The sequence below is a fragment of the Shewanella glacialipiscicola genome (assembly GCF_023283485.1).
Lineage (GTDB): Bacteria > Pseudomonadota > Gammaproteobacteria > Enterobacterales > Shewanellaceae > Shewanella > Shewanella glacialipiscicola.
Genome location: NZ_JAKILU010000003.1, coordinates 230,685 through 315,391, shown reverse-complemented (window position 1 = coordinate 315,391; position 84,707 = coordinate 230,685). Strand labels below are relative to the sequence as shown.

Annotated in this window: 76 protein-coding genes and 1 other RNA gene (1 of these 77 only partly in view); 30 read left to right on the top strand and 47 right to left on the bottom strand. The window is 41.9% G+C overall.

Translation table 11 applies throughout. The features are described from left to right. Positions 1 to 495: 495 nt before the first annotated feature. From L2717_RS04410 to L2717_RS04400, 3 genes are all read left to right on the top strand, one after another. Complete coding sequence (locus L2717_RS04410; protein ID WP_220775132.1) at positions 496 to 2,208, top strand: hypothetical protein; 1,713 nt, start codon at positions 496 to 498, stop codon at positions 2,206 to 2,208. Positions 2,209 to 2,427: 219 nt separating this feature from the next. Continuing rightward, a complete protein-coding gene (locus tag L2717_RS04405) occupies positions 2,428 to 2,721 on the top strand; it encodes a hypothetical protein (protein ID WP_248937994.1) in 294 nt (97 codons plus the stop codon). Continuing rightward, positions 2,702 to 3,022, top strand: a complete 321-nt coding sequence (locus tag L2717_RS04400) for a hypothetical protein (RefSeq protein WP_248937993.1) — start codon at positions 2,702 to 2,704, stop codon at positions 3,020 to 3,022. Before L2717_RS04405 ends, L2717_RS04400 begins: the two co-directional genes overlap by 20 nt. 85 nt (positions 3,023 to 3,107) lie before the next feature. Here L2717_RS04400 and L2717_RS04395 read toward each other — a convergent pair whose 3' ends face one another. Beyond that, a complete protein-coding gene (locus L2717_RS04395) occupies positions 3,108 to 4,742 on the bottom strand; it encodes a tetratricopeptide repeat protein (protein WP_248937992.1) in 1,635 nt (544 codons plus the stop codon). Between the two features lie 125 nt (positions 4,743 to 4,867). Next, complete coding sequence (locus tag L2717_RS04390; protein WP_220775104.1) at positions 4,868 to 6,736, bottom strand: zincin-like metallopeptidase domain-containing protein; 1,869 nt, start codon at positions 6,734 to 6,736, stop codon at positions 4,868 to 4,870. Positions 6,737 to 7,394: 658 nt separating this feature from the next. Here L2717_RS04390 and L2717_RS04385 point away from each other — a divergent pair. After that, positions 7,395 to 8,324, top strand: a complete 930-nt coding sequence (locus tag L2717_RS04385; protein WP_248937991.1) for a hypothetical protein — start codon at positions 7,395 to 7,397, stop codon at positions 8,322 to 8,324. A 287-nt stretch (positions 8,325 to 8,611) separates the two neighbouring features. On the opposite strand, the gene L2717_RS04380 is transcribed toward L2717_RS04385, so the two are convergent. Next, entirely contained in the window at positions 8,612 to 9,814 is a 1,203-nt protein-coding gene (locus tag L2717_RS04380; RefSeq protein ID WP_248937990.1) for a tyrosine-type recombinase/integrase, read from the bottom strand. 155 nt (positions 9,815 to 9,969) lie between these two features. Between L2717_RS04380 and sbcB the strand changes: the two genes are divergently transcribed. Next, positions 9,970 to 11,412 carry an exodeoxyribonuclease I gene (gene sbcB, locus L2717_RS04375; protein WP_248937989.1) on the top strand — a complete coding sequence of 481 codons (1,443 nt, stop codon included), beginning with the start codon at positions 9,970 to 9,972 and terminating at the stop codon, positions 11,410 to 11,412. 210 nt (positions 11,413 to 11,622) lie between these two features. Further along, complete coding sequence (cdd, locus tag L2717_RS04370; RefSeq protein ID WP_220775195.1) at positions 11,623 to 12,513, top strand: cytidine deaminase; 891 nt, start codon at positions 11,623 to 11,625, stop codon at positions 12,511 to 12,513. 259 nt (positions 12,514 to 12,772) lie between these two features. Here the strand turns inward: cdd and L2717_RS04365 are convergent, their stop codons facing one another. The 3 genes from L2717_RS04365 to L2717_RS04355 form a co-directional block, all read right to left on the bottom strand. Then, positions 12,773 to 12,988, bottom strand: coding sequence for a DUF1289 domain-containing protein (locus L2717_RS04365; protein ID WP_220775202.1), 216 nt, complete (start codon positions 12,986 to 12,988; stop codon positions 12,773 to 12,775). Next, positions 12,963 to 13,313: a VOC family protein gene (locus tag L2717_RS04360; RefSeq protein WP_220775201.1), complete on the bottom strand. Its 351-nt coding sequence runs from the start codon at positions 13,311 to 13,313 to the stop codon at positions 12,963 to 12,965. The genes L2717_RS04365 and L2717_RS04360 overlap by 26 nt, the downstream gene beginning before the upstream one ends. An 89-nt stretch (positions 13,314 to 13,402) precedes the next feature. Further along, positions 13,403 to 14,107: a DUF445 domain-containing protein gene (locus L2717_RS04355; RefSeq protein WP_248937988.1), complete on the bottom strand. Its 705-nt coding sequence runs from the start codon at positions 14,105 to 14,107 to the stop codon at positions 13,403 to 13,405. Between the two features lie 657 nt (positions 14,108 to 14,764). On the opposite strand from L2717_RS04355, the gene L2717_RS04350 reads away from it, so the two are divergent. Beyond that, a complete protein-coding gene (locus tag L2717_RS04350; RefSeq protein ID WP_220774309.1) occupies positions 14,765 to 18,097 on the top strand; it encodes a DUF748 domain-containing protein in 3,333 nt (1,110 codons plus the stop codon). 359 nt (positions 18,098 to 18,456) lie between these two features. After that, positions 18,457 to 18,813, top strand: coding sequence for a glutaredoxin family protein (locus L2717_RS04345; RefSeq protein WP_220774310.1), 357 nt, complete (start codon positions 18,457 to 18,459; stop codon positions 18,811 to 18,813). 157 nt (positions 18,814 to 18,970) lie between these two features. On the opposite strand, the gene L2717_RS04340 is transcribed toward L2717_RS04345, so the two are convergent. Beyond that, entirely contained in the window at positions 18,971 to 19,660 is a 690-nt protein-coding gene (locus L2717_RS04340) for an energy-coupling factor ABC transporter permease (RefSeq protein ID WP_220774311.1), read from the bottom strand. Between the two features lie 186 nt (positions 19,661 to 19,846). Here L2717_RS04340 and L2717_RS04335 point away from each other — a divergent pair, with 186 nt between their 5' ends. Further along, positions 19,847 to 20,308 (top strand): hypothetical protein, encoded by a 462-nt coding sequence (locus L2717_RS04335; RefSeq protein WP_220774312.1) that lies wholly within the window; start codon positions 19,847 to 19,849, stop codon positions 20,306 to 20,308. A gap of 135 nt (positions 20,309 to 20,443) precedes the next feature. On the opposite strand, the gene L2717_RS04330 is transcribed toward L2717_RS04335, so the two are convergent. The 4 genes from L2717_RS04330 to L2717_RS04315 are packed head-to-tail and all read right to left on the bottom strand — an operon-like array spanning position 20,444 to position 25,777. Continuing rightward, positions 20,444 to 20,623, bottom strand: a complete 180-nt coding sequence (locus L2717_RS04330) for a Trm112 family protein (protein WP_220774313.1) — start codon at positions 20,621 to 20,623, stop codon at positions 20,444 to 20,446. Further along, positions 20,610 to 21,629 (bottom strand): tetraacyldisaccharide 4'-kinase, encoded by a 1,020-nt coding sequence (lpxK, locus tag L2717_RS04325; RefSeq protein WP_220774314.1) that lies wholly within the window; start codon positions 21,627 to 21,629, stop codon positions 20,610 to 20,612. The genes L2717_RS04330 and lpxK overlap by 14 nt, the downstream gene beginning before the upstream one ends. Continuing rightward, positions 21,630 to 23,438, bottom strand: coding sequence for a lipid A export permease/ATP-binding protein MsbA (gene msbA, locus L2717_RS04320; protein WP_220774315.1), 1,809 nt, complete (start codon positions 23,436 to 23,438; stop codon positions 21,630 to 21,632). It abuts the gene before it with no gap. A 32-nt stretch (positions 23,439 to 23,470) separates the two neighbouring features. After that, positions 23,471 to 25,777, bottom strand: coding sequence for a DNA internalization-related competence protein ComEC/Rec2 (locus L2717_RS04315; protein ID WP_220774316.1), 2,307 nt, complete (start codon positions 25,775 to 25,777; stop codon positions 23,471 to 23,473). Positions 25,778 to 25,809: 32 nt separating this feature from the next. Here L2717_RS04315 and L2717_RS04310 point away from each other — a divergent pair, with 32 nt between their 5' ends. The 6 genes from L2717_RS04310 to L2717_RS04285 all read left to right on the top strand — a co-directional run bounded on the left by L2717_RS04310 (position 25,810) and on the right by L2717_RS04285 (position 29,948). Then, positions 25,810 to 26,319, top strand: coding sequence for a DUF2062 domain-containing protein (locus tag L2717_RS04310; protein ID WP_248937987.1), 510 nt, complete (start codon positions 25,810 to 25,812; stop codon positions 26,317 to 26,319). 378 nt (positions 26,320 to 26,697) lie between these two features. Next, entirely contained in the window at positions 26,698 to 27,870 is a 1,173-nt protein-coding gene (locus L2717_RS04305) for an NnrS family protein (protein WP_220772729.1), read from the top strand. 139 nt (positions 27,871 to 28,009) lie between these two features. Further along, a complete protein-coding gene (locus L2717_RS04300) occupies positions 28,010 to 28,414 on the top strand; it encodes a phosphate-starvation-inducible protein PsiE (RefSeq protein ID WP_220772730.1) in 405 nt (134 codons plus the stop codon). Between the two features lie 156 nt (positions 28,415 to 28,570). Beyond that, complete coding sequence (locus L2717_RS04295; RefSeq protein WP_220772765.1) at positions 28,571 to 28,873, top strand: PilZ domain-containing protein; 303 nt, start codon at positions 28,571 to 28,573, stop codon at positions 28,871 to 28,873. Positions 28,874 to 28,948: 75 nt separating this feature from the next. After that, positions 28,949 to 29,617 (top strand): AAA family ATPase, encoded by a 669-nt coding sequence (locus L2717_RS04290; RefSeq protein ID WP_220772731.1) that lies wholly within the window; start codon positions 28,949 to 28,951, stop codon positions 29,615 to 29,617. Next, complete coding sequence (locus L2717_RS04285) at positions 29,604 to 29,948, top strand: ribbon-helix-helix domain-containing protein (protein WP_220772732.1); 345 nt, start codon at positions 29,604 to 29,606, stop codon at positions 29,946 to 29,948. Before L2717_RS04290 ends, L2717_RS04285 begins: the two co-directional genes overlap by 14 nt. Before the next feature lie 55 nt (positions 29,949 to 30,003). On the opposite strand, the gene L2717_RS04280 is transcribed toward L2717_RS04285, so the two are convergent. After that, positions 30,004 to 30,246 carry a YecH family metal-binding protein gene (locus L2717_RS04280; RefSeq protein WP_220772733.1) on the bottom strand — a complete coding sequence of 81 codons (243 nt, stop codon included), beginning with the start codon at positions 30,244 to 30,246 and terminating at the stop codon, positions 30,004 to 30,006. Positions 30,247 to 30,374: 128 nt separating this feature from the next. On the opposite strand from L2717_RS04280, the gene L2717_RS04275 reads away from it, so the two are divergent. The 5 genes from L2717_RS04275 (at position 30,375) to L2717_RS04255 (ending at position 35,657) form a co-directional block, all read left to right on the top strand. Next, positions 30,375 to 32,072: a sensor histidine kinase gene (locus L2717_RS04275; RefSeq protein ID WP_220772734.1), complete on the top strand. Its 1,698-nt coding sequence runs from the start codon at positions 30,375 to 30,377 to the stop codon at positions 32,070 to 32,072. Further along, the gene (gene btsR, locus L2717_RS04270; RefSeq protein WP_220772735.1) at positions 32,069 to 32,779 is read left to right on the top strand and encodes a two-component system response regulator BtsR; all 711 of its coding nucleotides are present in this window, start codon (positions 32,069 to 32,071) and stop codon (positions 32,777 to 32,779) included. The genes L2717_RS04275 and btsR overlap by 4 nt, the downstream gene beginning before the upstream one ends. Positions 32,780 to 32,987: 208 nt before the next feature. Continuing rightward, positions 32,988 to 34,448, top strand: a complete 1,461-nt coding sequence (locus L2717_RS04265) for a carbon starvation CstA family protein (protein ID WP_220772736.1) — start codon at positions 32,988 to 32,990, stop codon at positions 34,446 to 34,448. Positions 34,449 to 34,631: 183 nt separating this feature from the next. After that, the gene (locus L2717_RS04260) at positions 34,632 to 35,024 is read left to right on the top strand and encodes a VF530 family protein (RefSeq protein ID WP_220772737.1); all 393 of its coding nucleotides are present in this window, start codon (positions 34,632 to 34,634) and stop codon (positions 35,022 to 35,024) included. Positions 35,025 to 35,204: 180 nt separating this feature from the next. Continuing rightward, the gene (locus L2717_RS04255; RefSeq protein WP_220772738.1) at positions 35,205 to 35,657 is read left to right on the top strand and encodes a hypothetical protein; all 453 of its coding nucleotides are present in this window, start codon (positions 35,205 to 35,207) and stop codon (positions 35,655 to 35,657) included. Between the two features lie 67 nt (positions 35,658 to 35,724). On the opposite strand, the gene L2717_RS04250 is transcribed toward L2717_RS04255, so the two are convergent. From L2717_RS04250 to L2717_RS04220, 7 genes are all read right to left on the bottom strand, one after another. Beyond that, the gene (locus L2717_RS04250; protein ID WP_220772739.1) at positions 35,725 to 36,645 is read right to left on the bottom strand and encodes a hypothetical protein; all 921 of its coding nucleotides are present in this window, start codon (positions 36,643 to 36,645) and stop codon (positions 35,725 to 35,727) included. Positions 36,646 to 36,702: 57 nt separating this feature from the next. Continuing rightward, on the bottom strand, positions 36,703 to 37,317 hold the full coding sequence (gene ribA, locus L2717_RS04245; RefSeq protein ID WP_220772740.1) for a GTP cyclohydrolase II: 615 nt from the start codon (positions 37,315 to 37,317) through the stop codon (positions 36,703 to 36,705). 273 nt (positions 37,318 to 37,590) lie between these two features. Further along, the gene (locus tag L2717_RS04240) at positions 37,591 to 37,947 is read right to left on the bottom strand and encodes a YibL family ribosome-associated protein (protein ID WP_220772741.1); all 357 of its coding nucleotides are present in this window, start codon (positions 37,945 to 37,947) and stop codon (positions 37,591 to 37,593) included. 114 nt (positions 37,948 to 38,061) lie between these two features. Further along, a complete protein-coding gene (gene nrdG / locus L2717_RS04235) occupies positions 38,062 to 38,523 on the bottom strand; it encodes an anaerobic ribonucleoside-triphosphate reductase-activating protein (RefSeq protein ID WP_220772742.1) in 462 nt (153 codons plus the stop codon). A 156-nt stretch (positions 38,524 to 38,679) separates the two neighbouring features. Then, positions 38,680 to 40,797, bottom strand: coding sequence for an anaerobic ribonucleoside-triphosphate reductase (gene nrdD, locus L2717_RS04230; RefSeq protein WP_220772743.1), 2,118 nt, complete (start codon positions 40,795 to 40,797; stop codon positions 38,680 to 38,682). 314 nt (positions 40,798 to 41,111) lie between these two features. Further along, positions 41,112 to 41,801: a hypothetical protein gene (locus L2717_RS04225; RefSeq protein ID WP_220772744.1), complete on the bottom strand. Its 690-nt coding sequence runs from the start codon at positions 41,799 to 41,801 to the stop codon at positions 41,112 to 41,114. Positions 41,802 to 41,953: 152 nt separating this feature from the next. Beyond that, on the bottom strand, positions 41,954 to 42,406 hold the full coding sequence (locus L2717_RS04220) for a MarR family winged helix-turn-helix transcriptional regulator (RefSeq protein WP_428847841.1): 453 nt from the start codon (positions 42,404 to 42,406) through the stop codon (positions 41,954 to 41,956). Positions 42,407 to 42,584: 178 nt separating this feature from the next. On the opposite strand from L2717_RS04220, the gene L2717_RS04215 reads away from it, so the two are divergent. After that, positions 42,585 to 43,598: an NADP-dependent oxidoreductase gene (locus L2717_RS04215; RefSeq protein ID WP_220772745.1), complete on the top strand. Its 1,014-nt coding sequence runs from the start codon at positions 42,585 to 42,587 to the stop codon at positions 43,596 to 43,598. A gap of 150 nt (positions 43,599 to 43,748) precedes the next feature. Here the strand turns inward: L2717_RS04215 and rssA are convergent, their stop codons facing one another. After that, positions 43,749 to 44,696, bottom strand: coding sequence for a patatin-like phospholipase RssA (gene rssA, locus L2717_RS04210; protein ID WP_220772746.1), 948 nt, complete (start codon positions 44,694 to 44,696; stop codon positions 43,749 to 43,751). Between the two features lie 245 nt (positions 44,697 to 44,941). On the opposite strand from rssA, the gene L2717_RS04205 reads away from it, so the two are divergent. From L2717_RS04205 to L2717_RS04195, 3 genes are all read left to right on the top strand, one after another. Further along, entirely contained in the window at positions 44,942 to 46,297 is a 1,356-nt protein-coding gene (locus tag L2717_RS04205; RefSeq protein ID WP_220772747.1) for a DEAD/DEAH box helicase, read from the top strand. Between the two features lie 203 nt (positions 46,298 to 46,500). Next, a complete protein-coding gene (locus tag L2717_RS04200; RefSeq protein WP_220772748.1) occupies positions 46,501 to 46,938 on the top strand; it encodes a DUF3010 family protein in 438 nt (145 codons plus the stop codon). 47 nt (positions 46,939 to 46,985) lie between these two features. Beyond that, entirely contained in the window at positions 46,986 to 47,510 is a 525-nt protein-coding gene (locus L2717_RS04195; RefSeq protein ID WP_220772749.1) for a M48 family metallopeptidase, read from the top strand. A 478-nt stretch (positions 47,511 to 47,988) separates the two neighbouring features. Here the strand turns inward: L2717_RS04195 and L2717_RS04190 are convergent, their stop codons facing one another. The 4 genes from L2717_RS04190 to L2717_RS04175 form a co-directional block, all read right to left on the bottom strand. Next, positions 47,989 to 49,287, bottom strand: a complete 1,299-nt coding sequence (locus L2717_RS04190) for a peptidoglycan DD-metalloendopeptidase family protein (RefSeq protein ID WP_220772750.1) — start codon at positions 49,285 to 49,287, stop codon at positions 47,989 to 47,991. Positions 49,288 to 49,550: 263 nt separating this feature from the next. After that, the gene (locus L2717_RS04185) at positions 49,551 to 52,607 is read right to left on the bottom strand and encodes an AAA family ATPase (protein WP_220772751.1); all 3,057 of its coding nucleotides are present in this window, start codon (positions 52,605 to 52,607) and stop codon (positions 49,551 to 49,553) included. Continuing rightward, positions 52,604 to 53,749, bottom strand: coding sequence for an exonuclease SbcCD subunit D (locus L2717_RS04180; protein ID WP_220772752.1), 1,146 nt, complete (start codon positions 53,747 to 53,749; stop codon positions 52,604 to 52,606). The genes L2717_RS04185 and L2717_RS04180 overlap by 4 nt, the downstream gene beginning before the upstream one ends. Positions 53,750 to 54,125: 376 nt before the next feature. After that, positions 54,126 to 54,896: a TSUP family transporter gene (locus tag L2717_RS04175; protein ID WP_220772753.1), complete on the bottom strand. Its 771-nt coding sequence runs from the start codon at positions 54,894 to 54,896 to the stop codon at positions 54,126 to 54,128. A gap of 154 nt (positions 54,897 to 55,050) precedes the next feature. On the opposite strand from L2717_RS04175, the gene L2717_RS04170 reads away from it, so the two are divergent. Then, on the top strand, positions 55,051 to 55,938 hold the full coding sequence (locus L2717_RS04170; protein ID WP_248937986.1) for a LysR family transcriptional regulator: 888 nt from the start codon (positions 55,051 to 55,053) through the stop codon (positions 55,936 to 55,938). Between the two features lie 137 nt (positions 55,939 to 56,075). Here L2717_RS04170 and L2717_RS04165 read toward each other — a convergent pair whose 3' ends face one another. From L2717_RS04165 to L2717_RS04095, 15 genes are all read right to left on the bottom strand, one after another. After that, the gene (locus L2717_RS04165) at positions 56,076 to 56,477 is read right to left on the bottom strand and encodes a ribonuclease E inhibitor RraB (protein ID WP_220772755.1); all 402 of its coding nucleotides are present in this window, start codon (positions 56,475 to 56,477) and stop codon (positions 56,076 to 56,078) included. 22 nt (positions 56,478 to 56,499) lie between these two features. Next, on the bottom strand, positions 56,500 to 56,730 hold the full coding sequence (locus L2717_RS04160; protein ID WP_076498245.1) for an RNA-binding S4 domain-containing protein: 231 nt from the start codon (positions 56,728 to 56,730) through the stop codon (positions 56,500 to 56,502). A gap of 74 nt (positions 56,731 to 56,804) precedes the next feature. Continuing rightward, a complete protein-coding gene (locus L2717_RS04155) occupies positions 56,805 to 57,341 on the bottom strand; it encodes a GNAT family N-acetyltransferase (protein WP_220772756.1) in 537 nt (178 codons plus the stop codon). Positions 57,342 to 57,424: 83 nt separating this feature from the next. After that, positions 57,425 to 57,703 (bottom strand): peptidylprolyl isomerase, encoded by a 279-nt coding sequence (locus L2717_RS04150; RefSeq protein ID WP_220772757.1) that lies wholly within the window; start codon positions 57,701 to 57,703, stop codon positions 57,425 to 57,427. A 167-nt stretch (positions 57,704 to 57,870) separates the two neighbouring features. Next, a complete protein-coding gene (locus L2717_RS04145; protein ID WP_220772758.1) occupies positions 57,871 to 59,703 on the bottom strand; it encodes a DUF885 domain-containing protein in 1,833 nt (610 codons plus the stop codon). A 269-nt stretch (positions 59,704 to 59,972) separates the two neighbouring features. After that, positions 59,973 to 61,220 carry a tetratricopeptide repeat protein gene (locus L2717_RS04140; RefSeq protein WP_220772759.1) on the bottom strand — a complete coding sequence of 416 codons (1,248 nt, stop codon included), beginning with the start codon at positions 61,218 to 61,220 and terminating at the stop codon, positions 59,973 to 59,975. 2 nt (positions 61,221 to 61,222) lie between these two features. Then, positions 61,223 to 61,846, bottom strand: a complete 624-nt coding sequence (locus L2717_RS04135; RefSeq protein ID WP_220772760.1) for an energy transducer TonB — start codon at positions 61,844 to 61,846, stop codon at positions 61,223 to 61,225. 1 nt (position 61,847) lies between these two features. Beyond that, a complete protein-coding gene (locus L2717_RS04130) occupies positions 61,848 to 62,252 on the bottom strand; it encodes an ExbD/TolR family protein (protein ID WP_006081158.1) in 405 nt (134 codons plus the stop codon). Positions 62,253 to 62,265: 13 nt separating this feature from the next. Beyond that, positions 62,266 to 62,793, bottom strand: a complete 528-nt coding sequence (locus L2717_RS04125) for a MotA/TolQ/ExbB proton channel family protein (RefSeq protein WP_076498234.1) — start codon at positions 62,791 to 62,793, stop codon at positions 62,266 to 62,268. Further along, positions 62,793 to 64,148 carry a MotA/TolQ/ExbB proton channel family protein gene (locus L2717_RS04120; RefSeq protein ID WP_220772761.1) on the bottom strand — a complete coding sequence of 452 codons (1,356 nt, stop codon included), beginning with the start codon at positions 64,146 to 64,148 and terminating at the stop codon, positions 62,793 to 62,795. Before L2717_RS04120 ends, L2717_RS04125 begins: the two co-directional genes overlap by 1 nt. Further along, on the bottom strand, positions 64,148 to 64,930 hold the full coding sequence (locus tag L2717_RS04115; protein WP_220772762.1) for a DUF3450 domain-containing protein: 783 nt from the start codon (positions 64,928 to 64,930) through the stop codon (positions 64,148 to 64,150). The genes L2717_RS04120 and L2717_RS04115 overlap by 1 nt, the downstream gene beginning before the upstream one ends. Positions 64,931 to 65,242: 312 nt before the next feature. Then, entirely contained in the window at positions 65,243 to 66,190 is a 948-nt protein-coding gene (locus tag L2717_RS04110) for a class I SAM-dependent methyltransferase (RefSeq protein WP_220772763.1), read from the bottom strand. Positions 66,191 to 66,284: 94 nt separating this feature from the next. After that, the gene (locus L2717_RS04105; RefSeq protein ID WP_220772764.1) at positions 66,285 to 68,891 is read right to left on the bottom strand and encodes a TonB-dependent receptor; all 2,607 of its coding nucleotides are present in this window, start codon (positions 68,889 to 68,891) and stop codon (positions 66,285 to 66,287) included. Positions 68,892 to 69,184: 293 nt separating this feature from the next. Next, positions 69,185 to 70,396 carry a porin gene (locus L2717_RS04100; protein WP_220774612.1) on the bottom strand — a complete coding sequence of 404 codons (1,212 nt, stop codon included), beginning with the start codon at positions 70,394 to 70,396 and terminating at the stop codon, positions 69,185 to 69,187. 222 nt (positions 70,397 to 70,618) lie between these two features. Continuing rightward, positions 70,619 to 73,045, bottom strand: a complete 2,427-nt coding sequence (locus tag L2717_RS04095; protein ID WP_220774613.1) for a DNA polymerase II — start codon at positions 73,043 to 73,045, stop codon at positions 70,619 to 70,621. Between the two features lie 119 nt (positions 73,046 to 73,164). Here L2717_RS04095 and dinG point away from each other — a divergent pair, with 119 nt between their 5' ends. The 5 genes from dinG to L2717_RS04070 all read left to right on the top strand — a co-directional run bounded on the left by dinG (position 73,165) and on the right by L2717_RS04070 (position 78,132). Then, on the top strand, positions 73,165 to 75,237 hold the full coding sequence (dinG, locus tag L2717_RS04090) for an ATP-dependent DNA helicase DinG (protein ID WP_220774614.1): 2,073 nt from the start codon (positions 73,165 to 73,167) through the stop codon (positions 75,235 to 75,237). 9 nt (positions 75,238 to 75,246) lie between these two features. Continuing rightward, complete coding sequence (locus L2717_RS04085; protein ID WP_220774615.1) at positions 75,247 to 76,020, top strand: sulfite exporter TauE/SafE family protein; 774 nt, start codon at positions 75,247 to 75,249, stop codon at positions 76,018 to 76,020. Next, positions 76,011 to 76,679 carry a primosomal replication protein gene (locus L2717_RS04080; RefSeq protein WP_220774616.1) on the top strand — a complete coding sequence of 223 codons (669 nt, stop codon included), beginning with the start codon at positions 76,011 to 76,013 and terminating at the stop codon, positions 76,677 to 76,679. The genes L2717_RS04085 and L2717_RS04080 overlap by 10 nt, the downstream gene beginning before the upstream one ends. Positions 76,680 to 76,688: 9 nt before the next feature. Continuing rightward, positions 76,689 to 77,378, top strand: coding sequence for a DUF2057 domain-containing protein (locus L2717_RS04075; protein ID WP_220774617.1), 690 nt, complete (start codon positions 76,689 to 76,691; stop codon positions 77,376 to 77,378). 463 nt (positions 77,379 to 77,841) lie between these two features. Further along, positions 77,842 to 78,132, top strand: coding sequence for a late competence development ComFB family protein (locus L2717_RS04070; protein WP_220774618.1), 291 nt, complete (start codon positions 77,842 to 77,844; stop codon positions 78,130 to 78,132). A 253-nt stretch (positions 78,133 to 78,385) separates the two neighbouring features. Here L2717_RS04070 and ffs read toward each other — a convergent pair. The 8 genes from ffs to pspA form a co-directional block, all read right to left on the bottom strand. Beyond that, an RNA gene (gene ffs / locus L2717_RS04065) (signal recognition particle sRNA small type) lies at positions 78,386 to 78,482 on the bottom strand. A 245-nt stretch (positions 78,483 to 78,727) separates the two neighbouring features. Beyond that, a complete protein-coding gene (locus L2717_RS04060; protein WP_220772589.1) occupies positions 78,728 to 79,093 on the bottom strand; it encodes a ComEA family DNA-binding protein in 366 nt (121 codons plus the stop codon). Positions 79,094 to 79,261: 168 nt separating this feature from the next. Continuing rightward, positions 79,262 to 80,455: a methionine gamma-lyase gene (gene megL / locus L2717_RS04055; RefSeq protein WP_220772590.1), complete on the bottom strand. Its 1,194-nt coding sequence runs from the start codon at positions 80,453 to 80,455 to the stop codon at positions 79,262 to 79,264. 345 nt (positions 80,456 to 80,800) lie between these two features. Then, entirely contained in the window at positions 80,801 to 82,009 is a 1,209-nt protein-coding gene (locus tag L2717_RS04050; protein WP_220772591.1) for a TIGR01620 family protein, read from the bottom strand. Continuing rightward, positions 82,006 to 83,466 (bottom strand): YcjX family GTP-binding protein, encoded by a 1,461-nt coding sequence (locus L2717_RS04045; RefSeq protein WP_220772592.1) that lies wholly within the window; start codon positions 83,464 to 83,466, stop codon positions 82,006 to 82,008. Before L2717_RS04045 ends, L2717_RS04050 begins: the two co-directional genes overlap by 4 nt. Positions 83,467 to 83,560: 94 nt before the next feature. Next, a complete protein-coding gene (gene pspC / locus L2717_RS04040; protein WP_220772593.1) occupies positions 83,561 to 83,947 on the bottom strand; it encodes an envelope stress response membrane protein PspC in 387 nt (128 codons plus the stop codon). Continuing rightward, positions 83,934 to 84,173 (bottom strand): envelope stress response membrane protein PspB, encoded by a 240-nt coding sequence (gene pspB, locus L2717_RS04035; RefSeq protein ID WP_220772594.1) that lies wholly within the window; start codon positions 84,171 to 84,173, stop codon positions 83,934 to 83,936. Before pspB ends, pspC begins: the two co-directional genes overlap by 14 nt. A gap of 17 nt (positions 84,174 to 84,190) precedes the next feature. Next, positions 84,191 to 84,707 carry the 3' portion of a phage shock protein PspA gene (pspA, locus tag L2717_RS04030; RefSeq protein WP_220772595.1) on the bottom strand. It continues 167 nt past the right edge of the window, so 517 of the gene's 684 nt are visible here — the last part of the coding sequence; the start codon falls outside the window, past its right edge; its stop codon occupies positions 84,191 to 84,193.

Here is an 84,707-nt window from a genome sequence, read left to right as displayed (position 1 = left end):
CCATTTCACCATTTCACCATTTCACCATTTCACCATTTCACCATTTCACCATTTCACCATTTCACCATTTCACCATTTCACCATTTCACCATTTCACCAAAATAGCTTTATCAATCGAACATTAACATTATTCTTTTAACAAAATAATACATCCATTATGAATATTTCACTTTACGCCTTTGTTATACCAAGTAAACACATTTTTATTTTAAACACATTCTTAAACCAAGCTACAAAAAGTTTACAAACAATAAATAAACCAATACCTAATAACTTTATTCCCAAATTCGTTTCTCACTCTTTTAATCTATCGGACTTATGTTACAACTTAAGTAAGCAATGATTAGAGATTAACAAAGTAAACCCGATATAACTACTTCTCTCAAAACAAGTTTTCGATTATACGCACAAGTTTGTATAAGTAGTTTCGGTTTACTTTCACAAAAGTAACAAAGGTTGCTCTGATTGATATTTGCCAATTAAGTAGGAGTAATAATGAAAAATGACAGTGAGAAAAAAACTAAAAATGAGGTAGATTATGAACGTGGTATACGTGAAATCGCCAAACTTAAATCACGAGCCTCAATAAAAGCGGCTGAAGACCAACAAGTAAAACTTCTAGCAGAAAAAGAGCAATTAGAGTTTGATAAACTTATCAAACATGCAGCAAGTAGGTCTGCATCATCATCCAAATCAAAGAATAGAGTTCTCAATAACTTCGCTTTTCGCAAAGATCTCGCTAAGATTTTTAGACATAACAACCAAACAAATGGGATACATTACAAACGAAATATTACCGTGCGCTACTCAAGTATGAATTATAACCATAGAAACAACGGGGAACTGAGCTTAAATGCCCTTAATACTTCATTGACACACAGCGCTCGCAAAGAAAAAAATCGATGTGAAGAATGGTTAGATAATCAATCACATAAAAACATCTACTATACCGATGGTATTTACTTAACTCATCAGGATTTTGTACAAAACAGAGAGCAATATTTATCATTTTTTGACGAAGTTAAGCTGACAGCTAACAACAAGTCTGATGATAAACACAAAAAGGAATTAGCTAAGTATTCACGCTATCGAAGCAGTTATTTTTGTAAATTGAAAAAGCTATTACCAGCAAGTCATCATAATCATGTTAAGTTTGTTGAGCAGATATCCAAGCTTGAATTACATCAGAATAAATCTTTAGATCTCGGTGAAAAAGTACATAGTGCTTCTGTTGCTAAATTGAAAGTTTACCTTTTGAAGCAATACGAACGACTAGGATTCAGCCAAAAACATCAAGAAAACAAGCTAAGAGTACTTGACAATTACCTATCTCATCGACAAAAGCACCAAGCGTTGCTTGAATCAAGAGAATGCCGAACAGTAAAGAATATCAATTCCACTTCTATCTCAGAACAAGTATTCAAGATCCCTCATCGACACGGAGAGTTTAAGGAAATTGGTAAGAAAGAGATGCTCGAAGCTTGTGTTAGCTTTTTTGAAAACAACTTTGATGGTGCGAAGATTGAGCTAGCAGCGTTGCACGCTGATGAAGGGATGAGTGATGATCTGGAAACTGGTCTAAACGCCCATGTATTTATATCGCCAAACGCTAATACTCCTTGGTCGCAACAGTACATCTCTTTTGCTCAACAACAGGCTAAAGCCCATTACTCTGATCAATTTCCAGAGTTGTTGTCCATAGAACCGTCTAAAAAATTACCGCCACAAATATTAGTAGCTTGCGGCCAGATCCTCCAGCTCATGTTCATACAACATTTACAAACACAAGTCTTTGACTTACATGGCATAGGCATCAGGTTTCTTGAGGGAAGTGAGCGAAATGAGTTCAAAAATATTGTTGGTATGATCGAAGAGAACTTGCCCATACACATGCGTACCCAATCTCGATTTAACATGTTACAAGACAAATCAAATGAACTATCGCAAAGCATAGCCCTTCTATCTGAACAGCTTGATGCAATCAATAATGCTACAGAAGAAAAACAGAAGAAGATGCTCGAAGCGATAGATATTTGGCAACTCCATCCAAGTCAAGAAACAGCATCTCTGACTCTATTTCAGCTTGAGATGATAAATGAACTCCCTGAAGGCGTAAAAACGGCTCTATTAGATGAAATAAAGTCATTTGAGCAGAAAAATAACATCGATTCAAATGCAAAAATATCGAACAGAATCGGCAAACCATAATTTTCATTACGCCATTGCATAAATGATTTTTTGTGTAACGATGATATAAAAGAGGACAGAATAAAATGAATAACAATGATATAAATAATATAAAAAAGGCTCTAACTTGCTTATCTAACGCTTATGAGCTTAGTACTAACCAAAAGATTATTTTAGGCTTAGAGCCTGAATTGAACATGCTATCAAACGTCATCAAGAAAGATTTGTTTAGGAGAGTAAATGATGAGAATTAAACATGAAAACCCAATCACTGATATCCATTTTATTGAAAACGGGATTTTCCATCTTGCTCAGATAGAAGCCCTAATAGAAAAGCCATCTGTGATTATGATGATACAGCGATTAGAAAAACTCATAAGCTCTGATGATAGCACTAATCCATCCGAAGTGAATAGTTTACTTGAATATCCTCACGCAGAAGAAGTTGAACGAAATCTAGCTTTATTAAAGTTAGAAAAACGCAGCAAAAGCTCTAGCTCAGGAGGTAGTTTCAATGGCAAATCTAAACGTTAGTTTTCAACGAAGCATTAATTTAATTGAAAGACATTATAAGTGCCATTCAAAGAAAATAAATGAACTAGGCAAAGATCAAACCTTTAATCTTGAGTATTTCATTCATTTTTATAAGATATTACTGATAAAAGAGATTAGGCTAATTTTTGATATGGATGTTGATGAGTTTTCCTCACTAACTCAGACAGGAAAATTCCAATCTGAGATCATCAACCTGTTAGATAAAGTGATCATGCTTTTAGCAAATAAAGCCCTAGATGCGAGGCTTTATCCTCCTAAATCTATAGGCCATAAACCATAGCCGCATCATAGATGCGGTCTATGATACTCCCAAGCTAGAGAGCAAAATGGCAATGACGAATATTTTTAATATCATTAAATATGACTCACTTTCCACAACAATTTTTGTACTTTTTTCCAGTAGAACAAAGCGGACATATTTCATTGCGCCCAATTTTTCGCTCTAAAGGTTTAACATTATTTTTACTAGGCATAAAAATTTTTTCATTTGAAATTTTGGGGTTTTCACGAATAGAATTTAAGTTTTCCATCATCTCGTTTGTTGTTTTAAATGGCCTACCATTAGAATCGAAATATAAAAACAGAGCAGAAATATGTTTCTGTTTTTCAACAGAAAAATGTTGACTTCTCATTTCATTTGCAAGGTTGTTTAGCGCCTTTTTTGAACTTACCTCAATCTGTTTGGCAATATGATTGGGGCAGTAATTACTACGATAGCTGTTCATGAAGTGAGTCAATGCTGTTCTAATACTATCAACATCATTTTTTCTGAGTTTAAGAATCAAACTTCCTAGCTCAAATTGAGCAACAGGATCTTCTTTCAATTCAATATATTTTTGGTAGGTTTTTACTGCTTGTTCGTAAGTTTCATCTGAATTTACTTTAAGAGCGAGTGTTCTAGCTAGGCTTAAATATGCAGCGGCATAGCCATTTTTTGCGGCTTCAGTCATATAAAAAACATATGCTTCATGATCTTTACATATAGAATGATAATAATTTGCCAGTTTATATTGTGACTCTGGGTAGCCTAGATTAGATGCTTTTTCGAGGTACTCAAGAGATTTTTCAATATCTTTCTTGAAGTGTCTTCCCTCTTGATACAAAACACTCAAAGTGTCTAACGCTATAGGGTTATTATGAGCGGCAGCTATTTCTAAGTTTTCTATAGCTTCTTCTATCTCGAAATCTAAGGATGATGGTCTATTGATGACATAGTAACCATGGTATGCTTTAGCACTAATATGCCCCTTGAAACCAGCCCTTCTAAAGCAGTCAATACCCTTGTTCAAATCTTTTTCACGTTCAATACCATTTATTAGAATAGTTGCATATTCATACAAACTTTCTAAATGTCCATCATCAATCGCTGCTGATTCAATCAGGTCGACACCCCGTTTGAGCTGACCTTCATCTTCTAAAAAATATCTTCCATTATTTGTTTCAGGATTAGCAAAATCATTAAGCCTTTTATAATGCACTTGAGCTAAAGCACAACCAACCACATACTTTGCGTTCGGTTCATTCTCAAAAAGAGCTTTGTAGGACAAATCTTTCAACGAGGAATGGACTTGAGTCTCAAAGCTATAGGTAGGACTCATAACCTTTTGAAAGGAAGACCTGATAAGATTTACGACTTCACAGAAATCTTGAAGACCTTTTTGAGCAAGAGTAATAAATTCCCCTTTCTCAATATTAAACTTTTCTTTATGTGCGGCCTTGTTGCCAGCTATGCGAATATCATGAAGTTTATTAATGATTTTTCGGTCTACTCTTTTTGTAGCATCAATATTTTTTATTGAATCAAAAACATCTTTCTCACCATCCTCTAAACAAAGCTCATCGCTGATCGTGTCACATAGATTAACAATCAAGGATCTGAGAATAACTAAAGTCTGGATTGGTGCATCCAAATACAAATTTTTGGCTTCTTCATATTGCTCACCAATCAGCTCACAGTGATTCTTCACAAAAGCGATATCGTTTATACTTTCTTTATTCACACAATTCCCTTAAAAAACATCCTTGCAATAAGTAGAGTCATGCATAAACTATGACGCTATAAACATAAAAAGCTATGACAAATATAACATTAACCGACCCCCACATCCATTTGAATGGGAAGTATTTATCTCGTAATTTTTCTTCTACAGCTTGGCTTATCACTCACATCGAATAGATATTGCTTGTCCGTCAGTTCCCTTATCGTGTCGACAGCTTCAGCATCCCCCTTCAGTTGAACACCATCAATTTCTAGCTGATTGAGATACTCAGTGATCTTATCTTTGCCATAGGATGCATGAAACTGCTTGATTAATGCATAATCATCAAACCTAGCATCCACATCAGTATTGAAAATATCATTTAACGAATACTCTGAAACAATCCTTCCTGCTTGAGTAGCATCAAAAATTAAAACACTATGCTCTTTTTTCAAAAAGTCTCTAAAGTCATAATCCAACAGAAACTGCTCTTTTGAGCTTGAAAGTAGCTTACCTGTAGCCAGAAGTCGCTCAACCTCATTTAACGCATCAAATCGCTGATTTAAGAATTTATTAATCGCTTTCATAGCTGTCTTATTAAGATAATCAGCAATAAACAGCGTATCTGTATCAACATTGCTATAGCCTTTGCTCAAACAGCTTATTCTGAATTGCTCAATATCCAAGTTTTCCACAAGCTTCGCTTGATACTCTTTGGCTTTAGTTAATATAAAATCAGCAGCATTACTGCCCTGATGACAGGCAATGCTAAGAAAATCTTTAGAACCACTATCTTGCTGAGTTTTTAGCCAATTAGCGATGTATGCGGCACTTTGTTTATCTGTGACACTTGGCAAGTTAAAGCGCTTTAAAAGTTGTAATGATGAACTTTCAGCACAAAGCTCTTCCATACCATAATTTGACGAACCGAAGTTTCCTGTAAGATTACGTTTTAGTCGTTTTTCATGACCAGTTGAATGCGATAACTCATGACAATAAGCCCCTGTGTATACTAACTCAGGATTATCAGTTATAAAGTTCTGCTCAGAAACCATCGCTATTTGATCTTTAGCTGGGCTGTAATGGCAACTTGTTGGATGTTCGATTAAATCAATCCCCATAGCCTTTCGACTTGCGTCAATCACGCATTTGGCCGCATAAATTTTTGGATCAAACAATCTTTGACGTTCTTCATCTGTTCGGCACTGTTCGAGCTTCTTAAGCAGTTTTGTTTCTTTATAACTTTCAATCCAGCTTTGATAAATCTCATTGTCGCGTAATCCATTAGTAAATTGCGAATGATGAAAAATTTCGAACTGCTTGATAATTTTTTGTTGGCGATAACTTTCCTGTCCTTGTTGTTGTGTTAACAACTTATACTTCTTTGTCGATATCCATTTCTCTGGATCATTACTATCTAAAGTTTCATGAACGTAAAGCTCAACTACTTTCTGACACACTGCTATACACTCACTAGGTACATCAAGATTAAGCTGTTCAATATTTGATCGATTCAGGAAAAAGGGTAAATCTAAGCCTAATTCGTCTTGCAAGAGACTTAAAAGTAGATCATTACCACCTAAATAAACTTCTCCTGATTTGGCATTTTTGGGTAAACCCAACACCTGATGATCTAACCAAGGTTTTTTGAACTTAAACTCCTCACGACTTTCGATAAAACTTCGGTAAATCTTTAGTACCTGCTCCAACACCACCTGATCATTTTTTTTCTTTTTCGGCTGTTCGATTTCAATAGACTCAAGCAGTGCTTTAACTTCAGTCAAGCTTTTAGAATTTTCATCTTCTGTAGCATCAGATCCAGCTTGTTTCAAAATTTGAGTGAGTTGATGTTGTTTTAGAAATTGCGTAAATTTTTTTGCAGTCAGTTTATCGTTAGCTGTTCGCCCTCGTGATATATAAAAATCAAGTTGCTTGACTGACTTAATTGCAGATTGTGATGCTAAAAACTTCTGTTTGATGAGTGTCAACACACTAGTATTTTCGTTGTTCTCCATAAATTGATTCCGATGACACTAGTGAAAAAGCACACTAGTTAATTTCAATAAACCATAAAAAAATTAAAAGTCAAAAAATGAATCACAATTATTTTAAAAAAGCAAAAAATATTGATTTTTATAACGCATTGTTTTTAATTGACTTGTCAAAGAATTTAAAAAATCAAAAAATATATTTTTAACTTGACTTTTAAATACACTTGACTATTTAGTTTCAGTTGATAACATGTGCAACGTTGTCAAACGTGTATTTGAAAAAACACAAGTAAATTATGAATAAGCTAATACAAATAGATAAATCATTATTGGAGGTGTGGAACTAGAATCAGATTCTGGTCGCCTACTCTTCAGCCAGAATAAAAAAACAGGAGAGAAAATGATGAAACACGCCAACTCAAGCTAAATTCGAACAAACCTCGTACGTGAGTTATCGAAAGTCATTTTCTAAATGATTTACGGCTTCTTGCACCCAAAATTTAAGATAAAAAATTAATGCTGGACTCACCAGACAGGATTCGTGCGCTTCAAATTTGGTGAGACTAGAAAAATGGAGGTAACAATGAACAAAAATCATCGATGAGGCGGATTACTGATGGCTTCGAAAGTTTATTTAACCAGCAAAACCAAAAGTTAACACACTAATAATTAAGGGAAAATAATGAACTATTCTATATACAAAACTCAATTAGATAGCTTTAAAAGTAACCGTCAAGGTAAAGCAGCTTTGAGAAAGATCTTTGGAAAAAAGCCAGTCAATCTTCAAGATTTATTATCTATCGTCAGGCAGAGACTCATTGAAACTGAAGGTAAAAGTGAATTTAACCTTGGTATGGGAAAAATACTTAGTGAAGAAATGTTATGGAGTGAATGCGGCTCTCCTGTCATCTTTATCGAAAACGAAGCATTGGCTAACAACCTTTTTACTGCTGAGTTCGATTTTAAAAACAACTTTACTGTTCAGCCTCCTTTTAAATCTTTTGCCTTATCATTTCCGAAAGGAACGCTAGTTAACGGTGTAAAACTAACTAGTTGCCTTGTGACCATTATGACAGAACAAGAGTTTGTTGATTTATACAAAGACAAATGTCAACCAATTTGGGGAGAGTTCGCAACCACATATCCTAACCAGTTATGTGTCCATGTCCATTACAGAAGAGAGGAATTTAGAACGGATTCATGTTTCAGTCCTATCCCAATACTTACAGAAACACTAACAAAGAATGCTAAAAAACCTTTACCGAATCGAAGCACAGATGTTTTAGATGCTTTAACTAGAATAGCGTTGTCTTTATGCGTTTATCACTCAGCGACTGATGGTAAGAAGCTTGTTGATGGCTATCCAAAGTCAGCAGTAACACTCCCAATAGGAAAAAATAGATCAGCTTTCAAAGGGCTAATGCTATGCGCTCCAGTACAAAATAAATCTGCGGGTGAAGCTCGAAAAATTAAGTATCGAATCCCGTTTTACAGGAATCTTCGAGCAAAAAGATACTATCAAGGTAAGTACAAGGATCTTAAACCAGGGACACGCTGGGTTCTTGTTAAGGAAGTGGATACAACAAACAGCATGAATACAATGCTTCATTAGAGATTGGCAACATTACCCCTCTAGTGAAGGGGACTGACATAAAAAATAATTATCGTTCAAAAAAATTTGAGGAGCTGAAGTATGGATGTTTTAACAATAAATGACCTTTTATCACGCTATAAAATTGGCAGACAATCATTGTGGCGATGGCGTCGGAAACACGGGTTCCCTTCACCAATAAGTCCACTAAATGCAAGACCGTTTTGGCGAAAAATAGACATTGAAGCATGGGAAAGTTCAAATATATTAGCAGCTTAAACTTTATCACTTAGGTAAAATTTGATGTTTTACTTCAAAATGAGATTTGCCCATTTATCGTAGGCTTCCTGTTGCTCAGGAAGCCATTCATTTTTATTATATATTTCAAGAACCCCACCAAGGCTATGACCTAGCATTTTTTCTGAAACATGCAAGGCTACATCATGAGATGTCAAAATCGTAGTCAATGACCGTCTAAAATCATGTGCTATCCATTCCTCCATACTTTTGCGATCTCTAATTAAGCGACAAAGCTTATTAACAGTCTGAGATGATATATTTTTTTTATATGAGCCACTTGGAAATACAAACTGAGTAAACACCTCCTTACCGCCTTCACTAACAACTTGCTTAAAATCAGAAAATGTATCTAACTGCCATTTTATAATTTTATATGAATCATCTGATAATGGTCGAACAATTTTTCGTTTTGTTTTACTTTTCTCTTTGGGTACAGTCCAAATTTTTTTTTCTAGATCTAGATCCTTTTTTTCCATAAGTCGAACTTCCGACATTCTAGCTCCCGTTAACATACACAATTTAATAACGTTACCAGTAGTAGGATAGCACCTTGACTTATCAATTTCGTTCCAAATCACCTTCAGCTCGTCAATACTGGGGACACGCTCACCAGTAACACTGTTAGCACCTACATCTCTTGGGTATATATGAATAATTTGACAGTGAAGAATCAGACCTCGTTTAATCGAAAAACGAATACAAGCTTTAACTCTACGAAGCATATCTCTTGCTGTTATTGGAGTATATTTTGCTGAAATTGAATCAAAATAGGCATACCAATCTTGAATAGTCATATCTTCTACAGGTTCTTTTAAAACCCCTCTGGCATGTTTATTCAACGTATACTTATATAAATATTCAGTACCTTCCCTCAACGTTGAAACATGCCGCTCTAGAAATAGATCAATACACTCATCGATCAATACTTTTTGTTTATTTTTTTTCTCTTCTATTAATCGAGCTGGATCTCTACCCTCCTCCAGTGCTTGCCGTAATGAAGGGACTTTAGCTCTTGCCTCTGCTAGACTGACTCCAGGATAACGACCTAAGGCTAAACGTTTTGGTTTTTTTTTGAATCTGTACCTGTATTGGAAAGTTATTGAACCTATTTCTGAAACCCTAATACTCAGACCATCCCTGTCAGATAGCTCGTATCGTTCAGAATATTTTTTGTTCAATAAACCTCTTAATTTGGTATCTGATAAACTCAAAACAAACCTCCAGTGCGTACCCATTATATGCAGGAACAATATACAAAACATATTGGGTACACGCAAGGGTACACAAACCCGATGGGACATAAAGTTATATAAAAAAACACGGTGATACATATATCCACACCAATTTATTGAAATGACAAGATAAAATGAACCAACCACTACAGAATAAAACACAAGAAAATTTAAAGATACAGCCTACGATATTTTGGCACGACTACGAAACATTTGGAGCAAATCCTGCGAAAGACAGACCCTCGCAATTTGCTGGTATTCGCACGGATTTAGATCTCAATATTATCGGCGAACCTGAGACGTTTTATTGCAAACAAGCCACTGATTACCTGCCGTCACCGGAAGCGATATTGATCACTGGGATCACCCCGCAGTTAGCCAATTTAAAAGGCATCCCTGAAACTGAGTTTATGGGACGTATTCAGGTATTATTTAGTCAACCCAACACCTGCGTTGCCGGTTATAACTCACTGCGTTTTGACGACGAGGTGACCCGTTATGGCTTTTACCGCAACTTTATCGATCCCTATGCTCGTGAATGGCAAAATGGAAACTCTCGTTGGGATATTATTGATTTAGTTCGCGCTTGTTACGCCTTTAGACCTGAAGGTATCAATTGGCCGACAAAAGAAGATGGCTCTCCTAGCTTTAAGCTAGAGCACCTGACTCAAACGAATGGTTTAAGCCATGAGAAAGCCCATGATGCTATGTCTGATGTGTATGCGACGATTGCAATGGCTAAGCTTATTCGAGAAAAACAACCTAAGTTGTATCAGTACTATTTTGATCTGCGCCGTAAGCAAGCGGTTAGCGATCAAATCGATGTGCTTAATATGCAGCCGCTTGTTCACGTCAGTTCAAAAATTAGTGCACGCAATGGTTGTACTACCTTAATTTCACCTGTGACGCACCATCCAACCAATAAAAATGCCGTTATTTGCGTTAATTTAGCCATGGATTTAACGCCGCTATTTGAGCTAGATATTGAACAAATTAAAACGCGCATGTATACGCCAAGAGCTGATCTTGCCGAAGATGAATTGCCTATCGCAGTTAAACAAATTCATTTAAATAAATGTCCATTCATCACCTCGGCAAAAATCCTCAGCGATGAACATGCTGCTCGTTTAGGCATAGATAAAGAATTCGCCAGAGCACAATATAAGCGCTTAAAACAACATCCCGAGCTGCGCGAAAAATTAGCACTATTATTTGAACATGATGACAGCAGAACCATAACAGATCCCGACTTAATGTTGTATTCCGGTGGTTTTTTTAGCCAAGCGGATAAAGCGAAAATGGAAATCATCCGTCATACCCTACCGCAAAATTTAGCAGCGTTAGATTTGCAATTTGATGATCCACGCATTCCTGAAATGTTGTTCCGTTATCGTGCCAGAAACTACCCAGAGTTACTTGATTATGAAGAATCGCAGCGTTGGCGTGAATTCTGTCAAAGTCGTTTAGCCGATCAAGACTATGTACTAAAATTAGAAAATTTACTGCAAGATACGCAAGCAGATGAGAATAAACAAAAATTACTTACCGCGCTCTGTCATTACTTGCGTGAGCTTTAAATTTTTGTAAGGTCATAATCTTATCTCTTGTATTTAAAAGCTTTAAGTTTAGTCATATACTGGCCATATATTTAGACAGACTCAGTATAGATTTAATAACAATCAATACATTGATATTCACAGCGTATAAACGCGAGCTAACTCGCATTTATACTGTAACAAAATTACTAGAATGTTCTTCCATGAACTTAACAAATAAGGAATCGGGAAATGCAAGATAGATTCAATCACAGCATAACCCTACTGCCAACGCCGTTAGCAGATGCACTCATTCCCATGTTGGACTCACATTTTGCGGGGCATCTCAATGCACAGCAACTTGCTACGCTAACAAGTGCAAGTAAAATGAGTGAAGCTGAAGTGTTATTAGCATTACTGCCAATAGCAGCAGCGCTGGCCAAACCGCCTATCAGTGAGTTTTATGTTGGTGCGATTGCCAAAGGCAAAAGTGGTGATATTTACATGGGCGCGAATATAGAATTGCCCGGTGAAGCGTTATTTCATTCTGTCCATGCGGAGCAAAGTGCTATTAGCCATGCTTGGCTAAGCGGTGAAAGTCAAATCGTTGATATCATAGTCAATGCCAGCCCTTGTGGCCATTGCCGTCAATTCATGAATGAATTGGTTGAAGGGAGTAAAATTTACATTCATCTACCAGCACAGGAAAGCCATCCTCTAGCGTATTATTTACCCTATGCTTTTGGGCCTAAAGACTTAAATGTCACTTCGCCCTTAATGGCTAAGCAACAAACTGAATTTGCGTTAGATAGTGCCGATCCTATGATCATCGAAGGCTTAGATCATGCCGGTTTAAGCTATGCGCCTTACACTGAAAGTTTTGCTGCCGTGGTATTAAAAACCCATGATGGCGCAACTTATTGTGGCCGCTACGCCGAGAACGCAGCATTTAATCCTTCTATGCTGCCCATGCAGATGGCATTATCGAATCTAACTCGCCATAATCGTGAGTTTAGCGATATCAGTCGTGCAGTGTTAATTGAGTCATCTCAAGGAAAAATTAGTTTAGTTGGCGCGACGATGGATGCACTTCATACCGTTGCAGCTATCGAACTTGAGCACATAGTGGTAGATCCAGTATAAACAGTGCATCAAAATACCAACGGCAAAATACGTTAATGCGTATTTTTCCGTTGGTTTATTGGCTTAGGTCTTAAAGTTAAAGCTTAGAGCCTGGTCTTAAAACTAGATTTTAAAATTAAAGCTTAAAATTCGATATTTATATAGATAGGCTTAACGATTGTCACGATTAAGGTAATAAGCATTAATCTAAACAATTCCAGTAAACGAGTATGAATATCAAGTCTCTCAGCTCACCCAGTAGTAACATTCACCATATTAACTATGGTGCACTGCCTCTAAATTTAGCGAGATAATCACACTTACGCAGCATCATTCTGGCATGACACGCTTGCTGCTCCACTTCTGACATTGCACGCCATGCTAAAATCTCGTCGAGGTGCCTAAAACAACCTAGGCAAATATCTTGCTGATCTAAACAACATCTCCCAATACAAGGATTTTCATTTGGATTATTCTGACCAGACGGCATATTCATTGCCACAGGGTTCAGTAAAATGGAATCGACGCCCACCAGGGAAACTAAATATATCTGCCGTAATAGCGCCGCCAGCTTCGACAACTGATGCCAGAGTCAATTCTAAATTCTGACTATATATCACGATTAACGGGCAACCTCGTGCGAGGATAAAATCGATATCAGTTTGATAAAATCCCCCTGTGATACCAACATCCACAAAGCAGCTATATTCGGGGCCATAATCGACATAGCCCCAACCAAAGACTTGGCTAAAAAAAGCCTTAGAGCTCGCAATATCTCGGCTCGGTATTTCTAAATAATTGATATTGTGGTGAGGGTTCATAGACTGCCTTGTTATTTGATATTCGCGCCTACGTTGTAAATAAAAATAGGAGCCAAAGCTCCCATTTTGATGTGCGACTTTTACTTAGGTTAGCCTTGTATTAAAGCGGCGACAAGTCCAATCAGACCGCCAAATACACCGCCCCAAATAACTAGCCATCCTAAATGCGTTTGGATCATATCCTGTACGATTTTTTTCACCATTTGCGGTGTAAGTTCACTTAATCTTTGTTCCACTATATTAGCAATCTTTGTTTGTAAATCGGCCATCACATTCGGCTGTTCGATTTCTTGTTTCAATAGCTCATGGAATGCGTCACTTTGAGCCATTTCAACCAAAGATGCCTTCATTTTCACAATAAATGGTTCTTTTAACGGTAATAGTGCATCTGTGCCACCAAACATCGACAGCATGCCACCAAAGGAAGATTGCGCGACAGTACTGATTAAGGCATCAAAGGAAGGTGCTAAATCAACCTTTTCAATTACAGGCGCTAGATCTATTTTACTAAACCCTTGTTTCTCAGATAAAAATCTCTCGATATTCTCTGTAGTAAAAAACTGCTTCATCATTAAATGAGCAATACCAGTCTTAAACTCTTCGAAACGCGAAGGCACAACGCCTGAGCCATACAGTCCAGGGACTTTCTCAAACAACATATATATCGCAACCCAATTGGTAATTGCGCCAGATAAAGCAAACAAGCCCACACTCAGCACCATTGCCGAATCGATAAAATATCCCACGACAACCAAGGCTGCCGCTAATAAATTGGTCACTAAACTCTTATTCAATCTCGTATCCCCTAAGGTAGCACCGATAAGATGCAAAACTGGCCTATATTACCAAGCTAACTGGACTGAGGTCTAACAATGAAATCCACTTTTTTAATTCAACTCTTCGTTATATATAAAGTTTAAATTCTGCTTTAAAGCTTATCTTGGCAAGATATTACAGGGTGATATCCTCAAAAATTAATCAGAAAGAAATAAAGTGTTGAGCCTATTTTTCATACGAAAATACAAAACCTAAGTGCAATACCAATCAATAATCAATGAGCTGCGTTACACGTAAGAAAACGTAGTTATGTCAGGCTAAGCTAACATAATGTAAAAAAATGGTGAGTAATATGCTGTTTAAGTTGAAGGATCTTACTAGCGGAGATATTTTTATTGGATAAAAAAAACTCAAGGTGCCATTATCGTCTTAATTAATACACTGAAGAAATATTATCGCGACCTAACAATAATATTAAAACTCACTATTCAGCCATATTTTTTAAGATAGTGTACATCCACCTAAACTAAGCTAAACACGGAATGTTGTTCGATAATGCTCAAATTTAACAGATAGAAATCTTAACTAATCCCTAGCAACGCTAGCGTTACTCGCTAGAATGTTCGCACTTATGGCAGTTTTACACTGACTTATGCATTGGAGCCTTAATATTAATGCTGTCCCAGCTAGCAAAATTTAAACAAAACTTTTTTGCCCAACCAAGGTATCTTCGAGTCGTTTTTTACCTTGTGATCACCTATCTAGGGTATATCTGCGCATTAGGTTTATTACTTCCCTATGCGATTACGACTCAGGCGCCAGACAAATTATCATCTTTCTTGGGTCGCCCAGTTGCTCTCGGTGACGTTCGTATCAACCCCTTTAATTTCAAAGTCGAAATTGATCAATTTGTCATTAAAGAAAAAGATGAACAGCCGTTTGCTGGCGTAGCGCAAATCCAATTCCAAGTGCATTTTTGGCAATCTGTTTTTAAGCGTGTCGCAGTAATCGAACACATACACATACAAGCGCCCTACGCACACATCATCCGTGTGGACAGAAAAGGTAAAGTAGGATTCAACTTCGACGACATTCTACTTACCTTGACCAAGCATGCACCCGCAAGCAAGAAAACCACACAAGAAAATGTCAGCGCACCTGTTCGTGTCCTCCTGAACCAATTTGTATTAGATGCAGGGCAATTAAACTTCGATGATAAAATCACGAATGCTCAAGTTAATTATCCCAATATCAACCTAAAATTGAGCCACCTCGATACTGAATATTTAATATCCCTTGTGACTGCATCTAGCACGCCAGCCATAAAAGCGAACAAGGCTGCGGCCATCAGCACTGCAAATACCCAACCGATATCCGAAGCCCCAATTGCACCTATCAAGCACAATCATTATGCAATACACCTACGTGACGATCATGCCGGCGAAATCAGCTCGCAAGGACAATTCCAACTGTTCCCGTTAAAAATCGCTGGTGATGTGCAACTTGCTAAGCTTAAGCTGACACCGCTGTGGCGATTTATCGACGATCAATTTACTCCTATCCTTACCGATGGCGAAATCAGTGCTAAAACGCAGTATCAAGTGGATCTTGCTGATAATGGTGAGTTACAAATCGTTAGTAGTCATGGCCAGTTCATTGTTGAAAAACTGAACTTTAACGACCAAGAACGCTCTGTGGTTAAGCTGCCACTCTTTGCCCTTGACGGTATTTCGGTAAACTTGCAGCAACAGAAAGTACATATTAATAAACTGCACAGTGATGGTTTAACTATCAGTGCCATTTTGAATCAAGATGGTATCGATCTAGCCAGCTTGTTTACGCCTAAATCATCAAGCGCTGCAGTAAATTCGGCGCCGATAGTTACGCAACCAATAGAGACTAAGCTTACAGAAAACCTCCAAGTTACACTTGTGAAAGAAAAGCCTCAAATAGCTGAGACTTCAGCCGATGTAAGCGATGCGGCAGACACACCAACTGAAAGTAAATTAGCCACGACTAACGAAAAAAATAATGCAGAGGTCGTCGCAAACACAGCTGAGGCCACTAAAAAAGTTACGGCTAAAGTCACGTCAAAGACTGCTGCAAAAGCCACTTGGTTAGTGCAACTCGATGCACTACATTTTGAAAACTATGATATTAATTTATCAGAACAAAAACTCACCGCAACGCCGCAGCAATGGCGTGTCTATCCACTAAATTTATCAACAAAAGCAATAACCAGTACGCTAACCGCCCCGATTGAATATGAATTACAACTCAGCATCAATGATAATGGTAATTTGAGTTCTCAAGGCCTAGTGGATGTTATTCACGAAGCCATAGATGCCAATATCCAACTCGATAAATTGTCGTTAATCCAATTTCAACCTTACCTTGCGCCTTACATTAATATCCAGCTCAAGAGTGGTCTATTAAGCTCTACAGGCAAACTCACTGCCGATGCAAAGGGCAAAGCGCTTTACGACGGCAATGTTGATCTGGATGATTTATCTATTCATGACACATTACGTAATGCCCCGCTGGTCAAATGGCAAAAAATGAATATCAATCAACTGGATTTTGATCAACAAAAAAATCAAATCAAAATCGATCATTTGGCCTTTATTCACCCCTTCGCCAAAGTGGTGATCGCAAAAGATAGAACCACCAACATCAGCGACCTCATCGTAAATACTCCTGCAACGACAGCAAATAACAATGTAGCAACGGTTAATAACACCTCAACAGCCAATGCTGTAGCAGCAAGCAACACAACAACACCGGAATTCGCTCTCGATATTCAAAAAGTTAGCTTTAGCCAAGGTTCAGCTTATTTTGCAGATAATTCACTGACGCCAAATTTTGCCTCGGGCATTGAGTTACTCGAAGGTAATATCACTCATTTATCTTCAACACTAGGGACTAAAGCCTCGGTAGATATTAAAGGTAAAATAGATAAATACGCCCCAGTCACCCTAAAAGGCGATATTAACCCTTTGTTAGATATGCCATATTTAGACCTTGATTTAGTCTTTAAGAATGTTGAGTTAACTTCGGTCAACCCCTACTCTGGCACCTATGCGGGTTACTACATAGATAAAGGCCAATTATCACTTTCACTAAACTACAAACTGGATAAAAACAAACTCAAAGGTAACAATCATTTAGTGATTAATCAGCTAAAGCTCGGTAAACCAAGCAATAGCGAACTGGCCACTAGCTTGCCCATCACGCTTGCAATAGCACTATTACAGGATCGTAACGGGATCATTGATTTGGGTATGGAAGTCTCTGGCGATTTAGATTCACCCAGCTTTAGCGTAGGTAGTATTATCATGACAGCGCTAAAGAATGTGATCACTAAAGCCGTTACAGCCCCCTTCACTTTCTTAGCGGGATTGATAGGTTCAGACGAGACCTTAGATAAAATCAGTTTTACTGCCGGCCAATTTAGCCTTAGCGAAAAAGAGCAGAAAAGTTTAGATAAACTTGCCAGCGCATTACTTGACAGACCTATGCTTAAACTCAGCATCGAAGGTGAAGTCGATGCTATTAATGACAGCCAAGCCATTGCCGAGCGCATAATGAAGCGTAAGTTAGCAAAGCTAGCCAATATTGAATTTAGCGCGTTGCCTGCCGGTTTAAGTCCGAGCCAATTTCCGTCCCAAGGGCCGCTTGCCGATGCGTTAGTGACACTCTATGAGCAAGAGGTAAAAGCAGATGCTTCCCAAGTAAAAGACACTGTCATTACGGAAGCTAAAGATACCCAACTTTCAGATGATGAAATCACTACACGTTGGCATATCGCTTTATATAATCTGTCAGTCAAAGCACAGAATGTTAATGATGACATGCTAGGTAATTTAGCCCAAGAAAGAGCTAAAGCGGTTAAAACATACCTTGTTGACGTTAAGAATATTGCGCCGGAGCGGATTTTCCTACTCGAAAGCCGCGTCAGTTTAAGTCAAAATGCGGCGAAGGTGAACCTAACGATTGATGCACAATAGACGCGCAATAACTCAAGTAATGAGTTAATTTTGCTATCTTTTCAATAAAAGAAGCCCGTTAAAGTTTAGCTTTAGCGGGCTTCTTTCTTTTGGAGAAGTGTATGGCTAAATGTATAGCCAAGCACATATCTAATTGTTACCGCTAAGCGAAAACGCAGTCTTTGTCGCCAAAGAATCTTCTACCTGTCATCCACACTAAAATGTTGGCCGCGCTTTGTGTCATAGGTTACACTCTGCGGCCTTTATACTACTGGGATCGCAAGCTCGAATCGCTAAATCTCAGTTTCGTCGCACATTTGCGGCGGCGCCATTGACACACGAATCACTTTACAACACACATTATCATTGAGGTCACTGACATGTTTATCATTCGCTGGATTTTAGGCAGGATCATTCTGTTTTTCAACTTCGTATTTAGCCCTAAAAAGCGCCAACGTCCACTGGCAGAGCAACAACAGATTGATACTCAAACTCAAGCATTGGCCTTATATCAATATCCAGCTTGCCCATTTTGCGTAAAAGTCCGCCGTGCAATGCGCCGTCAGGGACTCAACATAGTGACCTTCGACGCTAAAAAAGCGCCACACAAAGATGAGCTCGTCGCCCAAGGTGGTAAACAGCAAGTGCCTTGTCTGCGTATTGAAGAAAACGGCCAAGTACAGTGGTTGTATGAATCTAAAGAAATCATTAACTACTTAGACCAACGCTTCGCCTAAATCGCGGTGCAACGGTCTGTGTAATTCTCCAAATAAGTGTGCCCGGTAACCTTTCAATCGATTGTTCAATCGACTTCCCAATGAACTTTATAATGGGTTTTCCGTTGAAATGACAAGGTTTCGGGCGCAGTTACTTTATTGCATTGTTTTATAACATTTACTTACGCCACAAATATTCGCGATCAGAATAATCAAACAACCACTGCGGTTGATATACCACTAATAATGTCACCGCCATACCGTTGAGTAATGCCTCTGGAAATGCCAGTAAAGGGATGAGCATCAAGTAATCATCAAATAACACATTCCAGTCGTAACCTACAGCAGCCCACAACCACATCGCCCAACTCAATTGATGAAACACAATCGAAAGACCTGCGTTAATAAAACCGCCAACGAAGATAAACACAAAGACATGTTTGGGAAGCAAATGATAACTACGGCTGTATAAAATAAAACATAAGAACAGCGGTACCGCTATCGCAAACAGGCTAAAGGCACCAAAATCAGCGGGCTGCTTTAATACAAACAAACTAAAAAAAGCACTCGGTAACAGTAAAGCCACTGTCGTAAGACGCCAACCAAACATCAACATACAAGTCACTATGCCCAGAAAATGTAAATGTAATCCGGTTTGAATACTGGCATTTAACGACCACAGCGCATTGATCCCAACTAATACCAATAATAAGCGCCATTGCAGATTTTTATCCCGGCGCATCTGTGCTAATTCTTCTTTTGGCCAAATTGCGTATAGCCATAGCAGTAAAAGTACAAGGCATATGCCTTGAGTTAAGCTCAAATCCCACTCAATTTGTGCCCATTTATTCGACCAAAATGCCAACATTGATAGTCCATCCTTAATCCATTGCGCCCATATAGACAAGCCCACTCGCTACGTCGAAACTCGTATATACAGACAGTTTGGATAGAGAGCCACACTCCGTTCATGGAGACACTATAAATCCATGAACTTTATAACCATATTAAGGTATTCTTCCATTAGTTAATAACCATAGAGTTAAATTTTATTATGTCACTTCGATACTTCAGTATTGCCATATTAAGTTGTCTATCGCTCATAGCTTGCAGCAGTACTCCTATCGATCCTAGTGAACTGGCGGGGAAATTACGCGATAAGCTAGCCACTGATATTAAAGCCGATGGCCTTAAACTTTTCGTCTATAAGGCGCGCCTGGTCGACGAAAAGTCGACTCTTAATGGTGCTGAGCGCCCTTTATCGAACGAGACATATCGACGTAATACGCAAGATCCTCGAGAACAACGCCGCGCGATGCAAGATTTACAGGACACACTCGAAATATGGGGACGACAAGTAGAGTTAGGGTTAACAAAAACCCTTGAAATGACCGGTTATTGCCGCGAAGGTTATATTGAGTTGAGTCGAATTATTGAGCCGAGCCGAGGAGAGATCCGCGGCGAATGCCAAGAAGGGGCTACTGATGCCGATAGACAAAAATTCGTGAATTATTAAGCTAAGCACTAAGCAACAATAAATTTTGCCGTTGTGTAAAAACCTTAAATCAACTAACGATAGCTAAAACGATAGTGAATAGAAAATTCGAAAATAAGCATGCGCGTATTAGGCAATACGCGCATTCACATCACACTAGACGGTTTCTGCCAGTGGCACAGCACGATTTTCCAGTAACACAGGAATGCCTTCAGTGATTGGATAAGCCAGCTTATCCGCTTTACAAATCAGTTGCTGCGCCGTTTTATCGTACTCAAGTTTTCCCTTACACACAGGGCAAGCTACTATATCTAATAATTTTTTATCGAATGCCATGGAAGTTTCCTTGTTTAGTGGCAGCCACCTCGCGAAGACGTGCGAGCAACTGCTGATCAAATTGTGATGGTAGCTTGGCATCGACCGCCAAATACCACCAGTTTTCTTGTGCAAAATCGCGACATTTAACCGCATCTTTTTCTGTCATCAACAACGGTAAGCCTTTAGCTAAGTCGCGCAGCTGGGTTTTATCATAGGCCTGATGATCATCAAACCCATGGCATAACGCCAGTTGATAGCCTTGATCGCGCAATGATTCAAAAAAACGCGCAGGATTACCTATACCCGCCATCGCGACCAGCGGCTGCGATTTATCAAAGGTGTATTTACTGGCCGTAGAATCGTATTTGACCGGTTTTACTGCCGTAGGAGCCAGTTGCATTTCGAACTGCCCTTTCGCAGCAGGCCCACCATTACTCAGCACAAAATCCACTGATTCAAGCCGCCACGCTCCTTCTCGTAATGGGCCTGCGGGTAACAGTAGTCCATTACCTAAACCACGCTGACCATCAATCACCACCAATTCAATATCGCGCGCCAGTGCATAATGCTGCAAGCCATCGTCACAAATAATGACATCGACACCAAACTCGGCAATGAGCGCTGTGGCCGCATCGACTCGTTTTGCGCCAACGACCATAGGCACTTGAGTGCGCGCGACTATCATGGCAGGCTCGTCACCTACCTCCGCAGCACTTGCATCTAAGTTAACCGTTTTAACGCCTTGAATATCAACGCCGTAACCACGACTAATTACGCCAGGCTTAAAACCGTGCTGGCGCAATAACTCAATCAAATAAATCACTGTGGGCGTCTTACCACTGCCGCCTACGGTAATATTACCGACGATGATCACTGGGATGGGCATTACAGTTTGTGATGTTATCCCAAGACGAAATAATGTACGGCGTACACACGTAATACCCGCAAATATCCACGATAAAGGCAGTAAAAGCCATCGCAATGGATGACCCTGATACCAAATTTTATTCACTAAGGCCTGCATCTAACTACCGAATTGCATTTGATACAATTTGGCGTACATGCCATTCAATTCCAGCAATGACTGGTGCGTACCTCGCTCAACGATACGCCCCTGATCGACCACTAAAATTTGATCGGCACTCTCGATGGTCGATAGCCTATGGGCGATCACCACTGAAGTGCGATTTTGTCTGAGATTATCTAAGCCTTTTTGTATCGCTTTTTCTGACTCAGTATCCAGTGCAGAGGTCGCTTCATCGAGAATCAATACAGGAGCATCACGTAGCATTGCGCGCGCAATGGCAATCCGCTGTCTTTGGCCACCAGACAATAACACGCCATTTTCACCGACTTGGGTATCAAGGCCTTGGGGCAACTGATCAATAAACTCCATCGCATAGGCCAAGGTGGCCGCTTCAATAATTTGCTCACGCGTGGCTTCACCGGGATAGGCGTAGGCGATATTGTTAGCAATAGTGTCGTTAAATAACGTCACTTGCTGAGAGACTAATGCCACTTGGTTACGAAGCGACTTGAGCGAGTAATCGTAAATGCTCACGTCATCGAGCAGAATATCACCTGATTCAAGACCGGTATAAAAACGGGTAACGAGACTTGCAATTGTTGATTTACCTGAACCAGAACGGCCCACTAATGCTAATGTTTGTCCCGGTTTAACTTCAAAATCCACATGTTCCAGTGCACGACGGTCTTGGCTGTCATAACTAAAACATACGTTATCAAAGCGTAGGTGACCCTTAGCACGCTCGACACTGTAGGTTCCGGTATCGGATTCAGACTGTGTATCGAGTAGCTCAAACACTGTAGTACACGCCGCAATACCCCGTTGGAATTCGGCATTGACTCGCGTTAAGCTTTTAATGGGCTGTAACATCGCCATCATGGCAGCTAGAATCGTCGCGAAAGTACCCGCTGTGAGGTCAGCTTTCATGCTGTCTAAACTGGCGGCATACAGTACGAAGGCCAAACCAAATGAGCCGATAATCATGATTAATGGTTGGCTAATCGCCTGCGCCACAGCTAATTTCATATTTTGATGGCGGTTTTGGTCGTTAATTCTAGCAAAACGCGTAGCCTCAGTTTCCTGTCCACCAAAGGCTAATACGTTTTTGTGACCCTTAATCATTTGTTCTGTAGTGGCACTCACACTGCCCATAGCCGTTTGAATCTGTTTAGAGACTTTACGGAAACGACGACTAACAATTGTGATAACGATCCCCATGACAGGGCCTATAACTAAGATACACAGCGATAATTTCCACGAGTTGTAGAACATCAGCGCCAACATACCGAGCACGGTTACACTGTCACGGACGATAGAAATCAAGGCGCTACCCGATGCCCTAGCAATTTGCTCTGTGTCGAAGGTAACTTTTGAAATCAAGTTACCGGTATTTTCCTTGTCCATATAACTCACAGGCAAGCGCAAATAGTGTTCAAATACTTGCTGGCGCATATCCATGATTAATTTAGCGCTCATGTATGAAATGCCATATGTCGAGACAAAGTTGGCAAATCCACGCAGGGAAAACATTAGGATAACCACGAGCGGTGCCATCATCAGCACGTCGTTGTTTGCGTGGAAACCTTCATTTGTTGGTAAAGCGATACCACTGGTGACGGCCGCGGGTGCGCCGCCAGAGAATCCCTTGTCAATAAAGGGGCCGATAAAAGCGATAAAAGCAGCATCGACGAGACCATAAGTAATTAAGCCTGCAACTGAAAGTATCAGCATGCCTTTCATCTGTTTGATATAGCCCAGTAATCGTTTGAAAACTGTCCACATTTCGTTTTTAGGAGATGTTGTCATTGATAACACTAAATTATGGCAAAGTAGGCATTCTACTCTGGATTAATAAAGTCGCCAAATCTAAACAAAGCGTTGTACCAAAATGGGGCTAAATCACCACGATAGGTCTTTATCTCACGCTCAGACTGCTGAAAAATCACACTAATCTGTCCTTCTGTTCCTGTCGTCAAGTTCATAATATCTCGCTGTTGATAACGTTCAACCACAATAGGTTTAGGAAAGCCATAACGATTAGCAAAACCCGCGGGGAAAAGCACTAACTTAGGCGCAACGGCATTGATAAAGGCCTCTGTTGATGAAGTTTTACTGCCATGGTGCGGCGCAACGAGAACTTCGCTTTGTAATGTGTATTCACTCTTTAATAACGCTGCTTCAGTTTGCTTTTCAATATCTCCCGTAAGTAGCAAGCTTTGCCAATCATCATTGATGCGCACCACACAAGACCCGTTATTACCCGCTTGCACTTGCTGCGGTGACAGTAAACTCACGCTTAATCCTTGCCACTGAATATGTCTTGGCCGACAGTTTTGTCCATTAAACCCAGCAATATCTGTAATCAACAGCGCTGCAGGATAAGCATCTATTAAGATTGCAGCGCCACCAGCATGATCGTTATCGCCATGACTAATCACTATATAGTCAACAGCTTGAATGCCCTTCGCTTTTAAAAATGGCAATATCACCCGCTCAGCATAACTAAAGTCATCACCAAAAGCAGCGCCAGTGTCGTAGACAAAACCTCGACCATTTTTTTCAATTACCACGGCTAAACCTTGGCCCACATCAAGTAGATGCATAGCCCATCGATTGGTATGAACGGGCGAGTACAGCGTCATACAAAAAAGTATAATGGGGATAAACAATAAGCTGAGCATACTTAACCATGGGAGATAATACTTATTTTTAGGTACATAACGCCACAATACTCCACCAATAAAAGCCGATAATATAAAGGCTAATGTAGAGTCTGAAAGCGTTAACCAATGGGCAGGTAATTGCGGACTTATATCTAACAACCATGCGTAGGGCGATAAACTCCAATCACTTAGGTGCAATAGACCCAACCAAGATAATCCAAACGCAGTCCCAAGCCACCAGCACATAAATCCCGCCATGGCTAACGGGATTGCCACAAAGCTAAACCAAGGTACCGCCAAGATATTCATCCACAGGCTATGTAAACTCACACCACCAAACAGTGCTGCTTGCAGTAATCCAAGCCCGAGGCTCAGTCGCCATTGGATAGCCCAAAACTGCATCAAGCCAGTGCTTATACGCATCCTTCGAGTCGAGATTGAGCTGAATTCTCTAGGTTGAATCTCTAAAGTGTATAAAATTATGCCTAACGCACAAAACGACAGCCAAAATCCAGCGCTTAAACAAGCCAGCGGATCGAGCAGTAATACCATAAACAGAGCAAACAACAAGCGCTCCCACGCTGTAGAAAATCGCTTCAGTAAACTTAACAACATTAATAGTAAAATCATCACTAAAGCGCGCTGAGTCGAAACCCCAAAACCAGCTAAATAAGCATAAAAAGCGGCACCGATTCCCGCTGCGACTAAGGCTAAAGTAATATTGCGCCGACTCTGATGCGGCACAAAACGACTTAAACCAAATAAAAGGCAAGTGTATATCCATGCTGCAACCACTGAGAGATGTAAACCGGAGATTGCCACTAAATGGCCCGTCCCAGTTTGCCTTAAAGCTTGCCAACGTTCTTTTGAGATCAATTGCTTATCACCTAAAAGTAACGCCAGCAGAATATCGCCTTGAGGTAATAAGGTTAATTCAGGCGTTAACGAACTGATGAGGTCATTGCGCAGTGAAGGTGAAACCTCAAGTAACTGTGCATCAACAACTCGCCCGCGACCAACAAGATGTTGACTAACAAACTGTTTTTGCTCGTTATACCCACCTTGGTTTAACACACTTACTATACTCTTTGGCGTTAAGGTAAATAGCCACACCTGACCCACTGTGACTTCTGGCGGATTTTTCCATGAGAGTCGCAATTTTGCGTTTGGCCCGAAGATTAAATTTGGTTTAATGAGGGATATATCCAAACTTAGCCAGTCGCTGTTTCGACTAACTAGTGATATGATTTCACCTCTTACCTGTATAGGTTGTTGTAACACGGGAAGATCCTGCCTAGATAAGCCTAAGCAAAAAATAGTTAGCCATGCAATTGCAAAGAGTCCACCTGCGCAAATAGGAATTTTTCGATGTAAGATTAACGCCCCAACAACAAGGTAGGGTAAATAATTGACTGGCGGCAGCGAAGGCCACAACATCGCTGATAACAACATGGCACTAAAGCCAAACATGAATCGATTCATAGTGAATTAAGTTAAGACAGTAATTTCAGCCTATGCCAAAAAAATTTATCAAAAGATTTATGCCTAAGCCTGAAACCCTGCGTGAGCATAAACACTTACGCATGTTCGGACGCTTGTTACATAATCCCAATCTGTGGGCGCTTAATCGAAAATCGGCTCCTGGCGCATTCGCGGTAGGATTATTTGTCGCTTGGATCCCAATGCCATTTCAGATGGTTGCTGCTGCTGCTTTTGCTATTCTATTTAACGTTAATATTCCAGTTTCTGTCGCATTAGTGTGGATAACGAATCCCCTAACTATGCCGGTGATGTTCTATGGAGCCTATTTACTGGGTGCTAAAATACTCGGCCATGCTCCGCAGGATTTTGCCTTCGAAGCGAGTTGGCAATGGATTGAAGCATCGCTTGCAACTATCGGTCCGCCATTCTTACTCGGCTGTTTGGTACTCGGCATCGTTTTTTCTGCTGTAGGTTATTTGCTGATTAATAATCTGTGGAAGTATTCGATTATGTTTAAATGGCAAAAACGTAAAAGTAAATAATCTTTGTCGTTTTCATCGCTTATGTTCATGCATACAATCTCCCCAATGCGCAACATAAGCGATAACTTATCAACGCTAGTCCATTTATCAACTCATGATGGCATCAATAACTCCCGCTCTATTAATTGTTGTGAACAGTTTTCTCACTCATCACCCAAATCCTGTTTTTGATGTGAATTTATTTTTATATATAAAAAATTGTTACCAAAAATACGCCTAACCGCCACACGCATCAGTAGAAACAAACCTAGCCCCAGTTAACAATGCATTAGGTCCTAATCGACTTAACGAATGAATACTCACATTGATATATATACATTCATTTTATTAGCACCTTATAATACCTGACAAATTTAGTCAGATACTTAAGAGTGACTTATGTTGAACATTGATGACCCCGCGCACTTACAGCCTCAAATAGCTTTATTCAGATTAGGTTTCAGACCATTTTTTCTGTTTGCGAGTTTATTCAGCGTACTCGCTTTAGGCATATGGGGAGGATTTCTTTCTGGGATGAGCCTATTACCGGTCTCACTCAACCCTCTTTGGTGGCATGGTCACGAAATGATCTTTGGTTTTGTTTGTGCTGTCGTAGCCGGTTTTTTATTAACGGCGGTACAAAATTGGACAGGCCAGCCAGGGGTAAAGGGGCCAATGCTAATAGGCTTATTTGGCGTATGGCTGTTACCTCGGCTGTTATTCCTAGTACCAGCGGCAGTTCCATTTAAACTGATTATGTTCATCGACTTATTATTTTTACCCCTCACCGCCGTGCTAATCGCTCACTCGGTGATCCGCGTTCGTCAATGGCGTAACTTTGTATTCATTCCTATCTTTACTTTACTGACCTTAATGAATGCATTGAGTTATTACGGCGTACTGACAAACCAATTTGACTGGGTAAACATCGGTTTATACGGTGCAGTTATCCTAATGAGCACCATAGTGGCACTTTTAGGTGGTCGAGTTATTCCCTTCTTCACAGAAAAAGCCACACAATGGCAACGCCAAAGTTCAATTCCAGCACTTGAATGGTTAAGCTTTATCAGTCTTGCAGCACTTGTAGTGAGTATCGTCCTACAAAACGATCTGTTCATTCGCATCACCGCGGGTATTTCGAGCTTAGTTTTGCTGTTACGCTGGCATCGTTGGGGGTGGCATGCTAGCTGGCGTGTTCCTCTATTGTGGTCTCTGCATCTCAGTTACGTTTGTATCCCACTTGGTCTGGCACTTATCGCCTTTGGATTCCCACTGTCAGTCGGCATGCACTCGATTACCGTTGGTGGTTTAGGTGGGATGATCTTAGCCATGATGGCAAGAGTCTCTTTAGGTCATACGGGCAGAACATTGCAACCACCAAGCTTGATGCCATACTGCTTTGCATTAATGCTACTGGCCGTTTTACTCCGAGTACTGGCGGGGATCTTCCCTCTTTGGTCGTCACTACTATTGCTCAGCACGATTATCTGTTGGCTAGTCGCCTTCGGTTGTTTCTGTTTTTATTATGGTCCTATGCTCTGTCAAGCCAGAATTGATGGCCGCCCCGGTTAAACATCACTTTGGGTGCGCTTGGCAGCAAAGATTACGATCATACATATCTGTGAATTAAGTCACGGATATCTGACTGGGTTTTCCCTACTAATCATTTTTTACTGTTAGTATTTATAAAAACATTTAGCAGGGAATTTCTATGCCATTTTATCGCCAATATGGTTCTAAAAGCCTCAAAGCCATAGAACACTTAGTCTTATTTATTATCGCCATTGCCACTATCGTCGCCATCGGCCAAGAAATTGTGCATATTATTTCTGTACGCATGGTAGTACTGGCAGACTTACTCTTACTCTTCATTTACTTAGAAGTTTTAGCCATGGTGGCAAGTTATTTCGAATCTGGTAAGTTACCCGTACGTATGCCGCTTTATATCGCGATTGTAGCCCTAGCCCGTTACTTAATATTGGATATGAAAAGTATGGACGACTGGCGTATCGCAGCGATATCACTATCAACGCTTATTTTAGCGGCGACCGTCATTGTCATTCGTTGGGGACAGTTAAAAATGCCTTACCCGAAAAATCAAGAGTACGATAATTAATCAGCGACTAAATGGGTGCGATTACAACCTAAATAAATGGCACCCATTGTCTTGATGTTAAGACTGCGCTTAAAACCTCGCTTCTATATTGGTATTGTGCAAAAAAGCCATTATGCTAGTTTTACTAAAACAAACTATTAACGGAGTAATTGAATGATGGAAACCCAGACTATCGGTTTTGAGGAAAAACGTACGTCATTACGCGTAGACATGGAAGCAGAGCGGATAGTGTTAAATTGGGTCGACGCACAAGGTGAACCACAAACCGATGAAGGGGTATGTATCGACTTAGCAAGACGTGGGCTTTTATTCGATTATAAAAAATCTTTTGCTTTAGGGGAGCTAGTTGAAGTGACCTTTAATGCCAATACAAGACAACAAAATACCATAAAAGGCCAAGTATGCCGTTGCGCTAAATGCCATGAACAAAGCTACCACATCGCCATACAGCTACTTTAATTTAACTTAAATTTCGCAGGTTTAGTGTGTCTGTTCTACACTCAACTCATTGAAAGGTTCATTAAGGGGCGTCACATGATCTTGCTGGTAGGTGGTGAAAAAGGGGGGAGCGGCAAAAGTTGCCTCGCACAAAACCTTGCAGTGTATATTCAGCAAAAATTTCAAGCCAATGTCCTTATGGTCGATTGCGATCCTCAGCGCACCACGTCAGATTGGATCCAAGCAAGAAACAATGATCCCAGCCTTCCCAGCATTAATTGCATTCAACTTTATGGCAAAATCCGTAACGACTTATTGAGCCTCAATGAACGGTTCGATTACGTGATTGTAGACTGCGGTGGTCAGGATAACTTAGCCATGCGCGCCGCAATGTCAGTTGCTACCTATGTTGTGATCCCCTTAAGGCCAAAGAGACGCGATCTGAAAACCTTACCTCACATGGAAGACATGTTAAGCACCTGTAAGATGGTCAATCCAAAAATGATATCGACCATAGTACTGACCCAATGTCCCGCTCTGCCCACGCAATTTAAACGTATTTTAGAAGCCAAAGATGTGGTGAAATCCTTTGGATTAAGAGTGTTAAATTCGGTCACGTTTTGTCGAAACATTTATGATGACAGTGAAGAAAAAGGCTCCTCTGTGGTCGAAGTCGAACCCGATGGTAAGGCTGCCGATGAAATCCGCGCTATAGCGGATGAATTATTCGCAATGCCACCAGAAAATAGCTATGAGCTTAACTGATCTTAAACGTAAGCAACCTAAGCGGCCTATTAAGTCAGTCTCTGTCGAGGATTTTATTGAAGATGCTAATAACTATGCATTAGGAAAAACACGTTTATTAACCGCACCGACAACGTCGGCCTTTATTAAGGGATTAGATAAAAAGTCGACAAAAATTTATCGCCATGCAACCTTTACACTCACAGAAAACAGTATTGCTCAACTGAATACCCTTTCGAAATCGACCGGTATTGCAAAGTCTCGGTTACTGCGTATTTTAATCCATGAATTTAGCCAACTGACCCCCATACAACAGGATGTCATTGCTAATAAACGCCATAGTGAAACTTAAACTTTCACCAGATCCACTGATTAAAACTAAGCCGCTCTAATTGCACGACTCTTTATTAATGCTCACATCGTTTGCCCGCTGCGAGTTCAATGCCTTGGGGCGTATCGAGTAATTTTCCTTTGTGCATCAATAACTGCAGCAGTGCTTCGGCACTAAGGTCAACGGCACTACACGTATAATATCGCGCCGATAAGCCAAACTTTTGCCCCATTAAAGAAATTAATTCAGGCTTTATAATCGCGCCCCCTTGAGCTACCATCAGCGCCATAACATCATGACCGTGAACAGAATTGGACATATGTCCTCCTAAAGATGCAATATGCTTGCTCTTTATATCCTACCGGTTAAATTTAAACTCTGATCTCGCGCATACAATTTCAATTTGACACCACTGCGCCGACATCTGCGACGATAATGTGAGCCATTATGTCCTTAATTCTATTGTTAACCCAACAGATGTCGCTGTACTTAGTGATTGTTTACTTGGTCAGTAAAACGCCGCTGTTTAAACTGTTTGCCGAAACATCTCCCCGTCTGCCACATAAAATCTTTATGTATCTGATTTTTTCAAGTTTCTGCATTATGGCAACCTATTTTGGCGAACAAACCTCTGGTGCGATTGCCAATACGCGCGCAATGGGCGCGGTATTAGGGGGATTATTAGGCGGGCCAGTGACTGGATTTCTGGTCGGACTCACAGGTGGGCTTCACCGCTATAGTATGGGCGGCTTTACTGACTTAGCCTGCGCGATTTCAACCACGTTAGAAGGACTCACAGCGGGGATGATAAGCTTTTACTTAAGGCGCGCAGGTAAAAGTGAGCTTATCTATAATCCATTGCTCGTTTGCCTTGTGACTCTTTATGCCGAGATGATGCAAATGAGCATTATCCTTCTGGTCGCCCATCCTTTTGATGATGCATGGGCATTGGTCTGTCAAATTGCACCGCCCATGTTATTAGTCAACTCCATCGGTGCCGCACTATTTATGAGCATGATCCGTGACCAAAAAGCCATGTTTGACAAACTGTCCTCTAGTTTTTCGACTAAGGCATTAAAAATAGCCGAACGCAGTGTTGGACTATTGTCGAAAGGGTTTAACGAGCAGAGCAGTAGCCTCGTCGCCCAGATTGTTATTGAAGAAACCAACGTTGGCGCGGTCGCGATTACAGACAGAGAAAAACTATTAGCTTTTATTGGTATCGGCGCCGATCACCATCTTCCTGGCACCCCAATTTCATCCAAAATCACCTTAGAAGCCATCAATCAAAATAAAGTAATGTTTGCCGATGGCGTTGAAATGCCCTATTCATGTTCTATTTCAAGCAACTGCCGCTTAGGGTCGAGTCTGGTGATCCCACTGCGCAGTGATACCGAAGTCATTGGCACCATCAAACTCTATGAGCCAAAGAATAAGCTTTTTTTGAATATTAACCGCACCTTAGGTGAAGGTATTGCCCGTCTGTTATCAAACCAAATTCTTTATGGCCGATTTGAGCAACAACAAAATCTGCTAACTCAAGCCGAATTGAAATTACTGCAAGCGCAGGTTAATCCACACTTTCTATTCAATGCACTTAACACCATTAGCGCGATTATCAAGCGCGATCCCGATATGTCTAAGCAATTGCTGCAGCAGTTATCTCAATTTTTACGGATTAATTTAAAGCGAACGACAGGCTTAGTGACACTTGGGGATGAGCTAGATCACATCGCTTCTTATCTCACCATTGAAAAAGCACGTTTTATTGATAAATTACAAGTCAGTATTGCGATACCTGAATCACTCTATCACTGTAAAGTACCGGCTTTTACCCTGCAGCCTATTATCGAAAATGCGGTGAAACACGGCACGTCACACATGATTGAACAAGGGCAAATTAAAGTGACGGGGAAACTCGAAAATAATGTATTAGAATTAGAAGTCATAGACAATGCTGGCTTATATCACCCCATTGAAGGCTCCGAGGGGCTTGGGATGAACTTAGTACATAAGCGCATTCAAAATCTTTTTGGCGAACAATATGGTGTCACAGTAACGTGCGAGCCCGATGAATTAACCCGTGTCACCATTCGATTACCAATAGAATCCCCTGACACATCAACTATGGGAACCGGCACGTGATTACTTGTTTAATTGTCGACGATGAACTATTTGCTCGCGAAGAATTAGCCGACCTTTTAGGGCAAGAGCCCGATATGCATATCATAGGTCAGTGCGCCAACGCCATTGAAGCATTGCATATTATCTCAAAGGAAAAACCTCAACTGGTTTTCCTCGATATCCAAATGCCACGGATTTCAGGGATGGAACTTATCGCCATGCTCGATCCTGACACTATGCCCAAAATTGTGTTTGTTACCGCCTACGACGAGTTTGCCGTCAAAGCCTTCGATAATCATGCCTTTGATTATTTGCTCAAACCGATAGATGCACAAAGACTCAGTAAAACACTCACTCGTGTGCGTAAAAACCTAGCGCCGCAGTTAATGGACGCCATTACCCCTAAAAATCTTGAACATATTCCGTGTTATAGCGGTACTAAGCTCAAAGTGATTGCCATCCAAGACGTAGAATATGTGTTTAGCGATTTAAGTGGCATCCATGTGGCCAGCACTAAAGGTAAAGTGCATACCCAATTAACCTTAAAAATATTTGAAGAAAAGACTCCACTAGTGCGCTGCCATCGACAATATTTGATCTCACCTAAAGCCATTGCTGAAATTGAACTGTTAGACACAGGCGCAGAAGTCACCACGCATATGGGCGATAAAGTGCCCGTATCACGCCGCTATCTTAAGAGTCTTAAACAGCTTTTCGGCTTTCAATAGGATCAGTTAAAGCCCTAATAACGGCATATTATGGATTATATTGTTCGCCATAAATGTTGAGCAATACCTGCTGTTAACGTAAAGGCGCAACCACTCAAGCTCACCTATTACCGCTCACCCTGCATTTTCGACCACTGACTGATATTGCTCAGCTTTATATAAACAACTTGTTTACACTCGCCAGAACTCAAATGGGGAGATAACAAAAATGATGTGGTTCCTACTCTGTGTCGGTCTGCTGATCGGCGGCTACTTTATCTATGGCGCCTTTGTCGAGAAAGTCTTCGGCATTAACGCTAATCGTCAAACACCCGCTTTCGCTCAAACTGATGGCGTCGACTTTGTGCCTATGTCTAAGGGCAAAGTCTATTTAATTCAATTGTTAAACATCGCAGGCGTAGGCCCAATCTTTGGTCCTATCTTAGGTGCACTTTATGGTCCTGCGGCCATGTTGTGGATTGTGGTTGGCTGTATCTTTGCGGGTGCAGTACATGACTATTTTTCTGGCATGCTATCTGTACGTAACGGTGGCCAGTCGGTGCCAAACCTTGCGGGTAAGTATTTAGGCAAGAGCGCAAAACACTTCATGAACGTGTTTGCCATTGTACTGTTACTGCTGGTCGGTGTGGTGTTTATCTCTGCGCCTGCGGGTTTACTTGGCAAACTAACCGGTTGGGACGTCAGTATCTTTGTGGGTATTATTTTTATCTACTATCTTATTGCTACTGTAGTGCCCGTTGATAAAATTATTGGTCGTCTATACCCCTTCTTTGGCGCTTTATTGTTCTTCATGTCGTTTGGTTTAGCGGTCGCGATTATGTTATCAAGCGAGCACACCTTACTGCCTAACGTGCAAGCGGGCGATTTCTTCCAAAACTTAAATCCAAATGACATGCCACTCTGGCCAGCCCTATTTATCACTATCGCCTGTGGCGCAGTGTCGGGTTTCCACGCCACACAATCACCTTTAATGGCACGCTGCGTAGAAAACGAAACCAATGGCCGTTTCGTCTTCTTTGGCGCCATGATTGGCGAAGGCATTATCGCCCTACTTTGGTGCGCCATAGCGCTGTCTTATTTTGGCGGAATTGAAGGGTTAAGCGCGGGGATGTCTGGTAACCCAGCAAACGTAGTGTATGAAGCTTCTACTGGTCTACTAGGCGCTGTCGGTGGCTTTATGGCTATCTTAGGCGTGATTATCCTGCCGATTACCTCAGGTGATACCGCTTTTCGTTCTGCACGTTTGATTTTGGCTGAGTTTTTCAACATGCCACAAATCTCACTGCCAAAGCGCTTAGTGCTAGCTCTCCCACTGTTTGTTATCGGCGGCATGTTAACTCAGGTAGACTTCGGTATTATTTGGCGCTACTTCGGTGTGGCGAACCAAACCACTGCGGTATTGATGCTGTGGACCGCTTCGGCTTATCTACTACGACATAACAAGCTGCATTGGATTGCGACGATCCCTGCAATGTTTATGACCACTGTGGTGATTTCATTCCTACTGAACTCATCGACCTTAGGCGCGGGTCTGCCGATGACGGTATCAACCATAGCGGGTGTCATTATAACCTTAGTGATTACTGCGTTATTGATTGTAAAAACGAAAGGTAAAGGTGAAATTGACTCGCCCATTGAAACCGAGCTGAAAGAGACAGCTAACGACTAATCTTATCGTTAAATTGGTATGATAAAAACAGGCGCTTAATCGCGCCTGTTTTTATCATTCTTCTCATTAAAACCCGCAAACGCTCATTTTGTTCGACACTGATTCTCCATTTATTCGATAAGACCACGCACTGTATCAACAATACAAAAATGCTATACTCCCGCCATAGCACACTGCACCATAATGCATAATATGAATCAATCGAATGACCCGCTGCACGGCATCAAACTAGAAACTATTATCACTTACTTAGTCGAGCGTTACGGCTGGGAAAACTTAGGCGAAAGAATTAATATCCGCTGCTTTACTCACGATCCCAGCATTAAGTCCAGCTTACAGTTTTTGCGCAAAAACGACTGGGCGCGTGATAAGGTCGAATACCTCTATTTGAGAGCCAATAAGTTACCCTTGCCACCGACACAAGCAGAAACTAAGCAAGCGGCTAAAAAGCCTACTGCTAAACCTAAGCCAAAAGTAGCCAACAATAAAGTCACTCAAACGGCGGCCAAACAGCCAGTTAAAAGCGATAAGCCGAGCCCAGATGGCAAAGTAAATAAGCATATTTGGGGCAGTTAATATTCTAGGCTTGATAACGCTTAAACAGCCCTGAGATGGGCTGTATTATCACTATGCCCCAATGCTATTTCTGGTAAAACAAGGCGCTTTAGCTTTAGTTTTAAAATAAATAGCCGATATTGAATTAATCGGCAGGAACAACTTAAGTATTAACCTAGTTTGCCTCTAATGGAGCATTGCATGAATATCAATGGGATAAATAGCACCGCAACAGGTTCAGCTTTTACGCCAGTATCAAACGCATATATTGCTACCACCCCAACCAAAACAGCAGCAAATGCTGCGCTAACAACAGACTCTCAGGATGCTCAAGATACCGTCTCCATTTCTAATGCTGGCCGCGCGGCATTATCCATAGATGTCGGCTCGACCTTAAGGGATAAAGCGTCAGCCCAAAAAGAGCAACTAGATAATATCACCGCTGAAGAACCCAAATCGATAATAGATGCGCAGATTCAAAAAATAAAAGAGCAGATCAAAGCTCTACAGGAAATGCTGGCTAAACTGAAGGGAGATAACTCAGACGCTGCAGATCTGCAACGTAAACAAATCCAAGAACAAATAATGCAATTGAGTGGTCAAATAGCGACCTTAATGGATAAAAAGATACGCGATGCAAAGGAGAACGCTTAACGTAAGCGGCCTTATAGCGGATGTTTTCATACGACTTTGCACATTCAACTAAATCAGTTCAATCAACCTAGATAGGAAAACTGAACATCACGCGCCAAATATTCAAACCATCACCACGGCGATAGCTTAATCCAATACGATCAACGCTGAGTAACTCGCCCCCAAGGGACTTAGAAAATGCGAGTGAAAAACCTGCCTCATAACTGCCTGAAACGGTAGTATCTTGCTCGATTTGACTGATAAATCTCAGCTCATTAAAGTACCAATAACCCACTGCAAATATTCTGGGTTGAACCTGAAAGCTCCACCACTGCCAGCGCGGTGCTAATCCCAAATCAACACCGGTTTGTAATACTGCAAATTGATCGGCAAACTTACCATAGTGCTCACTGTAACCAGCAAAGTGTAATCTGGACACCCATACAGCATCTTGTCCCGCGAGGCTAAAGTCATACAAGCTACTGATGCCTGAAGCGATAATGGCAACGTTATCGCCTTTATCAAAATTAGTACCAAAACCGATATCCAGATACGCTTCCATTCGAGTATTTTTGCTTGCCTGCCAATGGTGCTCAACACCTGGGGTCACTGTCATAGTACCGATTGATGAAGGTAACTCACCTTCGGTGATATCTTGGGCTAAATAATCGAAAAAGCCAAAGGAGATAGGTAAGCGCAACCAAGTCTGGCTACCACTGTCCTTTTTTAAATCGAAACTTAACGGAATACTTACGACAGTCGCATTTTGGTTTGCGGCGCGATAAACACCTGTGCCTAAATAGCTACCAAATGCATAAACAGAATTAGGATTATCTCCTTCCTCTATAGGATTACTGTCATTAGCATCAACGGTGGGCTCATTGGCTTGGGGCAAAGATGGAATAGCTTTTACAGCAGAAAATGAATTAGCGTAGGCGATAGGTACAACACTCTGTATCGCCCAGCCCATTACAAACAATATTAACAATCGACTGAAAAAATGGCTCAATTAGCTTAAACCTTCCCCGTAACTGACCCAATCAGTCGAACCATCATAAATACAAAACTACTTATTTTCATCCATAAAATGATATTCAGACATCAAATGTCCAAGCTCTGTGGATTTAGTTTTTAAGTAAGCTTCGTTATAACGATTTTTACCTACTTGCAGTGGTACGCGCTCAACCACTTCGATACCAAACTCCTGCATCGCTTTTACTTTACGCGGGTTGTTGGTCATCAAACGTACATGCTCAACGCCTATCTGTTCTAGCATAGGTTTAATCATGTCGTATTTACGCATATCGGCTTCAAAACCCAGTTGTTCGTTGGCTTCTACTGTGTTGGCACCTTTGTCTTGCAACTCGTAAGCGCGGATTTTATTTAATAAACCAATGCCACGGCCTTCTTGACGTAAATAGAGGATAAAGCCACTGCCCGTTTCGGCAATATTTTGCATCGCCGCTTGTAACTGAAAACCACAGTCACAACGCAAGCTAAATAACGCATCGCCGGTTAGACACTCAGAATGAATACGACCCAACACAGGCTCATCCGCACTGAACGTGCCGAATGTAAGCGCAACATGCTCTTTACCTGATTCTGTATCTTCAAAACCATGCATGGCAAATACGCCCCAAGGAGTGGGTAACTTTGACGTTGCGACAAATTTGATCGACATACTTAACCTTTAACAACAACTCTCATTCCATGAGACGAATAAAATCCCTAGAAACAAATGAGGATTAGGCACTTAGCCAACTAAGCGCAGTATTCTAAAGTGTTTTTGAACAATCAGAAATACTTTAGTGTTTTAATCAACTAAACCAAACATGAGTGTCACTTTAGATGGTCAGCACGAAGGAATGGATTAAAACGAAGCAGTGCATAAAGTACAAAGGTCACCAGCACGAGACCGACACTCGATTTCATGCTGGTGACACCCGATCCCACATTAAAATTTTTCGGGTGCGTATCCAGTGACTTCTGTCAGTCTCATCTCACGGCCGATAGCCGTCATAGGATGGATTACTACCAGCCCTTTTACAGACTTTTTCAGTTTACCCATGTCCGCTTGCTCTGCTTTTGTCAAAGCGCGGTGGAAAGGTAAATCTTTGATATCTGAACCTTGCTTATTCAATAAGCGAGTTTGCTGTCCTTTCACGCTGCCAATTTGTTTAGTGACGGCAGCGATTTCGCGTTTGAACTGGGCAATAACCACGTCATCGCCTCTTTGTTCAGCCGCAGCAAGTTTACGACGAAATTTATCGACTTTATCGTTAAGTTGCTGCAGTTCTTGCTTTAAATTCATTCTGTTACCTTAAATTACCTAAGTTAGCCACAGTAAAATCTTAGCCTGATTATGCTAGCATCTGTGTCAAGGCCTCAGATTATAGCAGTAAGTTGCAGATCCTCGTTACCGCTTTTATAACAAACGAATGATCTGATTGCTGCTGCCGCGAAACATCAAACTCGGATCGGCAAGATTTTGCTCAAATTTTCCATCCACCAGCACATCAATATAGGTTAATACCGCGCGTTGTTTATCACTTAACTCGTCAAGCACATAGCCCGTCCATAACCATATATCTTTACTGGGACACTCACTTTTAACCCGCTTTACCAGCGCCAAAATGGTGTCAAGATTTGCGGGCAACAAAGGATCGCCCCCCGAAAGAGACAGACCACGGCGCACAATTCGTTTATCACTGAGATCAGCAATAATCCTATCGACCATCACGCTATCAAATAAATGGCCTGAGCGTACATCCCAAGTACTTTGATTATAACAACCACGGCATTGGTGCTCACAACCAGAGACAAACAAAGTCGCGCGCGTACCAGGGCCGTTTAGCACATCGATAGGAAAATATTGATGGTAGTTCATAGTTCATAGTTCATAGTTCAATGCCTTCTTAAGATGAAGACTCACTCCATAGCACCACAGATGCCATGGAATGAATCTAATAGGCAGAATAAGGTATATCCCAAAACGACCTGAGCATACGAGTTTCAGTATCTTCAGGTTGTTTAGGTATAAGTATTACAAGTGTTTGATCCTGCGCTTAACTTCTTCTTGTTTACCATGATTAAATGGCCGAGCATCAGGGCTACCCAAGTAACCGCAAACCCGGCGCGTTACCGACACACGGCTAGGTTCGTGATTACCGCATTTAGGACACGTAAAGCCTTTACTGGTGCAGCTAAATTCGCCGGTAAAACCGCAGTCATAACACTCATCAATTGGGGTGTTGGTGCCGTAATAAGGCACACGGCTGTAACTATAATCCCAGACGTTTTCTAACGCTTCGAGGTTATGCTGCATGTTGGGATACTCGCCATAGCAAATAAACCCACCACTGGTTATCGCAGGGTATGGCTGTTCAAAATCAATTTTATCGTATGGGTTGACGTGTTTTTCAACATCAAGATGGAAACTATTGGTGTAATAACCTTTATCCGTCACCCCAGTGACAACACCAAATTGTTTGGCATCTAGTTTACAAAAGCGACTGCAAAGATTCTCGCTTGGCGTGCTATATAAACTAAAACCATAACCCGTCTCAACTCTCCAAGCATCAGTAGCGGCTTTTAGATAAGCAACAATGGCAACGGCCTTTTCCCTTAAAAGTGCATTATCAAATACATGGGTTTGGGTGCCATAGAGTGCATTAATGGTTTCATGCAAGCCAATATAACCTAATGAAATTGATGCACGGCCATTTTTAAAGATTTGCGACACATCATCATCCGCCCGTAAACGTACGCCACAGGCGCCTTCCATATACAAAATAGGTGCTACGCGGGCTTTTACGCCGTTAAGTCGCTCAATGCGAGTATCCAGTGCTTTACGAGCTAAAACTAATCGATCATCCAAAATACGGTAAAACTCGGCTTCGTTGCCATTCGCTTCTAAGGCAATCCGCGGCAGATTTAAACTCACCACCCCAAGATTATTACGCCCTTCATGCACGAGTTCGCCATTTTCTTCATAGGTTCCTAAAAAGCTTCGACAACCCATTGGAGTTTTAAACGAACCAGTGACTTTTTCAACTTGTTCATAATTAAGAATATCGGGATACATACGCATGGTCGCACATTTGAGCGCCATTTGTTTTACATCATAATTGCAATCACCAGCCTTATGGTTGATACCATCACGAATGGCAAACACGAGCTTAGGAAATACTGCTGTTTTACGATTTTTGCCTAAACCTGCCATGCGCACTTTGAGCATAGATTGTTGAATTAAGCGTGATTCCCACGAAGTACCTAAACCAAAGCCAAAGGTTACAAATGGTGTTTGTCCATTGGCGGTATGCAAGGTATTTACTTCGTATTCGAGTGATTGAAACGCATCGTGACACTCTTTTTCAGTTTGCGCAGTGGCAAAAGCTTTGGCGTCGGTGATCTTCCAATTTAATGCGGTTTGATAGTGCTTGTCATAGCTCTTGGCAACAAATGGCGCTAACACTTCGTCGATACGGTTAATGGTCGTGCCGCCATAAATATGGCTCGCCACTTGGGCAATGATTTGTGCGGTGACTGCCGTTGCTGTAGAAATCGATTTTGGCGTTTCAATCTCGGCATTGCCCATTTTAAAGCCATGAGTCAACATGCCAGCCAAATCAATTAGCATGCAGTTAAACATAGGGAAAAACGGCGAATAATCTAAGTCGTGGTAGTGGATCTCACCCGCTTCATGGGCCGCAACCACATCCTTTGGCAAAATATGACTTTTGGCATAATGTTTTGCGACGATGCCCGCGAGTAAATCCCGCTGAGTCGGGATCACTTTGGAATCTTTATTGGCATTTTCATTAAGCAATGCCGCATTACTTTGCTCAACTAAACCACGGATCTCGAGGTTGAGTTTACTGGTCGCATCACGGCATATATCTCTGTCATGACGGTATTCAATATATACCCGTGCCAATGACTTGTACGGGCCTTCCATCAGTAAGTTTTCAACGACATCTTGTAGATAGTGGATATCCACTTCGGTTAATGCCGCCACTTGTAGCCTCACACAGGCGGCAACAGTCGCAGCATAATCAGTATCTTCAATACCTGCCGAATTTGCAGCGGCGATAACCGCATCTCTTATTCTTGTTTCATCAAAAAGTGTGCGGCAACCATCCCGCTTAATTACGACTGGCATCAGTGAGTCCCTCTCCATTTAGACCGAATCAAACACCACATGTAGTAACTAATGATTCAGCAAACACAATATGTAGCGCATTAAGCGGTATCGAGGTTAAAGTTTCTATGATCCAGATCATGGTTTTCAGGATAGAAGAAAAGAACAAAGCAGAAGTGCTATAACAGCCGAGGATCCACGTATCCAGCCTTGACCTTCGTCATAAAGCAAGCTAGATAAGGGATAAAATAGGTACGATGTTAAGACAATTAGCACAAAGCCATTTTCAATAAATAAAAAATGGCTTTGATATTAACAAAATATACGTCGGCATATTAACGTTTAGCAAGTGCCAAATAACTGCTTAATTGACCCGATGCAGACTGATGCGCCCCCATCGATGAGGCCAATTGCATCATTGATTTGAGTCCCTGCCATTGCTGTTTTTGTGTATCGGTTAACGCTGGTTCTGAATTCAAATAATCAGTTAACTGTCCGAGTGCCTTAGTGGCTTTTTGCGCCAATACTGGCGAATGGGCATCATCCATATTAGTTAAAACACTTTTAGCATCTATCAAGGTATTAATCAGCGGATTATTTGGCGAGTTTTTAGCGAGTGATTTAAGCTCATCATCGACAAAATCTTGTAGCGACTGCTTGCTGGGCTTTGTCGTACTGGGAACTGTTATACCATTTTTGGATAAACGTTCGAGTTGCATGTCCGATAAAATCCCGTCTTTTTGTAAACGTGACACTAACGCAGGGATCTTCGCGACACCAAATTGGCCATCGGCAAAAAAATCCTTCGCCATTGACTGAATTTTTTGTGCTCGCTGCGCCCTAGGTGACAGTGCTATTTCATCCGCTTTTGTCGCGTCAGTTTTAGTCGTATCTGGCTGAGGTTTGGTTGACGTAATAGTGCTATCGGTTTTAGCCGTATTGGTTTTTTGGCTATTGGCACCATAAGCATCGGCGACACTGGTACTACTACGAGTAAGATTGAAGCTATTTGCAATAGAATTCATTGTCAATAATTCGGCATCTAAGACTAATTGGTAGTTTTAAAGCAAAAATTAAGCCAATCAAGTATAAATCGATGCTTAGCTTGAATTTAGGCCAGCACATAGCTATCCCAATACATAGCTATCCCATCACATGATATTAGGTAGACTTATGCCTAGGACTGTAAGTCCTCAATCAGAGCAAGACACTGGCGGCGCAATAAATCGAGTGCCTCAGCATCCAGCTGCACTTTATCGAGCAGCGTTTGCTTTAAGGCTAACGCTTCATGCTTAATATCTTCTCCCTGATTGGTCAGCGTCACCCGTTTTTTCCGTTCATCATCCACACAAACTAAACGCGTGATCAGCCCTTTCACCTCAAGTCGCTTAACGATAGGCGTTAAAGTGCCCATATCAAGCTTAGTTGCCACGGATAACTGCGTTTGACTACAACCGTTTTGACGCCACAGGGTTTGCATCACTAAATATTGAGGGAAGGTTAATCCGTATGCTTCGAGTAACGGTCGATAAGCGCGCACCAGCGCATTACTCGCAGAATAAAGTGCAAAGCAAACATTATCAGATAAACATAGTTTATCTATCGCCTCTTCAGTATGAGTCGAAATGATTGCATCTATTTTCGGTTTGGCTGGAATATGAGTCACGTTTAGGCATTTGTCATTCAAACATACTGCATCTTACTCTATCCACTTTGGCGCATCTAGTTTGCGCGCAAAGTATTTGCATTCATTCCTTAACCCACGTAAAGTTATCACAGTTAGTTTGCGCACAAACAAAAGGTCACCTATGAATAACACTATTACACAAACCCGTGAAATCCATTTAGCCAATCGCCCAGACGGCATGCCATCTGTTGATAATTTTACTTTAGTGAATAAATCCTTAGCACCACTTGCTGACGGCCAAGTGCTAATTAAAAATCTGTGGATGTCTGTTGATCCTTACATGCGTGGTCGCATGGTTGATCGCAAGAGCTATATTGCGCCCTTCGCGTTAAATCAAGTGCTAGAAGGTGGCGCTATTGGTGAAGTTATCGCGTCTAAAAACAATGAGTTTCCCGTGGGAACGAAAGTCAGCAGCATGTTGGGTTGGCGCGAACATGCGGTGACTGATACCGATGGATTGACAGCTCTGCCACAAACCGAATTAGATAGTTCACATTTTTTAGGCGTACTGGGTATGCCCGGCATGACAGCATGGACGGGGCTGACGCGTATTGCTAACTTAAAAGCAGGTGAAACGCTGTTTGTCTCAGCCGCTTCCGGCGCTGTAGGCAGTGTCGCTTGCCAGCTTGGTAAGTTGATGGGCGCTCGAGTGGTTGCCTCGGTAGGCTCAGATGAAAAAGCTCAATTACTACAAAGTTATGGTGTCGATAGCATCATTAACTACAAAACCTGTGGTGATCTGACTCAAGCCTTAGCCAAAGCTGCACCAGAAGGTGTGGACGTATATTTTGAAAACGTTGGGGGTGAACATCTAGCCGCAGCACTGAGTAATATGAAAGATCACGGACGCATTGCCGTCTGCGGTATGATTTCACTCTATAACGAATCCACTCCCACCGCTGGCCCAGATAATTTATCCCTGATTGTGATGCGAAAATTAAAACTCGAAGGTTTTATCGTATTTGAACATTGGGACCACTATCCTGAATTTGCAGCAAAAATGTCGCAGTGGTTAGCTGAAGGAAAAGTGAAAGCTGAACAAACTATTTACCAGGGAATAGAACAAGCACCCGACGCTTTTATTGGTCTATTTGAAGGCAAGAATCGCGGTAAAATGTTGGTGAAACTGGCTTAAAGCCACTATTTTAAGCTAAACGCTTAGCGTAAATAGTACGTTAAGAAGAGATTAAGTCAGTATAACTAACCTAATACCGACTTTTTATTTTTTAATATCAATCGCCTGCCTTGCTTAGCTGCCCTCTCTTTTACTCTAGGGCGACTGTTATTAACCTTTCCAGAGCGCAGCTTCAATTAAATGGGCCACTTTTTCTACGGCGGCTTCGCCCGCAGCAATAGCTTCATCGGCACGGTGAAACTCCATAGTCCCAATATTACCCACTGCAGGCACAATACAAATATCAGGTGGATCGCCCATTAAGCGTGCTCTTTTATGTCTTTGCTCTAAAATCCCCATCGACTGCGACATTACCGCTATCATCCCCGGATTCGATTTAGTACCCAGTGAAAACTTATCAGTCAAATTACTGACATAATCTCGGCCGCGGGCAAATAAATCCATAAAACCCGTTTCTTGTCGCGCGGGCATCTCTACGCTTGCTGCAGACATTTTTTGACTGGTGACATTAACGGGTAATGCTTGAATACGTCCAGAATGATAACCATATAAATCCACCGCAATCACCACATCCACCCCCATGGCACGGCTCATTGAAACAGGCACTGGATTAACCACCGCGCCATCAACAAGCCAACGTTCTCCTTGACGTACGGGGGCTAAAATCCCTGGCATAGAACAAGAAGCTCGCACTGCTTGACGTAAATCCCCTTCGGTAAACCAAATCTCTTGACCCGAGTATAAATCGGTTGCAACTGCGGCAAAAGGACGATTGAGTTTCTCAATATCCACATCTCCGATTCGCGCGTGCAACACATCAAATACTTTATCACCACCGATAAGGCCACCTTTGCGCCATCGAATATCCATCAAACCAAGCACATCCCAGCTAGAGAAACCACGCACCCATTGCTCTAACTCAGGTAAATGTTCATGGGCATAAGCGGCGCCCACTAACGCCCCTATTGAGCATCCAGCGACTTTATCAGGCTTAATCCCCATTGCGGCTAACCCATTTAATACGCCAATGTGCGCCCAACCTTTTGCAGCACCACTGCCGAGCGCAATACCCACGATGGGATTTTTTCCATTAGCCATAAATTATTCTCCTATTACTTACTGCATAACACGATAACGTAAAACACACCTATATCCACGGCTTATCAAAAATTGCATGATTAATGTTATCACCTCAATGTAAATAAAAGACGGTAAAATAAGCCTTAATAACGCCATCGCGACATCATTCAAGCGATAGAACACAGATAATCATCGATGTGGATGGCTGAGTAAGGGTGATTAAGGCTATAATCTGCCCTTACTAAGATTTAGGGGATATACCTTTGCAATTTACCGATTTTTCTCTGGACCAGCGTCTGCTACAAAGCATAAAACATATGGGTATCACAGAGCCCACCGCCATCCAGGAACAAGCACTGCCTATCGCATTGGCAGGTAAAGATTTAATGGCGTCATCAAAAACAGGCTCAGGTAAAACCTTAGCGTTTTTGTTACCCGCATTGCAAAGAGTTATTTCGACCCGCTCACTGTCAAAGCGCGATCCTAGAGTCTTGATTTTATTACCGACCCGCGAACTAGCACATCAAGTTTATAGCCAGCTTCGTCTGCTTGTCGCTAACACTCAATACAAAGCCATCAGCGTATTGGGCGGTGAGAATTTTAACGACCAAGCCAAAGCACTCGCAAAAGAGCCACATTTTATTGTCGCGACCCCTGGCCGTATCGTTGATCATTTAGAGCAAAAACATCTATTCCTAAATGGTTTAGAGCTATTAGTGCTCGATGAAGCCGACCGCATGCTAGATTTAGGCTTTGCTCCACAACTGAAAGCGATAAGCGAAGCTGCCGATCATAAACGTCGTCAAACCTTGATGTTTTCGGCAACCTTAGATCATGACGAAATTAATGATATCGCAGCAACCTTGTTAAAAAATCCTGCGCATGTCGCGATTGGTGCAGCCCACTCAGAACATAACGATATCCATCAGCGCATCTTTTTATGTGACCACTTAGACCATAAAGAAGCACTTTTAGCTCGTTTGCTCAAAGATGAAACCCATAAACAAGTGATCATATTTACCGCTACTCGCCCTGATACTGAGCGCTTAGCGGCTAAATTAACCGCCCAAGGTTTTGCAACCTCAGCCCTGAGTGGTGATTTAAAGCAATCTGCACGAAACCAAATCATGGACCAGTTTGGCCGTGGTCAGCAGCAAGTGTTAGTGACGACTGATGTCGCCTCTCGCGGTTTGGACTTACTGAATGTATCTTTAGTGATTAACTTCGACATGCCTAAGTTTGCCGAGGAATACGTGCATCGTATTGGCCGTACTGGTCGTGCTGGCGCGAAAGGCGATGCGGTGTCACTCGTCGGGCCAAAGGATTGGGATAACTTCAAAAAAGTGCAAGTTTTCCTCAGAAAGACTTTTGAAATCAGCACTATTCCAGGTCTAGAAGCTAAATTCAGTGGACTGCAAAGTAAGGCTACACAGACACCCGTCAAACGCGTGGCGAAAGCAGACATGACGAAAGGCAAGAGCAAAAGAACAAAAGCTGCCATACCTGCACCGTCACGGGATAAGCGTTTCATCACAGGCGTTGATATCGGTGATGCACCTATGCGTAAAAAGCCTGCTGCAGCAAAATTACTGCAAGACACTGATACAGAAGAAGTTTAAAACGAATTACAGAATAAATGCCTATGGATTTAACGTCAGATGTTATCTCTGATACACAACACATTGGCATGTTTTAATACTGGAAATTGACGCATTATATGCATCAGTCTGACGCCAAGCGAACTAAAAGCGCACGGTAAACACTGATCCTTAAGTCATTTCCAGCTACAATAGCGCTATTATCGATATTTTGAAGGTGTAACATGAGAGTTTGTGGTGTTGAATTAAAAGGTGGCGAAGCCATTATCAGTTTATTGAGCTATGAAGGTGAAACCTTCAATGTACCTGAATGCCGCAAGGTATCTTTCACCGTTTCCCAATCTGCTACCACAGAAGCTATTCGTGAATTCCATTTCGCTTTCCATAAGCTTATGCAGGATTATCATGTTGATGAAGTTGTTATCATTGAGCGTGAGCAAAAAGGCAAACTAGCAGGATCAGCGACAAGTTTTAAACTGGAAGCCGCTATTCAATTAGGTGAATTACCAGTAAATTTACTGTCTCCGGTCACCATAAAAGAGCAAAATAAACGTAATCCACCACAAGTGGATTTTGATAGCTTAGATCTTAAAAAAGTTCAACAGCTTGCGTTTGAAGCCGCTTACGCCCAGCAAAATCGCCATATTTTCGGCAAGATATAAGTCATGTGATGCCTCATGCTCCGAAGTCATTCGGAGCAAAATCTCTTATGAACTCATTAAAATACTTAAGCGGCTATAGCCCTGAGATCCAGCAGCAAGTGCAGCAACATCTTGATGCGGGTACTTTACCAAAACTACTGCTGAAACGTCATCCCGTCATACACAATATCCGCAGCGATAAAGCGCTGTACGACTACACGCAAACGATTAAAAATCAATTTTTACGCCAGTCATCCCCACTCTCTAAAGTGATCTTTGATGACAAAATTAACATGAGTCATCATGCACTTGGGTTACATTCTTATGTAGCACGTGTTCAAGGTAATAAAATCAAAGCAAAGAACGAAATTCGTATCTCTTCGCGTTTAAAGCGCGTACCAGAACCTTTATTACGTATGGTTGTTGTACACGAACTTGCCCATTTAAAAGAAAAAGATCATAACAAGGCTTTCTATAATTTGTGTAGCCATATGGAGCCAGATTATCATCAATTTGAGTTTGATTTACGCCTATTATTAACCTGCATTGATGCCAATATATCCCCTTATTCAGCCAATACCGTCGACGCCTAAATAACAATATTCCTCATTCAAAATGAAGCGATACTGGTTGCTAAAGTCAGTGGTCCAGTATTCAAAGGCAGATAATGTCAGTGTGCGCTAAAAAATAATTCAAAGACATCAAGCCAGTTAATAGACGATGATTTAAATAGTTACTATCAATCACTGTACCCCAATTATTCAATAGGACACTCGATAGCTAAGTTCTGCCATTGAACCCTCTCAACTCCACATATACTCACGACAATCACTAAGCCTTTACTACGCTCTTATCTTATTCTGATACATTAATTACCGACCATTTTGAATAAAATTTAAGCTAATCTTGTGAAAGTAAAAATGCTTATAGAATGCAGAGACTATTGTGGTGTAAATGACATAGCCTTGAGATAAGTGACATAACGGATATAAAAATACCGATGACACTTGAGTGTTATCGGTATTTTTATATCTTTAGCAAGACGGCTAGGACGAGTTATTTCGATATAAACTAACCCAAGTTCATCATCGCTTGGCGACTATTAACTAAATTGGTGAAAGCTCGTAAGTCTTGATTAGCTAACTTACTCGACATAGGGATATCCGCTTTTAACGGATCAACGGGTTTACCGTTAATATGGAATTCATAATGTAAATGTGGACCGGTTGAACGACCAGTATTACCTGATAAAGCGATAACTTGTCCGCGAGTAACGCGCTGACCTTTACGCACAAGTGCTTTAGATAAATGCAAATAACGAGTACGGTACTTACCACCATGCTCAACCACGATATATTTACCGGCGAACTGGTGGTCAGTCACTAAACTTACAATACCATCCCCAGGTGCAATAACTTTAGTGCCGATCGGGACTGAAAAATCAGTACCGTTATGCGGTGAAACACGCCCAGTAATCGGGTGTTTGCGATACGCGTTGAAACGAGAGCTCATTCGCGGTTGCTTGGCTAACGGATAACGCTGGAATGCGCGAACTAAGCTATGTCCTTTTGCATCATAATAACTACCATCGGAATATTGAAATGCACTAATCTCAGACCGACCGGTTTTAATCGCTACACCTAAAATTTGGCTACTTCCTGTGGCTTCACCTTCAACATATTGATCATTTACCAAAACAGAAAATTGATCACCTGCATGTAAATCACGGGCGAAATTTAACTTTTCTTTGAGTAAATCTTCAATGCGCTGAATATCGGCTGCCGCTAAGCCCATTTTTTGTGCCGAGACATAAAAAGAACCTTTAATATCACCACTGATAATGCGATTTTGCCAAACCCCCTCTACGTTCACTTCTTCAACATTAAAGCTACCATCTTCATAGCGAGTAAAAACGACTTGTCGAGCAGTGTTAAAATAAAGCTCTAATTTTTGTAGTTGGCCTTCGTTATCTAACCAAAATTGAATTCTGTTTCCGGGTAATAAAGTATCAAGCGCGAGGATATTTAAATCAGCTTCTAACACTTTATACATAGTCTGCTGATCGACACCTGCTTTTGAAAATAACCCACTTAAAGTGTCACCTGAGGCAATCGTACGTTCGAAATGAGGGATACTATTAATAAATGCGGTGTTCTCAATTTCAGGCTCTGAAACTTGAGGTAAAATATTTTCAATATCGAGAGTAACAGGGATCCGTTGTGCAGTCGGCACTATATGGCCACTATTTGGCATTAGCATTGCAGCGCCAATCAACAGACCACCCATTAATAGAATGTTCTTCTGTATTGATGATAAGTTCTGCAAACGGGATTGCGATAAGTTGATAAAGTTGGGTTTACCTGTCTGCAACGCTTTTCACCTTTCGTTAACTTTGCGTTCTATTTTTGAACCAGTCCCTTGAGGGAAGCCCTAATTTTTTCCAACTTATCCCAAAAAGCCGATTATGACAATCGCTATTTCGCACTTTTAGCTCACTATTAACAAGAAACATGCGCTAGTTGGCATTTTAAATTAACTTTCCATATATTACCCAACGTTAAACAGACAAAGAGCACAATAAATAACATATTAAAAACAATTATTTAAATGCGACTTATCTAGATAATAAGCGACTAAGGTAAAACGACAGTCATTTCACTCCCATGTGAGGTTTTATTGATATCTATACGGGTATTTATCTGCTCTTTCATCTCCGAGACGTGCGATATTACCCCTATCATGCGACCCGAGGATTGCAGGTCCATCAAGGTTCGAATAGCCAACTCCAATGAGTCTTGGTCTAAACTACCAAAGCCTTCATCAATAAATAAGGTGTCGAGTTTAATGCCACCCGCATAAGCTTGCACCACATCGGATAATCCTAACGCCATTGATAATGCCGCCATAAAACTTTCGCCGCCACTTAAGGTCGCCACCGGACGGACCTTTGAGGTATAGGCATCTTCAACTTCTAACTCAAGGCCTGAAGCCTTGTTACCTTTTGCTCTATCCTCCTTACGCAATAAGCGATAACGCCCTTTGCTCATCAGATGCAATCGATGACTTGCCTCGAGTAACACATCATCAAGCAACACACTTAATACAAAACGCTGCAGGCTAATTTTATTGCCCGTATTACCATTAGCGACGTCGGCGAGCGTGCCAATAACGGCATACTCGTCTTCTAAACTCTTAGCTTTCGTATCGGCGATATTCAGCTGAGTTTGTGTTTGCAGCAAAAGCGCTGCTCGAGTGTGGAGCCGTTGCCATGCCTGTTCAGCTGTGTGTAATGCTTGCTGCGCTATCTCAAGCTCGGCCGCAAGCTTAGTGCTATCGGGCGGCACTTTATCCTTAAGCTTAAGTGTCAGCAGCTCACATTGGGCTTGGATTAATGCACATTGCTGTTGATATGCTTCAATCTCACTTACCAATAGATGCAGTTGCTGTTCATCTAACATGGCCTCAAGCAAAGCGTGCTGATCAGTGAAGCCTGCGGCAACTAACTGTTTGTCAAGTTGCTGTTGTGCTCTAGTTAACTGCGCTAATGCGGCCTCGGCGGTATTTTCGGCTCCATTTAACGCAGCTTTAGCGGCAACAAAAGCCTGCCCAGTTTGTAGTTGAAGCTCGCGAATACTGGTAATCTGTTGTTTAATTTGACTAATATCTTGTTGATTTTGCGCTGTTGCAGCGTTTAATGCCTCGAGCGTAGCCAGCTCCTTCGGTACATTTTGCTGCATTTGCGCTAGCTGCCCTTGCAATACATCAACCTTTGATTGCGAGGCATTTTCTTGCGCTTGTCCTTGCTCCAGTTTTTGCTGTAATTGCGTTTCTTGCATTTGTAACAGCACGATATCTTGCTGCAGCTGCTGCAAATTTAAGTGGGCTTGTTCGGCTGTTGTCAGCGAGAAAGCCAATTGCGACAAAGTATGCGTATGTTCATCTAAAGAAACATCAACAGCAGCACCTAATTGGGTAGCGAGATCCTGTGCTTGTTGTTGCAAGGTTTCTAACTGTGTTTGGAAGCCACGATATTCAGCTCTTGCTTTGCTCAGCATATCTTGGGCATGAGTTTCAGCCTCTTGGGCTAATCGTAGCGCTTCATCACTGGGGAGCGCCTCTTGGCTCTGCGCTGGCTGAGGGTGGATTTTACTACCACACACAGGACAAGGCTCATCTGATTGTAATTGCCGAGCTAAGATAGCCGCCTGCCCTTGATGCCAAGTCAGTAGTAAGGTTTTATACGCAATCTGTGCTTGCTGATGTTGTATATTAAGCTGTTGGCCTTGCGCTTTAGCCTTGGCAAGTTTTTCCTGTGTTAAAGCGACCCTTGCCGTAACGTGTTGCCATTGCTGATAAGCAAATAATAACTGCTGTTGCTGCTGGTGCGATTGCTGTAATGAGAGACGGGTTTCACTGCTAGCTTGTAATTGTGGCAGAGTTGATTCCAGCTCATAGCGTTTTTGGCTAACGGCGGTTAATTCATTTTTGCTCGCCAGAAACTTCGCCTTAGCCTTAGTTAACAGCAGTTGTTCTTGCTCGGCTGTCTTAGTGAGTCTATCGAGCTCCCTAAGCTGCGGCCCTAATGTATTCAGTTGCTGTTTAGCTTGCTCTTTCTCGAGTAACCGCGCTTCCAAAACAGGTAAATCTACTGCTTCTAGTTCAGATTTTTCAAAAGCTTGCTTAGCATTTAACAAGGCTGTTTTTGTGTAATTAAGGTTAAGGTTTGCTGATTTAGATTCCTGCTCACGAGCCAAAAACACTTCAACTATGGGTTCTAAGCGCTGCGCTTGCTTAGCAAGATCCATTGCGTGATTTTTAGCCTTAATACTATCTTGCTGCGCACTAAGCTCAGCGGCAGTTCGAGTTAACACATCCAGCTGAGTAAAATCGGCCAGTAAATGCTGCGCAGCATCGCTCAGCTTGATGATAAGTTGTTGCTGTTGTAATGCCTGCTCTTTCGCGCTTTGGGCTACTTCAAGTTCTGGCGTGAGCCTCGCTAATTCATTAGTCAGCTCATCATCGGATGAAATATCGGCACTTTGTAAGATGCCATCGCGACGACTACGCTGGTCTTTCACTAAGGCGCGAATATCTGCCGCCTTACTTTTTAAGGAATCTTCAATGCGACGATAAATATGAGTTTGAAATAATTGACTAAATATCTGTTCACGCGCCTTAGAATCCGCCATTAATAATTCGCGGAACTTGCCCTGCGGCAATACCATCACTTGACGAAATTGCTCCACATCGAGCCCTGTTAAGGCTTCAATCTCAGCAGTCGCCTCAGAGACTTTACTGGCCACAAGCAAGCTTTCATTGCCATCGGCGTCAATTTTATAGAGCTGGGCTTCGGGCTTTTGCACTGTTGAGCCATCGCCACTTTTTTTAACTCTGTCTTGCTCTGGCACGCGTCGAATACGATAGCTATTACTACCAAGCTGAAAGCTAAACGTGATCTCAGTGAGCAGATTGTCGTCTGCCATATCGCAGCGCATTTGGCTACCTTCACGCTCATTGCCTGTGGTTTTGCCGTAGAGGGCAAAACAAATACCGTCAAGCAAGGTTGTCTTACCCGCGCCAGTTGGCCCATTAATTAAAAATAACGGATTAGTGCCAAGAGCAGTAAAATCAAGTGATTGAGTCGATGCAAAGGGGCCAAAGGCCGACATTGAAAGGCTAAGGGGTCTCATGCTTGACGCTCCTTATGGTGTAACTTAGTCAAGAGATCGTCCATCACGGTTTGCTGTGCCTGCGTTAATGACTCGCCAGAGACCTGAGAGAAAAAGTCGCAGAACATATCCATTTCACCTTTTTTGATATGATCGCGGCTTAAAGCGACTTGCTGCTGCCCCGCCATCAAGCCTGTACGCTCTAAATGCAGTACATTGGGGTAAACGGCTCTGAGTTTGCCCATAGCATCTAAAATGGCATGTTTATCCAGTAGTCTCACCATAAGGTAATCTTCACGTTTTATATCCATTTTACCTTGGGCGAGTAATATTTCTAATTCTCCCTCTAAGATGCGCACATCACGCATCGACTTTAATGGCAATAAACAGATATTTAGCGGCGTTTGCGCGCCAAGTTCAACTAACGTCACCGACTTGTGTTGATGCTGTTCGCTAAAGGAATATTTCAAAATCGAACCTGAATAGCGCACATGTTCGGCGCCTTTGTATTGCGGCCCGTGCAAATGGCCTAATGCAACATAATCAAATTCAGTAAATAACGTTGGCGATATTTTATCTGCGCCGCCAATACTTAATGGCCGCTCAGATTCTGACTCACTGCCACCATCTAAAAAGCAGTGGCCGATCACCACTTTGGGTAAGCCTTGGCTATCGTGCTTACGCACTTGCTCAAGCAAAATATCCATAGCCATTTCGTGGCTTGCGGCCTCGCATTCAAATACGTGGCGCACGGTGGCAGGATCAGCGTAAGGCAGGGGATAAAAAACTACATCACCACTTAAACTCGACAACCTAATAGGATGAACTTCAGCACTTAAAGGCCCAATGATATATAACCCACTTGCCGCCATTTGTTTTGCTGCAAACCCCAAACGCTCGTGGCCGTCATGGTTTCCAGCAATCATAATCACTTGCAAGCCTAAACCATGCACCAAACGGTTCAGCACATCATCTAATAAGGCAACCGCATTGGCTGGCGGAATCGAACGGTCATAAATATCCCCTGCCACAATCACAGCATCGACCTTATGCTCACTCGCCAAAGCAATAATTTGTTCGAGTACAAAGGCTTGATCATCAAGTAATGATTGATTGTGTAACTGGCGACCAATATGCCAGTCTGAGGTATGGATAAATTTCATAATCGCTCTTTTAACAAAGTGGTGGCGCTAAATCCATGCGAACGTGTCGCTCGTTTACGCAAAATAAGGCAGACAAGGCGCGTATTTAAATCGGATTAAATCTTATTACACAAGACATAGCGTTAAAATGCATATAGAAAAATGAGAAGCCAAAAAGTGCAACAAAAATGACAGGTTATACTATTAAAAAACCGTGAAAGAGTATACCTATTGCAAAGTAAGATGAGGTATTTTCGGTAATCTTAGGAGGTTTACTACTGTGATATCCACCTCGACTTAACTTTTGCGCCAAGGTGGGCGTAACTCAGATAAAATAACGCGCTAAGATAAGCTAACATACCGCTTAAACCTGCACTTATCGATACAAAACCGTCTATTAGAATAGTTGGTATTGCGTTGCCAGCAGTTTAAAGCTCATGGCAAGGGACATAGTCACCACGAGTGGCTTAATGATCTTAGTGCCTTTTGTCACCACTAAACGAGAACCTAAAGTCGCGCCAATGGCTTGCCCTGCTAGCATGACTAATCCCAATAACCAAATCACTTTCCCGCCTAAGGCAAAAAAGATTAACGATGCGATATTGGTCGAAAAATTAAGCAGCTTTGCGTGAGCCGTAGCCTTGGCTAAACCAAAACCGGCTAACGATACAAACGCTAACGCAAAAAAACTGCCGGTACCTGGACCAAAAAAGCCATCGTACAAGCCCACACCTAATGCGGCGGTGAATGCAAACGCGGTCGGTGTGAGCACTTGATGTCTATCATCTTCAGATATCTTTTTCGAGAACAAAAAGTAACAACCAATAGCCAAAATCAAAAATGGCAACATTAATTCGAGCACTTTAGTATCGACTAATTGAACTAAAACAGTCCCTAATGCCGCGCCAATAAATGCACAAATTAAAGCTAATTTAACGGACTCAAGGTCAACCAGCCCCTTACGCACAAAGTACAAGCTTGCAAAAAAACTACCGCCACAGGCCTGTAACTTGTTAGTCCCTAAGGCAACCGTAGGCGGTAATCCAGCCCACATGAGTGCCGGAATCGTTAATAAACCACCGCCACCGGCAATTGAGTCAATAAAACCTGCCACCAGTGCCACGGCAAAAAGTACCGCTGCGATTTGTAGAGTTAATTCAAATTCCATAATTTTTATTATTCTGTTGATAAAAAAGGAGTCATTACCGAGCATTAGACTGCGTTTGCCAAATAAACGCAAAGGAGTTATTGTCGCTATTGCGTGAGATATAGTCACGCAAGAATAAGATATTCCGATTCCAATACCTGCCACAGGAAACAATATGTTCACCGATTTGCCACCGCTTAATGCCCTACGCGCCTTTGAAGCTGCGGCGCGCTTACAAAGCATGACGCTCGCCAGTAAAGAGTTGCATGTTACCCATGGTGCAATTAGTAAACAAATTAGGGTTTTGGAGGATTATTTAGCTTTTGCATTATTTGTACGCTTACACAAAAAAGTGCTTTTAACCGATGAAGCTAAACGTTATTTACCCCATGTGCAAGCCGCACTACAGACACTTTCAAGTGCGACCAGCGACATACGTCGTCAACCTACGCAGCCACAAAGCTTAGCCATTAATGTGCTTCCAAGTTTGACGATCAATTGGCTTATTCCACGAATGGAGCAATTTAAATCCCGTCATCCGCATCTTTATGTGGATCTCTCTATTGGCGATTTTGCCGTCGATTTTAGCCAAGGTCGTTATGATATCGCTATTCGCAGCAGTACTGTGGCCCCAAAGGGAGCAAATTATATTAAATTGATGGATGAGGATTTATGTCTGGTTTGTGCGCCTTCGTTAGCATCTAAACTGCAGAGCATTGAAGATATTAATCGCGTCACTTTGCTAAAACACACTACAAGACCAGAACTCTGGGGATATTGGGCTAAAAAAGTAGGCCTAGAGCTCACTCAAGAACAAACCTTTGGCGTGGAACATTTTTATATGTTGAGTCAAGCGGCCGTAAGTGGCATGGGTGCTGCGCTAATACCCCGCTTTTTTATCGAGGAACTACTAGCGAATGGTAGCCTAGTTATCCCCTTCAACGCCCCTTTTACCAGTCCCTATAGTTATTATTTACTCACGCCAAAATCTCCTAGCCTACCGTTAAAAGCCCAAGCTTTTATCGATTGGTTACTCGAAATTTTTGCTCCCTATCGGCATTAAGCATTTTGGCAAGGGATTCCACTTAGGCAGAACTCAGATAGAACGTTAGAACTAACGCATCAAATCGCAGAGAATGAGTAATAAAAAAACCACCCTTAGGTGGTTTTAATTTGAATTACCGCACTAACTAAACAAGATTAATGATTACAGTTTGGACCGTGAACATGCCCGTGGTCATCATCGTCCTCGTGCGAAAACTCATCATCACCATCTTGATGTTGCATCACGCCCCAACCATCGCTCATGCCACCAAACTCGGCAGCAAAATCATGTAGCATGACTTCTTGCTCAACCAAAGTATCGTACTCTGGTATCATATTTAGGCAAACAATGATTTCCCACTTGCCGAGCTCATCATTAAGATTAAGCTCAATTTCGCCTTGCAAATCAGAATTAGTTAATTCTTCTAACGCTGTCTCAGCATCGCGTTGATCATCAAATACTAAAAAGAAATCAACATCTAGTGCTTTAGTTAAATCGATCCCCGATTCAGCCATTGCAGCCAGCATTTTACCATTGTCATCATCTGGAAATTGCATATCTTGCTCCACTGTTGCAGGCTTATTCTGCCGCAATGATTTGAACTGATTCACCGTTAAAGCTGACAATATCGCCCGCTACGATCTTTTTACGTTTACGAGTTTCAACTTCACCGTTAACAGTGACTTGACCTTCGTCAATAAAATGCTTGGCTTCACCGCCAGCACTGCTCATGCCTTGGACTTTTAATACCTTGTACAATTCAATGAAATCTTCGCCAGAATGCAAAGCTAATTGATTAATTTGCGTCACTTGATACACGCCTTATAAAAATAAACCTGCGGCATTATACCAGCACCGCGCCAAATACGCTGAAGATAATTAGGCTAGAGACGCCTTTCATCGGCGAGTAAACCATAGGCACATTCATCAAGCCAGTTTTCACCTATTTTGAGTTGTTGCCTGAGCAAACCTTCAAGCCGAAAACCACACTTTTCAAGGACTCGTGCTGATGCATGATTATCTTTAGCGCAATGACCAACAAACTTATGTACATTAAAACTAAGGCAAGCCCAGTCAATAACCGCTTTTAAACCTTCGGTGGCATACCCTTTACCATGACAGTCAGCGGCCAGCAAATAACCAACTTCTGCTCGTTGTTCTTCAAGATGTTGACAATAGAGGCCAGTTAAACCAACAAATTGCCCTGTATCTACGGTTTCAATCACTAAGGTCAGCCAATCACCCGAATCATAAGACCATGTATTCGCACGTTGCTCAAACTTACAACGCAGAGCGTCTTGTGATTCTGCTACGCGCACAAAATGATTAATCTTAGGATCACTATTTAACGCATAAAAATGTTCCCAGTCGCTCGCGTGTAGGCTCCTGAGTTTCAATCTATCAGTATAGAGTTCCAACATAGTGACCCCGCGATGAGCATATAAAACAAAACGGCAGCAAAAGCTGCCGTTTCAAATACCTTGTATCAAACAAACTGTAAAACTTATGCGCGGCTGGTCACTTCAAGTAAATGAAAGCCAAATTGAGTTTTAACAGGGCCTTGTACTTCATTTAATGGTGCGCTGAATACCACTTCATCAAACTCTTTAACCATCATACCTGGGCCGAATGAACCCAATTCACCACCTTGTGCACCTGATGGACAAGATGAGTGCGCACGAGCAATTTCGGCGAAATCTGCACCGTCTACTATTTGTTGCTTGAGCGTTTGGCATTGCTCTTCAGTGCTCACTAACAAATGTCTTGCTGTTGCTTGGACCATAGTAAAACTCCTATTTGGATCATGAGACATTTGCCTCAAATATCATCAACTTCCCATTATTATTCGATCTAATGGGCTGGGTTAAACAGTATAAAAACTTTCTGTGGAATAAAAAAGTTTTAAAATACCGTTACTCCTATCAACATCTAGTAACGGCATATTAAGTACTAAACTTGTTTAGCCGCTATCCAACGATCGACTTTTTGCTCCATGACCGCCATAGGCAATGAACCAGAGGTAAGTATTTGATCATGGAATGCTTTCAAATCAAACCTATCACCCAAGGCTTTTTCCGCGCGAGCACGTAAGGCAAGAATTTTTAGCTGACCCACTTTGTAGGATAACGCTTGACCTGGGATCGCCATATAACGCTCAACTTCTGCAACGATATCGCTTTCAGCCATAGGCGAGTTATCTTTCATATACTGAATTGCTTGCTCACGGCTCCAACCTTTAGTGTGAAGACCGGTATCAACGACTAAGCGCATTGCGCGTAACATTTCATCCGAAAGCTTACCAAAATACTGGTAAGGATCGGTAAATAACCCCATCTCAACACCCAAATATTCAGCATAAAGTGCCCAACCTTCTTCAAAAGCGGTATAACCACTAAAGCGCTGGAACTCAGGCACGCCGGTCAATTCTTGTTTAATCGCTATTTGGAAATGGTGTCCAGGTGCTGCTTCATGTAAAGACAGCGTCGTCATACCCCACTTTGGCTGCGCTTTTAGGTTATAAGTATTGATATAGAATACGCCTGGGCGGCTACCATCAACGGCTGGCGATTCATAAGAAGCTCCTGCAGCCGATTGCTCTCTGAAGCTTTCAACTGGTTTCACGACATAATCAGCTTTTGGCATCACATTAAAGTAATTAGGTAAAACTTTATTGATGTTATCTTTTAGTACCATATAGCCATCAATCAAGCCTTGGCGATCATCATAAAAATACTGGGGTTCAGAAGATAACGCCGCAAAAAACGCCTTTAAATCCCCTTTAAAACCAACTTGCGCGCGCACTTTATCCATCTCAGATAAAATCCTTGCGACTTCTGTGAGCCCTATTTGGTGGATTTCATCGACTGACATAGTGGTTGTAGTGTGAGAGTTAGCTAAATGCTGATACCAAGCTTTACCATTAGGCAAGCCTGACCAGCCATCAGTTGCACGCGACTGGGGTAAATAAGTCTGCTTAAAGTAATCTCGCAAATTCGTTAAAGCGGGTAAAATGCGCTCAGTAATCATGGCTTGATAACGCGTAGTTAACTCCGCTTTATCCTGCTCTGAAAAACTATCTGGAAAATGCTGAATAGGTGAGTAAAAAATACTCTGGGTAGCATCCATGGTTAACATAGCGTCTAACTGAGGAATAATGCGCTCCACCAATACTCTTGGTAGCACGACTTTGCTTTCAATACCTTCATTCATGCGATTTTCAGCAAGTGATATCCACTTGATAAAACCATCAACTCTGTGTTCCCAATTACGGTAGTCTTGCACGCTATTAAAAGGCTGTGCACTTTCACCACTGCCTAACTGCACAATAGTAATCACTGTACTGTAGAACTGGCTTATAGGCATAAAGCGTGATGGGAACGTTTCATCGACTAAGGCCATATCACGGTCATAAATAAACAAGTCATAGCTTAACTGCAGATCTGCTGGCAACTGCTTAGGGTCAATCGCGCGCACCTGAGCTAAATAACGAGTGTTTAGCTCATGACGAGCCTTAAGGTAAGCTTCGGTTAAATCACCACCAAAATCAGCATTGTAATCATTAACGCCAACAAAAGTGGCGTAAATAGGCTCAAGTTTTAGATAATCTTTAAAGTAAGCATCCACAAGCGCTAAATAGCGTTGTTCTGCCGTTTGCGTTTCGTCCTGCTCTGCGGCCGCGGCATTAGCGGGGCTATTTTCTTGAGCTAGGGTAACTTCAGGCTTAGAGCAACCTTGAAGAGTTAAGATTAATGCTATTGAACCGGCCAATAAACCCAATTTCATTTTAATATTTTTCCTATTTAGTCCGTTATTACAGAATCGTGTTTAATACTTAGCTCAAAACCCACTATTGCGTTATTTTTTGTGGCGACAAAAGCCTGATTTTAATAAAGAATAAGATAGAACACACTCGCTGGCAATCAAGAAGAACTGACTATTAATATTTGTTTGCCCCACAAAAAGCCAGTAACAGTAGCTTTGCGCCATTCTAGTCCAAAGAAAAAGCCCCTTACGGGGCTTTCAAACTAAAACATTAACAAACTGCGAAGTGATTACAGCGCGATGTCGTGCATACGTGCTTTCTCTTTAATATAAGAGATATAGCTTTTTGCACTCTTCTCGGTCTTCTTATCATTAGCAGCTAATACCGCACGGTTATAAGCAGACTTGTACTGTTTCAAACTTAAGTGAGCCAAAGCTAATTCGAAGTTTGCTTCTCCAGGATTATCAATGCCCACAGCAATGGCTTTTTCAAGCACAGGAATAGCTGCAGAGTATTGTTCATCCAAGCTCAACAAACGACCTTGTTTTAGATAAGTCTTACCATCATTGTTAATGGCAGCAGCTTTACCATAATACTCAGCGGCTTGTTTAAACTCTTTCGCATTTTGGAAAAATCCCGCCAAAATATCGAATGACTTAGCATCTTCAGCGATCATGCCTGACTTCATATGCTTCTGGTAGATTTTAGCCGCTTGATATGGTGCACCTTTTTGTGCCATCAATTGTGCTAAACGCGTAATATTACCCGCACTATCTAAGAAGCCATTTCTGTAGGCTAAATCATAAGTTGCCAAAGATTTGTCGTAGTTCTCAATCATCAAATAAAACTGTGCTAATTGAACCCACAGTCTGCCATCAGATGGAAATAAAGGCACCATGACTTCTAACACACCAACGGCATTCTTATACTTCTTTTGATTGAAGTAAGCTGTCAGCTTCATTTGATACAGACCTTTATCAGGAGCTTCAGCTAATGAAAGACCTTTATCGGCCACTTCAATCACTTTATCCCACTGTTTAAGCTCTGAATGTGCAATACCAATACGGCGATACATTTGAGAATCAGCTTTACAAGTAAAATCCATCCACTTGTAATAATAAGGAATCGCTTCCTTAAACTTCTTCTCTTGTAACAGCAAATCAGCATAGAGACGCATTGTCGCTGCATGATCTGTTCCACCTAAAATATCAGCCTCTACAGCTTGTTTTAGGTACTTGATCGCGGTATCCATTTTGCCTTTTTCGGCATAAAAGTTACCCAGCATGCGCGCAACATAAGCTTTATCGAAATCGTTCTTCGCATTCGCTTCAAGCAAAATAGCAATAGCTTGGTCTATCTGACCATTTGTATAGGCTTCAAATGATTTTTGAACTTTCTTCGCAGCGCCTTCGCCTACCGCTTTAGATTGACGTTTATCGATGGGACACTTTTCTTCAGCCATTGCTGAAGACACTGTTAAGGTGCCACCACAAATAGAAAGCAATAATAGTACTGCGATTTTATTAACATTACGCATAATTAGTTGCCTCCTTTATCTAAGGTGAAGTCTAATTGCACTGTCATACCAGGTTGTTTCAGTGGCTTGCCATCTACTATCTTTGGCTTGTATTTCCACTTTTTCAACGCCCGGATGGCTTCTTTATCAAATAGACGCTTTGGCTCTGCTTGAATAACTTCAACGTCATCGATACCACCGAGTTCGTTGATCGTAAAGCGAAGTTGTACCCAACCTTCTTTACCATCACGAGCCGCAGCAATTGGATACTGAGGTTCGATACGAACGATAGGCGTAGCATCGCCGTCACGAGTCATCATATTACCTAATTTAAAACCACCTGCTGAGTGACCGCCAGTTTCAACACCACCCATATTGAACGACATTGACGTATCAATATTACTCGATGAGTCTGGAGGTGTGACATCAGGCTTTTGTGGTTGCTCTGGTGGTGGTGGTGGCTTAGGCACTACCCTTGGCTTATTCTGTGCTTTTGAATCCTGTCTATCCATAGTGATTTCAATTACAGGGGTCTCGGCCGATGTATCACCGCGCTGTGCGCCGCCACCGACCAAGAACGCCATAAAAGCGAACAGACCAAAAGTCACAGCAGCACCAATAATGATCGATACTAGTGCTCTTAGCATATTAATCGTTCCCCGCAGATACCGAAATTTTATCTATACCAGCAGCTTTCACTTGGTCTAGAACTTTAACAACTAAGCCGTGCATTGCATCTTTATCTGCCTGAATTAATACAGCGGCTTCAGGAGCTTCAGCCAGCATACGTTCAACGTTTGCTGTTACACGTTCGATATCAACCTGACGGTTTTCCATCATAATCACGCCAGTTTTACTGACGCCGATAAAGATGTTAGCCGAAGGTTTTGAAGTCGCTTGTGAAGCTTTTGGTTTGTTATAATCCAAACCCGATGGTTTCACGAATGACGTTGTTACAATGAAGAAAATTAGCATAATGAACACGATGTCGAGCATCGGTGTCATATCAATTTGTGCTTCCTCATCTATACTGGAATGCTTTTTACGTGCCATGTTCAATCTCTCTCTAGTGGTGCGGCATGCTGTCTTTTAGCTTTTCTAAACTGATTTTCATTTTGGCATCGAGACGAGTACTAAAAAATACTCCCGATAATGCTGCAACCATACCAGCCATAGTTGGCATGGTTGCCATTGAAATACCAGCCGCCATCAAACGAGCATTACTCGTCCCCTGAACTGCCATCACATCGAACACTGAAATCATACCAGTTACGGTACCTAACAAACCTATCATTGGACAAATTGCCACTAAGGTTTTAATAATCAGCATACGTGCATTCAAATCTTGTTTCGCTTGGGACATCCAAGCTTCACGGATACGGTGCGCATACCAAGAGGTTGTTTCCTCTCTGGCGTCCCATGCAGTTATGATTGCTTTATGGTGCTTTGGTGATATCCAATTAAGATACCAATAACGCTCCAGCATCAATACCCACATTAAGAACAGTACAGCCGCTACAAGCCAGAGGACGTTGCCCCCGGAGGCCATGAAGCCCCTGACGGAATCCCAAATATCCATCAGGTATATCATCATTAGTCAGCCCTCTTCTCAGCATGTGCTGCGATGATGCCAGCGCTTTGCTCTTCAAGGATCTGTACAATTGATTTGCTACGCGCAACAACAATTGCATGCATCAACATTAATGGCAGAGCAGCAACCAAGCCTTGTACCGTTGTTACCAACGCCATCGAAATACCGCCAGCCATCAGCTTGGGATCGCCAGTACCAAATAATTGAATACTTTGGAAAGTTGCAATCATACCCGTTACTGTACCTAGCAGACCCATCATAGGTGCGATAGCAGCCAGTACTTTAATGATTGAGATACGCGCTTCCAGTGCTGGCGTTTCTTTCAAAATAGCTTCGTCAAGTTTCAACTCTAATGTTTCAACATCAACATCTTTGTTTTCTTGATAAACTTTTAAGATACGACCCAAGGCATTATTACCAGGCTTATCTACATTTTTACGTTGGCTATTAACGCGTGCGCCGATAATCGACATTGTCACTAAACGTTCGATAGAAATCAGCATACCTAGCGCAAGTAATATCATGATGATATAACCGATAACACCACCAGATTCGATACGATCTTCCATACTCGCTTTGTTAGTAAAGATACTTAACAGTACACCACGTGCAGGATCAACATAGAAAGGCGCAGTACCTGAAGTGATTTCTTCCCATTTAGCAACAGCACGAACTTGGTAGCCTTCTGGTTGTTGAGATAACTGCTGAATTAATCCTAACTCAGGGTTATAAACAACATATTTGCCATCAGCTGTTAGGTTGTATGCACCAATACGGTGGATAGTGGTTGTGTTAACACTACCGTCGATACCAGTAACTGAGCCTTCGAACTTAACAACTTTGCCTGATTGTGCCATTTCAAACAGCTGCTCTTGCCAGAATTGTTCTAGTTCTTCAATTTTTGGTAGTTGTTTGCGTGAACCTAAATCAGCGATAAACTTGTCACGATTTGGGTATTGTGCGCTGGTATTTGAACTGGCCAATTTACCAGCAAAATCACCCGCTTCACCTTTAACCACACCAAACATCTCACCCAAGTCACCTTGAGCAGTTTTCAGGTCTTCTTCTAACTGAGCAATTTTACGCTCGTTATCTAAAAACGCTTGGTTTAAATCTTTACCGCGTTGTTTCTCAGCCGCTAAAGCATCTTTTTCACGCTTTAATAGTGCAGCCTTATCGCCACGTTCAGCTTGAAATTCTTGCTCGCGTTTGCTGTTGACCTTACCTTCTGCAGCGCGTTCAACTTTAACTTGTTGCAATAATTGGTCAATGGATTTAGGCACATCTGCAGCGCTTACCATACCAACAGTTAAAGAGAAACTTGCAGCCAACATAGCTGTAGTAATTAACTTCTTCATTATTGTGCAGTCTCCGCAGCAGGAAGTGGTAACGCGAATAGATCTAGAGCGCCTTGTTTACGGGCAATGCGGATACCTTTAGTCAGTTCACGCAAATAGCTGTCATCCAACTTATCCCAACCTTTAGATTCGGAGTTATACATCCAGCTAGTCTTTTGATCTAAACTCTGTGCATAAAGAGCCACACGACCTAGATTGAAGAAGTCAACTAACACTTCTTTTCCATCTAGGTTTAACTTACCTTGGTTTACTGCAATTGCGCTGCCATATTCGCGTTCGATGCTATAAGCATCAAGGATTAAGCGGTATTTTTCTGCTAATGTCACTTCGGCAGTATTAAGCAGTGTCTTTAGTTCTTTTACACGATTAGCACGAACTTCAGAGTTAAAAGGTAAATCTAATTGAACAAACTGTTCTAATGATTCCACCATTTTAAACATTAATGGCACCACGCCTTGGCGAAGTTTATCGACACCATTAATGTCTACTTGCACTGAGTCCATCGTCTTTTGCTGGTCAGCGACCAAGCTTGCGACATAATCGTTGTATGACTTCAGTGATTCGCGCTCATCAGCAACAGAACCATACTCAAAGAGCATGTCTTGTGCTTGATCGAAATACTTATCAACGTTCTTCTGCGACGCAGCAGCATCAGCATGGATTTGACCATCTGCTTTCTGTACATCGCTAAGAGGATCTGCAACCACGAAGTTACTGCTCGCTAATGCCAGCACGCCAACAAGTGCAGTAGCGATTTTTGTTCTATTGCTTACCTTGGACATAGTTCCCAACCAATTTGAAGTGAATAAAAAAGGTTTAACTTACACTTAACAATGTTTATATTTTTAACAAATTAAGACAAATTAATGTAAGTATCTCTTTATCTTGTGATTGTTTATTTTTTTCTTCCCTTTCCTACACTATTAAAGCGTAGACCCGCTGGCATCATTCCATAAAATGTTGACCGGTGTCAACATTTGAGATTGCTGAAAAGTTGCTAATTATGGCGCTTTTAAACAGATAACCAACTAATGTCTAGTTTGTGTACATTTCTAACGTAAAACCCTTTACATTCGATGTAAGTAAAGAATGCTTTATGTTTTTTGAAAAATAAAATGCCAAGCAAGTAATTGTGCATCCGTTGACTTTAAGGTTGTAGCAGACACGAACTCAACACCCTCATTCCATAGGATTTTGCACATTGATGTTAACTTGTTTTCATCAATGGCCGCGCCCACTAATTCTTCAAGTCTGAACGCTAAATCAGTGAGTTGTTTTTGAACAAATTTTAGATAGTCTTTTTTCTTGTCTACGGGCCAATAAAGCCCTTGTTTGAAAAAAGTCGTCACGTAATTCAATATTTCTGAATCCATTAGTGCTGCTTCATTAGAGGCATGTAATTCACCAATAGATTGATTAATATCGTTACGTAACGCCTCACACGCTTGATCGTTTTTTATTCTATTTATATCGACTTTAGTCGTGACTTGACCCATTGAGTCTGCAAGTGAAAACAAGTTTTCCACCAGTTTTTTTGTAGTAACACTCTGTATAAGTGATAAAATTTTTTTGTTTCTATGGATGATCATCGAGTTATGATGATGGCAAACAAGACATAATCGTCCACCTCCCTTTAAAATATTTGCGACGGCTACTAATGAGGTAGATAAGTTGGAATATTCAATACCAAATTGAGAAGTCACTAAATCGACGGGATCATTAAAAGGTAAGGACTCACAGTTTATTTCGCCAATCAGGTCTATTTTAATCAAACTGTCATTTTCAGGTTTTATAAGCTGTATTTTTGCAATATCAATACCACGAACACGACCGTTTACATTGGATTCATCTAAATAGCTTTTAAGTAATAAGGGTAAAGCGCCATTACCCGTTGCAATATCTAGCACTTCAAAATTTGGCCTTAGCTCTTTAAATATTGGAAGCCAAATATCTTTTAGTATTCCTGCATAATTACCGCTGAAATCAGTTCCAAACGAAGTTAAATGGCCCTGTTCCCAATACTCACTCCAGTGTTGACTCACATAACCCCCTGAGAAAACTTCACGTTTTATTCACTAGAAATATAACAAAAAGGCCAGCAATTTGCTGGCCTTGTAAATGTGTTTTAACGGTTTATTAGAACTTTAGAGTATAGCTTGCACGATATTCACGACCGTAGTTGTTATACAACTCTGGGTTATCGTACGAACCAGAAGAACTCAATACTGGATCTTCATCAGTCAGGTTATTAACACCTAGCAATACTTTGCCATAGCTACCAATATCATAGCTGTAGCTGATATTGTGGATTAACCAAGAATCTAATTTACCGTCTTCTTTATCTTCATTGGTTGAGCTGGTGTAGTTCATGTTCCACGAGAAGGCGTTGTCACCAATTTTATATACTGTAGTAAATACAGATCTATAGTCTGGTTGGCCATTCCATCCGGCGGTATCAACGGAGCCGGCACCACCTTCAACTTCTTCATCATATTTAAGTATGAAACTGTTAGTCCAGTTTACTGAAAAATCACCAAACTCAGTGTCGATGTTGCCATTAAGTGCAACGTCAATACCTTCAATTTGTAACTTATCGCCGTTGCCATAGCCAGTACCTACTTCATAAGCTTGACCTAGGCTTCCACCAGTACCTGGTGCGCGTAGCACATAGAAAGTCCCATCTTGAGCTAACGAACCGGAGGCTACACCTTCCATGACGTTAGTAATACTGCGCTGACTGATTACGTTATCAATATTTAAATCGAAATAGTCAACTTTTATGCCGAAGTTATCAACGATATCCCAAGCAACACCTAGGTTGATATATTCAGAAGTTTCAGGACCTAATTCACTGTTTGCTGAAATAAAGGTATCGTACTGTGTTTCTAAACATTGAGTATCGCTAATGCCATTAGAACGGCAATACGCATAGTCAGTACCATATTCCGCACTAAACGTGGTAGCCGCATTTAATTGATCTAGGCCTGGAGCTCGGAACGCTTCTGAGTATGATGCACGAACAACAACGTTATCTAGCGCTTGCCAACGAACAGAAGCTTTAGGCGCAACGTTACCACCAAAATCGCTATAATCGTCATAACGGGCGGCAAGGTTTATCTCAATCGTTTCTGTAATAGGTAAGGCTGCTTCATAAAACGCGGCCCAAACTTGACGATCACCGCCAGCAGAGTTACCCGCGCTACCACCGACTAAACCCGCTTCAGATTGTGCGTCATACACAGATGTGAAGACTTGATCAAAGTATTCCATACCAAAATAATGCGCAATTGCACCTGCTGGTAAATCAAATGCATCAAAACCGATACCGGCGTTCCATTGCTTAAACGTTGCGCGATTTTGTGTTAGCGTTGTAGCCTTCATGTTATTAACGCCAGCTTCAGAGCCGAGATCAATACCATTGGCTTCGTTATATGCTAAACCTGAATAGCTAAGGTAATACTCACCGATAGACTTGTTATCAGCGATATTATGGTGATAATAAACTTCCCAAGTTGCATCATTCCATGCACTAATGCTACCGCGCAGTCCAGTCAAATAATCTTGGTTGTAATCATTGACGTTACCGTCACGATTGCCAATATCTACCCAACGGAAATATCCTGTAGCACCATCTTCACCATAAGGATTATGTGGGTTATCAGCAGTCATGTTGTTCCATGCTGCAGCTGGTGGCGCATAGCGACCGAAAGAGCTGTTTTGAGTAAACATGATACGGCCAAACCACTCTACATCTTCGGCAACTTCATAGTTAGAATCAACATAGACAGTATTACGATCTACAGAGGCTTTGTTATACGAAACGTTAGCGGGTGCAAACGCACAGTATGTGTGACCTGCGCCTGATACGTTGTCAGCTTTAATCGTTTGGAATTTATCAGAGCCATACTTTGCTTCTAAGTCATCACAAAGTGGTGATGCTAGCTTCGTTTTTTTATCAGGGCTACGAACCGTTGCACCGTATTGGCTCCAACCGATAGCCTCTTCGAACTGGATTTCTCCGTCACCGTTTAAATCGTTCAGACTAGGAGCCGTGTAAGAGCGATCAGCGTCTCTAATACCTTCACGATCCTGATGATCAAATGCAAAGGTCAGGTTACCTTTATCCATCTGATAACCAGCAACAACGGAAAACTCTTTACTTGTCATGCCTTCATCTTGGTCGCGAGCACCCGCGCCAACGTTAAACTCAAGACCTTGGTAGTTCTTCTTCATGATGATGTTAACAACACCAGCAATCGCGTCTGAACCATAGGTAGAAGAAGCACCGTCAGTTAGAATTTCAATGCGCTCTACTGCCGCCATAGGAATAGCGTTTAAGTTTGCAGATGAACCACCTAATGTTGGAGAACCAGGGAAACGCTTGCCATCGATTAACACAAGGGTGCGACTTGAGCCTGCGCCACGTAAATCAATCGTCGCTTGTGACTGAGCAGAACTACCTGAACGTTCAGAGAATGAACCAAATGAGTTTAAGTTACTATTTCGTAGAGCATCAGCAACGGTAAAGTTACCTTCGACTTTCATATCTTCAGTCGTAATAGTCGTTACTGGTGATGCACCTTCTAGGTCAGTACGCTTAATTCGTGAACCTGTAACTTCAATACGCTCAACTTTCGCCCCATCTTCAGCCGCCAAAGCAACTGGAGCCGTAAATGCAGCAACCGCTACGCCGCTAATTAAAGCTAAGCGTACAGAATTAGCGAGTAAATTATGTTTTAGCATTGTCAATCTCCCTGGAAATATTATGTCTTTATTATAATCCGCTTATTTAATAAACGGTTTCAAACTGAGGTGTCTTAGACCCCTCGCTGGAAACAATAAAATCACATATAAAACCTTTAAGCAACAATAAATATACAAACGATACAATTGCACGACAAAATGCGTATTATATGAACATATTTATCGGGAAAGTGACTTTAAAACAGCCAAAAAAATGCCAGTCATTTCTGACTGGCATTGCTGTATAAAAAGAGTTAGGTATTAGCAGATTTATATCTTAGACAAATAAGATTTTAGAGTGAGTAACGAATACCAATTGCTACACCGTCATCTTCAGAAAGCGCCATTTTGGCTTCTTGATCTTTATCGGCGCTAGTAAAATCGCTGTAATCTTTACGTGCTTCTATGTAAAGCACAGTATTAGGATCCCAAACAAAATGCAAACCAACCACCACAAACTGACGTTTAAACACATCTTTTGGATCAGCATTAAAGTTAGGCTGGATTACGTAGTCATCACCTGCATCTAATATGTTGTACGATATAAATGGACGTAATCCGTTATCAAACTTAAAAGACGCTAGTGTTTCAACACCATAGGCATCTTTAATTAAGCGGCCAATATTATCTGTATCATGATTTTCTTGTCTATTGATGTTTGCTGCAGCGTATAAACCATCATTGTCGAAATTACCCCAAGTGACACCAGCACCATAGATAAGATCAACTGCTGTTGATTGCGTACCATTACCAAAGCTGACATCAAACTCACCACGGTTAACACCTGCTGTTAATGTCAACATATCAGTCGCTTTATAGGTCAGCGCGCCACCATAGGTGTAATTATACTCGACTTGTTGCGCCGCTTTATCGCCACCTTCCCAGTTAGTTTGGCACTGACTTTGAGAAATATCAGCGGTCGTATCACACGTATAGAAACTGCTGTTTTTTAACTGTGCTTGAACTGCGAAGCTAACATCGCCAAAGGCATTACGATACTGAACCGTTTTATCACCACGACCCACACCGTTTACCGCACCATCATCTTTATTAAACGTGTAAACACCGGCAGTGTTACCGTCCCATACAAAGCCGTAGTTGGTATTGTAAACGACATCGTACCAAGCACCCCACTGCTTGCCGATAGTTAAGGTACCGTATTTATCGTGAGATAAGCCGGCATAACCTAAGCGATTATAAAAAAATTCTTCTTGTACCGATTCGAAGCGATTATTGTAAACAATATCGCTATTACCCACTGGGTTTACACCCCATTCTAGTTTTGCAAATGCATTCCAACCGTCGGTCAATTCACGGTTAAAACCGAAATTAATCCGTGATGCACCATTAACAACCTCTGTTTCGTCTTGAGTGTTGATCACGCGAGCATCAATAAAACCACCGATTTCTACGGTATTTTTATTATCTTTATAGATCTCGATAGCTGAGACAGAGGGTACTAGAAATATTACTGCCAGCGCAGTGGCTACTAACGTCTTGTTCATTCGGGGCTTAACCTTTTTTGTTTATGTTCTACCAACGTCATTCCGTTGTTATATTTCCTTACAATTTCAGCTTAAAGGGTAGCAAACTTTCAATATCTCCTCAAAGCGAAACCTAAAAAATATGCAGACTGGCATCACAAAAACAAACCCATTAACACCAAGTGAACAGTGGTTATCATCATGGAAATCATCGAATGTAACACTAAAAAAACAGTAAACACACTATATTAACAGCAGTTGTTTTGATGCAATACTCATGTAGTTTAGTTTCATTATTGAAAATACGGGTTCGGCAATAGGGCCAATTTGTTTGTCGATGTAGTATTGATAGTCGATTTTAGAGGTTTTGTACTCAACAGACTCAGGACCGTTTACAGTGATTAGATAATCTATTTGTGCTCCCCGCTTGCCAAAAGCAGCATTACCTGTTGCATCACATAATTGCTGGGCAACTTTGACATGTGGAGAAGACTTAGCCGTATAGTCTTCAATATTGCGCCGCATACGTTTACGAAATACTAAGTCATCGTCCAACTGGCCATCGAGCAGTTGTTCAAACACGCCAGCTAAATAAACACTGATATCCCTTTGGTTAAACATGCGTTCATAGAGTGACGCTTGAACTTTACGTGCTAAAGGGCTCCAATCACTGCGCACTTGTTCCATGCCTTTAAAAACAAGCTCAAGTTCATCGCTCGCATTACGCCAAGCCCCCACATAACGCTTCTTACTGCCTTCTAATGATCCCCTTAGCGTTGGCATAAAAAACTGCTCGTAATGACGCTCAAACTGTAACTCGAGAAAACTCTCCATCTGGTGTTCTTCAGTAATCTTAGCGTACCATTTTGCGTTGACATCGTCGGCAAGTGTCTGACCTAAGGCGCTTATATCGGTGAGATCAGGCTCGCTGCCAAGCCAGACAAAGGTGGAATCCGTATCGCCGTAAATCACTTGATAGCCCATTTCTTCTATCCAGGCGCGGGTTTGTTTCATTATTTGATGACCACGCATGGTGATAGAACTTGCCAACTTAGCGTCATGAAAAACACAACCTTGGGAGCCTAAAACCCCATACAGGGAGTTCATGATAATTTTTATCGCTTGGGATAACGGCGCATTATATTCACGCTTAGCCTTTTCGCGCTGCTCGGATAATGTTTGAATAAGCTTAGGCAAAATAGGCTGCTGCCGGCTAAATCGGCCACCTAGAAACCCTGCAACACATTCAGACTCGGGTAACTGTAAACCTTCAACCAAGCCTTTAGGATCGATCAAAAACGTACGGATAATTGATGGGTATAAGCTTTTAAAATCAAATACTAAGATATGTTTATACAGCCCTGGCACCGAATCCATCACATAGCCACCGGGACTTTCAATGCCATCACTTGCAGGGGCATCGGGGGCAACGTAACCCGCGCGATGTAAATGTGGTAAATACAAATGATTAAACGCCGCCACCGAAGCCCCTACCCGCCCAAGTTCTAAACCCGTCAGTTCGGCCCGCGCGAGGGCAAAATCCCACAATTGAGTGTGAGTAAAAATATCCCACACTAGGCGGCTATCGGTGAGATTGTAATGTGCTAAGGCTTGTTTATCGGTCTTAAACAGCAGGTCAATTTCTTCAACGCGGTTATCCACATTATGAATGGCTTTGCCTTCACCTAATAGTTGCCGCGACACAAATTCCAACGAGAAACGCTCAAAGTGATAAAAAGCAGCTTTAAGCCAATCGATACCATCGAGTACCACGCGCCCAGGTAAACTCAAGGTTTCGGGGCGAAATTTATTATCGACCTTCCACTCAAGCTTGGCCCCACCCCGGCCAATCGTTAGCGGAATACGGTGTAATAGTGCGCGACGTGATAGTAATGCAAGATCAAAACTGACCACTGACCAACCGATAATAAAGTCAGGATCAAACTCATGGAACCACGCGATTAATCGATGAATTAGCGCGGCTTCATCGGCAACCCACTCAATATAACTAGGGCTGTTTAGCTCAGCTTCACCCACCATAATGACTTTTTCGTAAGTCTGCTGACTAGCTTGACCACTATATTGGCCACCGTATTGACCATAGAGCGCCACCGAATAGAGCAAACCCTCAAAGCTACATTCAAAATCCAATGAAATGCAGCGCAAATGAACAGCCGTTAAAGGAGTAATACTTTTAGCCCGCTCGCCGATAAACACAGGCAAGGAGTTAACCTCAGCGCTATCAATTCTTGGCCCAAGATAATGCCCTAAAAAGGCTACATCAAGCGCCACAAACCGCTCAATTAAATAACGCTGTTCAGGGCGAATATCCGCTTCAAATAGGGGAATATCGGCATCTTTAGCGATGCGTTGTAAAGTACGTAAGCTACTGCTGGATTTAGCATAAACACCACTGACTGCGCCGCCTTTAAAGCTTTTGAGCGCTAATGGTACAAAACGCAGTGCTTGACCCGGTGTTTGTAACTGTAACGAGGCGACATCTGTTTGATGACAAAAACAAATATGTTCAGTGTCTTGCACCTCCACCAGTACAGGACCTTTCGCGGTTGCTAAATAATACTGCAACACTAAACTCCCATGACGATGAATCGCATGGCGTGTTATGACTCGACCTTGTACACTAACGGCCGCGGTTGCCTCAGGCTTCATCGCATAGTTCCCAAATCGCATCGCTACTCAATTTAAATGCCGCCAAAAGGCAGAAAAGTTTCTTAGGCTATGCAATCACTGTTATTATGTACAGCATTAATTCGATAAAGTAGTGACGCATGTTACCTGACAATGTAAAAACCCAGATCCGCGCCATCTATAAAGATATTGCTACCGCCTTGCCTAATTTTAGGCCGCGCCGTGAACAAAATTATATGGTGGCAGAAATATCTAAGACCCTCGCCGGCGACTATGACAAAGATAGACGCATTATTGTGGTCGAAGCGGGGACGGGTATCGGTAAATCATTGTCTTATATTCTCGGTACCATCCCACTGGCATTATCGAGTAAGAAAAAAGTTTGTATTGCCACCGCTACCGTGGCATTACAAGAGCAACTGCTGCATAAAGACTTACCCTTCTTCCTTGAACAATCTGGTTTAAATTTCCGTTTTGGCCTTGTAAAAGGTCGACAACGTTATGTGTGTTTATCAAAACTGGCGATGCTTATCGGTGACGATGACAGTACACAAATGGCCATGTGGCAAACTAAGCCAGACAATAGCCAAGTGGCAATGATGCACGGCCTGCTAAAAGACTATAACGAAGGTCGCTGGAACGGTGAAATCGATACCTTGAATGTGCCACTACCCGATCATTTATGGCAACAAATCGCCTGTGACAAACACAGTTGCCATCGCCAAGTTGCCAGCCATAGAAATTGTCCGTTCCATAAGGCCCGGGAAGATCTCGACACGTGGGACGTACTCATCGCCAACCACAGCTTATTATTTGCCGACTTAGAATTAGGGGGTGGGGTAATTTTACCCGATCCCGAAGACGTGTTTTACGTCATCGATGAGGCGCATCATTTGCCGATTGTGGCGCGGGACTTTTCCAGTGCGCAGGCCACGCTGAGGGGAGCTTGCGACTGGCTCGAAAAAATTGGTAAGACTTGCGCTAAATTACAAAACCAAATAAAGAGCAACAATATCATCGCCCCTGCTCAGGCTATGCAAGATCATTTAGGCGATCTGATCACTCAGCTTAATCAGGTGGCCCAATATTGTGACTCCCAGACGAAGCACTTTGCCAATCCAGAAAACCGCTTGCGGTTTGAGCACGGCAAACTTCCCGAGTCACTGCTCATTCTCGCTGAAAACCTCGCTGTTACCTCTAATCTTGCCCTGAAGCAATTTAATAAAATGCTGTCACTGCTGGCCGAAGCGATAAAAGATGGCGATATTCCCAAACATCAATCCGAAGCGCTACTGGCTGAAACCGGATTTATGTTGCAAAGACTCGAGAATCTACAGAAATTGTGGAAGATGATGGCCAAGGAAGATAAACACAAAGGTGCCCCTATGGCGCGCTGGATTGAACTTATCACGGGTAAACAGGCTGATTATCTCTTTAGCGCCTCACCTATCGAAGTAGGTTTTATGCTGGAATCTATGTTGTGGCAAAAGGCTGCGGGCGTCGTCTTATGTAGTGCCACGCTGCGCGCACTGAATAACTTCGACCATTTCGTGCATCAAGTAGGATTATCTCTTAATGATGGCAGCCGTTATTTAGCCTTACAATCGCCCTTCGATTACCCGAATAACGCGACCCTGTATTTGCCAAAAATGCGCACAGAGCCCACGGATGATGCCTATACGGCTGAGCTTGCGGAGCAAATCATCACGCTTATTGATGGCGAAATGGCCACTTTAGTGTTATTCGCTTCCTACTGGCAGATGGGAAAAGTAGTCGAATTACTTGAAGGTAAACTCACTACCGAGCTCCTCATCCAAGGCAATGCGCCACGGCAACAATTGTTAGAGAATCATAAAGCCAAATGCGATAAGGGTGAACCCAGTATTTTATTTGGCACAGGTAGTTTCTCCGAAGGTCTCGACTTGCCCGGCGATTATCTCACTAACTTAATCGTCACTAAGTTGCCCTTTGCGGTACCGACCTCGCCCGTTGAGCAAGCCCATGCAGAATATGTCAAAGTTAAAGGTGGTAACCCCTTCTTACAATTGACCATCCCTGATGCCTCCCGCAAGCTAATTCAAAGTTGTGGTAGATTACTGCGTAAAGAGCAAGATTATGGCAGAGTCACTATTTTGGATAGGCGACTAGTGACTAAGCGTTATGGCAAATCTTTGTTAGATGCCTTGCCGCCCTTCAGACGAGTTATAGAGTAGGATTAAAATTTGGAATTGTTACTCGAGCCCAGCCATTGGGCCCTGTTGGCAGTGATTGGCCTTATCGCTGGATTTATTGATGCCGTAGTCGGTGGCGGTGGTTTATTGTCGATCCCTGCACTATTGGCTTTAGGTATGCCGCCGCATACGGTATTAGGCACGAATAAATTAGCAGCAAGTTTTGGCTCATCCATGGCAGCTTGGACCTATTATCGCCAGCATCTCTTTACTCCTTCGTTTTGGTACATGGCCTTTATCGCCACCTTTATTGGTGCGGTATTGGGCAGTTTTCTAGTGTATTTAGTCGATACACAGTGGCTCGAAAAAGTCTTGCCGTTGCTGATCATCGGCATCGCTATTTACAGTTTAGTCAGCCCAAATGCGATATCAGATATCAACTGCCAAGCCCCAATAGCTAAACCTCCCGCTAAACAGCAGTGGCTACAAGGATTGGCTTTGGGTACTTATGATGGTTTTGCAGGCCCTGGTATTGGCGCATTTTGGACGGTGACATCAGGCTCTTTGTATAAGCTGCCTTTACTGCACAGTTGTGGGCTCGCCCGCGCAATGACTTTTACTAGTAACTTAACCGCATTAGCTATTTTTGGTTGGCTTGGGCAAGTACAGTGGCAAATAGGTTTAGGGATGGGATTGTGCATGATGTTGGGCTCATTTATCGGCGCTCGCTGCGCGATTAAATTTGGTATGCCCTTTATTCGCCCGCTATTTATTTTAATCGTGCTAATGATTGCAGCAAATTTGGCATGGAGTGCATGGTTGTGAACACCCCAAAATTACTGGTGATGCTGAAAAATCAGTTACAGACACTAGAGCAAGAAGTGCTGCAACACGACAATCGGCTTGCCCCACCGCAACGTAAGCTATTACAAGAAACAGAACGCTTTAACCATTCGCTATTTATCCAGCACGGCGCTCAGCTTGGTCCTTGTATCGAACAAATTCGTAGCAGTATTACTCAGCTCGAAAAACAAATTAAGCTTAAACTTGCCCCACAAACTATCGCACTGAGCTGTGAGCGAATTCAAGACAGATTTACAGCCGTCAAACGTGCCTTGCTTACGACCTCTATTGATATTAAGTCCAAAACTCAACAACGCGCCAGTAGCCGTGCCCGCTTTGTTCAACGTCAGAATCAATCTCATCAAGCCAGTGGTTTTGAATGGATTGCCAATAACGTGATGCAAAATAGTCATGAAATCTACGCAGAATTGAACAAACATCTAAATTGGGCAAAAAAATTTGAACAAAAAATTGAAGAAATGGAATCAAAACTTGAAAACTGTCATAGTGCTGACAAAATACAATTGCAAAATGACATCCTTTTGATGCATCGTCGTTTAGGAAAATGCAGGCAAGCTATTAGTTATATAGAAGATCGCATTCAAATATTCGAACGCCCGTATCAGAGTAATAATCGTTAAGGAATAATAATGAAATCACTTTTGCCAATTAGCAGCCTGCTAATATTACTCAGTTCTGCCTCAGCCTTTGCTGCAGATCTGACCATTCCAATGTCATTTGAATATATTGCCCTCGACGGTAAAAAAGTAGAGTCTAGTTTATTCAATCATAAAAGCAGCTTAACCTTGGCACCCGGCACTCACAAAATCGCTATTCGTTACCACGAAATGGTCGAAGATGATTATAGTGATAGCCAAACCTTTGTTAAATCGGCTCCTTTCATCGTGACGTTAAACGTGGATGGCGACTATCAATACCACCTTCAAGCCGCCGAAGGAGACGTCGTTAAAAAGCCCAAAGTCTTCGCTAAAAATCCGCAAGTTAAATTAACACGTAGTGATAAAGGCGACGTCAATTACCAAGTGACAAATACCAATTTAGAAGAAGAAAGCTTTGTTTCGCGCTTATTTACAGGAAATCAAGCTGATGATGTAGCAGGTAGTGTCACTGCGGCAACTGGCGCTGCAGGTGCAGTAGTAGCAGTTGCCCCCGCAACTACATCGGCTCAAACTGCTGTCAGCGCAACGTCATTAACCGCTCCTGTTGATACATCCAAAGCTGCAGGCGCTAATCCACAGCAAATGTTGCAATACTGGTGGCTACAAGCAGATGAAAAAACACGTAAAGAGTTTATGAGTTGGGCTATTTCACAGTTATAGCAATTTGTTATAACGAGGTTTAATCGATATTAATTATCGAGCCAATAGCTATCGCGCCAGCCCATCTAAGCTGGCGCTTTCTTTAAAAATAACCCCCTACGTCAACACAACTTCTCACTGCAATAAAAATACTGCCTCATATAAACCATAAAATGATGACGTTAAATAGTATCAATAGCGGTATTTTCATAAAACCATAGTGTTAAAGCCGACTAAAAAAGTAGATTGTTGTTCTATAATGCGAAGGAAACGCGGGGATGTTGCCTTACCGTAAGAATAAAGACTATTCAAATGGCGGCTGACAGCACTGTCAATAATAACATCAGAAAATCCATTTATAAGCATCATTCGCTGCAACGATGCCAGAGTCGCACTACAATACAAGCCAAAGATTTAACTAATTTTTCATTGCGATAAACGATTTGTAGTAGCAAACTCAATAAAACTGTCATGGAGTATACAAATGCAACTTGAAATCCGTAATTACTACGAAGTTCTTTTGATGGAAATATTGTCAGACGAAGGGCTGATGGACGAGCTTCCCGAGGATTACCTTGCAGATCTTTGTTGTGTAACCTTAAACCAACTTCCCGTGCGTTACGTTCGCCACCTTGTAGATACCTATTTCTTTGAGGATTACAACGAGTTGCAAGAGTTAAAGCGTGAGATCCAAACTGCGCTAGAAAAATCGCGCGTCTTTCTTAAGCAAAATTTACAAAAAAGATTACAAGAAGAAACCGAAGCGAATAATTAATGCCTACAAGAAATGGCACTCGAGCTTAATCAACTGCTGAATGACTATCAAATACACAGTTATCAAACAATCCAATGACATTCATAAAGACTGCTGTATTTAAATAGAAAACGGCGATACATAAATTGACGTGGTTCCGAAACCACATTCAAATGCTGAAAATAGTCAGTTATGCCACTATTGAAAAATGAGGAACTAAACGAGAAATACTAATAAGAAAGGATATTAGAGGATAAAACTAAACTTGGAGGTTCCCCTAGAGCCGCACCCCGGCACACGAGTCACTTGCTGCGGTTGCTCCCTTCCAGGCCTGGCCGAGTTCACAAGTTATCATTGCGGGGGGACCCTAGGGTCACCATAACTTCGAGCATTTTCTTTCGATTAGACAAACCAAAGAGCTTGCTAGAACGCGAAAGATTATCCCCTATGCCTCCCACGGGATCAAGCGCTAATCAACAAGATCCGTTAATATCCTCACCAACTGCACAATCTATAAGCACATATAGTAATTGAAATAATAAAAGCCTAACTATGTAGGCTTTTATTTAGAGGTTACTGAACATTGTTATATTAAACTCACTGAATATCTTAAATATTATAACTTGATTATGTGACGATTCTGTTCAATCAATTTAGTCCCAACACCCGATACATTTGCTAAATCATCGATTGCATTGAACTTACCATTTTTAGTGCGGTAGTCGACAATCGCTTGAGCCTTTGCTGCACCAATCCCTTTTAGTACTTGTAACTGTTCAACCGAAGCCGTATTTATATTGACTTGGGCGGTATCTGGCATCGCTTTTTTCGCAGTTGATGTCATCTCACTGGCCTCAGATTTAACCTGAGTCTGCATTTTTTCAGCGGCTTTTGTTGTTTCTGCGGCACTAACTGGCATTGTTAATAACAAGGTTAATGCCATAGCACTCATAATAACGGGTATACGATTTGTTGTTTTCATAACGATTCCTCTGCTCCATGAAATTCGGCCTCTCGTCCTACTTCCGTGGCCTTCAATCAAAAATAGACTAAGGAATCCTAAAACACCAAATTGATATCCAAAAATATATTCAACTGCACCGATTATCTAACTGCACATAGACTTAGACAGGGTGAACAAGTTAACAGGCTATGTCATACGCGCAAAAGCCTGCTTTAAGTCGGCGAGAATGTCATCACAATCTTCTAAGCCAATCGAAATCCGCAGTAAATTATCACTAATCCCCGCTGCGGCTCTGGCTTCTGCGGTATAAGGCGAATGTGTCATTGATGCCGGATGTTGAATAAGGGATTCAGCGTCCCCTAAACTTACCGCAATAGAAAATAGCGTTAAATAGCCCACAAATGCCATGGATTCATCTAAATTTGCCGCTAATTCAAATGCAATCACACCACCAGCACGTTTCATCTGCTTACCAATAAACTGATGACCCGGGTGGCATTTAAGCCCAGGGTAGTACACTCGAGTCACCACGGGATGCTCAGATAAAAACTCAGCGACACACTCGGCGCTATCGCAATGACGCTGTAAACGCACATCTAAGGTTTTAAGCCCACGTAAAATCAACCATGCATCGTGGGGCGATATGACCGCACCAATATCTTTTAAGATTTCATACTTCACTTTATGGATCTGTTCTTCGCTACCGCACACAATGCCTGCAATCACATCACCGTGACCATTCAAATATTTAGTAGCACTGTGCACGACTATATCAATCCCCAAATCCAGTGGTCGCTGTAACAAGGGCGTCATAAAGGTATTGTCGACAATACTAACCAGTTGATGCCGTTTAGCGATATTAGCAATAGCCGTTAAATCAAATATCTGTAAATGAGGATTCACCGGCGTTTCACAGAAAATCACTTTAGTGTTAGGTTTTATCGCCGCTTCAACTTCTTCTACAACTGAAAAGTCGACTAATGACACTTCAATACCAAAACGAGCCAATTGAGTGGTCATTAAGGCAAATGTGCAACCATAAACCGCATTAGATGCAACTAAGTGATCACCCATTGCTAAATTTGCCAGTAATGCGCCAGAGACGGCGCCCATACCAGATGCTGTCGCAGCAGCGGCCTCGGCCCCCTCTAAAATCGCCATTTTACGCTCAAGTTCAGCAGTGGTGGGATTGCCTAAGCGAGTATAAATATAGCCCGGCTCATTCCCCGCAAATCGCTCGCCACCTTGCTTTGCCGACTCAAATACAAATGTTGCACTTTGATAAAGCGGCGTCACTAAGGCGCCAAAAGCCTCTCGCGTATGTCCTGCATGAATGACCTGTGTTGCCGCTTGCCACGCTTTAGCTGACTTATCTTGCATACCTAGCTCCTTGTTATTAGCTTTGAGCTCTTCCTGCTCTTTATGATGGTTGTTAGTTGTTGGGTTAGAAAGCTTAATATCTGCATTATGTGGCGATGCTATAGAAAGGATTAGTCCCATCGAATACGTTCTACCATACCGTGACTAAACACTTAAGCTAGTAACATGGCGAAAAAACCTACGGGCAAACTGTAACTAACTTGTTACGTAGATTTTGTTGCAAAGTACTTGTTAATAGCTATTTACGGGCAGAAATATCCACAATAAGCGATAAAAAATGCGCTAAGGAGCAAGTCCATTAGCGCATTTTCGGCAGTTTAACTCTCTATTTGATAGAGTATTTTTTTACTCTTTAGACGGTCGATAAACCTTGTCATCTACATCAGCAAATTGGCCTTTTAGTGCATCGCGGCCTTCCTTGGTAAACAGTTTGCCTGAAAACTGCTTAAGCTCGATTAACAACTCCTGATGCACTTTTGATAATTTAGGCCTTTGATCTTCCCTAAACACTATCGGACGACACAGCGCCATGGCTTGATAACCAAGGCGTGCGGTTAACATGCCGCCGCCTAAGCCTTGAGCCAAGCGAGCTGACAATTTACCTGTCATTTCAACCGATAATAACTGTGTGCCTAAATCGGTGACTAACTCACTTGTCCCCGCATAGATGATATTAATAATGATACTGCGGATAAGTTTAATCCTGCTCCAATAACCTAATTCAATGCCATAACAGCGGGCTACATCGCGCAGCATGCGTTGATTACGCCATAGGATAATCGCCATATCGAGCACAGCTAAAGGGCTAGCAGCCAGCAACACGGCTGATTCTGCCGCATATCTTCGCACCACTTTTTTCGCCAGCGCATCCCGTTCAGTAAGCACTAAATCTTCGAATAGCATGACTTTCTCGGCATCATTATGTTCATCTCTTAATAAGCGGCGAAGTTGCTGTAATCCTTGGCTATCTTTATAGTGGCAAACGATATTATCGATAAAACTGTCAGCTTCACCCATTTGCATGCTCTGCGCTAACCTTGCGCCCGTTTCTTGGGTATCTGCGACCTGTTTGAGTCGCTTAAGTTTGCGGTATTCACTGACCGCTCCCGCCAATGCCCACGCACTGACGACACCAAGTACCACACCATAAAAACTAAACAACCAAGGGCTTTCAAGCCATGCATCCCTTAGCCCTAATCCCGTTTGAACCACAACGAGCAGCAATAAACTTAACGCCGCAAAACGGGCTAGCCAAGACCAACGACGGGATTTAACCAGTTGAGGCGATACCGATTTAGCATCAATCATTTTAGGATGGGCTAACAATGTCTCATCCATTAACGCCTCAACATCAGCGGTAACGTCTTGCACTGGTGTATTGGGCTCAAAGGCTTTCGCTGCTTTGAGTTCCTCTTTAGTGGGGTTAAGTTCTACGCTTTGTGAGTCAAACAGCTGCTGTTTTTTCAGTGGCTTATGTTCAATCAATTGTCCTGCTGCGTTTACAGTGGAATTGGAGGCTTGCTCATTGGGTTTATCCGATAGCTTTAACGTCATTCCAACTTATCTCCTAATAAATACTGCAGCAGATGATCAAGTCGAATATGCTCAAAATGCACTTGGGATGGGTCGACATAGGCATTGCTTGGCGGTGCAAAGCCGATAAAGTTAAACCCTTGGTTACGCCAAAAATCAGGATCAGGTAAGCGAGTAGGTACTTCGCCGGGGAACAAGGTGAGAGGTTTACCGTTAAGTCCGATGCCCTGCACCACTTCGACCTCACCCTCTTGTGTTTTCACCATGCCATGACGAGTCGCTTTGATAGCACTAATCGCCATGGTTTCTACTTTGCAACCATCGAAACTGGCAAAATGTTGGCTGTGTTTGAGCATATCGGTTAACAGCGACAATACATGGCTTTGTTGATCGCGGGTGACATGGTCAACCTTGCTCGCAGCAAATAGTAAACGATCAATTCGCGGAGCAAATAACCGCCGTAAATAACTCGATTGACCAAACTGAAAGCTTTCCATAATGGCATTGAGCGCCGCGCCCATATCCTCAAATTGCTTTTTACCGCGATTCAACGCACTAAAACAGTCAACAAGTACTAACTGCCGGTCAAAACCAGCAAAATGATGTTTATAAAAAGGTTTAACAACTTTAGCAACATATTCTTGATAGCGTTTTTCAAGCACATGAAAAGCACTGTGCTTATGACTTTGCTGTAACTTGGTAAACTCTTCACTTGTTATCAATAATAAGGGGAAAAATGCTAATAAAGGCGCGTCCTGCCATTCGCCCGGCAATAACATACGCCCAGGTTGCGCTTGGTAATAGCCTTGGACATGCACTAAATCATTGAGTAACTGCTGGTATTGATCGGCAATAAGCTTTAACTGCTGCTCGTCGGCATTGGCCGCTAAATCTAATGTCTTTAAAGATTGCTCAAACTGGGCATATAAGGGTGAACTTTTAAGATTATCAATACTCACTTGCTGGGCACTGCACCAACTTACAAAATCTTGGCGCAGCATAGGTAAATCAAGTAACCACTCTCCGGGGTAATCAACGATATCTAAATAGAGCGTGGCGGTATCAGAAAACTTAGCCAGTAACCCTTTTTGGGGCTGGTATTTAATCGCCAGTCGCAATTCAGAAATGGTACGAGTGGAAGCAGGCCAAGTCGCAGGATTGGCAGTAAGCGCTAACATAGCGCCTTGATAATCAAAACTGGCAATTTCAAGATCCGGCTGCATGGCACGCTTTACCCCGAGCAATCGCTGATCGCGGCTCACTTGCCAAAGGGGTAACGCATTATTATTGCGAGTATGGGGTAACGTTGATACTGGTCCAGCATTGAGTAACTGATTGACTAACCCAGTAATAAACGCAGTTTTCCCTGCACCAGAAAGTCCAGTGACAGCCAAGCGTAAATGCCTATCTGCGGTTCGATGTAATAGAGATTGACCCTTTTGGGTTAATTTATGGAGCGAAGCATCAAGCATTCCCATTAGAGACTTCCCTTATGTCGAATGATGTTAACTATACACTAGAATGAAAAAGAAATTAAACAACAAGGGCGGACATGGCCGCCCTTTAGAGGGATTATAAACTGTTGATTTGTCTTTTTAAATCAAAGTTGTCAGAGGTGACGTGACGTTCTAAATTTTGTAGTCTGATTTCTAAACTTCTAAATTGACGACTCACGTCGCTCAGCGCTTGCTTTGCGGGTTCTCCCGATTGCCACGGCTTCTTCTTTAGCTCGATGTCGTCTCTATCGTAATGTTTTTGTGGCTTGATATCTAAAATCACCCACAAAGCGACATAAATGATAAATACAACACCTGAACCGCCGAGTAAGAAGATAGACACTGCTAACACTCGTACTAGCCAGGTTTCAATCGCAAAGTAATCAGCAATCCCAGCACAAACACCCGCTATTTTGCCTGACTGGGGAATGCGGTACAAAGTACGACCATTAGTTCCTCTCATGTTTCCCCCTCCATTCAGGCGACTCTGTATCCAGAATCGCCTCTAAGGTCTCAATACGATCTGCCATTTTATCGGCTTTAGAGATCAAATCATTGAGTTGTGAAAACTCTTCCTCAGTGAGTCCCTGGCTCACTTGTCGCTTACTGCGATAATGAAGAACTAACCATATAGGCGCGACTATCACCATAAAAATAATAATCGGCGCCATTAGCATGTCCATATCCATAACTCACCTCTGAATTGTTATTCTTTTGACTTAGTTGGCGCTTTACTTTTTATCTTGGCTTTTAGTGCTGCCAGTTCTGCATTCACAGAATCTTCCGCTTCTAGCGCCGCAAACTCATCGGCTAAAGTCTTTTTACTGCCAAGATCATAGGATTCAACTTGGGCTTCTAAGCCTTCGACACGACGCTCATATTGCTCAAATTTGAGCATAGCGTTGTCAATCTTGCTTGAATCTAATTGTTTTTTCACTTCTAAGCGTGATGACGCGGTTTGCGTACGCAAAATAATAGTCTTTTGGCGCGCTTTAGCATCGAGCAGCTTTTCTTGTAACATGCCCACTTCATCTTTCAAGCGTGCAATATGTTCCTCGATAACGGCTAACTCTTGATTCAGCGTGTCAGCTAAACCTGTCGCTTTTTGCTTTTCAACTAAAGCGGCTTTAGCTAAATCTTCACGGTCTTTCGACAGTGCCAGTTCAGCCTTATCTTGCCAATCTTGCACTTGCTCTAACACGCGGTTGATACGGCGTTGCAGC

What these genes read in the sequence shown, in the direction of transcription:
- L2717_RS04410 (WP_220775132.1), top strand. Translation starts at nt 496, where the DNA reads ATGAAAAATGACAGTGAGAAAAAAACTAAAAATGAGGTAGATTATGAA.
- L2717_RS04405 (WP_248937994.1), top strand. Translation starts at nt 2,428, where the DNA reads ATGATGAGAATTAAACATGAAAACCCAATCACTGATATCCATTTTATT.
- L2717_RS04400 (WP_248937993.1), top strand. Translation starts at nt 2,702, where the DNA reads ATGGCAAATCTAAACGTTAGTTTTCAACGAAGCATTAATTTAATTGAA.
- L2717_RS04390 (WP_220775104.1), bottom strand. Translation starts at nt 6,736, where the DNA reads ATGGAGAACAACGAAAATACTAGTGTGTTGACACTCATCAAACAGAAG.
- L2717_RS04385 (WP_248937991.1), top strand. Translation starts at nt 7,395, where the DNA reads ATGAACTATTCTATATACAAAACTCAATTAGATAGCTTTAAAAGTAAC.
- sbcB (WP_248937989.1), top strand. Translation starts at nt 9,970, where the DNA reads ATGAACCAACCACTACAGAATAAAACACAAGAAAATTTAAAGATACAG.
- cdd (WP_220775195.1), top strand. Translation starts at nt 11,623, where the DNA reads ATGCAAGATAGATTCAATCACAGCATAACCCTACTGCCAACGCCGTTA.
- L2717_RS04365 (WP_220775202.1), bottom strand. Translation starts at nt 12,988, where the DNA reads ATGAATATGCCGTCTGGTCAGAATAATCCAAATGAAAATCCTTGTATT.
- L2717_RS04360 (WP_220775201.1), bottom strand. Translation starts at nt 13,313, where the DNA reads ATGAACCCTCACCACAATATCAATTATTTAGAAATACCGAGCCGAGAT.
- L2717_RS04350 (WP_220774309.1), top strand. Translation starts at nt 14,765, where the DNA reads ATGCTGTCCCAGCTAGCAAAATTTAAACAAAACTTTTTTGCCCAACCA.
- L2717_RS04345 (WP_220774310.1), top strand. Translation starts at nt 18,457, where the DNA reads ATGTTTATCATTCGCTGGATTTTAGGCAGGATCATTCTGTTTTTCAAC.
- L2717_RS04340 (WP_220774311.1), bottom strand. Translation starts at nt 19,660, where the DNA reads ATGTTGGCATTTTGGTCGAATAAATGGGCACAAATTGAGTGGGATTTG.
- L2717_RS04335 (WP_220774312.1), top strand. Translation starts at nt 19,847, where the DNA reads ATGTCACTTCGATACTTCAGTATTGCCATATTAAGTTGTCTATCGCTC.
- L2717_RS04330 (WP_220774313.1), bottom strand. Translation starts at nt 20,623, where the DNA reads ATGGCATTCGATAAAAAATTATTAGATATAGTAGCTTGCCCTGTGTGT.
- lpxK (WP_220774314.1), bottom strand. Translation starts at nt 21,629, where the DNA reads ATGCAGGCCTTAGTGAATAAAATTTGGTATCAGGGTCATCCATTGCGA.
- msbA (WP_220774315.1), bottom strand. Translation starts at nt 23,438, where the DNA reads ATGACAACATCTCCTAAAAACGAAATGTGGACAGTTTTCAAACGATTA.
- L2717_RS04315 (WP_220774316.1), bottom strand. Translation starts at nt 25,777, where the DNA reads ATGAATCGATTCATGTTTGGCTTTAGTGCCATGTTGTTATCAGCGATG.
- L2717_RS04310 (WP_248937987.1), top strand. Translation starts at nt 25,810, where the DNA reads ATGCCAAAAAAATTTATCAAAAGATTTATGCCTAAGCCTGAAACCCTG.
- L2717_RS04305 (WP_220772729.1), top strand. Translation starts at nt 26,698, where the DNA reads ATGTTGAACATTGATGACCCCGCGCACTTACAGCCTCAAATAGCTTTA.
- L2717_RS04300 (WP_220772730.1), top strand. Translation starts at nt 28,010, where the DNA reads ATGCCATTTTATCGCCAATATGGTTCTAAAAGCCTCAAAGCCATAGAA.
- L2717_RS04295 (WP_220772765.1), top strand. Translation starts at nt 28,571, where the DNA reads ATGGAAACCCAGACTATCGGTTTTGAGGAAAAACGTACGTCATTACGC.
- L2717_RS04290 (WP_220772731.1), top strand. Translation starts at nt 28,949, where the DNA reads ATGATCTTGCTGGTAGGTGGTGAAAAAGGGGGGAGCGGCAAAAGTTGC.
- L2717_RS04285 (WP_220772732.1), top strand. Translation starts at nt 29,604, where the DNA reads ATGAGCTTAACTGATCTTAAACGTAAGCAACCTAAGCGGCCTATTAAG.
- L2717_RS04280 (WP_220772733.1), bottom strand. Translation starts at nt 30,246, where the DNA reads ATGTCCAATTCTGTTCACGGTCATGATGTTATGGCGCTGATGGTAGCT.
- L2717_RS04275 (WP_220772734.1), top strand. Translation starts at nt 30,375, where the DNA reads ATGTCCTTAATTCTATTGTTAACCCAACAGATGTCGCTGTACTTAGTG.
- L2717_RS04265 (WP_220772736.1), top strand. Translation starts at nt 32,988, where the DNA reads ATGATGTGGTTCCTACTCTGTGTCGGTCTGCTGATCGGCGGCTACTTT.
- L2717_RS04260 (WP_220772737.1), top strand. Translation starts at nt 34,632, where the DNA reads ATGCATAATATGAATCAATCGAATGACCCGCTGCACGGCATCAAACTA.
- L2717_RS04255 (WP_220772738.1), top strand. Translation starts at nt 35,205, where the DNA reads ATGAATATCAATGGGATAAATAGCACCGCAACAGGTTCAGCTTTTACG.
- ribA (WP_220772740.1), bottom strand. Translation starts at nt 37,317, where the DNA reads ATGTCGATCAAATTTGTCGCAACGTCAAAGTTACCCACTCCTTGGGGC.
- L2717_RS04240 (WP_220772741.1), bottom strand. Translation starts at nt 37,947, where the DNA reads ATGAATTTAAAGCAAGAACTGCAGCAACTTAACGATAAAGTCGATAAA.
- nrdG (WP_220772742.1), bottom strand. Translation starts at nt 38,523, where the DNA reads ATGAACTACCATCAATATTTTCCTATCGATGTGCTAAACGGCCCTGGT.
- nrdD (WP_220772743.1), bottom strand. Translation starts at nt 40,797, where the DNA reads ATGCCAGTCGTAATTAAGCGGGATGGTTGCCGCACACTTTTTGATGAA.
- L2717_RS04225 (WP_220772744.1), bottom strand. Translation starts at nt 41,801, where the DNA reads ATGAATTCTATTGCAAATAGCTTCAATCTTACTCGTAGTAGTACCAGT.
- L2717_RS04215 (WP_220772745.1), top strand. Translation starts at nt 42,585, where the DNA reads ATGAATAACACTATTACACAAACCCGTGAAATCCATTTAGCCAATCGC.
- rssA (WP_220772746.1), bottom strand. Translation starts at nt 44,696, where the DNA reads ATGGCTAATGGAAAAAATCCCATCGTGGGTATTGCGCTCGGCAGTGGT.
- L2717_RS04200 (WP_220772748.1), top strand. Translation starts at nt 46,501, where the DNA reads ATGAGAGTTTGTGGTGTTGAATTAAAAGGTGGCGAAGCCATTATCAGT.
- L2717_RS04195 (WP_220772749.1), top strand. Translation starts at nt 46,986, where the DNA reads ATGAACTCATTAAAATACTTAAGCGGCTATAGCCCTGAGATCCAGCAG.
- L2717_RS04185 (WP_220772751.1), bottom strand. Translation starts at nt 52,607, where the DNA reads ATGAGACCCCTTAGCCTTTCAATGTCGGCCTTTGGCCCCTTTGCATCG.
- L2717_RS04180 (WP_220772752.1), bottom strand. Translation starts at nt 53,749, where the DNA reads ATGAAATTTATCCATACCTCAGACTGGCATATTGGTCGCCAGTTACAC.
- L2717_RS04175 (WP_220772753.1), bottom strand. Translation starts at nt 54,896, where the DNA reads ATGGAATTTGAATTAACTCTACAAATCGCAGCGGTACTTTTTGCCGTG.
- L2717_RS04170 (WP_248937986.1), top strand. Translation starts at nt 55,051, where the DNA reads ATGTTCACCGATTTGCCACCGCTTAATGCCCTACGCGCCTTTGAAGCT.
- L2717_RS04165 (WP_220772755.1), bottom strand. Translation starts at nt 56,477, where the DNA reads ATGCAATTTCCAGATGATGACAATGGTAAAATGCTGGCTGCAATGGCT.
- L2717_RS04155 (WP_220772756.1), bottom strand. Translation starts at nt 57,341, where the DNA reads ATGTTGGAACTCTATACTGATAGATTGAAACTCAGGAGCCTACACGCG.
- L2717_RS04150 (WP_220772757.1), bottom strand. Translation starts at nt 57,703, where the DNA reads ATGGTCCAAGCAACAGCAAGACATTTGTTAGTGAGCACTGAAGAGCAA.
- L2717_RS04145 (WP_220772758.1), bottom strand. Translation starts at nt 59,703, where the DNA reads ATGAAATTGGGTTTATTGGCCGGTTCAATAGCATTAATCTTAACTCTT.
- L2717_RS04140 (WP_220772759.1), bottom strand. Translation starts at nt 61,220, where the DNA reads ATGCGTAATGTTAATAAAATCGCAGTACTATTATTGCTTTCTATTTGT.
- L2717_RS04135 (WP_220772760.1), bottom strand. Translation starts at nt 61,846, where the DNA reads ATGCTAAGAGCACTAGTATCGATCATTATTGGTGCTGCTGTGACTTTT.
- L2717_RS04130 (WP_006081158.1), bottom strand. Translation starts at nt 62,252, where the DNA reads ATGGCACGTAAAAAGCATTCCAGTATAGATGAGGAAGCACAAATTGAT.
- L2717_RS04125 (WP_076498234.1), bottom strand. Translation starts at nt 62,793, where the DNA reads ATGATGATATACCTGATGGATATTTGGGATTCCGTCAGGGGCTTCATG.
- L2717_RS04120 (WP_220772761.1), bottom strand. Translation starts at nt 64,148, where the DNA reads ATGAAGAAGTTAATTACTACAGCTATGTTGGCTGCAAGTTTCTCTTTA.
- L2717_RS04115 (WP_220772762.1), bottom strand. Translation starts at nt 64,930, where the DNA reads ATGTCCAAGGTAAGCAATAGAACAAAAATCGCTACTGCACTTGTTGGC.
- L2717_RS04105 (WP_220772764.1), bottom strand. Translation starts at nt 68,891, where the DNA reads ATGCTAAAACATAATTTACTCGCTAATTCTGTACGCTTAGCTTTAATT.
- L2717_RS04100 (WP_220774612.1), bottom strand. Translation starts at nt 70,396, where the DNA reads ATGAACAAGACGTTAGTAGCCACTGCGCTGGCAGTAATATTTCTAGTA.
- L2717_RS04095 (WP_220774613.1), bottom strand. Translation starts at nt 73,045, where the DNA reads ATGAAGCCTGAGGCAACCGCGGCCGTTAGTGTACAAGGTCGAGTCATA.
- dinG (WP_220774614.1), top strand. Translation starts at nt 73,165, where the DNA reads ATGTTACCTGACAATGTAAAAACCCAGATCCGCGCCATCTATAAAGAT.
- L2717_RS04080 (WP_220774616.1), top strand. Translation starts at nt 76,011, where the DNA reads ATGGTTGTGAACACCCCAAAATTACTGGTGATGCTGAAAAATCAGTTA.
- L2717_RS04075 (WP_220774617.1), top strand. Translation starts at nt 76,689, where the DNA reads ATGAAATCACTTTTGCCAATTAGCAGCCTGCTAATATTACTCAGTTCT.
- L2717_RS04070 (WP_220774618.1), top strand. Translation starts at nt 77,842, where the DNA reads ATGCAACTTGAAATCCGTAATTACTACGAAGTTCTTTTGATGGAAATA.
- L2717_RS04060 (WP_220772589.1), bottom strand. Translation starts at nt 79,093, where the DNA reads ATGAAAACAACAAATCGTATACCCGTTATTATGAGTGCTATGGCATTA.
- megL (WP_220772590.1), bottom strand. Translation starts at nt 80,455, where the DNA reads ATGCAAGATAAGTCAGCTAAAGCGTGGCAAGCGGCAACACAGGTCATT.
- L2717_RS04050 (WP_220772591.1), bottom strand. Translation starts at nt 82,009, where the DNA reads ATGACGTTAAAGCTATCGGATAAACCCAATGAGCAAGCCTCCAATTCC.
- L2717_RS04045 (WP_220772592.1), bottom strand. Translation starts at nt 83,466, where the DNA reads ATGGGAATGCTTGATGCTTCGCTCCATAAATTAACCCAAAAGGGTCAA.
- pspC (WP_220772593.1), bottom strand. Translation starts at nt 83,947, where the DNA reads ATGAGAGGAACTAATGGTCGTACTTTGTACCGCATTCCCCAGTCAGGC.
- pspB (WP_220772594.1), bottom strand. Translation starts at nt 84,173, where the DNA reads ATGGATATGGACATGCTAATGGCGCCGATTATTATTTTTATGGTGATA.